The organism is Rhodanobacter sp. FW021-MT20 (assembly GCF_041107475.1).
In the GTDB taxonomy this organism is placed as follows: Bacteria; Pseudomonadota; Gammaproteobacteria; order Xanthomonadales; family Rhodanobacteraceae; genus Rhodanobacter_A; species Rhodanobacter_A glycinis.
The window spans coordinates 1-115,343 of sequence record NZ_JBGBPX010000002.1 but is presented as its reverse complement, the minus strand read 5'-3'; the positions used below and the strand labels follow the sequence as shown (position 1 = coordinate 115,343).

71 protein-coding genes, 1 pseudogene, 1 CRISPR repeat array and 1 riboswitch (1 of these 74 running past the window's edge) are annotated in these 115,343 nt (G+C 64.0%); of the genes and pseudogenes, 45 read left to right on the top strand and 27 right to left on the bottom strand.

Annotated features, from left to right (window positions below):
- Positions 1-920, bottom strand: partial view of a family 43 glycosylhydrolase gene (locus AB7849_RS03505; RefSeq protein WP_092701551.1) — the 5' portion only. The gene continues 712 nt to the left of window position 1, outside the view; only the first 920 of its 1,632 coding nucleotides appear in the window; it begins with the start codon at positions 918-920; its stop codon lies off the left edge, out of view.
- Positions 921-997: 77 nt separating this feature from the next.
- Positions 998-2,683 carry a glycoside hydrolase family 43 protein gene (locus AB7849_RS03500; protein ID WP_092701548.1) on the bottom strand — a complete coding sequence of 562 codons (1,686 nt, stop codon included), beginning with the start codon at positions 2,681-2,683 and terminating at the stop codon, positions 998-1,000.
- A 303-nt stretch (positions 2,684-2,986) separates the two neighbouring features.
- Here AB7849_RS03500 and AB7849_RS03495 point away from each other — a divergent pair, with 303 nt between their 5' ends.
- Complete coding sequence (locus AB7849_RS03495; protein ID WP_245734842.1) at positions 2,987-5,965, top strand: TonB-dependent receptor; 2,979 nt, start codon at positions 2,987-2,989, stop codon at positions 5,963-5,965.
- A 241-nt stretch (positions 5,966-6,206) separates the two neighbouring features.
- On the opposite strand, the gene AB7849_RS03490 is transcribed toward AB7849_RS03495, so the two are convergent.
- Complete coding sequence (locus AB7849_RS03490; RefSeq protein WP_369500581.1) at positions 6,207-7,808, bottom strand: alpha-L-fucosidase; 1,602 nt, start codon at positions 7,806-7,808, stop codon at positions 6,207-6,209.
- Positions 7,809-8,175: 367 nt separating this feature from the next.
- On the opposite strand from AB7849_RS03490, the gene AB7849_RS03485 reads away from it, so the two are divergent.
- From AB7849_RS03485 to AB7849_RS03415, 15 genes are all read left to right on the top strand, one after another.
- Complete coding sequence (locus tag AB7849_RS03485; protein ID WP_369500580.1) at positions 8,176-11,016, top strand: TonB-dependent receptor; 2,841 nt, start codon at positions 8,176-8,178, stop codon at positions 11,014-11,016.
- 150 nt (positions 11,017-11,166) lie between these two features.
- Complete coding sequence (locus AB7849_RS03480) at positions 11,167-13,323, top strand: cellulase (RefSeq protein WP_369500579.1); 2,157 nt, start codon at positions 11,167-11,169, stop codon at positions 13,321-13,323.
- Entirely contained in the window at positions 13,320-15,290 is a 1,971-nt protein-coding gene (locus AB7849_RS03475; RefSeq protein WP_369500578.1) for a sialate O-acetylesterase, read from the top strand. The genes AB7849_RS03480 and AB7849_RS03475 overlap by 4 nt, the downstream gene beginning before the upstream one ends.
- A complete protein-coding gene (locus tag AB7849_RS03470; protein WP_439822698.1) occupies positions 15,185-16,918 on the top strand; it encodes a DUF5597 domain-containing protein in 1,734 nt (577 codons plus the stop codon). The genes AB7849_RS03475 and AB7849_RS03470 overlap by 106 nt, the downstream gene beginning before the upstream one ends.
- A gap of 11 nt (positions 16,919-16,929) precedes the next feature.
- Positions 16,930-19,452: a glycoside hydrolase family 3 C-terminal domain-containing protein gene (locus tag AB7849_RS03465; protein ID WP_369500576.1), complete on the top strand. Its 2,523-nt coding sequence runs from the start codon at positions 16,930-16,932 to the stop codon at positions 19,450-19,452.
- Positions 19,449-22,307: a TIM-barrel domain-containing protein gene (locus AB7849_RS03460; protein WP_369500575.1), complete on the top strand. Its 2,859-nt coding sequence runs from the start codon at positions 19,449-19,451 to the stop codon at positions 22,305-22,307. Before AB7849_RS03465 ends, AB7849_RS03460 begins: the two co-directional genes overlap by 4 nt.
- Before the next feature lie 29 nt (positions 22,308-22,336).
- Entirely contained in the window at positions 22,337-23,413 is a 1,077-nt protein-coding gene (locus AB7849_RS03455; protein WP_369500574.1) for a GDSL-type esterase/lipase family protein, read from the top strand.
- A 177-nt stretch (positions 23,414-23,590) separates the two neighbouring features.
- Positions 23,591-23,776, top strand: a complete 186-nt coding sequence (locus tag AB7849_RS03450) for a GntR family transcriptional regulator (RefSeq protein WP_369500573.1) — start codon at positions 23,591-23,593, stop codon at positions 23,774-23,776.
- 405 nt (positions 23,777-24,181) lie between these two features.
- Entirely contained in the window at positions 24,182-27,640 is a 3,459-nt protein-coding gene (locus AB7849_RS03445) for a glycosyl hydrolase 2 galactose-binding domain-containing protein (RefSeq protein WP_439822697.1), read from the top strand.
- Positions 27,641-27,767: 127 nt separating this feature from the next.
- Positions 27,768-30,953: a TonB-dependent receptor gene (locus AB7849_RS03440; protein ID WP_369500571.1), complete on the top strand. Its 3,186-nt coding sequence runs from the start codon at positions 27,768-27,770 to the stop codon at positions 30,951-30,953.
- Positions 30,954-31,147: 194 nt separating this feature from the next.
- Entirely contained in the window at positions 31,148-32,335 is a 1,188-nt protein-coding gene (locus AB7849_RS03435) for a glycoside hydrolase family 27 protein (RefSeq protein WP_369500570.1), read from the top strand.
- Between the two features lie 344 nt (positions 32,336-32,679).
- A complete protein-coding gene (locus tag AB7849_RS03430) occupies positions 32,680-33,672 on the top strand; it encodes a carbohydrate kinase family protein (RefSeq protein ID WP_439822703.1) in 993 nt (330 codons plus the stop codon).
- A gap of 139 nt (positions 33,673-33,811) precedes the next feature.
- Positions 33,812-34,855 carry a LacI family DNA-binding transcriptional regulator gene (locus tag AB7849_RS03425; protein ID WP_369500567.1) on the top strand — a complete coding sequence of 348 codons (1,044 nt, stop codon included), beginning with the start codon at positions 33,812-33,814 and terminating at the stop codon, positions 34,853-34,855.
- Positions 34,856-35,048: 193 nt separating this feature from the next.
- Positions 35,049-36,269 carry an AGE family epimerase/isomerase gene (locus AB7849_RS03420; protein WP_369500566.1) on the top strand — a complete coding sequence of 407 codons (1,221 nt, stop codon included), beginning with the start codon at positions 35,049-35,051 and terminating at the stop codon, positions 36,267-36,269.
- A gap of 24 nt (positions 36,270-36,293) precedes the next feature.
- Positions 36,294-37,652 carry a GDSL-type esterase/lipase family protein gene (locus AB7849_RS03415; protein ID WP_369500565.1) on the top strand — a complete coding sequence of 453 codons (1,359 nt, stop codon included), beginning with the start codon at positions 36,294-36,296 and terminating at the stop codon, positions 37,650-37,652.
- Between the two features lie 84 nt (positions 37,653-37,736).
- Here the strand turns inward: AB7849_RS03415 and AB7849_RS03410 are convergent, their stop codons facing one another.
- The gene (locus tag AB7849_RS03410) at positions 37,737-38,906 is read right to left on the bottom strand and encodes a XylR family transcriptional regulator (protein ID WP_369500564.1); all 1,170 of its coding nucleotides are present in this window, start codon (positions 38,904-38,906) and stop codon (positions 37,737-37,739) included.
- A 232-nt stretch (positions 38,907-39,138) separates the two neighbouring features.
- On the opposite strand from AB7849_RS03410, the gene dgoD reads away from it, so the two are divergent.
- The 4 genes from dgoD to AB7849_RS03390 all read left to right on the top strand — a co-directional run bounded on the left by dgoD (position 39,139) and on the right by AB7849_RS03390 (position 45,055).
- Positions 39,139-40,287, top strand: a complete 1,149-nt coding sequence (gene dgoD, locus AB7849_RS03405; RefSeq protein ID WP_147626368.1) for a galactonate dehydratase — start codon at positions 39,139-39,141, stop codon at positions 40,285-40,287.
- Between the two features lie 148 nt (positions 40,288-40,435).
- Positions 40,436-41,950, top strand: a complete 1,515-nt coding sequence (gene xylB, locus AB7849_RS03400; protein WP_369500563.1) for a xylulokinase — start codon at positions 40,436-40,438, stop codon at positions 41,948-41,950.
- 40 nt (positions 41,951-41,990) lie between these two features.
- Positions 41,991-43,328 (top strand): xylose isomerase, encoded by a 1,338-nt coding sequence (xylA, locus tag AB7849_RS03395; RefSeq protein WP_369500562.1) that lies wholly within the window; start codon positions 41,991-41,993, stop codon positions 43,326-43,328.
- A 293-nt stretch (positions 43,329-43,621) separates the two neighbouring features.
- The gene (locus AB7849_RS03390) at positions 43,622-45,055 is read left to right on the top strand and encodes a sugar porter family MFS transporter (RefSeq protein ID WP_369500560.1); all 1,434 of its coding nucleotides are present in this window, start codon (positions 43,622-43,624) and stop codon (positions 45,053-45,055) included.
- Positions 45,056-45,117: 62 nt separating this feature from the next.
- Here the strand turns inward: AB7849_RS03390 and AB7849_RS03385 are convergent, their stop codons facing one another.
- The 6 genes from AB7849_RS03385 to queF all read right to left on the bottom strand — a co-directional run bounded on the left by AB7849_RS03385 (position 45,118) and on the right by queF (position 51,897).
- Positions 45,118-46,131, bottom strand: a complete 1,014-nt coding sequence (locus AB7849_RS03385; protein WP_369500559.1) for a hypothetical protein — start codon at positions 46,129-46,131, stop codon at positions 45,118-45,120.
- Positions 46,132-46,291: 160 nt separating this feature from the next.
- A complete protein-coding gene (locus tag AB7849_RS03380; RefSeq protein WP_008213839.1) occupies positions 46,292-46,465 on the bottom strand; it encodes a DUF1328 domain-containing protein in 174 nt (57 codons plus the stop codon).
- A 257-nt stretch (positions 46,466-46,722) separates the two neighbouring features.
- Complete coding sequence (locus AB7849_RS03375) at positions 46,723-47,568, bottom strand: AcvB/VirJ family lysyl-phosphatidylglycerol hydrolase (protein WP_369500558.1); 846 nt, start codon at positions 47,566-47,568, stop codon at positions 46,723-46,725.
- Positions 47,565-50,174, bottom strand: coding sequence for a bifunctional lysylphosphatidylglycerol flippase/synthetase MprF (mprF, locus tag AB7849_RS03370; protein ID WP_369500557.1), 2,610 nt, complete (start codon positions 50,172-50,174; stop codon positions 47,565-47,567). The genes AB7849_RS03375 and mprF overlap by 4 nt, the downstream gene beginning before the upstream one ends.
- Positions 50,175-50,330: 156 nt before the next feature.
- On the bottom strand, positions 50,331-50,951 hold the full coding sequence (locus AB7849_RS03365) for a hypothetical protein (protein ID WP_369500556.1): 621 nt from the start codon (positions 50,949-50,951) through the stop codon (positions 50,331-50,333).
- 118 nt (positions 50,952-51,069) lie between these two features.
- The gene (gene queF / locus AB7849_RS03360) at positions 51,070-51,897 is read right to left on the bottom strand and encodes an NADPH-dependent 7-cyano-7-deazaguanine reductase QueF (RefSeq protein ID WP_369500555.1); all 828 of its coding nucleotides are present in this window, start codon (positions 51,895-51,897) and stop codon (positions 51,070-51,072) included.
- A gap of 132 nt (positions 51,898-52,029) precedes the next feature.
- On the opposite strand from queF, the gene AB7849_RS03355 reads away from it, so the two are divergent.
- Positions 52,030-54,006: a M1 family metallopeptidase gene (locus AB7849_RS03355; RefSeq protein WP_369500553.1), complete on the top strand. Its 1,977-nt coding sequence runs from the start codon at positions 52,030-52,032 to the stop codon at positions 54,004-54,006.
- A gap of 203 nt (positions 54,007-54,209) precedes the next feature.
- Here AB7849_RS03355 and AB7849_RS03350 read toward each other — a convergent pair whose 3' ends face one another.
- A complete protein-coding gene (locus AB7849_RS03350) occupies positions 54,210-55,202 on the bottom strand; it encodes an aldo/keto reductase (RefSeq protein WP_008215092.1) in 993 nt (330 codons plus the stop codon).
- Positions 55,203-55,319: 117 nt separating this feature from the next.
- On the opposite strand from AB7849_RS03350, the gene AB7849_RS03345 reads away from it, so the two are divergent.
- The gene (locus AB7849_RS03345; protein ID WP_008215093.1) at positions 55,320-56,222 is read left to right on the top strand and encodes a LysR family transcriptional regulator; all 903 of its coding nucleotides are present in this window, start codon (positions 55,320-55,322) and stop codon (positions 56,220-56,222) included.
- A 150-nt stretch (positions 56,223-56,372) separates the two neighbouring features.
- On the opposite strand, the gene AB7849_RS03340 is transcribed toward AB7849_RS03345, so the two are convergent.
- Both AB7849_RS03340 and AB7849_RS03335 read right to left on the bottom strand, forming a co-directional pair.
- Positions 56,373-57,125, bottom strand: coding sequence for a glutathione S-transferase family protein (locus tag AB7849_RS03340; protein WP_008215094.1), 753 nt, complete (start codon positions 57,123-57,125; stop codon positions 56,373-56,375).
- A 75-nt stretch (positions 57,126-57,200) separates the two neighbouring features.
- Complete coding sequence (locus AB7849_RS03335) at positions 57,201-57,593, bottom strand: acyl-CoA thioesterase (RefSeq protein WP_008215095.1); 393 nt, start codon at positions 57,591-57,593, stop codon at positions 57,201-57,203.
- A 400-nt stretch (positions 57,594-57,993) separates the two neighbouring features.
- Here AB7849_RS03335 and AB7849_RS03330 point away from each other — a divergent pair, with 400 nt between their 5' ends.
- From AB7849_RS03330 to cas3f, 3 genes are all read left to right on the top strand, one after another.
- Positions 57,994-60,336 (top strand): S9 family peptidase, encoded by a 2,343-nt coding sequence (locus AB7849_RS03330; protein WP_369500552.1) that lies wholly within the window; start codon positions 57,994-57,996, stop codon positions 60,334-60,336.
- Between the two features lie 121 nt (positions 60,337-60,457).
- Positions 60,458-61,432 (top strand): type I-F CRISPR-associated endonuclease Cas1f, encoded by a 975-nt coding sequence (gene cas1f, locus AB7849_RS03325; protein ID WP_008215101.1) that lies wholly within the window; start codon positions 60,458-60,460, stop codon positions 61,430-61,432.
- The gene (cas3f, locus tag AB7849_RS03320) at positions 61,429-64,866 is read left to right on the top strand and encodes a type I-F CRISPR-associated helicase Cas3f (RefSeq protein WP_369500551.1); all 3,438 of its coding nucleotides are present in this window, start codon (positions 61,429-61,431) and stop codon (positions 64,864-64,866) included. The genes cas1f and cas3f overlap by 4 nt, the downstream gene beginning before the upstream one ends.
- Positions 64,867-64,872: 6 nt before the next feature.
- Here cas3f and AB7849_RS03315 read toward each other — a convergent pair whose 3' ends face one another.
- Together AB7849_RS03315 and AB7849_RS03310 are read right to left on the bottom strand one after the other, a co-directional pair.
- Complete coding sequence (locus AB7849_RS03315) at positions 64,873-65,289, bottom strand: type II toxin-antitoxin system VapC family toxin (RefSeq protein ID WP_369500550.1); 417 nt, start codon at positions 65,287-65,289, stop codon at positions 64,873-64,875.
- Complete coding sequence (locus AB7849_RS03310; protein ID WP_037101786.1) at positions 65,289-65,534, bottom strand: FitA-like ribbon-helix-helix domain-containing protein; 246 nt, start codon at positions 65,532-65,534, stop codon at positions 65,289-65,291. Before AB7849_RS03310 ends, AB7849_RS03315 begins: the two co-directional genes overlap by 1 nt.
- A 145-nt stretch (positions 65,535-65,679) precedes the next feature.
- Between AB7849_RS03310 and csy1 the strand changes: the two genes are divergently transcribed.
- The 5 genes and pseudogenes from csy1 to AB7849_RS19530 all read left to right on the top strand — a co-directional run.
- Entirely contained in the window at positions 65,680-67,053 is a 1,374-nt protein-coding gene (csy1, locus tag AB7849_RS03305; RefSeq protein ID WP_037101788.1) for a type I-F CRISPR-associated protein Csy1, read from the top strand.
- On the top strand, positions 67,050-68,012 hold the full coding sequence (gene csy2, locus AB7849_RS03300; RefSeq protein ID WP_008215111.1) for a type I-F CRISPR-associated protein Csy2: 963 nt from the start codon (positions 67,050-67,052) through the stop codon (positions 68,010-68,012). Before csy1 ends, csy2 begins: the two co-directional genes overlap by 4 nt.
- Before the next feature lie 19 nt (positions 68,013-68,031).
- Positions 68,032-69,060, top strand: coding sequence for a type I-F CRISPR-associated protein Csy3 (csy3, locus tag AB7849_RS03295; RefSeq protein WP_008215112.1), 1,029 nt, complete (start codon positions 68,032-68,034; stop codon positions 69,058-69,060).
- Positions 69,061-69,062: 2 nt separating this feature from the next.
- Positions 69,063-69,629: a type I-F CRISPR-associated endoribonuclease Cas6/Csy4 gene (gene cas6f / locus AB7849_RS03290; protein WP_008215113.1), complete on the top strand. Its 567-nt coding sequence runs from the start codon at positions 69,063-69,065 to the stop codon at positions 69,627-69,629.
- Between the two features lie 129 nt (positions 69,630-69,758).
- Positions 69,759-75,009: a CRISPR direct-repeat array (repeat unit 28 nt; unit sequence GTTCGCTGCCGCGCAGGCAGCTCAGAAA).
- A gap of 1,067 nt (positions 75,010-76,076) precedes the next feature.
- A pseudogene (locus tag AB7849_RS19530) lies at positions 76,077-76,175 on the top strand (SEC-C metal-binding domain-containing protein); the annotation flags it as partial.
- Between the two features lie 33 nt (positions 76,176-76,208).
- Here AB7849_RS19530 and AB7849_RS03280 read toward each other — a convergent pair.
- Together AB7849_RS03280 and AB7849_RS03275 are read right to left on the bottom strand one after the other, a co-directional pair.
- On the bottom strand, positions 76,209-78,080 hold the full coding sequence (locus tag AB7849_RS03280; protein WP_369500548.1) for a M56 family metallopeptidase: 1,872 nt from the start codon (positions 78,078-78,080) through the stop codon (positions 76,209-76,211).
- A 1-nt stretch (position 78,081) separates the two neighbouring features.
- Positions 78,082-78,468: a BlaI/MecI/CopY family transcriptional regulator gene (locus tag AB7849_RS03275; RefSeq protein ID WP_008210305.1), complete on the bottom strand. Its 387-nt coding sequence runs from the start codon at positions 78,466-78,468 to the stop codon at positions 78,082-78,084.
- Positions 78,469-78,712: 244 nt separating this feature from the next.
- Between AB7849_RS03275 and AB7849_RS03270 the strand changes: the two genes are divergently transcribed.
- A complete protein-coding gene (locus AB7849_RS03270) occupies positions 78,713-79,411 on the top strand; it encodes an alternative oxidase (RefSeq protein WP_008210304.1) in 699 nt (232 codons plus the stop codon).
- Positions 79,412-79,478: 67 nt separating this feature from the next.
- Here AB7849_RS03270 and AB7849_RS03265 read toward each other — a convergent pair whose 3' ends face one another.
- Positions 79,479-80,504: a ribonucleotide-diphosphate reductase subunit beta gene (locus AB7849_RS03265; protein ID WP_008210303.1), complete on the bottom strand. Its 1,026-nt coding sequence runs from the start codon at positions 80,502-80,504 to the stop codon at positions 79,479-79,481.
- Positions 80,505-80,681: 177 nt separating this feature from the next.
- Here AB7849_RS03265 and AB7849_RS03260 point away from each other — a divergent pair, with 177 nt between their 5' ends.
- Entirely contained in the window at positions 80,682-80,978 is a 297-nt protein-coding gene (locus AB7849_RS03260; protein WP_008210300.1) for a GIY-YIG nuclease family protein, read from the top strand.
- A 144-nt stretch (positions 80,979-81,122) separates the two neighbouring features.
- On the opposite strand, the gene AB7849_RS03255 is transcribed toward AB7849_RS03260, so the two are convergent.
- A complete protein-coding gene (locus tag AB7849_RS03255; protein WP_439822702.1) occupies positions 81,123-83,552 on the bottom strand; it encodes a ribonucleoside-diphosphate reductase subunit alpha in 2,430 nt (809 codons plus the stop codon).
- Positions 83,553-83,809: 257 nt separating this feature from the next.
- Positions 83,810-84,020, bottom strand: a riboswitch (cobalamin riboswitch).
- A gap of 192 nt (positions 84,021-84,212) precedes the next feature.
- On the opposite strand from AB7849_RS03255, the gene AB7849_RS03250 reads away from it, so the two are divergent.
- A complete protein-coding gene (locus AB7849_RS03250) occupies positions 84,213-85,898 on the top strand; it encodes an AMP-binding protein (RefSeq protein WP_008210296.1) in 1,686 nt (561 codons plus the stop codon).
- A 12-nt stretch (positions 85,899-85,910) separates the two neighbouring features.
- Here the strand turns inward: AB7849_RS03250 and AB7849_RS03245 are convergent, their stop codons facing one another.
- The 4 genes from AB7849_RS03245 to AB7849_RS03230 form a co-directional block, all read right to left on the bottom strand.
- A complete protein-coding gene (locus tag AB7849_RS03245) occupies positions 85,911-86,288 on the bottom strand; it encodes a hypothetical protein (protein ID WP_008210294.1) in 378 nt (125 codons plus the stop codon).
- A 162-nt stretch (positions 86,289-86,450) separates the two neighbouring features.
- Positions 86,451-88,277, bottom strand: coding sequence for a putative bifunctional diguanylate cyclase/phosphodiesterase (locus AB7849_RS03240; RefSeq protein ID WP_369500546.1), 1,827 nt, complete (start codon positions 88,275-88,277; stop codon positions 86,451-86,453).
- 88 nt (positions 88,278-88,365) lie between these two features.
- On the bottom strand, positions 88,366-89,490 hold the full coding sequence (zapE, locus tag AB7849_RS03235; RefSeq protein ID WP_369500545.1) for a cell division protein ZapE: 1,125 nt from the start codon (positions 89,488-89,490) through the stop codon (positions 88,366-88,368).
- Positions 89,491-89,557: 67 nt separating this feature from the next.
- Complete coding sequence (locus AB7849_RS03230; protein WP_008216341.1) at positions 89,558-90,250, bottom strand: alpha/beta hydrolase; 693 nt, start codon at positions 90,248-90,250, stop codon at positions 89,558-89,560.
- Between the two features lie 59 nt (positions 90,251-90,309).
- Here AB7849_RS03230 and AB7849_RS03225 point away from each other — a divergent pair, with 59 nt between their 5' ends.
- On the top strand, positions 90,310-90,906 hold the full coding sequence (locus tag AB7849_RS03225) for an ACP phosphodiesterase (protein ID WP_008216340.1): 597 nt from the start codon (positions 90,310-90,312) through the stop codon (positions 90,904-90,906).
- Between the two features lie 277 nt (positions 90,907-91,183).
- Here the strand turns inward: AB7849_RS03225 and AB7849_RS03220 are convergent, their stop codons facing one another.
- Positions 91,184-91,705: a c-type cytochrome gene (locus AB7849_RS03220; protein WP_008216338.1), complete on the bottom strand. Its 522-nt coding sequence runs from the start codon at positions 91,703-91,705 to the stop codon at positions 91,184-91,186.
- Positions 91,706-92,148: 443 nt separating this feature from the next.
- On the opposite strand from AB7849_RS03220, the gene AB7849_RS03215 reads away from it, so the two are divergent.
- From AB7849_RS03215 to AB7849_RS03195, 5 genes are all read left to right on the top strand, one after another.
- Positions 92,149-93,363 (top strand): efflux RND transporter periplasmic adaptor subunit, encoded by a 1,215-nt coding sequence (locus tag AB7849_RS03215; RefSeq protein WP_369500543.1) that lies wholly within the window; start codon positions 92,149-92,151, stop codon positions 93,361-93,363.
- Between the two features lie 202 nt (positions 93,364-93,565).
- Entirely contained in the window at positions 93,566-96,802 is a 3,237-nt protein-coding gene (locus AB7849_RS03210; RefSeq protein ID WP_008216330.1) for an efflux RND transporter permease subunit, read from the top strand.
- A gap of 205 nt (positions 96,803-97,007) precedes the next feature.
- Entirely contained in the window at positions 97,008-100,133 is a 3,126-nt protein-coding gene (locus tag AB7849_RS03205) for an efflux RND transporter permease subunit (RefSeq protein WP_008216329.1), read from the top strand.
- Positions 100,134-100,222: 89 nt separating this feature from the next.
- On the top strand, positions 100,223-100,465 hold the full coding sequence (locus AB7849_RS03200; protein ID WP_008216322.1) for a LysM peptidoglycan-binding domain-containing protein: 243 nt from the start codon (positions 100,223-100,225) through the stop codon (positions 100,463-100,465).
- Between the two features lie 12 nt (positions 100,466-100,477).
- Positions 100,478-100,969: a hypothetical protein gene (locus AB7849_RS03195; RefSeq protein WP_008216320.1), complete on the top strand. Its 492-nt coding sequence runs from the start codon at positions 100,478-100,480 to the stop codon at positions 100,967-100,969.
- Positions 100,970-101,098: 129 nt separating this feature from the next.
- Here AB7849_RS03195 and AB7849_RS03190 read toward each other — a convergent pair whose 3' ends face one another.
- The gene (locus AB7849_RS03190; RefSeq protein ID WP_008216317.1) at positions 101,099-101,524 is read right to left on the bottom strand and encodes a hypothetical protein; all 426 of its coding nucleotides are present in this window, start codon (positions 101,522-101,524) and stop codon (positions 101,099-101,101) included.
- Positions 101,525-101,929: 405 nt separating this feature from the next.
- Between AB7849_RS03190 and AB7849_RS03185 the strand changes: the two genes are divergently transcribed.
- From AB7849_RS03185 to AB7849_RS03160, 6 genes are all read left to right on the top strand, one after another.
- Positions 101,930-104,998 (top strand): BPTD_3080 family restriction endonuclease, encoded by a 3,069-nt coding sequence (locus AB7849_RS03185; protein ID WP_369500542.1) that lies wholly within the window; start codon positions 101,930-101,932, stop codon positions 104,996-104,998.
- Positions 104,995-105,840 carry a DNA damage-inducible protein D gene (gene dinD, locus AB7849_RS03180; protein ID WP_008216315.1) on the top strand — a complete coding sequence of 282 codons (846 nt, stop codon included), beginning with the start codon at positions 104,995-104,997 and terminating at the stop codon, positions 105,838-105,840. Before AB7849_RS03185 ends, dinD begins: the two co-directional genes overlap by 4 nt.
- Positions 105,841-105,939: 99 nt before the next feature.
- On the top strand, positions 105,940-108,771 hold the full coding sequence (locus tag AB7849_RS03175) for a site-specific DNA-methyltransferase (protein WP_008216314.1): 2,832 nt from the start codon (positions 105,940-105,942) through the stop codon (positions 108,769-108,771).
- Between the two features lie 14 nt (positions 108,772-108,785).
- On the top strand, positions 108,786-109,886 hold the full coding sequence (locus tag AB7849_RS03170; RefSeq protein ID WP_008216312.1) for a hypothetical protein: 1,101 nt from the start codon (positions 108,786-108,788) through the stop codon (positions 109,884-109,886).
- On the top strand, positions 109,883-110,257 hold the full coding sequence (locus AB7849_RS03165) for a hypothetical protein (protein ID WP_192810859.1): 375 nt from the start codon (positions 109,883-109,885) through the stop codon (positions 110,255-110,257). The genes AB7849_RS03170 and AB7849_RS03165 overlap by 4 nt, the downstream gene beginning before the upstream one ends.
- Before the next feature lie 16 nt (positions 110,258-110,273).
- A complete protein-coding gene (locus AB7849_RS03160) occupies positions 110,274-112,379 on the top strand; it encodes a 3'-5' exonuclease (protein WP_369500541.1) in 2,106 nt (701 codons plus the stop codon).
- 315 nt (positions 112,380-112,694) lie between these two features.
- On the opposite strand, the gene AB7849_RS03155 is transcribed toward AB7849_RS03160, so the two are convergent.
- Both AB7849_RS03155 and AB7849_RS03150 read right to left on the bottom strand, forming a co-directional pair.
- Positions 112,695-113,603, bottom strand: a complete 909-nt coding sequence (locus AB7849_RS03155; protein ID WP_008216310.1) for an S-4TM family putative pore-forming effector — start codon at positions 113,601-113,603, stop codon at positions 112,695-112,697.
- On the bottom strand, positions 113,603-114,472 hold the full coding sequence (locus AB7849_RS03150; protein ID WP_008216309.1) for a nucleotidyltransferase domain-containing protein: 870 nt from the start codon (positions 114,470-114,472) through the stop codon (positions 113,603-113,605). Before AB7849_RS03150 ends, AB7849_RS03155 begins: the two co-directional genes overlap by 1 nt.
- Positions 114,473-115,343: the final 871 nt, after the last annotated feature.

Below are 115,343 nucleotides of genomic sequence, written 5' to 3'. Positions count from 1 at the left end.
TCGTAGCCGTGATAGATCATCCACCAGTCCCCGGCTGGTCCTTCGACCAGGGTGGCGTGGCCACGCGACCACCACGGTTCGGCGGCCGACCGGGTGCGCACGATGGGATTGTGCGGACAGTTTTCCCACGGACCGTGTACCGACTTCGAGCGGGCCACGATGACCATGTGCCCCGTCGGCGGACCCGCCGTGCCGCCCACGGCGCTGACCAGGTAGAACCAGTCAGCGCGTCGCAGCAGTTTGGGGCCTTCCGGGGCGAAGTCCTCGACAATCCAGTCCTTCGGGTATTGCCATGGCGTATAGGCGTGTTGCAGCGGGCCGTCGGTAGCCAGGCCATCGTCGGTCAGGCGGATCATTCGAATGCCGTTGACGAACAGGTAGCGTCGGCCGTCTTCACCGACCACGTGTCCCGGATCGATGCAGCCGGCGATATCGAGATCGACCGGTTCGCTCCATGGGCCGCGGATATCGTCGGCCCAGATGACGTGGATCGACCAGTCCCCGCCGGCTTGCTGGGCTGGCAGGTAGATGTAGTAGCGGTTCTTGTATTTGCACAGGTCGACAGCCCATACCGTGCCCATCGGCTTGTGCAGTGCGGTGCCGATCGGCGCCCAGTTGACCAGGTCGGTCGAATGCCAGATGACGAGTCCGGGCGAGGCGAAGAATGGCGAAAACGTCATGTAGTAGTCGTCGCCGTCCTTGAGCACGGTGGGGTCGGGATGATCGCCGGCAACAACGGGATTGATGTAGGTGCCGTCGCCAAGGTCGGCCTTGCGTTGATCCTCGATGCCCTTGGCCCAGTGCGGCTCGGGACCGACACATGGACGGACCGGGTCGGAGTGGATCGTTCGGGCGAGGGGGATGGCAATGGCTCCTGTTGCCAGGGCTTTGAAAAGGTCTCTGCGGCCCAAGTCAGGCATGATTGGTTTTCCCGATGAACGTTTTGAAGCCGTGCGTACTTGACGGATTGCATGGGCTGGCGTCGCAGCCAGTTTGGCTATTTCCGGTAGGCATACGGGCCGAAGGTCACGCCGGTAAAGCCGCCGGCTGTGGCGGTGCTGAGTACGCTGGCATCCAGGTTTCGCGCCAGCGGTTGCCACGCTCCGGAGCCTTGCGCGTACCACGCGTCCAGCCGCGCGCCGTCAAGCTGGAAGCGCAGCCGAAGTGGCTGTGTCGTTTTGCCCAGTGCCACGCGTGCGATTGGCGTGCCGGCAGCGGGTTCGTCCTTGCTGGTGCGGCGGTAAAGCACCACGGCGTTGCCGGAGTGGTCATGCACCCGCATCGCCGCATAGAAGTGGGTTTCGTTCTGGAACAGTGCCAGGCCGGCCTGTTCGTTCGGTGCCAGCAGAGCGGCGTCGAGTGTGGCTTCCAGCGAGGCGACACGGTGTTGCAGCCGATGCGCGACATAGGCCGGCTGGCCGTTGGCATAGTCACCCAGTGGGGTTGCCGAAGGAGTGATTCGCAGTCCCTTCGAACCGGTGGCGTACCAGTGCGTGCGCGGCACGTTGATGGTCATCCATGCCAGTGGCAAGCCGGGGCCATGGAAGTGTTCGGTCCAGCCGAACGGGCCCGTCGTCGGTTGCGTAGAGGCGGTGCGCGGAAGCGGCGGACGCGTGGCGACCAACGGCACCGGCGTGTCGTGGGGAAGCACTTGCGGCCAGTCATCGTGCCAGTGCACCGGTAGCAGGAAGGTTTCGCGGCCAAGGTTGTACTGGTTGCCGCGGTAAGGCCGCGTGGCCAGGAACACCGACCACCACGAGCCATCCTTCAACTCGACGAATTGTGCATGGCCTGCCGACGTGACGGGATGGGCGCGCGCCGGATCGAGATCACGCTGGGTCAGCACCGGGTTGCCTGACCATGCCATATAAGGACCGGTCACATGATGGCTGCGCCAGACCATCTCCGCATGCTGCTCGCCGGTGCCGCCCTGGGCTGCGATGAGGTAATACCAGCTGCCGCGCCGGAACAGGTGCGGGCCTTCCACGTATTGCGGATCGGCGGAAGGATCGGTGCCGCCATCCACGATCACCTTGCGCGGACCGACCAGCTTCATCGACGTCGGGTCGAACTGCTGGATCCAGATCGCCCGATGGCCTTCGTAGCGAGGTTTGCCCACGGGCATGCCGTTGTTGACCAGCCACGCCTTGCCGTCGCTGTCGAAGAACAGCGAAGGATCGATCCCCTCAATGCCGAACCACACCGGATTCGACCATGGCCCGGCCGGATTCTTCGCGGTGATGACGTAGTTGCCGCCGTCGCAGTAGAAGCAGGTGTTGGTGATGTAAAACGTGCCACCGTGGTAGCTGATCGAGGCCGCGAACAGGCCGCGGGTCAGCTCGTGTCGGCCGTAGTCGATTTGGCCGGGGCGGTCGATGGCGTTGCCGATCTGCGTCCAGTCGACCAGGTCGCGGCTGTGGAATACGGGCAGGCCGGGGAAATAACCGAAGCTGGAATTGACCAGGTAGAAATCGTCGCCGACACGGATGATCGATGGATCGGGATAAAAGCCTGCCAGTATCGGATTGCGGTATTGCGATGTCGTGGGCGTGGGGCCACCGTCGGCGCCCTGGTAGTGGATGCGGGTGAACAGCGCGCTTCCCGCTTGCGCGACGGGAACCAGCAGCAGGCAGATCAGCGCGAGCAGGCAGCGTTTCACATCCTTACTCCACAGCGATGGCATCGGGGGCTCCCGGAATGACGTGGCAGAACCCTGCGAACGTCCATGAGTCACTGCGCAAACTACCAGTCGGTTGGCACCGTGCAGCGGTCATGACGCGTTCGCAAATGAATAAACATTACCCGGCGCCCTTGTTTTCGTAATTGTCAGTTCGTAGCGCTGCGCCCCAACATCCAGACCTGCGAAAAGGGCACTTGGCCACGAATCGCCATACACCGCTGCCTGGAATGGGGAGGCGCGGAAGAACCAGGGTTGCCGACAAGCCTTGCCGGCGATCGACCATCATTTCCGGGGAGAGCTTTGATCATGACTGAGACCACCCTTCAGGCTGGATGTAGTTCGGCGGGTCGAGCGCTGCCGCTGGCGCGCTTGTCCGCTGCGATTGCCATGGGCCTGTTGCTCTATGCCCCTCTGGTTGCCCATGCGGGTCCGGTGTCGTCAACGCCGGCAGCACAAGACCAGGGCCAGCCAGCCGCCAAGGCTGCCAAAAAAAAGCGTGCAAAAGCCGATGCCAAGGAGGTCAAGAACCTCCAGGCCGTTGTCGTGACCGGTATTCGTGCATCAGTCGAGCAGGCGCAGGACGTCAAGCGCTACGCGGATACTTTCGTCGATTCGGTATCCGCCACGGATATCGGTGCGCTGCCCGATCGCAGCGTCACTGATACCCTGGCGCGCATTCCCGGCGTCACCATCGACCATTTCCTCTCCCAGGGGGATCCGGAACACTTCTCTGCCGAAGGCAATGGCGTGCAGGTGCGCGGCCTCACGCAGGTGCGTTCCGAATTGAATGGGGGGGACAGTTTCTCCGCCAACGGTGGGCGCGCGCTAAGCTTCCAGGACGTGCCGCCGGAATTGATGTCTGGCATCGATGTCTACAAGAACCAGACGGCCGACATGATCGAGGGCGGCCTGGGCGGCACGGTGAACCTGCGCACCTTCATGCCGTTCGACTTCCAGGGCCAGAAGATCGCCGCTTCCGTCAGCGAGAACTACGGCAACTTCGTCAAGAAGTACAAGCCGTCCGGCTCGGTGCTCTACAGCAATCGCTGGCACACCCGTCTCGGCGAGATGGGTTTCCTCGTCGATGTCGCCGATTCCCAACTGTCCACGCGCACCGATGGCCTGTTTGTGCGTCCGTTCTTCAAGAACGCCAGTGGCACGTGGGTGCCGCGCGGCGCCGACTGGCGCACCTTGCTTTACGATCGCAAGCGTGATGGCACCTACCTGGCCTTTCAGTGGCGTCCCAGCGACAATCTTGATTTTCACGCCACCGCGTTCCAGAGCAAATACCACGAGGTCTGGAACGAGGATGCGATCTTCGTGAGCAACGACCCGACGCAGGTGATGGTGGATGCCAGCCAGCCGAGCGTCGTCAACGGCGGGGTGTTCCAGTCCGGTCGCCTCACGCAGAGCGGCGGCATGCCGATGGGCACCGACATCCGCGCCTCCAACAGCCACTCCAAGACCACCGATTTCTCCACCGGGATGAAGTGGCGGCTGGGCACGAGCACCGAGATCACGAGCGCGGTGCAGTTCGTCAAGGCCACCACCAACAGTCTGGATTCCACGGTGGCCCTGGGTACCAACGTGCCCTACATCGACGTCGCCCTGAACGGCAGCAGCCCGCCACACCTCGGCGTCGATTCCGACTTCACCGGGAACCCCGCCAATTACTACTGGGGGTTCACCCAGGATCACCAGGATCAGAACTATGCGAGAGAACTGGCCTGGCGTGCCGACATTGATCACACCTTCGCCGATGGGTTCGTGCAAGGGGTGAGGGCTGGCGTGCGCCTGACCAATCGCTATGCCGACAACATCGATACCGGCTACAACTGGGTGCCCGTGTTCCAGACCTGGATGCAAGGCTGGGCACTGCCCAGCGGCGCTTTGCCCGGGCTGGACTTGAACGGCACGATCAATAGCAGCCTGGTGCACCTGGACACGTTCAAGAATTTCTACAAGGGTGACGCCGGCGTACCAGGTGCGTTCTATGCACCGGTGCCGTCGACCGCGCTGGGCTATCCGGGCAGCTACGCGGACATCCACAACGCCGCCATTCCGTATTACATCCCCGGCAACGGCTACGACGCCCCGTACCAGCCCACGCTGCTCGATGCCGCGCACACCAACATCCAGCACGAGAAGACCTACGCGGTGTACGCCATGCTCGACTTCGGGGTGGACGATGCCCATCTGAGCGGCAACATCGGCGTGCGTGCGGTGAAGACCAGAAATGCCGGCCAAGGCTTCCTGGTGTATCCCAACCAGGCGTTGGCGCCCTATCTGGGCACGGGTCAGTCTACTCCCATCAGTGCCCGCAACGAGTACACCGACGTCCTGCCCAGCTTCAACGTGAAGTGGGAGTTCGCGCCGAACCTGCTCGCGCGCTTTGCCTTTTCCAAGGCGATCGCGCGGCCGGACTTCAGCCAGATGCAGGCCTATCAGATTCTCAATGCCGGCGTGGTGTCAGGCTATACGCCGCCGGCCGGCACCACCGTCCTGCCGATCGACAAGCTGACTCTGACTGGCACGTCCACCAGCAACCCGTACCTGACGCCGATGAAGGCCAACCAGTTCGATCTGTCGCTGGAGTGGTACTTCGATCAGGACCGCGGCGGCATGGCTTGGGTCAACCTGTTTCGCAAGTCGCTAAGCAATTATTTCCGCAACGAGTCGGAGTTCGTGACGTATCCAGGCATCGACGGCAACAATTACCAGTATCTGATTACCCGTCCGGTGAACGTCGGCAAGGCGACGATCAATGGCGCGGAAATCGGCTGGAACCAGTTCTTCGACTTCCTGCCAGTCAAGGGTTTCGGCATGTCGGCGAACTACACCTACATCCGCAGCAGGACCCATGTGCCGAACGACACGACTGCGGTGCCGCTGGACACGGATGGCTCGGGTTACGGCAGCCTCCCGGCGGATGGCTTGTCGCGGGATTCTCTCAATGTCGCCGGCTTCTACGAGCACGGTCCGTGGCAGATCCGGTTGGCCTACAACTGGCGCAGCCAGTATCTGCTGTCGATCGGTCCGAATGGCTACAACGGCACCGACAACAACATTCCGTGGAAGCTGCCGGTATTCGCCGATGCCTACGGACAACTGGACGGCTCGATCTTCTACGCGTTCAACAGACACTTGAAGCTCGGCCTGGAGATGAACAACATCAACAATGCCGAGCAGCGCACGATCATGTATCAGAATGGAGCCGGCAAGCACATCACTTCGTGGTACGTGAACGACACCCGTTATGCGTTGACGCTGCGCGCGACGTTCTGATCGCGACGTCTGAAGTATCGGGTGGATTCTGGCAGGAGGCAGGGTAGCCAGCGCTGGCTGCCCTGCCTCCGCACGAAAGCCTCGTCACGGTCGGTCCGGTTTCGGCGCGCGGATCAGACGGAACGGGAGCGGTTGCCGGGCGACATCGACGAACGGGATCACGTGCCCTGATGCAGGCGACGGTGCGTGTGGAATCCGCTTGTAGCGGCCGCTCGGGGCACCGCCGGGCCGGCGCAAGATTTCAGTGGTTGGTGCCGGCGCTCGCGAGATCGATCTCGTAGACATAGGTGGCTGGCCCAGACGGGCGCTTGCCGGGATGGATGACCAAACCCTTTGGCGAGCTCTGCCAATTGACCGGCTCGCGGGAGCCGAGCAGGCGCACGTTGCGCACGCCATCGGCCGGTTTGATTGCGCCGATGGTGACGGTGCCGCCATTCGGCCAGCCGAGTTCGATCGCATACACATGCCCGTGGTTCCGCGTGAAGCGGAAGTCTCGCCACGTGTAGGGCTTGGCCTGCTTTTCCTGAAACGCGCCGGCAGCTTGCGTGGTGGGACCATCACCGAAAACGCGCCACGGCCGACTGCCGTAGATGGCCGCCCCATTCACGTGCAGCCATGCGCCGATCTGGCGCAGCACGTCCTGTTCCTGCTGCACGATGGTGCCGTCCGGACGCGGGCCGATGTCCAGCAGCAGGTTGCCGTTCTTGCTGACCACGTCGGCGAGCAGTTGCAGGATCTCGTTGGCGCCTCGGTAGCTGTCGTGTTTCACGTAGCCCCACGAACTGCGACTGATCGTGGTATCGGTCTGCCACGGTTGTGCGCGGATCGCGCCGAGCTGGCCGCGTTCCACGTCCAGGGTGGCGCTGCCATCAGCCAGCGCCTTGAGCTTGTAGGTGAGCACCACGCCACCGCGACGCGCGCCGTCGTTGTAGTAGTAGGCGAGCAGCTTGGGCAGTGCCAGCCGGAAGGCGGGCTGGCCGACCCACCAGTCGAGGTAGATCAGGTCGGGGTGGTAGTACTTCTCCAGTTCGGCAGTGCGTGCCAGCCAGTCGTTCACCCAGGCTTGCGAGACGTAAGTCCAGTCGTCGGCCAGGTCCTGGTCGGCCGGGTCATGCGGGCCCGGCAACTGGGCAACGGCCGGGCCATAGAGGCCGGCGTAACGCGGGTCGTTGACGTCCGAGTCGATTTCCCGGCCATGGTGGAAGAACCAGTCGTTCTCGGCGGTATGCGAGGAGACGCCAAAGCGCAGGCCATCGGCATGCACGGCTTTGCCCAGCTCACCGATCACGTCGCGGTGCGGCCCCATCTTCACCGAGGTCCAGTCGGACAGTTTCGAGTTGTACATGGCGAAGCCGTCGGAGTGTTCGGCCACGCCCACCACATAGCGTGCGCCCGCCGCACGGAACAGCGCCGCCCAGCGGGCAGGATCCCAATGCTCGGCCTTGAACAGCGGGATGTAGTCCTTGTAGCCGAAATGGGCCAGCGAGCCGTGCGTGGCGACCTGGTGCGCATATTCGCGCGTGCGCTGGTCGTACATGTTGCGTGGATACCACTCGTTGGCAAACGCCGGTACCGAGTAGACGCCCCAATGCACGAAGATGCCGAACTTGGCGTTCGCAAACCATGCCGGCGCACGATAGGCGCGCAGCGAGGCCCAGTCCGGGTGGAACGGTCCCTGTGCAGCACCCTGCGCCACCGTATCGAGCATGGCGTGCCGCGCCGGATCGAAACGTCGCGTTGCCTGTTGCCAGCGCAGGTCGGCCTGTTCCTGAGTCAGCGTCGATGCGGTGGGTGCGGAGGTCTTGTTCGCCTGGGCGAGGGGCGCGTACAGCGACAGGGCCATGCAGGCGAACAGGGCATGGCGAACCAGCCGTGGGCAAGGAAAGGACTGGGTTTGCATTCGCCCCCCGGGCTGTTGGAATCGGCCTGGCGCGGCATGCGACGAGGCATGGAAAATCTAGCAGGCCCGTGCGTCTTTCCGGGGATGATGTGGCGAACGCATATGAATAAACGTTACCGGACACACTCGATTTCGTAATTGTGCATTCCACTCGCATCGCTTCAGCATGCATTGATCCCCGCGTGGGGAAGGCATGAACGGAACGAAGGCACGGTTACCGCCACGGCAGCCACGAAGCCGGGAATCCAATCTGACAACAGGGCCGGGAATGTACCCAGGTCCGCGAACTGACGATGTGGGGGAGAGAACCATGATCGAACGATTGCACGAAAAGACTGCGGGCCGGCCGCTGGCGCGCTTGTCTGCCGCGATCGCACTGGGCCTGGTGTTGATGTACGGGCCGGCGGTTGCGCATGCGCAGCAAAGCACCACGACTCAAGATGACACGACGGCGGCGACTGGCGGTGCCGCGCAAACCAATGCGACCCCGGCGACCGGCAAGAGCAAGCACGACAAGCAGAAACCCACCGAGATGGCTGCGGTGCAGGTCATCGGCGTGCGCGCGAGTATGGAGTCGGCGATATCGCGGAAGGAGAACGCCGACCAGATCGTGGATTCGGTCGTGGCCGAAGACATCGGCAAGTTGCCTGACAACAACGTGGCTGAGGCATTGCAACGCATTTCCGGTGTCCAGATCGATCGTAACTACGGCGAGGGCAGCAGCATCGCCATTCGCGGCCTGACCCAGGTGCGCACCGAAATCAATGGCGGCGACAGCTTTACCGCCAACGGCGGCGACACACTGAGCTTCGAGGACGTGCCCGCTGAATTGCTGGCCGGCATCGACGTGTACAAGAACCCTTCGGCGGAGATGATCGAAGGTGGCATCGGTGGCACGGTCAACCTGCGCACGCACATGCCATTCGATTTCAAGGGTCAGAAATTCGCGATCAGTGCCGAGGACGATTACGCCGACCTGGCCAAGAAAAACAAGCCTTCCGCCTCGGTGCTGTACAGCAATCGCTGGCATACCAGCGCCGGTGAATTCGGCTTGCTGGTGGACCTGGCCTATCAGAAGCACGCATTCCGTCAGGACGTCATCTCGACCGAACCTTTCTATGCCATACAGGCGGGTTCCGGCGGCGCGTATGCCAATTATCCGAACTACGACGGTCAGACGCTCGAGGTTCCGCATGGCGGCGGCGTCGGCGAGACCGTGGGTGAACGTCGTCGCATGGGCAGCGTCATCGCGTTGCAGTGGCGCCCCAACAATGACCTGCAGTTGTACGCGCAGGCGGTACGCTCGGACTACCACTTCCAGTGGAACGACTACTCGTATTTTGCCTATACCGGCACCACGCCGATCGTCCTGGATACGAGCAAGCCGTACGCGTTCGGTCCCAGCGGCAACTTCCTCAGCGGCACGTTTGATGGCACGGGCACACTGGGTGCCGATGGCAATCCCGATCCGAACGGAGCAACCACGGCGGGGATTCCCGTCGCCTCCAACAGCAGCCTGACCACGCGGCACTCGATCACCACGGACTACACCTGGGGTGCTTCGTGGAACGCGACCAACAACCTCACGCTGAAGACCGATTTCCAGTACATCACGGCGAAGACCAACACCTTTCGCTACATCCTCAATACCAGCAGCACAACGCCGTATCTCTATCAGGACATCAGCGGCAGCCTGCCGGTGCTGAAAGTGGACACGGCCTACACGACCAATCCGGCCAACAACACGTTCGGCTATCTGCTGGATGACAAGACCAACGCCACGGGGCGCGAATTCGCGTGGCGGGCCGATGGCGAGTACACGCTGGGCGGCGATTTCTTCCAGTCGATCAAGTTCGGCGTGCGCACCACCCATCGCACCGCCGAGACCGAGGATTCGGGTTATCGCTTCGTCTACATCGGCCAGCCGCTTTCCAATTATCCGGCGTCGGCGGCGGTGATCAAGACGTACGGCGACTTCTTCCACGGCAATGCCGACACGTTCGGTTCCACCATCACGCCGAATCCCGCGTTGCTGTTCGACTACGTCAACTCGCTGTCGATGTTCGGCGAGAACACGCCGCTCAGCTATCCCGCCACGGGCATCAACAACCAGGGCCAGAACACCTATGGTGGCTACGGCCTGATCACGTTCGGCAGCCAGATCGGCAGCATTCCGTACGACGGCAACATCGGTATTCGTGCCGTCCACACCAAGCTCAGTTCAGACGGTGCGCTGGTGAACTCGCTGGGTGAAACCTTGCCGTTGAACGTGGGTCAGTCCTACAACTCATTCCTGCCCAGCCTCAACCTCACTTTCCATCTGACCGACAAGCTGCAGTGGCGCTTCGCCGCATCGAAAGCGTTGTCGCGGCCGACTTTCGATCAGCTCAATCCGATGTTGCAGTTGAGTACGCCGGATGCCACCACCGGCGTCAATGCCTACACCGGCACGGCGGGTGGCAACCCGTATCTGAAGCCGATGACGGCGAAGCAGTACGACACCTCGCTGGAATGGTACATGTCGCCATCGCAACTGTTGTACGGCGGCCTGTTCTACAAGAGCGTGGACGGTTTCGTACAGACGGTTACGCTTGAGAAGCCCGAGATCGACCAGCTCGGCGTGCTCCACAATTACGCCATCAGCAGCCTGGTGAACGGCAAGAACGGCGTGATCAAGGGTGCCGAAGCGGGTTACCAGACCTTCTTCGATTTCCTGCCGTCGCCCTTCGACGGATTGGGCGTGCAGGCCAATTACACCTACGTGTACAGCAAGGCGCCAAGTCCGGACGCCTATGATACGTCGGGCAATCCACTGCTGGTTCCGCTGGAAGGCCTGTCGAAGAATAGCTACAACCTGATCCTGATGTACGAGAAGGGACCGATCTCGGCTCGCGTCGCCTACAACTGGCGCAGCCAGTGGGTGGAAACGACCCAGGGCAACGGTACCGGCAGCCTGCCGATCTACGACAAGGCCTTCGGCCAGGTGGACGCGTCGGTGACGTATCACTTCACCCGCGACTTCTCGCTGACCGCCGCGGCGGTGAACCTGACCAACACCAAGCGAGCCACGAACTTCGGCCTCGACACGCTTCCGCGTGACGTGCAGATCAATGACCGCATGCTCAGCCTGAAGGCCCAGTTGAGCTTCTGATGAAGTGTCCGGTGTCGGCCACCTCGGGGAGGCCGGCACGCAACGAATGGAAGAACGATGCAACGACTCACGCGACGCTGGTCTCTCCCCAAGCTTGGCGGTTGCACGTTTCTCCTGGTCGTCGTGCTTGCATGCACGACGACCTTAATCATGGCGCATGGTGTGTCCTATCGCTGGCGCAACGTGCGTATCGAAGGCGGAGGCTATGTCAGTGGCCTGGTCTTCCATCCTGCCGTACGCGGCCTGATCTATGCGCGCACTGACGTGGGCGGTGCGTATCGCTGGGATCGGGCGCGTGCGCGCTGGATACCACTAACCGACTGGATCGGGGCGAAGGACGAGAATCTGCTGGGTATCGAGAGCCTGGCACTTGATCCCGCCGATCCGCAGCGCCTGTACCTGGCGGCGGGCACCTACACCACGTCGCAGGCAGGCGATGCCGCGGTCCTGCGTTCGCACGACCAGGGACGTCATTTCGAGCGTACTGACCTGCCGTTCAAGCTTGGCGGCAACGAGCTGGGGCGTGGCAATGGCGAACGCCTGGCGGTCGATCCGAACAATGGCCGCATTCTGTTCCTTGGCTCACCCGATGCCGGCCTGTGGCGCAGCGATGATTACGGTGCGCACTGGGCAAAAGTCGACAGCTTCCCGGCGGTGGCAACCTCGTCGTCGGCCAGTGCGCGTAACACGTGGCGCACGCAACCCATCGGCATTGTATTCGTGGTGTTCGATCCGGCCAGTGGCCGGCACGGTACGCCGACCCCGGTGCTCTATGCCGGCGTGTCCACCCGACAGACCAGCCTGTTCCGTTCCGTCGACGGCGGGCGCCACTGGAGCGCCGTGCCGGGGCAGCCTGTCGGCTTGCGGCCCAGCCACATGCATCGTGCCACCGATGGCAACTATTACCTGAGCTATGGCGACGAGCCAGGCCCGGACACCATGAACGACGGCGCCGTGTGGCGCTGGCAGTCGTCCAGCGGCCACTGGACCGACATCACGCCCTTGCATGGCAACGGCAAACCGCCGGGCTTCGGCTGGGGCGATGTGGCCGTTGACCCCTCCGATCCGAAGGTGTTGATCGCCAGCACCCATCATCACTACACGCCGCACGACCTGCTGTTTCGCAGTACCGATCGCGGCGCGCACTGGACCGAGGTCTTCGCGCACTCGGTGTTCGATCACGGCGGTGCGGCATGGACGGTGGGGCATGCGCCGCACTGGATGACCACCGTGGCCATCGATCCATTCGATCACGACCATGTGATGTTCGTCACCGGCTACGGCATCTGGGCTTCGCGCGACATGCGCCGGCTCGATCTTGGCGCCAAGGTGCACTGGTGGTTCCAGGATCGCGGGCTTGAGGAAACCGTGCCGCTGGGCCTGATCAGCCCGCCGCAGGGCGCGCACTTGCTGAGCGCGATCGGCGATCTCGACGGTTTTCGGCACGACGACCTTGCCGTGGCGCCGTTGCAGTTCCAGGCACCGCCGCGCTATGCCAACAGCGAAAGCATCGACTACGCGGGGCAGCGTCCAACACTGATCGTGCGCAGCGGTTACCTGCGTGAACCGTTCGGGCCGGCCATGCGCGCGGCTTGGTCCGATGACGATGGCCGGCACTGGCAGGCCTTCGCCAGCGAACCGCCGGACGGCGACGGCGCCGGCAGCATTGCACTCACCGCCGATGGCAGCGCTGTGCTGTGGGCGCCGCGGCATGCGCGGCACGTCTATATCACCCGCGATTTCGGCCGGCACTGGCAGACCGTGCAGGGGCTGCCTGGCACGGTGGTCGTCGTGGGTGATCGCGTCGATCCGCGGCGCCTTGCGGCGTTCGATCCGCATACCGGGGCATTGTTTGCCAGCCAGGATGGCGGCGTGACATTCGGGCCGATTCGGGGTCGCCTTGGTGCAGCCGCGCAGGGCCACGATCACGTGCAATTGCAGGCGGCGCCGAACGCGGCCGGCGTGCTCTATCTCGCGGCGCGTGATCTGCCGTTGCTGCGTGGCGATGACGCCGGCAATGTGCAGCAACGCTTTGCCGGCCTCACCGGCGTGGATGCCTTCGGTTTCGGCAAGCCTGCGCAAGGGCGGCACGAGTCGACCTTGTTCGTGGCCGGCCGGCTTAACGGACACCAGGGCATTTTCCGCTCCATCGATGACGGCGGCCACTGGCAGCGCATCAATGATGCGGCGCATCGCTATGGTCGCATTACGCATCTTGTCGGCGACCCGCGCGTGTTCGGCCGTGTGTATCTGGCCACCAGCGGGCGCGGCATTGTCTATGGCGAACCAATGGAAACGGCACCATGAAGCGCCTCGTTTTATCCGGCGCGTTGAGCCTGGGCGCGCTGCTGCCGCTGGCGACGCAGGCCACCACGCTCACATTGCCTCGACTGTTCTCGCCGGGCGCCGTGTTGCAGCGCGACCAGCCGATGCGCGTGTGGGGCTGGGACACGCCGGGGTCGCGGGTGAAGCTGGGCTTCGACGGCAGGCATGTCGTGGCGGTCGCCGATGCGCAGGGACGCTGGGATGCGACCTTGCCGGCCCACCCGGCCGGTGGCCCCTACGCACTGGATGTCGACGACGGGCATCAGCATCGCCGCGTCGGCGATGTGCTGGTCGGCGATGTGTGGTTGTGCTCGGGCCAGTCGAACATGGAGTTCATGGTTTCCGAAGGTCGCGACGCTGCGGCCGAGGAAGCGAAGGCGAACGATCCGTCGATCCGCCAGTTCAAGATTCCGCACGCCGCATCCACCGCGCCGCTGAAACGGCTGCAGGGCGGCAGCTGGGTCGCGGCCAGTCCGTCGACCGTTGGCCAGTTCTCCGCCGTGTGCTGGTTCTTTGCACGCGACATGCAGGTGCGCACCCATGTGCCGCAAGGTTTGGTCAACAGCAGCTGGGGCGGCAGCAGTATCGAAGCGTGGACGAGTGCGCGTATCGGTCATGTAGACGTGAAGGCGCTGGTCGCCAGCATGAAAACGGCCACGGCCGCAGAGACGGCGAAACTCGATCGCACCCGGCAACGTCTTGCACGCTGGCCGGAACAGCATGGTGATGTGATGGACGCGGCCGGCAAGTTCGCCTGGGCGGCGGCAAAGCTCGACGAATCATCATGGGCGAACATCGCTGTGCCAGCGTACTGGGAAACGGTCGGCTACTACGACATGGACGGTATCGCGTGGTACCGCACGCAGTTCATCTTGAGCGCCGACGAGGCACGTCACGGCGTCACTCTGGGGTTGGGCGAAATCGACGATTCCGACCGCAGCTACGTCAATGGCCGGCTGATCGGTCAAACCGAGCGGCAATGGAACCTGCCGCGTGTCTACAAGGTGCCGGCCGCGGCCTTGCATGCGGGCAGCAACACGCTCGCCATCCGGGTGGACGACCTGGGCGACGGTGGCGGCATCCATGGTCCGGCCAGCGAGCTCTACGTGCAGCCACAAGACGGTGCGCGCCGCACGTTGGCAGGTACGTGGCACTTCCATCCGGCCGCGGTAACGCTGGTGCCCACCGAGACGCGCGAGGTGACGCCGACCCTGCTCTACAACGCGATGATCCACCCGCTTGAGGGTTATCCGTTGCGCGGCGTGGTCTGGTACCAGGGCGAGGCCAATGCACTGGACGGCAACCGCAACGCGCTGGCCTACCGTGACCAGTTCAAGGCGCTGATCAGCTCCTGGCGCGCCGCGTGGAAACAACCGCGGCTGCCGTTCCTGTGGGTGCAGCTGGCCAACTTCAAAGCCGGCGAGGACACCGCGGACTCCAGTCCGTGGGCGGAACTGCGTGAATCGCAATCCGCTGCGCTGGCACTGCCCGCCACCGGGCAGGCGGTGACCATCGATATCGGCAGCACCGAAACCATCCATCCCACCGACAAGCAGGACGTGGGACATCGACTGGCATTGGTGGCACGTCACGTGGTGTTCGTCGACAAGGTGGTCGATGCCGGGCCGGTCTTCCATGCCATGCGGGTGGATGGTGCCAAGGCGGTGCTGTCGTTCGACACGCAGGGTGAAGCACTGGCGGTGCGCGGGGGTGGACAGACCGTACGCGGCTTCGAGATGGCCGGCAGCGACGGGCATTACCTGCCGGCGCAGGCGCGTATCGAAGGCGCAACCGTCGTGGTGTGGAACGCGATGCTGCGCCACCCGGCGGCCGTGCGCTACGCATGGAACGAAGACCCGGTCGATGCCAACCTGGTCGACCACGCCGGCTTGCCGGCCTGGCCCTTCCGTACCATGAAATCGGCTGCGCCGATGCAGATGCCCCGATGAAACCGGAGATGACGATGCATTCATCCATGATGCGCCGCCTGTGGTGCGCCGCTGCCCTCGCACTTGGCCTGGCCGCCGCGTTGCCGGCGACTGCTTCGTCGTTGCCGCGCGTGGTCAGCCAGGACGGCCGGCACATGTTGCTGGTGGATGGACAACCCTACCTGATGCTGTGCGCGCAGGTGAACAACTCCAGCAACTGGCCGGCGATGCTGCCGCAGGTGTGGCCGGCGATGGAAGCCCTGCACGTGAACACCGTGCAGGTGCCGATCGCGTGGGAACAGATCGAACCTACCGAGGGACATTTCGATTTCAGCTTTCTCGACACCCTGGTGCAGCAGGCGCGCAAACAGCATGTGCGGCTGGCGCTGCTGTGGTTCGCCACCTGGAAGAACAACGGCCCGAACTACGCGCCGGCGTGGGTGAAGCTGGACAACCGACGCTTTCCGCGCGTGCTGAAGAAAGATGGCGGCACGCTCAATTCGATGTCGCCGTTTGCCCGCAGCACGCTGGATGCCGACCGCAGTGCGTTCGTAGCGCTGATGAAACACCTTCGTGGCATCGATGGTGACCGCCACACCGTGATCATGGTGCAAGTGGAGAACGAGTCGGGCACCTACGGCACCGATCGCGACTACTCCGCGGCCGGTACCCGCTTGCTGCAGTCGCCGGTTCCCGTGGCGGTGCTGAAGAAGACCGGAAAGCCTGCCGGCAGCTGGTCGCAGGTGTTCGGCAAGCATGCGGCGGAATACTCCTACGCCTGGGCTATCGCGCACTACATCGACCAGGTGGCCGCCGCCGGCAAGGCCGTCTACGACCTGCCGATGTACACCAACGTCGCCTTGCGCGATCCGTTCCACCCCGGACCACCCGGCGGCTATGCCAGCGGCGGCCCCACCGACAACGTGCTGGATATCTGGCGCGCCGCAGCGCCCGCGCTCGATCTGATCGCGCCGGACATCTACATGCCCGAGTACGCCAAGTACACCACCGTGCTGGGCCGCTACAGCTGCGCCGACAACCCGCTGTTCGTCGGCGAAACCGGCAGCGCGGCGCCGTATGCGCGCTACGTGTTCGCCGCGCTGGGCAAACAGGCGATCGGCATCTCGCCATTCGGCATGGATTACACCGGTTACTCCAACTGGCCGTTGGGTGCGCGCAAGGTGGATGCGGACACCCTGAAACCGTTTGCCCTGAACTACGCCTTGTTGCGTCCGATCGCGTCGCTGGTCGCCAAGGCCAGTTTCGAAGGCAAGGTGTGGGGCGCGTCCGAGCCGGAGAAGACGCACACACAACAGCTCGACCTGGGTGACTGGACGGCCCAGATCGGCTACGGCCAACCGTTGTTTGGCGTGCCCGAGGCGAAAGGCAACCCGACTCCGGAGGGTGGCGTGCTGATCGTCCAGCTCGGTCGCGATGATTATCTGGTGACCGGCGACCACGTGCGCGTGAGCTTCCAGCCGAGCGGTCACAACGCCGGCCGGCATGCCTTGTACGACCGCGTCGAGGAGGGACGCTACGTCGACGGAAAGTGGCAGTTCATGCGCGTGTGGAATGGCGACCAGACTGACTACGGCCTCAACTTCACCAGTGCGCCGCAGTGGCTGCACGTCAAGCTGGCCACGTATTGAAGGATGTTTGCATGATTCGTTGGAAAACTTTCTCCGTGGCGCTCGTGTTCGCCGGGTTCGCGTTGCCGGCGCTGGCGTCCGTGCCGTCAGCGGATTCGCCGGCGGTGGAGCATCGCGTCGATAACCTGCTGCACAAGCTCACGCTGGAGCAGAAGGTCGCGCTGATCGGCGGAACCGATGGTTTCGATGTTCGCGCCGAGCCGTCGATCGGCCTGCCGGCGCTGGGCATGTCCGACGGTCCGTATGGTGTGCGCATGGGTGGAAAATCCACCGCCTATGCCGCCGGCATTGCGTTGGCGGCGAGCTGGGATCCGGCGCTGGCGCAACGCGTGGGCGCCGCGATGGGCCGCGATGCCCGCGCCCGCGATATCAGCTTCCTGCTTGGCCCAGCGGTGAACATCTACCGCTCGCCGTTGAACGGCCGCAGCATGGAGTACTACGGCGAAGATCCCTACCTGGCCGGTCGCACGGCGGTGGGTTTGATCGACGGCATCCAGAGTCAGGGCGTGGTGGCCACGATCAAGCATTTCGCCGGCAACAATTCCGAATACGACCGTCGCCAGCTCAACTCGGTGATCGCGCAACGGCCGCTGCACGAGATCTATCTGCGCGCCTTCGAGATGGCGGTGAAGCAAGGTCATGTCGGCGCGGTGATGAGCAGCTACAACCTGGTCAACGGCGATTACATGGCCGAGAACAAGGCGCTGGTGGACGGCATTCTGAAGCACGATTGGGGCTTCGACGGCATCTACATGTCCGACTGGGGCGCGGTGAGCGATGGCCTCAAAGCGTTCAAGGCCGGCCTAGACCTGGAGATGCCGGCAGCCGACAAGATGACGCCCGCGCTGCTGTTGCCTGCACTGCGCGATGGCAGCCTGTCGAAGGCTGCGCTGGACGACAAGGTGCGACGCATCCTGCGCACCGCGGTGCGCTTTGGCTTCCTCGATCGCCCGCAGCAGGAGCTGGCGCAACCGCTGCTCGATCCGCGCAACGATCAAGTCGCACTAGAGTCGGCGCGCGAATCGCTGGTGCTGCTGAAGAACGACCATCATGTGTTGCCGTTCGACGCGAACACGATGAAGACGATTGCGGTGATCGGCCCCGATGCCTATCCCGGCAACGCCACGGCTGGTGGCAGTTCGCATGTGGATACGTTTCACACCGTGAGCATTCTCGGTGGCATCACCGACTATCTCGGCCAGCGCGTGCGCGTGCTGTACAGCCCGGGCCTGCCCACGCCGGATGCGGTGTTCAAGCGCGACGGTTTCACCACCGCCAAAGGTCAGCCCGGCTTGCAGCGCGAGACGTTCGACAATCCCGACTTTCGCGGCGCGCCGGTCACGATCGGCATCGATGCCCATGTTGACCAGTGGAAGCCGGAGTTGTGGACGACGCCAGCAACGTTACGTCGCAGCATTCGCTGGAGTGGCCGCTTCGTGGCGCCGCATGCCGGTCGATACCTGTTCCTGACTGCAGCGGCCAGCGCCGACACCTATACGCTGTATGTGGATGGCAAATCGGTGATTGCGCAGCCCAAGCGGGAAGGTCAGGCGCCGCTGTATGCCACGCTGGACCTTGCGGCGAAGCAGGCGGTGACGATTCGCCTCGATTATCTGCCCGACGTGAGTTACAGCCGCATGGGCCTGGGCGTGGTGGCGGTCGATGAGCTGATCTCGCCCGATGCGGTGAAGATGGCTGCGATGGCCGATGCCGCGGTGGTGGCGGTGGGCTTCGACCCCAGTTCCGAAAGCGAGGCGTATGACCGCACCTATGCACTGCCGTGGGGTCAGGAGGCGTTGATCGAGGCGGTAGCCAAGGCGAATCCGAAGACGGTGGTGACGGTGACCTCGGGCGGTGGTTACGCCACCGCGAACTGGCTGGGCCAGGTGCCGGCACTACTGCAGAACTGGTACCCGGGGCAGGAAGGTGGCCGCGCCGTGGCCGAGGTGCTGTTCGGTGCGCGCTCGCCGGAAGGCAAGCTGCCGATCAGTTTCGAACGCCGTTGGGAAGACAATCCCACGCACGATTTCTATTACGCGCCGCCGCACCCGGCCGGCACGCATCCGTCAGTGAACTACGGCGAGGGCCTGTTCGTCGGCTATCGCTGGTATACCAGCCACCCGCACAAGCCGCAGCCGCTGTTCGCGTTCGGCTATGGCCTGTCGTACAGCACGTTCGCGTTCGCGCATCTGGCGGTGGCGCCAACCGCGCATGCCGGCGACACGGTCAAGGTATCGTTCGACGTACGCAATACCGGTGCGCGTGCCGGGGCCGAGGTGGCGCAGCTGTATGTGAGCGACCCGTCCGCGACGGTAGTGCGGCCGGAGCGTGAACTGAAAGCGTTCCAGAAGGTGCGCCTTGAACCGGGCCAGACGCAACACGTCACACTGACGCTCGACCGACGCGCGTTCGCCTACTACGACCCCAAACACAATCACTGGAAGATCGATCCAGGCCGCTTCGTGATCCGCGTGGGCGATGCATCCAACCACACGCCGCTGGCAGCCGACCTGACCCTGGAGAATCCGCGATGAGTCCCAACCGTCTTCCCATCCTGGTGGCCTTGCTGGCGTCGGGGTTATGCCTCGGTGCTGCGCATGCCGCCGTGCCGCCCACCGCCGCCCATGTCACTCGCTTGCCCGACGGCATCGTGGTCAGCGTCGATGGCTCACAGCAAAAGGTGCGGCTGCGCGTGGTATCCAACCACATCATCCATGTCACCGCGGTGCCGCAGGGTGGTTTCGATCTGCCGCCCAGCCTGATGGCATTGAAGACCGGCGGCGATAGCCATTTCAGCGTGCACGAACACGACGGCACGGTGGAGCTGGATACCTCGGCGATCGAGGCGAAGGTGTCGCTGCGCGATGGCGCGGCGAGCTTTTTCGATCACGATGGCAAGCCGATCCTGGCCGAGCAGCCCGACGGGCGCAACTTCACCCCGGTGACGGTGCAGGGCAAGTCGTTCTATGCGATTCGCCAGCAGTTCGCGTCGCCGGCCGACGAGGCGTTCTACGGCCTGGGCCAACATCAGCAAGGCACGGTGAACTACAAGGGCAAGGACGTCGAGCTGGCCCAGCACAACATGGATATCGCGATTCCGTTCGTGGTGTCATCGCGCAATTACGGCGTGCTGTGGGACAACAATTCGATTACCCGCTTCGGTGATCCGCGTCCGTACCAGATGATCGATCACGGTCTGAAACTGTTCGACGCCAACGGCAAGCCTGGTGGCCTCACCGCCAGTTATTACGTCGACGGCAAGCTGAAGCTGCGTCGCGACGAATCGAGCATCGACTATGAATACCTGAAGGATCTGAAGCGCTGGCCGGCGGCGTTGACCGGCGCGAAAGGCGTCACCGGTGGGCCCGGTCAGACGGTGGAATGGAAGGGCTCGCTGGCTTCGGACGTGGCCGGCGTGCACAAGTTCCGGCTCTACGCCAGCGGTTACTTCAAGCTGTATATCGACCACAAGCTGGTGCTGGACGATTGGCGGCAGAACTGGAATCCCTGGTATCGCGATTTCACCGTGGCGATGGAGCCTGGCGAGAAGCACACGATTCGCATCGAGTGGACGCCGCAGTCGGGCTACATCGCGCTGGACCATCTGGACCCGCTGCCGGCGGCCGAGCAGAACGAGCTGTCGCTGTTTTCCGAGCTGGGCCACGCGGTCGACTACTACTTCATCGATGGCAACGACCTCGACGACGTCATCGCCGGCTATCGCGACGTCACTGGCAAGGCGGTGATGCTGCCGCGCTGGGCCTACGGTTTCTGGCAAAGTCGTGATCATTACGAGACGCAGCAGCAACTGCTGGCCACCGTGGCACGCTATCGCAAGCTGGGCTTGCCACTGGACAATATCGTGCAGGACTGGCGCTACTGGAAAGATGACGCCTGGGGCTCGCACCAGTTCGACAAGTCACGCTACCCCGACCCGAAGGCGATGATCGCCCAGGTGCATGCCGAGCACGCGCACTTCATGATCTCGGTGTGGCCGAAGTTCTACCCGACCACGAAGAATGCCAAGGAACTGGAAGCGGGCGGCCACATCTATCAGCGCAACATCAAGGAAGGCGTCAAGGACTGGGTAGGGCCGGGCTATCTCAGCTCGTTCTACGACCCGTACTCGGCCGAGGCGCGCAAGATCTACTGGCGGCAGATCCGCGAAAATCTGGGTGACCTCGGCGTCGACGCGTGGTGGCTGGACGCGACCGAGCCGGACATCAACTCCAACACCAGCATCGCCGAGCGCAAGCTGCTGATGAGCCCGACGGCGCTGGGCCCGGGCGCGGCATTCTTCAACAGCTACCCGCTGATGACCACCACCGCGGTATACCAGGGCAGCCGCCAGTCCTACCCGGACAAGCGCGTGTTCATCCTCACCCGCTCGGCCTTCGCCGGGCAGCAGCGCAATGCCGCCGCCAGCTGGAGCGGCGACGTGGTGGCGCGCTGGAGCAACCTGCGCGACCAGATTGCCGCCGGCATCAACTTCTCGCTGTCGGGCATCCGCAACTGGACTACCGATATCGGCGGCTACGCGATCGAAGACCGCTATATGAAACCGGATGCGAAGAACCTGGCGGAGTGGCGCGAGCTCAACCTGCGCTGGTTCCAGTTCGGCGCGTTCAGCCCGATCTTCCGTTCGCACGGGCAGGGCGTGCCGCGCGAGATCTACAACATCGCGTCGCCCGGCTCGCCGGTGTACAACGCGCTGGCCTGGTACGACCGCTTCCGTTACCGCTTGATGCCGTACATCTACACGCTGGCAGCGAATACTTGGTGGCATGACGGCACCATCATGCGCGGGCTGGTGATGGACTTCCCGCATGACGCGAAGGTGCGCGACATCAACGACGAGTACATGTTCGGCCCGGCCTTCCTGGTTGCCCCGGTGACCAGGTACCAGGCCCGCAGCCGCGCGGTCTACCTGCCGGCCGGCAGCGACTGGTACGACTTCAACACCGGCAAGCGCTACACCGGTGGCCAGACCGTGCAGGCTCCGGCCCCACTGGCGCGGATGCCGCTGTTCGTGCGCGCCGGCGCGATCATTCCCACCGGCCCGGCCGAGCAGTACACCGATGCCAAGCCCGATGCGCCGATCACCCTGCTGGTCTATGCTGGCGCCAACGGCCACTTCTCGCTGTACGAGGATGACGGCACCAGCTACGGTTACGAGCAGGGGCACTACGCGCGCATGCCGATCAGTTACGACGACGCCACCGAGATGCTCACGCTGGGCCGGCGCGAGGGCGACGGCAGCGGCGTACCGGCGAAGCGGCAATTCGTCATCCGCCGCATTGATGCGGTGCATGTCGCTGCCGATGCAACCGACGCCAGCCGCGACGTACGCGTGACCTATGACGGCAACCCGCAGCAGGTGAAGCTGTGAACGAGGGGCGGTGGCGCAGGCATGGCTCGATGAAATTGTCGCTGCTGGTTGCAGTCGTCCTGCTGCTGGTCGCCACCGGCACGCTATCCCGCACATCGGTGCAGGACGGCACGATTCGTACGATTCTCGCCAGCGATCCGCACGTTGCGGTGATGGGGCGTAGCCGTGAGCTGGTGCATGGTGCACGGGAAGTCGGTTATCCCGGCGTGAGCTTCTTCCTCGCGGTGCGCGGCCGTCGCCTGGCGATGACAGCCAGTAGCAACACCGGCCACGGCTGGGTCGACGTGAGCGTCGATGGGAGCAAGGCACGCCCCATGGAACTGGGCAAGGCGCCCGCCGCGCACGAACTATTCAGCTTCGCCGTCGCCGGCACGCATCATGTACGCGTCACCGTGCGCACCGAGGCTTGGCAAGCCATTTCGACGATCCGTGGCTTCACGCTGCAGGGCGGCGATTGGCTGCCCGCGCCGGCCTTGCCGACGCGGAAGATCCTGCTGCTGGGCGATTCGGTGACTTGCGGCGAAATCATCGACCGTGTGCCGGGTGAGCAGCGGCGGCCGGGCTGGAACGACCCGCTTGCTTCCTACGGCATGCTGGCCGCCGCCGCCGTGCATGCCCGGATCCAGCTGGTGTGCTACGGCGGCCGCGGTCTGGTACGCAGCTGGGACGGACGCACCGATCAGCTGAACCTGCCCGACTTCTATCCGCTTGCCGTACCCGTGGCGGGGCAGGCGAACCGGTGGGATCGAAACAAGTACACGCCGGATCTGGTGATCAGCGCCATCGGCACCAACGATTTCAGCGTTGGCATCCCGGATGCTGCCGGCTACGTGGATGCCTATGCGGCCTTGGTGCGCCGGATTCTCGCCGACTATCCGCATGCGCGGATCGCGCTTACTGCCGGCGCGATCCTATCCGGCGCGAAGAAGCAGGCCCTGGTTGACGACATCGCCGCCACGGTGCGTGTCCTGCACGATCCGCGCGTGCAGCAAATCACCTCGCGCCACTACCCCGGCGATGCGCAGAATGCCCACCCGACCCTGGCGCAGCATCGCGCGATGGCCAACGATCTGGTGCCGCAGCTGCGGGAACTGATGGGCTGGTGATGACGATGGCGAAGCCCCGTCCGCTGGCCGTGCAGGCGGCTGCATGCACCGGCACGGTGGCAACACCGCGTTGGCTGCGTGAAAGCCGCCACGCTGCTGTTCCCGGCACGGTGTGGACGCGTCGGACCGACCCTTCGGCCGCACGCATGCCCGGTGCCCGGTCGTGGCGGCGGTAGCGTGTTCGAACCACTGGCCAGGCGCACCCCGAGCGAGCAGATGGTGGACGATCGCGGCCGTCTGATCGTCGTCGGCCGCGTCATGCCGCGTGAGGTTCTGCCGCGTGAGGCAGGCCTTGCCGAAGATCTGCGCGTCAGTCGTGGCGTGTTGCGCGAAGCGACCAGGGGTCGTCGACCAGGGAAGTGATCGAGTCGCACCAGACGATCAACATCTGCGTGTGTCACCCGCATCACTGGAATCATCCTGTCGCCGCTGTGCTGGCGCGTCGTCGCGAGGCCGTGGTGACGGGTGATGTCGCCGTCGTGCGACGATCTCCGCGAATGCGGCTGGGCCGTCGCGCGATCCGCCTGAGGTCCGCCATGCCGGTTCGTTTGGATGGCCATACGGGTCGTATGTTGCGCTGCAGCTTGACGGTGTATGGTGTTTGCTGAAATCTGGTAACGTTATCTCATTGAAGGTCGGCATGCTTCGGTGGCATGGCCTGGCACATCGCGCACCAGACGTACATGGTGTGCATGGGTCGCGCGGTGCGCCATGGGAGATCAGGCACGATGCGGCCTGATCCAGAGGGCGAAGAAGGGGACGGATCTGATGCTGGAAGGTGGAAAAGTCATGCGGCGCGCCGTATGCGTCCTGGTCGCAACGTGGTTGCCGCTGGTCGCAGGTCTGGCGCGTGCTGCCGTGCACGGGCCGCTGGATGTCGCCGTGCTGCAAGGCGGTACCGGATTGGCACAGCCGCTGCCGAAGCAGGCCCCGCTGCTGCGCGCCAATGCCGACTGGACTACCTATGCCTGGGTGCGTCCGCAGGCGGTGCCGGAGGCACGTCTGCTGCTCGCCGGCGTGGGCAATCCGTTGCAAGACGCGCGCTATTTCATGCTGGATCATGGTCGGCTGGGCTTTCAGTGGTCTCCTTCATCGACCACGATGTCCCGGACCAACCTGGTGCCGCAGCGCTGGCAATTTGTCGCCGCGGTGTCCAGCCATGGGCACTTCACCCTGTATCTCGACGGCAAGCCGGTGGCCTCGGGCAGCACGCCGCAGGTGGCGGTCGCTCCGCAAATGGCGGTGGCGCCCAGTGACCACCCCGTGGCCGACGCCGTCCACTTCGGCGGCAAGATCGCCGACTTCGTGGTGCGGGACGGCGCGCTCGATGGCCATGCATTGCGGCAGCTGGCCCGGCGGCCGCCAGACCCCGAGCTGATCCGTTTCACCCCGGCGTCGCCACACTGGCCGGTGCAGACCCGGCAGATGGCCGGTCAGGTGACACCGCAGGCACCCGCAACGCTGCCGGTGAGCCGGGCTCCGTTCGCCGCGCCGGTGCGCAAGCCCTCGATAGCGCAGGCCGCATTGATACCGGATGGCGCGCAGCGTTGGGCGCTCGGTCGCTGGCAACTGGCGGCGGCGCCCCAGCTGGCGCATGCCGACGGTGCCACGCTCTCGGAAGCGGGCTACCAGCCCGGTGCCGCGTGGATGCCTGCGACCGTGCCCGGCACGGTGCTGACCACGCTGGTGGATCGCGGTATCTACCCCGATCCGACGTATGGCCTGAACAATCTGGCGATCCCCGAATCGTTGAACAAGCACGACTGGTGGTACCGCACGCGTTTCAAGCTGCCGGCCGCCGCCGCCGGTCGCCACCTGCAACTGGATTTCAACGGCATCAACTATGCCGCCGAGGTGTGGGTGAACGGGCAGCGTGTGGGCAATATCACGGGTGCTTTCATGCGTGGCCAGTTCGACGTGAGCAAGTTGTTGCATGCTGGCGGGGACAACGTGATTGCGGTGCGCGTGTCGCCACCACCGGATCCGGGTGTGCCGCACGAGCAGTCGCTGGCGGCCGGTCCGGGCCCGAACGGCGGCATGCTGGCGCTGGACGGGCCGACCTTCATCGCCAGCGAGGGCTGGGACTGGATCCCGGCCATCCGCGATCGCGAGACCGGGTTGTGGCAGGACGTGACATTGAGCGCAGCCGGACTGGTGCGGATCGGCGACACGCACGTTGTCACCCAGTTGCCCGATGGCAGCACGGGTAGTGCCCGGATCAGCGTGGACGTTCCGCTGGCCAATCCGGGCACGGTGCCGGTGGCCGGCCGTGTGCAACTGGCGTTCGGCGATGTCACGGTGAGCAAGGATGTGACTGTGCCGGCCGGTGGCATCACGCTGCATCTGCGCCCGGCGGATTTCCCGCAACTCGTGCTGGCTCATCCGCATTTGTGGTGGCCCAACGGCTATGGCGATCCCTACCTGTACGACATGCACGTGCAGTTCGAGGCAAACGGCGGGGTTTCCGACCAGCAACAGTTCCACTTCGGTATCCGCCAGATCAGCTATGAGCTGTCGTTGTTCGACGATCAGGGTCGGCTACGCCGCGTGTTGCTGACGCCCGACCTGACCCGGGTGCCGGGCATGCGGCTGATGGATGTCTCGCACAAGGCGATCCGGCAGACACCGCACGGCTGGGCCTATTCGCTGCGGCCGGAGGCCGGGCACTCGCCGGCTGTGCGCAGCCTGGACGACACGCGCCTGACGCCGTACCTGGCGATCCGCGTGAATGGCGTGCGCATCGCCGTCAAGGGCGGCAGCTGGGGCATGGATGACATGCTCAAGCGCGTGTCGCGCGAGCACCTCGAGCCCTATTTCAAGCTGCAGCGCGACGCGCATCTCGACGTGGTGCGCAACTGGGTGGGGCAAAGCAGCGAGCCGGAGTTCTACGACCTGGCCGACAAGTATGGCTTGCTGGTGTTCAACGATTTCTGGCAGTCGACCCAAGACTACAACATGGAGCCGCAGGACGACGCGTTGTTCCTTCGCAATGCGGCAGACATGATCCGGCGCTACCGCAACCATCCCAGCATCGCGCTGTGGTTCGGTCGCAACGAGGGCGTGCCGCAGCCCCTGCTGAACCAGCGGCTGGATGCACTGATCGCCAAACTCGACGGTACGCGGCTGTACATGCCCAGCTCCAATCGCATCAATTTGTGGGAAAGCGGGCCGTACAACTACCGCCCGGACCAGGATTACTTCACCACTCTGGCCAAGGGTTTCGCGGTGGAGGTTGGCACGCCTTCCTTCCCCACACTGGAAGCGTTCGAGGCGATGATGCCGAAGGCCGACCGGTGGCCGATCAGCGACGACTGGGCCTATCACGACTGGCACCAGTCCGGGAACGGTGATGTTGCCAGCTTCATGGCCGCCATGCGCACCGAATACGGCAAGCCCACCAGCCTGGCCGACTTCGAGCGCAAGGCGCAGATGCTGGACTACGACAGCTACCGTGCGATCTTCGAGGGGCTCAACGCACACCTGTGGACGCAGAACAGCGGCCGTCTGTTGTGGATGAGTCATCCCGCGTGGCCGAGCACCACCTGGCAGATCTACAGCCACGACTACGATACCCAGTCCTCGTACTACGGCGTGATGCACGCAGCCGAGCCGGTGCACGTCCAGATGAACCTGCCCGATCGCCAGATCATGGTGGTCGACAACACCACCAAGGCGATCCGCGATGCGCAGCTTGACATCAGCGTGTACGCCCTGGACGGGACGTTGCTTGCACACGCGTTGCGTCCGGTGCAGGCGGCGGCCGTGGCGGCCACGCCGATCCACGGTGGACCGGCGCTCGACGAATTGGTACATGCGCATGGCGTGATCTTCGTGGCGCTGGCCTTGAAGGCGCAAGATGGGCAACTGCTGTCGCGCAACTTCTACTGGACGTCGGTCAAGCCGGGGGACCTCCGCAAGCTCGACCAGCTTCCGGTACAGGTACTGCAGTTGTCCGTTCGACACGATGGCGCCGGCCGGCTTGCCGTGCACCTGGCCAATCCCGGCAGGCAGGTGGCGTTGAATGCCAAGCTCACCCTGGTCGATGCGCATGGCAAGCGCATCCTGCCAGCGTATTACTCGGACAATTACGTCAACCTGCCGCCGGGTGCGGCGCGCGACATCGGGATATCTGTCGATTCAGGCACCAGCCTCACCGGGGCGCGGGTGCAACTACGTGGCTGGAACGTGGTGCCGAACACGGCGCCAGCTTTCGGCAAAGCGAAGTAAACACACGGAGGGCACCAGGCCCGTTCGTGTGCAATGCGGTGGTAGCGTTACCAGTAGGCACCAACAAGCAGGTCATACCTGAACCCCGGCGCGGAGGGACGCGTCGACAAACTTTGAGGGGAATACCATGAGAAGAATGCTTCACTCATGCACGAATCCGCTTGCAGCGGCGATCGCTGCAACCTTGTTCGTGGCTGCCGCAGGCGGTACGCCGGTTCGTGCGCATGCCGCCGAAGCGGCGATGGTCACCGCGCAGGGAGCGCAGTCGGCATCGACGCCGAGCGGTGGCCAGGCTGCGGACAAGAAGGGGAAGAAGGACAAGAAGGCAGTCAACCTGACTGCGGTCACGGTCACCGGCGTGCTCGGTTCGCAGATGCGTGCCGTCGAACTCAAGCGCACCGCGCCGTCGATCCAGGACAGCATCTCCGCTGAAGATATCGGCAAGCTGCCTGACATCACCATTTCCGACTCGTTGCAACGGATCACCGGTGTGCAGATCGACCGTTCAGGCGGCGAAGGCAGCACGGTCGAGGTGCGCGGCCTGCCCCAGGTCGGTACATGGATCAACGGCGAATCATTCCTGACTGCCGGGCAGATCGTCTCGGTGCAGCCGAACTTCACCGATATCCCGTCGCAGTTGTTTGCGGGTGCCGACGTCATCAAGTCGGCCACCGCCAGCGATCTCGACAGCGGCATTACCGGTACCATCAACCTGCGCACGCGCCGCCCCTGGGACTTGAAGCCCGGCTGGACTGTCTCCGGATCGGTCGATGGTACGCGAGGCAGCGTATCGAAGAAGAACGAGCCCGAAGCCGACGGCTTGATCAGCTTCAATGCGGATGGCCGTTGGGGCGTGCTGCTGTCGGCGGCCTACAGCGACATTACGCACGAGAATTCCACTACCGGCATGGATCAGTACGGCGGCAAGCTGTTCGGCGAAAACGCTTCCAGCGCGAGCGCCTACGACGGCTTCCTCGGTTCGTTCAATTCGGCGCCGATCCCGTCGGCGATCAACCAGCTCGGCGGCGGCAACGTCGACGTCAACGGCAACGGCAACGCGAACGACGCCTTCTACGGATCCCAGAGTTTTACCGTGCTGGAAAACCAGCTCGAACGCAAGCGCCTTGGCATCAACGCGTCGGCACAGGCGGACCTCGGCTCGGGTTTCACCCTGACCAGCGATCTCTTCTTCACCCGCCAGAAGCAGTACAGCCGCACCAATGGCTATCAGCTCAACTCGGAGAGCTGGCTGGGTGGTAGCTTCGTGCCGCTGGTATCGCGCGATACCGGCGAAGTGGTGCACAGCGCCTATGCGGGCAGTGGCGACTGGAACCAGCACTTCAACACCACACAGGTGTACGAGAAGTGGCTGGGTGACATGGAGACCTACTCCGAGGACGATGTCACCAAGACCTATTCGCGCAATTTCAACCTGCAGCTCAATTACGACAACGGCGGCCCGTTCACCGGCAGCGTGCGCGGCATCACGTCCAGTGCGCATGAGTTGCTGATGCAGAGCTACGTCCAGTTCTCCGATGCCGACGGCACGGCGTGGCCGAACGATCCGGCCGATGCCGCCGCGCCGGGTACCTACATTTATCCGGCTGACCTGGGCGGCAACCGCGTGTTCAATGCCAATGGTTTCGCGCCGAACACGGTACCGGTGATCGTCGACATGCGCGGCAGCAACATGAAGGTGCAACTGCCGAGCAATCTGCAAAGCTTCTTGTCCGATCCGGACAACTATGCGTTGAAGACGATCTCCAGCGAAGGCAATCACGAGCGTCGCGCGAAGATGAACATCCTGCGTGCCGACGGTCATTACGATTTCGATGACGGCTTCAAGCTGGACTTCGGCGTGCGCAACAGCATCCGTACCGCGAGCAACGTCAATTTCAACCTCGTCGCCCCGGTTTATGCGGGCGACGGAGCCAGCGACCCGAACGGCTGCCTCGTGCGCTGGAAGGCGGCCGACGTCGTGCTCAACGGCGGCGGCATCGACGGTGCCTGCACGGCCGGCAACAGCACCGGCTACTACCGTGCAGGCGTGATCTCGGCGCAGAACCCGAGCCAGCTGCCGAGCCAGATCGCCGACCACATCAAGAGCTACAGCAACCTGGCCGGTGTCAACGGCGTCACCATCTACAACCTTGATCCGAGCACGATGGATGACCCGCTGGCGTTCCAGAACGCACTGTATCCGGGCGAACAGCGTAACGTCGATCCGGGTGGTACCTGGGCGGTGCGGTTGAAGGAAACCACCGGCTACGTGCAAGGCGATTTCGACGGCAACTTGGGCAGCATGCCGTACAGCGGCAACATCGGCGTGCGCGTGGTGCGCACCAACCTCGACGTCACCCAGCATGCGGTCGGCAACTCCGAACCGTATGGCTTGCTCGCTGCAGACAACGGCACGATCAGTACCGCTCGCCAGTACACCGACGTGCTGCCGGCCCTGAATTTCTCCCTGGACCTGACTTCCGATCTGAAGCTGCGCGCGGCCTACTCCAAGAACATGATGCCGCTCAACCTGGACCAGTGGGGTGGTGGCCTGACGCTGAACTACGCCATCGACACCTCCACCCCCGGTTCGACCCTGTTCCGCGTGCTCGGCGGCAGTTCGTCCGGCAGCCCGGAGCTGGACCCGTGGCGCTCGTCGAACTACGACCTGTCGCTCGAGTACTACATGAGCCCGAGCAGCATGCTCAGCATCGCGGCGTTCTACGTCAACGTGGACAGCTTCATCAAGAACGGCGCGGTGGAAAATTGTGGTCTGCCCGACCAGGACGGCGTGGTGCGTGGCCATTGCGTCACCATCAACTCGCCGATCCAGGGCAAGGGTAATTCGCTGCATGGTGTCGAGCTCGACTACAAGCAGGGCTTCACCTTCCTGCCAGGCTGGCTGTCGCATACCGGCATCGACGCGAACTACACCTACTCGCCAAGTACCAGTGGTGCCAAGGATCTGTCCGGGCGCGACATTCCCTTCCAGGACAACTCCGAAAACACGGCCAACCTCGTGCTGTGGTATCAGGATAGCCGCTTCCAGGCACGAGTGGCCGGCAATTTCCGCAGCCGGCGCGCAGTGTCGGAGAACTTCGGCGGCATCAGTGGCCTGGAGGTGTACCAAGCGCCGACGTTCTACGTCGATGCTTCGGTGAGCTACAACCTGACGCCGAACGTACAGTTGTTCGCCCAGGCCACCAACCTGACCGGGGAACATGAACGCTACTACCTGGTCTGGCCAGACCAGGTGGCGCACACACAGATGTTCGACCGCCGCTACATGCTGGGAGTGCGCGCCCACTTCTGATCCGGCGCAGTCGGCGCGGGCGGCAATCAGGCTGCTCCGCGCATCCGCGGAACACCTGTGCAACCACCATTGGTGGTTGTACAGGTCACCGGGCACTTCGTGTCCGTCAAACCGATTCACGTGTCGCGGACAGGGCGGTTCAGCGCTGTCGGCGATAACGCTTTCAAACCAGATACCACAGCACGGAATCCCGCATGCGCTCATTCGTACTGCCGATGCTCGCCCTGGTCGTCCTGCTTGCCTCCATCCCGGCGCAAGCGGCAACGCGTGTCGCCGCCACGCCGCCGATGGGCTGGAATAGCTGGAACCATTTTGCCGGCAGAGTCACCGACGCCGACGTGCGCGCCGCCGCCGACGCGATGGTGTCCAGCGGCATGCGCGATGCCGGCTACATCTACGTCAACATCGACGACACGTGGCAGGGCAAGCGCGATGCACAGGGGCGCATCCACCCGAACGCACGCTTCCCCGACATGAAGGCGCTGGCCGACTACGTGCATGCACGCGGTCTCAAGCTCGGCATCTACAGCTCACCCGGGCCGACCACCTGCGCCGGTTACACCGGCTCCTATGGACACGAGGTGCAGGATGCAAAGACCTACGCCTCATGGGGTGTGGATTACATCAAGTACGACTTGTGCGGCTACCGTGACATCATGAGCAAGGAGGCGCCACACGACCGCATGAAGCAGATGCGCATGATGCGCGATGCCTACGAAAAGATGCACGAGGCGCTCGATAGCACCCATCGTTCGATCGTCTACTCGCTGTGCCAGTACGGCTGGGATGCGGTATGGGAATGGGGTGCGAAGGCCGGCGGCAACGCGTGGCGCACCACCGGCGACATTCGTGCCAGTTGGGACAGCATTTACAGCATCGTTTCCGCGCAGGTGGGCCTGGAACACTACGCCGGGCCGGGACACTGGAACGATCCCGACATGCTGGAGGTGGGTAACGGCAACCTGGACCTGGCCGAGGATCGCGCCCACTTCAGCTGGTGGGCCATGCTGGCGGCGCCGCTGATTGCCGGCAACGATCTCTCGAAGATGACGCCTGCGGTGCGCGACATCCTAACCAATCGCGCAGTGATCGCGGTGGACCAGGTTCCTCTCGGCAAGCAGGGCACGCGTGCCTACGTCGATGGCCAGATGGAAGTCTGGACGCGGCAGCTGGCAGGCGGTGCGCTCGCCGTGGCGGTGTTCAATGTGGGCAGCGATCGCGACGTGCGACCATTCCACATCGATCTTGCCCGGCTTGGCCTGCACGGGGCGCAGCACGGCACCGACCTGTGGAGCGGCAAGGCCGTGACGATCGACGATGCGACCCCGATCGGCCTGGCCAGCCACGACGTGCTGATGCTGCGCATTGCGCGGCCGCACTGAGTCGCTTTCATGATCTTCAAGCACTCCGCGTTGTCTTCGCATGGCTGCCTGGTGGCGGGGCGTGATGCCCGCTGGCAAGGTTCGCGCTGGCGCAAGCCGGGGCGATGCCGTGCGATGGCAGTCCGCGGGACGTGGCTGTATGCACGCATAGTGATGCACTCTCGCGTCAGCCCGGGACGAATTCTCTCCCCATTCGTTCCCGATGTGCGCGCCGACAGCTTCCGACGCGGGGTGCTTGGAGGCCATGAGCTGCACACGAGGCTCGACGATACGCCAGCCGTGCGCGCATGGCTCAGGCGGGCGTGGGCAGCGCGTTCGGCTGCAATTCCTGGAATGGAAAAAGGATAACGTGTCAGATGCATACCACATTGTGTTTCGGGGAAGCCTTGATCGACTTCCATGCGCACTCGGCCGCGGCGCCGGGCATGCCTCCGGTGTACGTGGCACACGCTGGCGGCGCTCCGGCTAACGTATCCGTGGCCCTGGCTCGCCTGGGCAGTTCCACGTCCTTTATCGGTATGCTGGGAGAGGATGCCTTTGGCAAATTTTTGCTCGACAGTTTGCGCGAAGAGGGCGTGGATACGCGTTACGTGCGGACCACGAAGCGGGCGAACACGGCGCTGGCCTTTGTCTCGCTTGATGTGCACGGCGAGCGCTCCTTCAGTTTTTACCGACCGCCATCGGCAGATCTGCTGTTCGAGAGCGCTGATTTCCAGGAGGAAGCCTTCCTGCGCGCGCACCTGTTCCACGTCTGCTCGAACAGTCTCACCGAAGAGGGTATCGCCGCCGCGACGTTGGAAGGCATGCGTCGCGCCCGTGCCGCGGGTGCGTTGGTCAGCTTCGACATGAATTTGCGGCCGGCGTTGTGGCATGCGGACACGGACCCTTTGCCGCGCCTGTGGTCGGCGCTGCATGCGGCGGACATCGTCAAGCTCAGCCAGGAGGAGATGGATGTGCTCAGTGCCGTGGAAGGCGACGAGTCGTCCGTGTGCGAGCGTTTGTGGAGCGGTCACGCGCAGTGGCTGGTGGTCACCGATGGGGGCAGGCCGCTGCGCTGGCATACGCGGAATGGCCATGGCGTGATGTCGCCGTTCGACGTGCCTGCCGTCGATGCGACCGGTGCAGGGGATGCCTTCGTGGGTGGCCTGCTGCATGGCATCGTCGATAGCGGAGCCGTGCCGTCCACCTTGCCGGACCTGACCGGCGATGCAGGCCGTCGCGATGCGGTGCTGCGCTTTGCGGCGGCTTGTGGCGCGATCGCGGTGACGCGCAAGGGCTCGTTCCAGGCAATGCCGGGTGTGGACGAAGTGCATGCCTTCCTGCATGCCCGCTCGTGACGTGACTATGCTGTCGACGTATCATCCAGCCATGACACGCCATGCTAGGCGGGCTCCATGCTCAAGGCTCGGACGGAGTGCGGGTCGTATGTTCGCGCCACGCCGGCGTTAACGGAGCCAGTCAATCCAGGCCATCGTCATGTCGCCACACAAACGACGCTCACATCAATCGGTCACCATCCTGGACGTTGCCAGGCACGCCGGCGTTTCGCCGATGACGGCGTCGCGCGTGATGAACAACAACCTGCGCGTGGGCGAGGACATGCGCGCGCGGGTGAAGGCATCGGCCAAGGCGTTGAACTATCGGCCCAATCTGGCAGGGCGCTCCCTGCGCAGTTCCAGCGTTGCGCGCATCGGTGTGCTGTACAGCAACCCCAGTGCGGCCTACCTCAACCAATTCATGCTTGGCGTGCTGGAGGAAAGCGGCCCCAGCGGCGCGCAGATCATGGTCGAGAAGTGCAGCGGCATCCGAAGCCAGCGGGTGGCAATGGGGCGTCTGCTCGAGGCTAGCGTGGATGGCGTGATTCTTCCGCCGCCCTTGTGCGATTCGCGGCAGACCATCCAGCAACTGGACGCGGCAGACGTGCCGGTGGTGGCCGTGGCGACAGGCTCGCCGATGGACGGGGTCGCCTCGGTGCGCATCGACGACTACCGGGGCGCCTGCGCAATGATCCGCTATCTGCTCAAGCTGGGCCATCGTCGCATCGGCCTGATCAAGGGCGATCCCAGCCACACCCCGGCGTTGCTGCGCGCCCAGGCCTTCTACGACACCATGGAGGCTGCCGGGTTGGGCGTGGCCGAGGCGCATGTGGCGCAGGGCATGTTCACCTATCGCTCGGGGCTCGCCGCGGCGCGCAAATTGCTGCAGGGCCAGGATCGCCCCACGGCGATCTTCTCCAGCAACGACGACATGGCCGCTGCCACTATTGCGGTGGCGCACGGCATGGGCTTGAACGTGCCGGGCGACCTTACCGTGACGGGTTTCGACGATACCCCTGTGGCGGTCACCATCTGGCCGGCACTGACCACCGTGCATCAACCGGTGATCGCCATGGGCCGTGCTGCCGTGCGCTTGATGCTGGAACAGATCCGCCGCCGCAACGAAGGGCGCCCCCCCAGCGGCGAACATCAGGTGATGAAGTACACGCTGGTCAATCGCGAATCGTCGGCGCCGCCGCCCTGAATTCAGCCGCTGCGGGCCTTCAAGCCAGCGCAATTCCCGCCCGCTAACGGCTTTCATCACATGTCCGGTTTCCGCCCTTGACTCCCGTGGCTTCGTTTTCATTATTGCGTGGTAAGGTTACCTTAGCTTCTTCCGAAGACCCCTAGCCGGCCTTGCAGGCGACCACCAGCCCATCCTCGGAGTTATTTCCCGCATGACACATCGCGTCGATTCGCATCCCTCATCGTTGTCGTCGCCGGATTTCCGCGCGCGCGCCTTCCTGCGAAGTCACGTCGCCGACACCATGCGGTTTTATCATCCGCGCTGCATTGACCCTCAAGGCGGGTTCTTCCAGTTCTTCCGCGACGATGGCACGGTCTACGACCGCGAGACTCGGCATCTGGTGTCGAGTACCCGATTCATCTTCAACTACGCGATGGCATGGCATGCCTTCGGCGACGAGGCCTGTCGCGATGCCGTGCGTCACGGCGTCGACTATCTGCGCCAGGTGCACCGGAACCCGCAGACCGGCGGCTACGCCTGGCTGCTGCGGGGCAAGGATGTGCTCGATGCCACCAACCACTGCTACGGTCTCGCCTTCGTCGTGTTGGCCTATGCCAAGGCGCTGCAGACCGGGGTGGCCGAAGCGGCGGCATGGATCGAGGAAACCTGGGATCTGATGGAACGCCATTTCTGGCAGCCCGACCACGGCTTGTATGCCGACGAAGCCAGTGCCGACTGGAAGCTCAGCGATTACCGTGGTCAGAACGCCAACATGCACGCCTGCGAAGCGTGGCTGGCAGCCTACGAGGCTACCGGCGATGCGCGCTATCTCGAGCGTGCCGACCTGCTGGCGCACAACATGACGCTGCGCCAGGCCGCACTTTCGGACGGACAGGTGTGGGAGCACTACCATTCCGACTGGAGCGTGGATTGGACCTACAACTACGGTGATCGCAGCAACATCTTCCGCCCCTGGGGTTACCAGCCCGGCCACCAGGCTGAATGGGCCAAGCTGCTGCTGATCCTGGATCGCCATGCACCCGCCGACTGGCGCCTGCCACGGGCACGCGAGTTGTTCGACCGCGCCATGGGCGAGGCCTGGGACAGGCAGTATGGCGGCCTGGTCTACGGAACCGACCGCGAGGGCAAATTCTACGACGAAGACAAGTACTTCTGGGTGCAGGCCGAGTCGCTGGCCGCCGCGGCCCTGCTGGCCACGCGCACCGGCGACCCTGCGTACTGGGATTGGTACCAGCGGCTGTGGGACTACAGCTGGACGCATCTGGTGGATCACCGCCATGGCGCCTGGTATCGCATCCTCACGCGCGATAACCGCGCATACGACGACGAGAAGAGCCCAGCCGGCAAGACCGACTACCACACCATGGGCGCTTGCTACGAAGTGCTTGCCTACGCCGACTGCCACGACTGACCGGGGGAAACCATGTATCGGAACATGACGCGACGAATTCTCGCCACCACGGCCTTGTCGCTGGTGCTGGCTTGTCTGTCGGCGCACGCTGCCACACCGGTTGCGCCCGCACAGAAATGGGTGGCGACCTGGGCGCAGGCGATGACGTCCAACGCGGCCGCGGGGACGCAGACCAGTGCGCCGCAGCCGGTCTCGCAAGCCGATTTCACCTTGCGCCAGACCGTGCTGACCAGCGTGGGCGGCGGCCGCGTGCGCATCCGCTTGTCGAACTACTTCGGCAAGGCACCGCTGACGGTTGCCGCCGCCCGTATCGCGCTCGGTGTGGCGGGATCGAGCGACCTGACCCGCATCGTGCCCTCGAGCAGCCGCGTGCTGCGCTTCCATGGTCGTGCCGGCGTGGTCATTCCACCGGGGCAAGGAGCCAGCAGTGACGCAGTGGTGCTTGACGTGCCGGCGCGGTCCACGCTGGTGATCAGCCTGTACTTCGCCACCGCCACGCAGTTGGCCGACATGCACGTCATGGAACACATGGCGGGCATGGCCGCTGTCGCTGGCGACGCCGTCGATGCGACGACGCTGGCGCGGCGCGCGAGGCTGCACTTGCGCGGCAGCGACGCGGAGGCACACATCTACGAGCTCGATGGCGTGGACGTGACGGTGCCGGCGGCCACGCGTGGCGTGGCGGTCTTCGGCGATTCGATCACGGACGGTGCCTACGCCAGCACGCCGGCACACACCTGGCCGGGCGTGATTGCCGCGCTGGCCAATGCACCCGGCTCGGGCACGCCGATGGCGGTAGTCAACATGGGCATCAGCTCCGACGAGCTCAGCACCGACCAGCTCGGCCAGCCGTCGGCAGGCATGTCCGGACTGAAGCGTTTCGAGCGCGACGTGATCGACCAGCCTGGCGTGACGGACGTGCTGGTGCTGATGGGCAGCAACGACATCAATCGCGGCATCGACCGGGCGGGCCAGCCGGACGGTGCGCTCGCCGGCGACCTGATCGCCAGCCTGCGCATGCTGATCGACGTGGCTCACCAGCACGGCTTGCGCATTTACGTGGGCACGATTCCGCCGTTTGCCGGCTTCACCGAAGCCGGCTGGTTCACGCCTGAAAAGGAAGCCGTGCGCCAGCAGGTGAACTGGTGGATCGGGCATGCGGCGAAGGTGGACGGCGTGCTCCCGTTTGCCGAGGTGCTGGCGGGGCCATACTGGCCTTCACCCTTGGCCGCCGCGCAGCATCCCTTGCCGCCCGGTCTGGCGAATGCGTGCGCGGGTGATACCGGACTACATCCCAATGACCGCGGTTACCGAGTCATGGGCACGACGGCGTTTGACGTGATGCTGGGCCGGAAGTTGTCGTTGAAGCAACGCTGCGAGTGAGCGTCGCAGGGCTTCGCCGCCGCTTGACTTCCGCGTTGAGCTCCATCGGAAGCAGGTGGCCGATGGCGCTGCCCCGGCCCGTTGCTACGAACGCGCCTTCTCGGCGAACTGCCGCGGCGTGCAGTTGAATTCGCGGCGGAACACGGCGTACATGTATTGCAGCGAGGTGAAGCCGCTGCGTACGGCGACCTCGGCCAGCGGGGTGTCCGCGTCGGCCAGCATGCCGCGTGCGGTTTCCAGCTTGTGGTCCAGGATGGCCTGGTGCACGGTTTGTTTCAGTTCGCGCTTGAAGTGTTCTTCCAGCAGCGTGCGTGAAATGCCCACGTAGTCGGCCACCTGCTCGACCTTGATGCCGAGGCAGGCGTACTGGCGGATGTAGTGCCGGGCGCGCATCACGTGCGGGCTCTTCATCGGCTCGTGCAGGCTGCTGGCCTGCACGTTGATGCCCAGCGGCGGCACGATGATGCGCGTGTCCGGGGCGATGTGACCGTGCAGCATCTTGTGCAGCAATTGCGCTGCCGAATGGCCCATGTCCTCCGCGCCCTGGGTCACCGAGGTCAGTGCGATACGGCACAACAGCTGGGCGATCGGGTCGTTGTCGATGCCGACCACGGCAATCTGCTCGGGAACGGGGATATCCGCCACCACGCAGGATTGCAACAGTTGGCGCGCTCGCGCGTCGGTCACCGCAATGATGCCGATGGGCTTGGGTAGCGAGCGGACCCATTCGGCCATGTCTTCCTGCGCACGTCCCCAGCCGCCGGCGCTGGTGGACGAACCCCGGTAGACCACGCCCTCCAGTTTGTCGGTCGCGATCATCCGGCAGAACGCGTCCTCGCGCTCCTGCGCCCAGCGGTTGCCCGGCGTGGGCGGCAGGCCATAGAAGGCAAAGCGTTGCAGCCCCTGTTCGATCAGGTGGTCATAAGCCAGTCGAACCAGCTTGGTGTTGTCGGTCGCCACGTAGGGCGTCTTCGGCGGATAGTGGCTGGCGTCCGCATAGGAGCCACCCACGGCGACCACCGGTATTGGCACATCGGCCAGCGTCTCTGCCACGGTGGGGTCGTCGAAGTCCGCGATGATGCCATCGCCACGCCAATGGCGAATGCCCAGCGTGCGGCAGCGGAAATCCTCCTCCATGAAGAGGTCCCACTCCACGCGCGTGGATTTCAGGTACTGCCCGATACCGGCGATGACCTGTCGGTCATAGACCTTGTTGGCGTTGAACAGCAGGGCGATGCGGTGCGGTGATGACATGGCATGCCAGTACTGGCTTTCCCCCGACGAAACAATGGACTTGGAGAAGCTACCAGTTAAGCCGGCTGCGGACATGACGCAACGCGACAGGGAAAAAGACGTACGGCGTTGGTGGATTTCGCAATTGCGGGGTAGGGGAGTGACTTGCAGCATCGGGTGGCAACGACCTGCCATGGGCGAGTCGTGCGCCACCGTTGACCGGGTGGGTATCCCACCGACACAGAAAGCCTGCATGAAGATCACCGCCATCACCACCTTCCTCGTCCCGCCGCGCTGGCTGTTCCTGCGCATCGATACCGATGCCGGCATCAGCGGCTGGGGCGAGCCGGTCGTCGAGGGGCGCGCGCAAACCGTCGCCGCGGCCGTCGAGGAGTTGTCGACCTACCTGGTCGGCAAGGACCCGCGCCACATCGAGGATCACTGGAACGTGCTCTATCGCGGCGGCTTCTATCGCGGAGGCCCGATCCTGATGAGCGCCATTGCCGGTATCGACCAGGCGCTGTGGGACATCAAGGGCAAGGACGTGGGCCGGCCGGTCTATGAACTGCTCGGCGGTCCGGTGCGCGATCGCATCCGTGTGTACTCGTGGGTAGGCGGCGACCGCCCGGCCGACACCGCCCGCGCGGCGAAGGATGCCGTGGCGCGCGGCTTCACCGCGGTGAAGATGAACGCCACCGAGGAAATGCAGTACGTCGACACGCACGCCAAGGTCGAGCGGGTGCTGGAGAACGTGCAGGCGATCCGCGACGCGGTGGGCGCGGACATCGGCATCGGCCTGGATTTCCACGGCCGCGTGCACAAGCCGATGGCCAAGGTGCTGATGCGCGAACTGCTGCCCTACAAGCTGATGTTCATCGAGGAGCCGGTGCTGTCCGAACACCTGGAATGCCTGCCCGAACTGGCCGCAATCTCGCCCGCGCCGATCGCACTGGGCGAGCGCCTGTATTCGCGCTACGACTTCAAGCGCGTGCTGCAGACCGGTGGCGTGGACATCATCCAGCCCGATCCCTCGCACGCCGGCGGCATCACCGAGACGCGCAAGATCGCCGCGATGGCCGAAGCCTACGACGTGGCGCTGGCGTTGCACTGTCCGCTCGGCCCGATCGCGCTGGCGGCGAACCTGCAGCTGGACGCGGTATGCCACAACGCGTTCATCCAGGAACAAAGCCTGGGCATCCACTACAACGCCACCAACGACCTGCTCGACTACGTGAGCGACAGCGGCGTGTTCGCCTATGCCGACGGTTACGTGGCGATGCCCAAGGGCCCCGGCCTGGGCATCGAGGTGAACGAAGCCTATGTGGTCGAGCGCGCCAAGATCGGCCACCAGTGGCACAACCCGATCTGGCGTCATGACGACGGCAGCGTGGCGGAATGGTGAGCCGTCCCATGCTCTCGCGATACAGCGATCGATCGCGCCGCCCCTGGCGTGCCATGCCGGCCGCGGGGTCGCGTGCTGGCGACGCGCGCATGGGTATCCGGGGCACCCCCCATTCGGGACGAGTGCAGGTTCAAGCGAGGGTGCGCGCATGAGTCTGGTAGCCGGACTGGATGTTGGTACCCAGAGCATCAAGCTGATCGTCTACGATCCGTCCGCGCAGCGGGTGGTTGCCGTCTGTGGCCATCCGCTCGAATTGATGACCGGGAGCGATGGTCGTCGCGAGCAGCGGGCGCAGTGGTGGATCGACGCAATCGTGGCCTGCTTTGCCAAACTCGATGCCACTACGCGAGCCCGCATCGTGGCGCTTGGCGTGTCGGGTCAGCAGCACGGCTTCGTGCCGCTGGATGCGGAGGGCGAGGTTTTGGCACCGGTCAAGCTGTGGTGCGACACCAGCAGCCAGCGTGAATGCGACGAGATCATGGCCGTTGCGGGTGGCGCACAGCGCTGCGCGGCACTGGCGGGCAATCCCGTGCTGGTCGGCTATACGGCTTCCAAGTTGCCGTGGACGCGCAGGCATCGAGCCGCGGTGTACGAGCAGTTGGCGACCATCATGCTGCCGCACGATTACGTGAACTTCTGGCTGACCGGCGAACGCTGGATGGAGTGCGGTGACGCCTCGGGCACCGGCTGGCTGGACGTGCGCACGCGCGGCTGGAGCAGCGCGATGCTGGCCGCGACGGATCCGCAGCGTGATCTTTCCGCCTGCCTGCCGCCGCTGGTCGAGGCGGACTTCGCTTGCGCCATCGCGCGTGATGTGGCCGACGTACTTGGCGTGTCGCGATCGGTGCAGGTGTCGGCCGGTGGCGGCGACAACATGATGGCGGCCATCGGGACCGGCAACGTTGCGCCCGGCATGCTGGGCATGAGCCTGGGGACGTCGGGCACCCTGTTCACCCATGCCGATCATCCGGTGGTGGATACGACGGCACGCTGGGCAGCCTTCTGTTCGTCCGACGGCGGCTGGTTGCCGCTGGTGTGCACGATGAATTGCACGGTGGCTACCGAGAGCGTGGCGAAGGCGTTCGGTTTCGACGTCCGCGACGGCGACGCGGTGATGGCAGGCACGGCACCGGGCGCCGGCGGGCTGGTGATGCTGCCGTTCCTCAATGGCGAGCGCACGCCGGATCTTCCCTACGCACGTGGAAGCCTGCATGGCATGGACATCGCCAACGTGACACGCGCCAACCTTTATCGGGCCGCGATGGAAGGGGCGACCTACGCGTTGCGCAACGGCTACGACGCGCTGCTGGAAGCCGGGCTGCGGTTCGAGGCGATTCGTCTCACTGGCGGCGGTGGCCAAAGCGGCGCATGGCGCCAGATGGTCGCCGACGTGTTTGCTCTTCCGGTGGAAGTGCCGCTGCAAGCCGAAGGTGCCGCATTCGGCGCCGCGCTGCAGGCGCTGTGGGCGAGTGCACGGGCGGACGGCGAGAAAACGCCACTGGCCGACATCGTGCGCAAGCACGTTCAGTTGGCCTCACACCTTTGTGTTCATCCGATCCCGGAAAACGTTGCGGGATATCGACCCTCTTACCGGCAGTTTCTGCGCCATCTCGACACAGTCTGCTCCCTCGGCGCAAACGAGCAGGCAAGCGACATTGCCTGACCCGGCCGCGCATTCCCCACCCTCGAAGGACACGAATTCCATGAGCAATCTCTTTACAGGCAAGCGCGAGTATTTCCCCGGCATCGGGCGCATTCCGTTCGAGGGTGTCGGTTCGGACAATCCGCTCGCCTACAAGCATTACGACGCGACCCGCAAGATCGGCGACAAGACCATGGCCGAGCACTTGCGCTTCGCCGTGTGTTATTGGCACAGCTTCTGCAACTCGGGTGGTGATCCGTTTGGTCCGGGCACGCGCCGCTTTCCGTGGGACGAGCACGACACGGCGATGGCGCGCGCCGACGCGCGGATGGACGCGGCTTTCGAATTCTTCACCAAGCTCGACGTGCCGTACTACTGCTTCCACGACATCGACATGGCGCCGGATGCCGAAGATGTCGGCGAATACGAGAAAAACCTCCGGCGCATGGTGGCGATGGCGAAGGAGCGTCAAGAGGCCACCGGTATCAAGGTGTTGTGGGGAACGGCCAACCTGTTCAGCCATCCGCGCTACATGAACGGCGCGGCCACCAACCCCGATTTCGCCGTGGTGGCACGGGCGGCGGTGCAGGTCAAGGCGGCGCTCGAGGCAACCGTCGAGCTGGGCGGCAGCAGCTACGTGTTCTGGGGTGGCCGCGAAGGCTATTCCTCGTTGCACAACACGCAGATGAAGCGTGAGCTGGAGCATTTCGCCCGTTTCCTGGAGATGGCGCGTGACTATGGCCGCAGCATCGGCTTCAACGGCAACTTCCTGATCGAGCCCAAACCGATGGAGCCGATGAAGCACCAGTACGACTTCGATTCGTCGACGGTGGTGGGCTTCCTGAAGCAGCACGGACTGGACAAGGATTTCAAGCTCAACATCGAGGCGAACCACGCCACGCTCGCCGGCCATACCTTCGAACACGACCTGCAGGTGGCTTCCGACCATGGCTTGCTCGGCAGCGTCGACGCCAATCGCGGCAATGCGCAGAACGGCTGGGATACCGACCAGTTTCCGACCGATCTCTACGACACTGTCGGGGCTATGCTGGTGGTATTGCGACAGGGCGGGCTGGCGCCCGGTGGCTTGAACTTCGACGCGAAGGTGCGCCGCGAGTCGACCGATGCCGAGGACCTGTTCCTGGCGCACATCGGTGGCATGGATACCTTTGCGCGCGGGCTGGAGGTGGCACATGGGTTGCTGACCCAGTCGCCGCTCGAACATCAGCGGGCGAAGCGCTACGTCAGCTTCGAGGCCGGTGCCGGCAGCGACTTCGTGCAGGGCAAACTCGGTTTTGCCGACCTGCGCGATTACGCGGCACGGAACGGCGAGCCGGTCCAGTTGAGTGGCAAGCAAGAGCGTTACGAGAACCTGATCAATCAATATCTGTCACGCTGAGGGTAGGGGATGCTTCACCCCGGGCTAGTCCGGGCCTCACCCCATGTTCCAAACTTGAGCGCCGTCATCCCAGCGAAAGCTGGGATCCAGCGCCTCTCGGTACACGGCAGAGGCGCTGGATTGACCAGCTTCGCTGTTGTGAAGCGCCTCAGCTTTCGCTGGAATGACGGGCTTGGGCGTCGCTTGATTTTGGGGCATCGAGCCCGGCCCGGTTTGGGTGAAGACATGTCGCACCGAGATGCGCCATTCCCGCGGGGGGAACGGCCGGCAAACGACCCAGAGACTTCCATGACATGAACAGTGTTTCGCTTGAAAATCCGGGTGTCGCCAAGTCGGCGGAAAATACCCGGCTCATCGTCCAGATCAGTTGCGTCGCCACGCTGGGTGGTTTCCTGTTCGGCTTCGACAGTGGCGTCATCAATGGCACGGTCGATGGCCTGAAGCAGGCCTTCCATTCCAACGCGGCGGGGCTCGGTTTCGAAGTGGCCTCGATGCTGCTTGGTTGTGCCTTGGGTGCATTCTTCGCAGGGCGCGTGTCCGACTACTGGGGGCGGCGTTCGGTGCTGATCATCTCGGCCGTGCTGTTCCTGTTGTCGGCACTGGGGGCCGGAGCGGCACATGATGCGGTGTGGTTCGTGACGGCTCGCCTCACCGGCGGTTTCGCGGTGGGCGCGGCCAGCGTCATTGCGCCGGCCTATATCGCGGAGGTAGCGCCGGCGCGTTATCGCGGCCGGCTGGCGACGGTGCAGCAGATTGCCATCATCGGCGGCCTCTTCAGCGCTTTCCTCAGCAACTACTTGCTGGCCAGCGCCGCGGGTGCTTCCACCAGCGTGTTGTGGCTGGGCCAGGATGCCTGGCGCTGGATGTTCTGGGTACAGGTGCTGCCGTCGTCGCTATTCCTGGTCTCGCTGCTGTTCATTCCCGAAAGCCCCCGTTTCCTGGTGGTGCGCAAGCGTGAAGTCGAAGCCGCCCGTGTGCTGGGAAGCCTCTATGGCGAGTCCGAGGCGGCCACCAAGCTGGCCGAAATCGGCGCTTCGCTGGCGCAGGACCGGCATCGCCCGAAACTGTCCGATCTGCTGGACAAGACCTCAGGTCGCGTCCGTCCCATCGTCTGGGTGGGCATCGGCCTGGCCACGTTCCAGCAGCTGGTCGGCATCAACGTGGTGTTTTATTACGGCGCGGTGTTGTGGCAGGCGGTGGGCTTTTCCGAAAGCGACGCGCTGCTGATCAACGTGTTGTCCGGCGCGCTCAGCATCGGCGCGTGTCTGATCGCTGTCGCATTGATCGACCGGATCGGCCGCAAGCCGCTGCTGTGGATCGGCTCCGTCGGCATGACCGTGACCTTGGCGCTGGTCGCCTGGGCATTCATCCATGCCGGCATGGATGCCCAGGGCAAGTTGAGCCTGCCGCCTGCCATGGGCACGCTGGCCCTGGTGGCGGCCAACGCCTACGTGGTCTTCTTCAACATGTCGTGGGGCCCGGTGATGTGGGTGATGTTGGGCGAGATGTTCCCGAACCAGATCCGCGGCTCCAGCCTGGCGGTGGCTGGTGCGGCGCAGTGGATCTCGAACTTCATCATCACCATCACCTTCCCGATGCTGCTGGTTGGCATCGGGCTGGCAGGCGCCTATGGCCTGTATGCGGCGGCGGCCGCATTGTCGATCGTGTTTGTCGTGATGTTCGTCAAGGAAACGCGCGGCAAGGAACTGGAAGAGATGGAAGGCTGAGCACGCAGCGCCGCCACGCTTGCCGCTCGGTGCGGGCATGCAAGTGTGGCGGCGCCGTCAGTTCAGGCGAAGTCCGGGCCGATCGCCAGCACGCATTCATCCGCACCGCAGCTGCGGCAGCAGAGGGTGAAGACCGAGATTGCCTCGGCGGTCACCGCTGGCCCCAATAACCCTTCCAGATAGCCGTTGAAGAACTGGCAGCCGGGATGGCCATCTTCCGTGCATAGCGGGCTCTGGCGAATGTGCAGTTGCTCGCCGCGGTGTTCGATCTCGACCAGCGCGCCCAGCGCAGGTGTGCCGATACGCTCGATGGCTTCGTGCAGGTCCAGCTTGCCCAGCGCAGCGTAGTCGCGGTTGAAGATCCAGCGGCCCAGGCGATGTCCCGCCAGCCACAGCGATTGTTCGCGCGCCGTCGCGTCCACGGTTTTTTCCAGCGTCAGTAGCGAGGGAAAGACCTGCGGGTAGCGACCGAGCAGCTTCGGCAGTGCAGCCTCGACGGCCGATTCGTCCGGACCGGTCGGGACGAGTTCGACGAACGGCTCGATGAACGGTTCCGGCTCCATGTGCGTTGGCGCGGGAGCGGGTGGATGGGGCAGGATGAAGTCCAGCTCCAGCTCCGGTGCATGCGGCGATTCCGCTTCGAACAAGGGTTCCTGCCGGGTCGCCACGACGGACGGAATCGCGAAGACGTCGACCGGAGCGGCCACCGCGGCTGTGTTCGGTGCTGCCGCAGCCGGCGCCGCTTCGGTTGGCATGTCGGGTTCGATCACGACGGGTCGCGGCGCGACCGGTGGGTGGGCGAACTTCCGTGATGCGGCGAAATGCGGCCGCGTCTCGCCTTGCACGAATGGCGAAATCTCGAAACTGATGATGCGTTCGTGCGTATCCAGCGCATCTTCGAGCGCGCGCTGCTTGCGCGACGGCCCGCGCACGACCATGGTCAGCAACGCGCCATGAGGATCCTGCGCCAGACGCTGGCGCAGCAAGGTGAATCCGGTGGCGACGACGATGCCGCCCACATCGATGAGCAGACCCTCCCGCGTTTCCGAGAGTGTCTGTATTTCCAGCTCGATCATCGGCCCCCCTGTGCTCGATGCTGGTGAAACGGAGATGGCGGCGAATTCAATTCGCCGCCATCTCCTTATTCTACTCAAGCGGAAGCGCGTCGTGTCTTGTTTACGCTTCTAGGCCGCGATGGAAGACACACGCGATCCGCTTCCCGATGTGCGCTGAGTACTACAACCTCGGTCCGCGACGGAAGCCACCGAAGATCAGCGACAGCACGAACAGGATCAGGAAGATCACGAACAGGATCTTGGCGATGCCGGCGGCGCCGGCCGCGATGCCGCCGAAGCCGAAGATGGCAGCGACGATGGCGATCACGAAAAACACGATGGCCCAGTAGAGCATGGCGTTTCTCCACGTTGGCGATGCCGAAGCCGGCATCGCGGTTGGGGCATGGACGCCATGATCGGGCGCCAGCCGTTGCGATAGGCGCGGAGGTGGTGCGGGTGGCTTGCCACGATCCGTGCGGCACTGATTCGAGCAGCCTGCTCGTGAACGCCTTGTCGCGATCCCGCGATGCGGTTCAGGCAGGTGCCCGGCGCTGTCACGCGGCCTTCGCATCACCTGCACGAAAGCGTGGTGGTGATGCGAGGGCCAGTGCGTCAGTTCGTGGCGGGTGTGGCAGTTGCTGGCATCTGGACCGACGACGTGGCGGCAGGAGCGGCAACCGGAGCGGTGGTGTCAGCGGGCAGCTCGTGCAGCATGCGGGTGATCAGCGCCGGATAGTTTTCGTCGAAGTGATGGCTGCCGGGCATGGCGTGCACCACCAGCCACGGTGGCAGGTTCTTTTCGCTGCACAGGCTGTCGTCGCTGTCGTCGGTGCCGTAGTAGCAGATTACCGGTGGCTGGTTGTCCAGCGCGGCCACGCGCGGCAGCGACGGGTAGTGCGGGATCGGATTAACCTTCTCCATCACGGCCTTGAGCTTGGTCTTGAACCAGTTTTCGCGCATGTAGCCTTCCAGCGCGATCTCGAAGTTCACGTCGCGGCTGGGCGAGAGCAGCACCATCTGGCTGATCTTCGCGCGATTGGCCGGGCTCAGGTGTTGCACGATCGAAGGCAGCACGTCGGCGCCGAACGAAAAGCCGATCAGCCACACGCGCTTCTTGTGCCACTGCGCGAGGTAGCGGGTGATCATCGGGTCGAGTTCCTGCGCCGACTCCTCCGGCGAGCGCTGGTGCCAGTAGTAGACCAGCGTGCTGACGCCCAGCACCGGCATGCCGCGCGCCACCAGCAGTTTGCCCAGTTGCTGGTCGAGGTCGCGCCAGCCGCCGTCGCCGGAATAGATGATGGTCAGGACGTCGCTGTCGCCACCGGGTGCATGCGTGCCTGGCGTGGCCAGCAGCTTCACCGTGGATTTTTCCAGGCTGGGCCGCGAGAACGGATTCCAGACGATCGCGGCCGCCACCGCCACGCAGGCCACCACGGCACCCAGTGCAAGCAATTTCATCGACGTACCACTCCGGTAAGGCCGCCGGAAATCAGGCTGGCCACGTTGGTCAGCACCACCGGCAATGCGATTCCGCCGGGCACCGCCATGTAGCGCGGCTCCCACTCGGGATCGAATTTGTCTTTGTAGCGATGCAGACCGCGAAAATTGTAGAAACGTTCGCCGCGACCGAACAGCAGCGCGCCGAAGCGGTTCCACAGCGGTGCCTGGCGCCGGTTCTGCAGGCCCGACAGCGGGGCCATGCCGAGGTTGAACCAGCGGTAGCCCTGGGCCTTGGACCACAGCATCAGTTCCACGAACAGATAGTCCATGATGCCGGGCGGACCGTCGGGCAACTGACGCATCAGGTCGACCGAGGCCTCTTCCAGGGTGTCGCCCAGGAACAGGTTGGCGAATGCCACCGGCTGCTCGTCCTGCCATACCACGGCCATCGGCGTGCGGGCGAGGTAGCGCGCGTCGAACGAGCCGAGCGAGAAGCCTTTCTCGCGCACGCGCTTGTCGCGCAGCCAGGCGTCGGAGACCGGTTTCAGCCGCGGCAGCAGTTCGGGTACGCGTTCCACCGGCACGATCTCCATCCGCAAGCCGTCGCGCTGCAGCTTGCTGACGATGTTGCGCAGGCTCTTCTTCGACTTGCCGTCGAGGTTGAACTGGTCCAGCCGCACGCGCGCTTCCTCGCCGACCTTCAGCAGGCTCATGCCCACTTCCAGGTACAGATCGAGGTCGCGCGGATTCACCTGGTAGAACACCGGCCAGCCGCCGGCGCGTTCGCACAGTTCGTGGAAGGTCCACACCAGTTCCTGGCGGGCCTTGGGGTCACGGCCCACCGGATCGCCCATCGCCACCCAGCTGCGCCCGCCAATGGCGTACATGATGAAGGCGCGGTCCTCGGGATCGAACAGCAGCGCCTTGTCGCCCATCAGCGCCAGGTGCGTCTGCGCGGACGGCGATTGCTTGATCAGCGGCAGCGCCCGCGCCAGTTCGGCTTCACTGGGCAGGGTGGGGCGCGGCTTTTCCGAGCGGATCAGGCTGACCAGCGCGAACAGCAGGCCGGCCGCGGTAGCGCCCACCAGCGCGCGCAAGGCACGCGGCGCGCCACCGTGGTGGAAGCTGAATTCCCACCACAGATCGTTGTTGTATTCCACGTGCTGGTAGCTGAAGAACACCAGCCACAGCGTGCAGCCCAGCACCGCCACGATCGCCAGCGACCAGCCGAACGAGAAGGTGGCGTGGAACAGCGAGGCGCGGCGATAGAACAGCTTGTGCGCCGGTGCCAGCGCCAGCGCCAGCATGATCAGCAGCGTGGCCTCTTCGTAGTCGATGCCCTTGAGCAGCGAGAACACCGCGCCGGCCACCAGCAGCGTCAGGGTCAGCACATAGGCGGCGTCCAGCCGACGCTGCAGTCCGCGCGCGAGGATCAGCAGCGACATGCCGATCACGCTGCTGAGGAAATGCGACACCTCCAGCACCGGCAGCGGCAGCACGTGGCTCAACGCGGTCAATCGGCGCGGCAGCGCCTGGGTGGCGCCGGAGAACAGCAATATCGCGCCGGAGACCAGGGTGAGCCCGGCGAAGAACGGCGGCAGCAGCCCGGTGAACCAGGGCGACAGCAAGGTGCGCTGGCGCAGGCCGCGTGCCTCGCGCACCACCACCAGCACGGTGGCGACGCACAGCGGCAGCAGGTAATAGACGCCACGGAACGCCGCCAGTGCCCCCAGCATCGGCGCACTCAGCGTGGCGTTGCCGGTGGCGCCCAGGCCGGCCAGCATCACCGCTTCGAACACGCCCAGGCCGCCCGGCACATGGCTGACCAGGCCGGCCATCTGCGCCAGCACGAAGATCGCCAGGAACGGCCCGAAATCGATCACGATCTCGCTGGGCATCAAGGCATACAGCACCGCCGCGGCCAGGCCCCAGTCCAGCGCGCCCACCAGCACCTGGCGCAACGCGGTGCCGAAGCTGGGCAGGGCCAGCTGCCAGCGCCGGAAGCGCAACGGCTCACGCCGCAGCAGTCCGCCCAGCAGCCACGCCAGTGGCAGCAGCGTCAGCACGATGCCCAGCGGTATGTGCAGCGCGGCAAACGGCAATTGCGGCGACACGGGTTCCAGCAGCAAGGTCGCCCCGGTCACCGCGCACAGGCCCAGCCAGAAGCTGACGGTGCAGAACAGCACCACCTTGGCCACGTCGGCCGTCGACAGCCCGGCCTGGATGTAGAAGCGGTAGCGGATCGACCCGGACACCAGCAGCGCCATGCCCAGCGTGTTGCTGAAGGCGTAGCTGATGAAGGAAATCAGCGCCACGCGCCGGCGCGGCAGGCGCTTGCCGATGGTGGTGAGCGCGAACATGTCGTACAGCGTCATCACCGCGTAGCCCAGCGCGGTAAGCACGATGGCCTGGCCAATGCGACCGCGGCGTAGGCGGTGCAGATACTGGCCCACCGCGTGGTAGCTGACCTCGCCGGCCAGCTTTTGCAGCGCCCACAGCGCCAGTGCCAGCATCAGCACCGACAGCAACGGACCCCCGAAGCGACGCAGCCATGCCGAACCCTTGGACGTTCCACCCGGGGCCTCCGGTCCACTCAGGATCTCCGCGCCCCCTTGCTGCTCCACTGTTCTGCCCCTCGACTGCGCTTTACCGCGATGGTGCCACATTGTCCGCCCCATGCCATGGGCATGGGTGGAATGGGGCGCCAGTCATGCGTTCACCATGAAAAAGGCGCCCCGGCGGGGCGCCCTTGCCAAACCCGGGAATCCGGGAGCCTGCGATCAGCGCTTCTTGACTTCGAAGTTCTGGCTGGCGACCTGCTTGCCGTCCAGGGTGATATCCACCTTGTACTTGCCTTCCGGCCACAGGTTGGGGTTTTCCACCTTGAAGGTAGTGGTGGCCGGGCCGCTGGTGGCGATCCGCTGGCTGATGCTGCTGACCAGCTGGCCCTTGCCTTCCAGGTAACGCCAGGTGGCGTTGAGGGTGGCGCCGTTGGTGCTGCCATCGGTGAGCACGCTGGCATACAGGGTCTTCTGGTTCGGCGCGAAATGATCTTCCGCCTTGCGCACCTTGTGCTCGGCATTGACCGAGTCGCCCACGGCCAGGGAGGCGACCTTGAAGGCGTCGGTTGGCGCTGCCGCCGGTGCCGCTGGCGGCGTGGCCGCGGCGTTGGTCATGGCCGGGGTGGCCGCGGTGCCGGCGCTGGCAGGTGCCGCAGCCGGTGCAGTGCTGGCGGGGGCCGGCGCGGTTGCGGCGGTGCTGGCGGCGGCCGGGGCAGTGGCCGTGCTGGCCGCGGCGGGCTGGTTGGCCGCCGGTTGTTCGCTCTTGCCGCAGGCGCTGAGGATCAGCAGGCCGGACAGCGTGGCGGTATACAGAAAAGCGGAACGTACGGTGGATTTCATGGGCAGCATTCCAGTTCAGGACGCGACGGGACACGAACGGCCCGCGTCACGCAGGCCGATATCGTTGCGAAGGCTAGCGCTTCGGATCTGAAGTGCCGATGACCGGCCGATGCGCCTGCTATTGCCGTGCGCCGCGGCGGTTGTCAGGCGCGTTGCCTGGCACGCTGCTGCGGAACGGGTTGATGTCCAGCCCGCCGCGCCGGGTGTAGCGGGCATAGACGCTCAGCCGTTCGGGGGCACAGCGTGCGCTGATGTCCATGAAGATGCGCTCCACGCACTGCTCGTGGAACTCGCTGTGGGTGCGGAACGAGACCAGGTAGCGCAGCAGGCCCTCGCGGTCGAGCGGTGCTCCTCGGTAGGCAATCTGCACGCTGCCCCAGTCGGGCTGGCCGGTCACCGGGCAGTTCGAGCGCAGCAGGTCGGAGACCAGGGTTTCCTCGACCACCGCGGCGGCCGTGTCGGCGTGCAGGTAGTCGGCCTTCGGCGGGCCGTAGTCGTCGATGGCTGCCGGCAGCTCGTCGATGGATTCGCCGGCCAGGTCGGCGAACGTGTGCGCCGCGGTGCGCGCGGGATGCAGGATCACCTCCACCACATCGCCGGCGGCCGTGGTCAGATCCTGCTGCAGCAAGGCGCGCAAGGCCGCGGCGCTCGCCAGCGGCTCCTGCGCGAAACCGTTCAAGTACAGCTTGAACGACTTGGATTCGATGATGTTCGGCGTGCTTGCCGGAATGCGGAATTCGGCCACCGCCGCCTGCGGCTTGCCGCGCATGTCCAGCCAGGACAACTCGTAGGCGTTCCAGATATCGGTGCCGTGGAAGGGCAGCGGCATGCCCACGCCGATCTCGTTGCGCTTGGCTGCGCGCAGGATGGGAAACAGCAGGCCGGGGTCGTAGCGGTCGGCGTAGACGGTGGCCTTGCCGAGCGGGGAGTGGTCGGGGGTGCTCATGGGGCACATTCTACCGGGCCGGCCCCGCAGTGCCCCGCTTGCCCTGGCACCCAGTACTTCTGGCCTATCCATGCGCGCGGCAAGCTTTCTATAGTGGGCTGTCCCGATCCCCGTTGTCCCTGAGGAACCCGCATGAAGAAACCGGTCCTGGCCCGCCCCGCGGCGGTTGCCCTGTTCGCTGCGGCTGCTGCGCTGTGTGCGCCGGCCTTTGCCAACGGCACGGATGCCGGCTTCAACGCAAAAGCCCTGTTTGCACCGTTGACCCTGCCGCACCCGGCCAACGCGTTCCGCGACAGTGCCGGCCGGCCCGGCCCCGAGTTCTGGCAAAACCGCGCCGACTACAACATCCAGGCACGCATCGATCCGGCCACGCACACCTTGAGTGGCGAGGAAACGATCACCTACACCAATCACAGCCCCGATGCGCTCGACGAACTGTGGGTGCAGCTGGACCAGAACATCTACAAGCCCGATTCGCGTGGCTCGGTCACTTCGCCGTGGCCGCACAAGCCGGGCCAGACCACCGACGGCTACCAGCTCGACGCGGTGGAGATCAACGGCAAGCCGGTGCATTACCTGGTCACCGACACGCGCATGCGGGTGGACCTGCCCACGGCATTGAAGGCGAAGGATGGCCAGCTCAAGCTGCACATCCGCTACCACTACACCGTGCCCGGCGTATGGGGCGGCCGCACCGCGGTCACGCCGAGCAAGAACGGCGACATCTACGAGATCGCGCAGTGGTTCCCGCGCATGGCGGTGTACGACGACGTGCACGGCTGGGACACGCTGCCCTACCTGGGCCAGGAGTTCTACCTGGAATACGGCACCATCGACTACGCCGTGACGGTGCCGTGGAACTGGATCGTGGAAGGCTCTGGCCAGCTGATGAACCCCGACCAGGTGCTCACCGCCACCGAGCGCCAGCGCCTGGCCGCGGCGGCCAAGAGCGACAAGACCGTCTACATCCGCAAGCCATCCGAGGTGAACGACCCGGCCAGCCGGCCCACCCGCAGCGGCACGCTGACCTGGCGCTTCCGCATGGAGCACACCCGCGACGTGGCCTTCGCCGCCTCGCCCGCCTTCGTGTGGGATGCCGCGCGCATCAACCTGCCCGGCGGCAAGCACGCCATGGCGATGTCGATCTACCCGGTGGAAGGCGTGGGCGCGGACAAGTGGAACCGCTCCACCGAATACGTCAAGGGCGTGATCGAGCACTTCTCGGCCAAGTGGTTTCCCTACCCGTGGCCCAACGCGATCAATCTGGGTGGCCACGGCGCCGGCATGGAATACCCCGGCATCGTGTTCGACGGCTTCGATGAAGGCGGCAAGCCGCTGTTCTGGATCACCGCGCACGAGATCGGCCACACCTGGTTCCCGATGATCGTGGGCTCCAACGAACGCCGCCACGCGTTCATGGACGAAGGCTTCAACACCTTCATCGACGTCTACGCGTCCGACGCCTTCAACCACGGCGAATACGGTCCCAAGCGCGACGGCGAATACGCGCCCGGTGGCGGCAATCCGGTGGACGAGATCCTGCCGATCCTGGCCGACCCGAATGCGCCGACGCTGATGGCGCATGCCGATTCGATCAGCGAGAAGTACCGCCATCCGGTGACTTACTTCAAGGGCGCGCTGGGCCTGATCCTGCTGCGTGAGCAGATCCTGGGGCCGGCCCGTTTCGATCCCGCGTTCCGCCGCTACATCGCCACCTGGGCGTACCACCATCCCACGCCATCCGATTTCTTCCGCTTCATGGACAGCGCGACGGGTGAGGACCTGTCGTGGTGGTGGCGCGGCTGGTACCTGCACAACTGGCAGCTCGACATGGGCGTGACCGGCGCCAGCTACGTGGACAACGACCCGAGCAAGGGCGTCACGGTGAGCCTGGTCAGCAAGCAGAAACTGGTGATGCCGGCCACGCTGCGCATCGACTTCACCGACGGCACGCACCAGGACATGCGCGTGCCGGTGGAAGCCTGGCGCTTCAACGGCACACCGAAGATCACCCTGGACACCACCAAGGCGATCAAGCAGCTGACGCTGGACCCGGACCACAAACTGCCGGACGCGGATCGCAGCAACAACAGCTTCGCGATGCATTGATGTGGATGGGCTCCCTCCCCTGCGCGCAGGGGAGGGTTGGGGAGGGGTAAGCAACCGCGCGAGAGCGCTCACCTTCTCCTGGCCAATGCTCCGGGCTTTGCAGAGCCGTCATCCCAGCGAAAGCTGGGATCCAGTGACTCTGAACCATGCAAAGGCAAAGGCATTGGGTTCCAGCGTTCGCTGGAATGACGATGAGACCGGCCTCAACCGTTGATGTGCGTCATGCTCGCCGCCGCATAACGCTCGCCGGCTGCGGCATCGGGTGGGAAGACCGCATCGATGGCCGCCAGCTCATCGGCCGACAGCGCCACGTCCAGCGCTCCAAGATTTTCGTCCAGCCGGCTGCGTTTCTTGGTGCCGGGGATCGCCAGCACATCCTTGCCCTGTGCCAGCACCCAGGCCAGCGCCAGTTGCGCGGGTGAGCAACCCTTGTCGGCCGCCAATGCCTTCACCTTGTCCACCAGCGCCAGGTTGCGCGTGAAGTTTTCGCCCTGGAAGCGCGGGCTGCTGCGGCGGTAGTCGTCGGCGTCGAAATCTTCCGGCGAGCGGATTGCGCCGGTAAGAAAGCCCCGGCCCAACGGTGAATAGGCGACCAGGCTGATGCCCAGCCGACGACACGCGTCGAGCACGCCGTTCTGTTCCGGATCGCGCGTCCACAGCGAGTATTCACTTTGCAATGCGGCGATCGGGTGCACCTTGCTGGCGCGTTCCAGCGTGGTGGCTGAGGCTTCGGACAAGCCGAGGTGGCGCACCTTGCCGGCGGCGACCAGTTCGGCCATTGCGCCCACGGTGTCCTCGATCGGCACGTTCGGGTCCACGCGATGCTGGTAGTACAAGTCGATGGTGTCGATGCCCAGTCGCTTCAGGCTGGCATCGCAGGAAGCGCGCACGTACTCCGGGCTGCCGTTGACGCCGCGCGCCGTCGGGTTGGCCGGGTCGCGCATGATGCCGAACTTGGTGGCGATGAAGGCCTGCTCGCGGTGCCCCTTGATCGCCTTGCCCACCAGTTCCTCGTTGATGTGCGGGCCGTACATGTCGGCGGTGTCGAGCAGGGTCACGCCGCGATCCAGCGCGTGTCGGATGGTGGCAATGGATTCGGCGTCGTCGCGATCGCCATAGAAGTCGCTCATGCCCATGCAGCCGAGGCCGAGGGCCGAGACGCGGGGGCCGTGCTTGCCGAGTGTGCGGGTTTGCATGCGGGTGTGCTCCGGTGTTGGAAGGTAATGGGTGAAAGTGGCGCCATGATGCGCGGTGGCCGTTGGCGAATAAATACTTAATAATTACCAAGACTATTTCATTGAGATAAACAATCCATGGACCGCCTGGAAACCATGCGTCTGTACGCGCGGATCGTCGAACTGGGCAGTTTCACGGCTGCCGCCAACGATCTGGACCTGCCGCGCGCCACCGTCACCAACGCCATCAAGAAACTGGAGGCACGGCTGGGTGCGCAGTTGCTGCGTCGGACCACGCGCTGCCAGAGCGTGACCCGCGATGGCCAGGCCTATTACGGGCATTGCGTGCGCCTGCTGGCCGACCTGGACGAGGTGGAGGCGGATTTTCGCGAGGCCGCCGTGGTGCCGAAGGGGTGCCTGCGCATCGACATGCCCGGCACGTTGGCGCGCCACCTGGTGATTCCCGGGTTGCCGGAATTCTGCGCACGCTACCCGCAGATCAAACTGGACATCGGCACCAGCGATCGCTTCGTGGACCTGCTGCGCGAGGGCGTGGATTGCGTGCTGCGCGTGGGCGAGCTGCCCGATTCGGGCCTGGTCGGGCGCCGGGTTGCGCTGCTGCAGCAAGTCACCGTGGCCAGTGCCGGTTATGTGCGGCGCCGCGGCTTGCCGCACACGCTGGCCGATCTGCAGCAAGGACACGAAGCCGTGAGTTGGGTCTCGCCGACCACGCGTCGGCCCGAACCGTCGCTGGACTTCATGGTGCGGCGCCGGCGGCGTGAAGTGCACCTGCCGGCACGCGTCAGCGTCAGCGGTACGGATGCCTACCTCGGTTGTTGCGAGGCCGGCCTGGGCATCGCGCAGTTCCCCCGCTATCGGGTGGCTGACCTGCTGGCGCGCGGCGCCCTGCAGGAGCTGTTTCCCGATTCGCCGCCACCGGCATTGCCGGTACACGTGCTGTATGCGTCGCAACGCCAGATGCCGGCACGGTTGCGCGTGTTCGTGGACTGGCTGGTGGAGCTGATGGCGAAACAGCGCTGATTCAAATCCCGTCCGCCCACGGGCCCATCCCGCCTTGGCAGGCCCGCTCGCGGGCGATGCTTTTCGACGTGGTGGTCGAAAACCTCGAGGCGCATCGCGGCCGAAGCCGCTCCTGTCGGTTGAAGAGTGAGATAGCCGGGGCCCGGACGTTCAGCCGCGAGGCAAACCGTGGCGCGGCGTGCCGCCATCCAGCGTGTCGCTGCTGAGCGGTGCACCGGCGGCGAGCAGGGCGGCGCGTTGTTCGGCCAGCGGCAGGCGCAGGATGGCGTCTTCGTAGCGGGCCAGCTTGACCAGCGCCGGCTCGGCCAGCACGTGCGCCACGAAGGCGGCGGTGGCCGGCCAGCGTGCGGGGTCGATCTGGTAGCGCACGAACGAGGCGGTGCGGAAGTAACTGGCGATGGCGATATCGGCGATCGAGAGTGCGCCGAAGCCGAACAGGAAGCCGTCCGCGGGCAACTGTGTTTCAAGGTAGTCCAGCGTGGCGGGAATGTCGGTTTCCAGTGCGCGTTGTACCACCGCTTCATCGGTAGGCTCGTGGAAGATGTGCCGGCGTGCCCCGCGCTGGTAGAACAGTCGCCAGATCAGCACGTCGGCCAGTTGCGTGTCGGCGTATTCCTCCAGCCAGCGCGCACGGGCGCGGTCGGCGATGTCGCGCGGGTACAGCGTGGGCGAGGGATGCTTGTCCTCGAGATACTGGCAGATCACCGAGGAATCGTTGATCACCACGCCGTCATCGATCAGCACCGGAACGCGCCGCAGCGGGCTGAGCCGGGTGAACGCGTCGTTGCCGACGAACGGCGCGATCGGGTCGATTTCGTACTCCAGCTGCTTCAGCTCAAGGCAGGCCAGCACCTTGCGCACGTAGGGCGAAACGTAATTGCCGATCACCTTGAGACGAGCCATCGCACGATTCCTTCCGGCTGAAAGGCGCCAGCGTGGGATCGGGCCGGTGGACCGTCAAGTGCCCTTCCGTGCGCCTCAGTCGGCGGCGGCTTGCGGCAGCGCCGGGACCGCCGTGGGCGAGCCGTTGGAATCCAGCGCAATCATCACGAAGCGGCCGGTGGTGCAGACGCGGCGGTCGCCGCTGAGCGGGTCTTCGGCGGTCATTTCCACTTCCACCTGCATCGAGCTGCGGCCGGTGCCGACGACGTGCGCCACCAGTTCAACCAATTGTCCGCTGCGTACCGGCACGCGAAAGCTCACCTCTTCCGAACGCGCGGTCACCACGGTGCGGCGCGCGTGACGCGAGGCGACGATAAAGGCGGCCTTGTCCATCCACGCCAGCGCCTGGCCGCCGAACAGCGTGCCAAGGTGGTTGGTGTGATGGGGGAAAACCATTTCGAGCAGGCGGACTTCGGAACTGGCGGACATGGGGGGGATTCCGGGCATAGGGAGGCCGATATTGTGCCGCAGCAGTCCCGCCGATAGTGCCTACCTCAACCTATGGCAGGGGTGCCGAAGGTCACGGCGCGCTAGCATCGAGCCTTCGCGCGTGGCGGCAGGGGCATCGAAAAGCCTTCGTCACCCTTTCGGCTGTCAAGGATGGTCTGAACAAGCCTTTGCTCGTCATTCCAGCGAAAGCTGGAATCCAGTGTCTTCAGGAAGTTGCCAAGGCGCTGGATCCCAGCTTTCGCTGGGATGACGGCTTGTTCAGACATTCCTGGAGAGCCGCAGGAATGACGAGCAAACAGGGCCAATTCGAGATTCCCGCCAGCCGCGCGAGTCGGCCGCGTTACGAAAACCACCCGGTATCCCTAGGGGAGTGCAGCAAATGAGTTCGAAGATCGGCAAGACGCGTCTGTCCGGCGCATTGATGGTGGGGCTGCTGATGTGCGCCTCCGGCGTCATGGCGCAGGGCCGCGTGCTCACCGCGCAGGATTACGCGCAGGCAGAGCGCTTCATGTCCTACAACACCATGCCGTTGGTCGACCACGACGTGCAGCGGGTGAAATGGCTGGACAACACCCATTTCTGGTACCGCGACCACGACGCTAGCGGCGACCGCGTGATGGAGATGGACACCGCCACCGGCAAGGCCGCGCCGGCGTTCGACCAGGCCAAACTGGCCGCCGCGTTGAGCAAGGCCACCGGCAAGCCGGTGCCGGCGAACAAGGTGCCCGCGTACGGCTTCGATTTCAGCGTGAAGCCGGACGGCCACTACGACATCGACCTGATGGGCAAGCATTACCAGTGCGACCTCAGGGGCGCCGGTGAATGCACCGCCAAGGCCGCGGCGAAGACGGGCAACGAGCCGGGCATTCTCTCGCCCGACAAGACCAAGGAAGCCTTCGTCCGCGACTGGAACCTGTGGGTGCGCGACGTCGCCACCGGCAAGGAAACCCAGCTCACCACCAACGGCGTGAAGGACTTCGGCTACGCCACCGACAATGCCGGCTGGATCCACACCAACCGCGCGGTGGTGAACTGGTCGCCGGACTCGAAGAAGATCGCCACCTATCAGCAGGACCAGCGTGGCGTCGGCGAGATGTACACCGTCAGGACCCAGGTCGGTCATCCGGTGCTCGATGCGTGGAAATATCCGCTGCCGGGCGACAAGAAGGTGTTCATGATCGAGCCGGTGGTGATCGATGTGGCCACCCACAAGACCGTGCGCCTGCAACTGCCGCCGCAACAGCGCCTGTCCAGCCTGTGCGACGACATCAGCTGCAACAGCGATGGCCACTGGAGCGACCTGAAGTGGGCGCCGGACAGCCGCACGCTGGCCATGGTCAACAGCTCGCGTGATCGCAAGCACGAGTGGTATCGCGTGGCCAACGCCGACACCGGCGCCGTGCGCACCGCGTTCGAGGAAAGCGTCAAGGACTACTACGAAAGCGGCCACGGCGAGGTCAACTGGCAGTACCTGCCCAAGACCCATGAAGCCATTTGGCCGTCCGAACGCAACAACTGGAACAACCTGTACCTGTACAACCTGAAGACCGGCAAGATGGAACACGCCATCACCGGTGGCGACGGCAATGTCGCCGAAGTGCTGCATCTGGATCGCAAGACGCGCGAACTGTGGTTCGTCGGCGTGGGCAAGGTGCCGGGTGTGAACCCGTACTACAAGCAGTTCTGGAAGGTGGGTATCGACGGCGGCAAGCCGGTGCTGCTCACCCCGGAAAACGCCGACCACACCATCAGCATGCCGCCCGACGGCAAGACCTTCGTCGACAGCTACTCCACGCCGACCACGCCGCCGGTGACCGTGCTGCGCTCGTCCGCCGATGGCCACGTCATCGCCACCATCGCCAAGGCCGACATCAGCCGCCTGAAAGCCGCCGGCTGGGTGCCGCCGATCCCGTTCACGGTGAAGGCGCGCGACGGCAAGACCACGCTGTACGGCATCATGTTCAAGCCGTCCAATTTCGATCCGGCCAAGAAGTACCCGGTCATCGACTACGTCTATCCGGGCCCGCAGACCGGCTCGGTGCGCGGCCGCAGCTTCAATCCGTCGCGTGGCGACAACCAGGCGCTGGCCGAACTCGGCTTCGTCGTGGTCGCGCTCGACGGCATGGGCACGCCGTGGCGCAGCACCAGCTTCCACCACACCTGGTATGGCGACATGGGCGACAACACGCTGCCCGATCAGGTCAAGGGCATCCAGGAACTGGCCAAGCGTTACGCGTGGATCGACATCAACCGTGTCGGCATCTGGGGCCATTCCGGTGGCGGCAACACCACCGTCGACGCCATGTTCCGCTACCCCGACTTCTTCAAGGTCGGATGGGCGGAAAGCGGCAACCACGACAACCGCAACTACGAGAACGACTGGGGCGAGAAGTACCAGGGCCTGCTGGTGACGAACAAGGACGGCACCACCAACTACGACAACCAGGCCAACCAGGACATGGCGAAGAACCTCAAGGGTCGCCTGATGCTGGTCCACGGCACCATCGACGACAACGTGCCGATCGGCGAGACCTACCTGGTAGCGCAGGCGCTGATCAAGGCCAACAAGGACTTCGACATGCTCATCATCCCGAACGTCCACCACGGCTACGCGGCATCCACGCCGTACGCCACGCGCCGTCGCTGGGATTACTTCGTGCACTACCTCGCCGGCAACACGCCGCCGAAGGAGTACAAGCTTAAAGCGTGGCCGTGGTATTGAGTACGTGCAGGTAAGTGATTGAACGAGGCCGGGACGAAAGCCCCGGCCTTTTTGTTTGTCGGTCGGGTTACGATGTCGTGGGCCAGGGTGTGGCCGTCATGTCGCTCACAGGGGGCGCATCATGAACGAAGTGCATGCAAGTGACCTCAAGTCGATCCTGCACTCGAAGCGAGCAAACATCTATTACCTGCAGCATTGCCGGGTGTTGGTCAATGGTGGTCGGGTTGAGTACGTCACAGATGCCGGCAAGGAGTCTCTGTACTGGAATATCCCCATCGCCAACACCACTACGGTGTTGCTTGGCACCGGGACATCGATCACCCAGGCGGCGGTGCGTGAGTTGGCCAAGGCCGGCGTACTGGTCGGATTTTGTGGCGGTGGTGGCACGCCTTTGTTCAGCGCAAACGAAGTCGATATCGAAGTGGCATGGTTCTCGCCGCAGTCGGAATACCGACCTACCGAGTATCTGCAAGCCTGGGTGCGTTTCTGGTTTGATGATGATCTGCGTCTTGCTGCCGCGAAAGCATTCCAGCACAAACGCGCGCATCGAATCGCGGACGCATGGAAGCGGCGCAGTTTGCGCGACGCCGGCTTCGTGGTGACGGCCGCACGACTCGACGAACTGCTCGAACGCACGCACCGCGCCATCGACCTGGTGCCAGATAACGTCAGCCTGCTCACCGAAGAAGCACGACTCACCAAAGCCTTGTTCAAGCTCGCCGTCGACGCTGTGGGTTACGGTGACTTCACGCGCGCCAAGCGCGGTAGCGGCGGCGATCCAGCCAACCGCTTTCTCGATCACGGCAACTATCTCGCCTACGGGCTGGGTGCCACCGCCACCTGGGTTCTGGGACTTCCGCACGGACTGGCCATCCTGCACGGCAAGACCCGCCGTGGCGGCCTGGTGTTCGATGTCGCCGATCTGGTCAAGGACGCCAGCATTCTTCCACAGGCCTTCATTTCGGCCATGCGTGGCGACGACGAACAGGCATTCCGCCGAGGCTGCATCGAAGCGCTGACGCGCAGCGAGTCACTGGATTTCATGATCGACACGCTGAAGGCGGTGGCAGTCGAAACGGCGGCGCTGGCTACATGAACATCCTGTTGATCAGCCAGTGCGACAAGAGAGCACTGACCGAAACCCGCCGCATTCTCGACCAGTTCGCCGAACGCCGCGGCGACCGCACCTGGCAAACCCCGATCACCCAGGCCGGCCTGGACACCTTGCGCAAGCTGCTGCGCAAGACGGCGCGCAAGAATACCGCCGTGGCCTGTCACTGGATTCGCGGGATGGACCACAGCGAGCTGCTGTGGATCGTTGGCGATGCGCGGCGCTTCAATACCGAAGGCGCGGTGCCGACCAACACCACGCGCAACGACGTGTTGCGCAGCAAAGACGAGAATGATTGGCACACCGCGCAAGACATCCGCCTGCTGGCCACGCTCGCCGCACTGCTTCACGACTTGGGCAAGGCCAGCGTGGCTTTCCAGGAACGATTGCTTGGCGAGCGCGGTGAACGCAATCGCTATCGCCACGAGTGGGTATCGCTGCGGTTGTTTCTGGCCTTCGTGGGTAGCGATGACGATGAAGGCTGGCTGGCGCGCATGGCCAGCGAAGCAGGCGGCGACGCGGCAGACTGGATCGGCACCGGCCGTTATCTGCGTGATGGCGTGGATACGGGCATCGAGCGCCAACCCTTTCGCCTGCTCACCACCCAAGCTCCGCTGGCGGCGGCGATCGGCTGGCTGGTCGTCACCCATCACCGGCTGCCGTGCCATCCGGCTGAAAGGAATGACGGTAGCGGCCAGGCGGGAATAGGAGCGCGCGCCGTGGGTTTTCAGCAAGCATGGCTGGAGACGCCATTGGCCGATGTGGCCCACGACTGGAACGAGATCGATCAACGATCCACGCCGGCCGAAGCCACGCCGTACTGGCAACTGGCCGGCGAATTGCCCGCCGTCGATCCCGCGTGGCGCACGCAGGCGCGGCGGGTGGCGCAGGCCCTGCTTGGTCTTCGGCGTCATCGCGGGAAGGATTGGCTGGGCAATCCCTATGTGATGCATCTGTCCCGCCTGTGCCTGATGCTGGCCGATCACCACTACTCCAGCCTCGGTATGGGTCAGGATGGCAAGTCGGTGACGGAGCGCCAACGCTTCGTGCAGCGCGATCAAACCGTGTTTGCCAATACCTTGCGTCCCGGCGTGATGAACCAGTCGCTGCTGGAACACCTCCTCGGCGTAGGCTACACCGCCAGCCTGATCGCCCACGCCCTGCCCAACTTCGAGCGTCACCTGCCGCGGCTCGCCAACCATCGTGGTCTGCGCAAGCGCAGCGTCGATGCACGCTTTGCGTGGCAGGACAAGGCCTTCGATGCCGCCAGCGGTCTGCGCGAAAGCTCGCGCGAGCATGGCGCCTTCATCGTCAACATGGCCTCCACCGGTTGCGGCAAGACGCTGGCCAATGCACGCATCCTGTATGCCCTGGCTGACCCGCAACAAGGTGTACGCATCAGCTACGCGCTGGGCCTGCGCACGCTCACCCTGCAAACCGGGCGCAGTTATCGCGATGACCTGCATCTCGGCGACGACGAGCTCGCCGTACTGGTTGGCGGTTCGGCCAGCCGCGCACTGTTCGAGTATTACGAACAGCAGGCCGAAGCCACCGGCTCCGCCTCCACGCAGGATCTGCTGGATGAGGAGAGCCACGTGCTTTACGAGGGCAACGAAGCCGATCACCCGCTGTTGTCCCGCGCGCTGGCCAACCCCGATATCCGCCGCTTGATCTCGGCACCGATGCTGGTATGCACAGTCGATCACCTCGCGCCAGCCACCGAATCGCTGCGCGCCGGCCGCCAGATCGCCCCGATGCTGCGACTGATGAGCAGCGATCTGGTGCTGGACGAACTGGACGATTACGACCTCGACGACCTGCCGGCGCTGACCCGGCTGATGCATTGGGCAGGTATGCTTGGCAGTCGCGTGGTGTTGTCCTCGGCCACCTTGCCGCCAGCCTTGGTGGAGGGCATGTTCATGGCCTATCGCGCCGGTCGCCGCCATTACCGCCGCAACCGTGGGCAGGAACATGCTGCGGAAGGTGCGCCCATCGACGTTCCCTGCCTCTGGGCGGACGAGTTCGGAGCCCAGGCGCAAGGCTGCACCACGGATGACGACTTCGCCACCGCGCATGCGCGCTTTGTCGAGTGCCGCGTGGCGCGGCTTCAGGAGGCCGCGCCCTTGCGGCTTGCCGAATTGTTGCCGGTGGCCATCGACAGCAAACAGCCTGTTTCAAGCATCCATGCCGCCTTCGCTGGCTTGGTGCACGAGGCCAGCCTGCGGCTGCATGGTGGCCATGCGCAGCCTGATCCAAAGTCCGGCAAGCGCGTCAGCTTCGGCCTGGTGCGCATGGCCAACATCGAACCGATCGTCGAAGTGGCACGTGCGCTCATCGAAACCGATATGCCCGCCGACACCCGCCTGCACCTGTGCGTCTACCACGCCCGCTTTCCGCTGCTGCTGCGTTCGGCCATCGAAGCCATGCTGGACGCCACCTTCAATCGCCGCGATGTCGATGCGGTGTGGCAACAACCCGACATTCGCCGTGCGCTCGACAAGCATCAGGAGAAGAACCATCTGTTCGTGGTGCTGGCATCGCCGGTGTGCGAGGTAGGGCGTGACTGGGATGCCGACTGGGCGCTGGCCGAGCCGTCCTCGATGCGCTCGCTGATCCAGCTCGCCGGCCGCGTGCAACGCCATCGGCGTGAATCGCCGAAAACCTCCAACATGCTGGTGTTCGACACCAACCTCAGAGGCATCCGGCAAGGCAATGGCCACGAGGCGGTGTTCAACCGACCGGGTTTCGAAAGGTCCGTCCAGGGCAACGCTCAATTCCTGCTGACCAGCCACCGGTTGACCAGCTTGCTGGCCGAAACCGAGTACCACCATCTCAATGCCGTACCGCGCATTCGGCCTCGCGCCGACGACGCGCTGCGCCCACGCGAACGCTGGGTGGATCTGGAACACGCCCGTCTGCGCGCAGGGATGCTGCCGATGTCCGCCGAGTCGTCATCCACCTCAGGGCGCCGAGGTTCACGTCCCAAGCCGCAGTTGCCGCGCGATTACGCCGCGGCTTGCTGGCAGCACCCGCAAGCCGCGCTCAGTGGCGTGCTGCCGCAGCAGCAGCCCTTCCGCGATGACGCGCGGCCGGATACCACGCTGGCATGGCTTCCTGACGAAGACGAAGACGCGCTGAAACTGCATCGCGTGGAAGACGTACGCAACGGCAAGCGTGGTGAGAAGCTCTACGTCCCCGCTGGCGAGCTGCTGCATCCCATGACGCTGGAACCAGCATCAGGCATCAGCCGCTGGGGTGAGTTCGATTTGCCATCACTGGTGGGCGAGCAGGCCGACGCCCGGAATCTGTCGCTCGACCAGGCGGCACGCAAGTTCACCACGGTAGACGTGCCTTCGCTCAGGGACAACGCCCAAGGCTGGTGCTGGCACCCGTGGCTGGGCTTCAGCAAAAAGCGGTGAGGAGGATCAATGCCAGGGATCGACCAACGTGATGCCGCAACCCTCGAAATCCCGCACGTTGCGGGTGGCCAGTGCGGCACCACGCGAATGCGCGATGCCGGCGATCATGGCGTCGGGCATCGCCACCGGGCGCCCTTGCGCGCGCCGCGTGGCGGCGATTTTCGCATGGACGTCGGCAGCCGCACCGTCGTAGGGCAGCACATGATCGGCAAGCTTCTGCTCGAACAACAGGGTCAGCTTCTGCAACAAGTCGCTTCGGCGTCGTCCATCAGGCATGCAATACAAGCCGAACAGCAGTTCGCCGCGCGTAACCGCCGTGGTGAAAAGCTCGTCACCGGACAGCTGTCCAACCCACGCCATGACCTTCGGATCAGGCAGAGGTCTGAACAACTCCGAGATAACGTTGGTGTCCAGCACGATCATCAGAGGAAATCCGGCGGATCGCGTTGCAGCTCGCGCGGCGGAAGCTCCAGCTCGATACCACCATGCGGCGTCACCATGGCGCGGATGCTGTCCACCAGCGCTTGCCCGCTCAGCGCATCGGCTCGCAAGGCGCCGCGCAGGATGCTGCGCGCCTCTTCTTCCATCGACTGCCCATGCCGCGCAGCGCGCAGCCGCAGCAAGGTCTTCAGGTCGTCATCCAGATTGCGAATGGTCATGCTGGCCATGGGCGGATCCTCTGGCAGTGATTGCAATGCATGCATTGTAATCATTCACCGTGAACAAGGCCACTTCGCGCCAGTTGTCGCAAGCCTTGAGATCAACGGGGGCTAGAACCCGGGAACAATGGACAAACCGCACAAGGGGAGGGACATGAACGAACTGACTGATCGTGGAAAGGCGTTCCACGCTGCCATCGCCGGCTTCATCGGCAACAAACTCAAGAAGGCGCCCAGAGGGGAGGATGGCAATTACGCCGCCGCAAGCAAGACGGAATGTGAAGCATGGCTATTTAATGCCGTGAAGAACATCGGAAATGCATCTGTCGCCACGCACCCGATAAGGATCACACACAGCTCAATCAAGGGCGCCACCAGCATCTATGCGGAGCCCAGTCAACTCACGCCGCGCGAAGAACTGGGTACACACAGCGTCGCAGGCGAGTTCAGCACAGACTTTGCGATCGGCAATTCGCCTCAAGTTCCCGCGTGTCAACTCCTTCAACAACGAGGCCCCGACGGCGCATCACTCGCCTCATGGCTCGCTGCCGGTGACTCTGACCTTGCAGCCGCGCTTGATAGCAGCGCAGGCGACGATGGGTTCATCGCCGAGACACTCGCCAAGGCGCTCAAACCAGAGAACGGCGCAATCAGTAGCGGATTGGCAAAACAGGTGTATTGGCTGGCCGGCGATGAGCCGCAAGACAACAGTCACTACCATCTTCTCCAGCCAATGTTTTCAAGCACACTGGAAGACGCGCTTCACGGCCCCATCAGCCGCGCCACTGATGCGTACTTCAACGCGCGCGGAACGCAAAAGAAAAGGGCGACTTACGCGGATCATGCAACTTATCCGGGAATTGTGCGGCGGAATATCGGTGGTGCTAATCCGCAGAATGTAAGCCCGTTGAATAGCGTGCGCCATGGCAACAACTACCTGCTGTCCTCGTTGCCACCCCCGGCATGGAAACCGCGCGGTGGCGTGAATCTGCTCAAAATCGACTCGGTATTCGACGAAAAGCGCGGGGCGCTCAACGGATTTGGCGGCATGCGCGAACTGTTGCGCACGCTCGCCGACTTCCTGAAACAAAGTCCCGACCCCACCATGGAAACCCGCACCCGCCGCGAGACGATCGAACAAGCCGTAGGCGCGGAACTGGCAATGTTCGGCGTGGCGATCCATGGTAACTACGCCGCCGGCTGGACACGCGACGACACCTGCAGCCTGCCTTTGTGCGAGCAGCTCTGGCTGGACCCTGATCGCACCGAATTGCCGGAGCGGCATGACCCGCAGCATCCGCACTGGCAGGAGCTCGACCGAGAGTTCAACGATGCCTACGAGCGCGGCGACTGGGCTGACGAAGTGGCCGGGCGTTTCGGCCGCTGGGTCAATCAGCAGTTGCGCAACCGCAGCGACAAACTGATCGCCCTTGGCGAAGCGGAAATGCGCCACTTCGCACGTCAGGCCATCCTGGACGTGGCGTGGCCCATTCCTCTGCAACGTCGCGCCAAAGCAGGTGTCGCATGAGCTGCCCAACCTATACCCATATCGTCGTGCTGCCGCACCTCAAGGTGCACAACGCCAACGCCGTCTCCAGCCCGCTCACCCACGGCTTTCCGTCCATCACTGCGTTCCTGGGGTTGATGTGGGCGCTGGAACGCAAGACGCGGGCCATGGGCCTGGATCTCGAGTTCAGCGCCGTCGGCGTGGTTTGCCACGACCATGAAGAGCAAACCACCGACGGCGGCTTCGTCAAAAGCTTCCGGCTTACCCGCAACCCTGTGGGAAAGGACGGCGGCACCGCTGCCATCGTCGAAGAAGGCCGCATCCATCTTGAACTGAGCCTGTTGCTGGCGGTGAACGCGGTCAACTGGGACGCCGAGGCACGGCAGCGCGACACGCAAATCATCTCCGAGCTGCTGCAAGGCATGCGTGTGGCCGGCGGCACGCTGGTGCCATCGGTTCAGGCGCACGGCTCGCGTCACCGCCCCTGGATCGTGGATTTCACCGATGATGAACACAACGATTTCCAGCGGCTGTGCACTCGCCTGCTGCCCGGGTCCACTCTGGTGGCACGCGACGACCTGATCGACAAGCGTCTGGCGAAACTGCAGGAAAGCCATCCCGGCACCACCCGCCTCGATGCCTGGCTCTCGCTTTCGCGCTTCAACTGGCAGTACGACGCCACGGCCGAGGGCGGCAAGGGGGCGTGGCAGCACGATCATCCCAAAGGCTCAGGCTGGATCGTGCCCATGCCGGTGGGTTACGGCGCGCTGGGCGAGCTGCACGCTGCCGGCAGCGTACCCAATACCCGCGATACCACCACACCGTTCCGCTTCGTGGAAAGCCTGTACTCCGTCGGCGAGTGGATCGGGCCGCATCGCCTGCACGCGCCGAATGATTTGCTCTGGTACGCCGACAGCCAGCCCGACGAAGGCCTGTACCGCTGCCGCAACGACTATCGCGCCACCACCGACACCCTCTGACTCGACAAGGAATTCCATCATGGCCAACGAACTCAAGACCGCTTCCGTCCTCGCCTTCGAGCGCAAGTTCGATCCTTCCGATGCACTGTTGTCGAGCGGCAACTGGGCTACGCGCGAGGCATCGCAGGACTGGGCGCCGATCGCGCTGCGGGAGAAATCGGTGCGCGGGACGATTTCCAATCGTCTGCCAGCGAAGGATCAAGATCCTTTGAAGCTCAATGCGAAAATTGAAAGCCCCAATCTGCAAACCGTCGACGTGGCCACGCTGCCTGCTGACGCCGATACGCTGAAGGTGCAGTTCACCCTGCGCGTGCTGGGTGGGACCGGCCAGCCCTCCGCCTGCAACGATGCCGCCTACCGACAGAAGCTGTTGGCCACCGTGGGCAGCTACGTGCAGCAGCACGGCTTTGCCGAACTGGCCAAGCGTTATGCCGCCAACCTCGCCAATGGCCGCTTCCTCTGGCGCAATCGGATCGGCGCCGAACAGGTGGAAGTGACCGTGGCGCAGATCAAGGACGGCAAGGCCGCGGCAAGCTGGACGTTCAACGCGCTGGCCCATGACATGAATGCGCTCGTGGCTTCGGGCACGGAGCAAGCCAACGTGCAGGCACTGGCCGACGTGATCGCGGCGGGCCTGGGCGGAACCTCGCACGTCCTGCTGCAGATTACCGCCTTCGTGCGTGTCGGCGCCGGCCAGGAAGTATTCCCTTCGCAGGAGTTGATCCTCGACAAGGGCTCCAGCAAGAAAAGCAAGACTCTCTACGACGTTGGTGGCGTGGCTGCGATGCACTCGCAAAAAATCGGCAACGCGCTGCGCACCATCGATACCTGGTATCCCGAGGCCTCGGTGAACGGCCCCATCGCCGTGGAACCTTACGGCTCAGTCACCACGCAGGGCCGCGCGTATCGCCAGCCGAAGGAGAAGCAGGATTTCTACAACCTTCTCGACGGCTGGGTCATCAAGGACAAGGTCCCCGACGCTGACCAGCAGCACTTCGTGATGGCTACCCTGATCCGTGGTGGCGTGTTCGGCGACGCGGACAAGTAATCATGACCACGCATTACATCGACCTTACCGTCGTGCCGGATCCGGAGTCCGGCACGACGCAACTGCTGGGCGCACTGTACGACCGACTGCACCTCGCACTCGTGCAACAAGGGTTGGACAGCATTGGCGTGAGCTTCCCCGGGTACAGCGTGAATCCCCGTTCGCTGGGATCGAAGTTGCGCCTGCATGGCAGCGACGCCTCGCTACGGCAGCTGTTTGCCGCCGACTGGCTCAAAGGCATGCGCGATCACGTGCGCATGACCGACATCGCACCAGCACCAGCGGACGCCCCGCATCGAACCGTGCAACGCAAACAGTTCAAGACCAACGTCGAACGGCTGCGACGCCGACGCATGAAGCGCAAGGGTGAAACGGTGGAACAGGCCCAGGAAGCCATTCCCTACAGCGTCGAACGCACTCCGAGCCTGCCCTACCTGCACATTCGAAGCCGTAGCACGGCACAGCCGTTCTGCCTGTTCATCGCAGTTGGCGCGCTCGGTCCAAGTGCGGTGCCAGGTAACTTCAACAGCTACGGACTGGGCGGTCCCGCGACGATCCCCTGGTTCTGACCCTTTTTCCGAGTCGCCAAGCCGCTCTTTGAAAATCAACACCTTGCGCTTGTCCCGTTAAAAAGGGGCAAGCGCTTCTTTTTGTGCCTTGAGCCATAATCCTCAATGACTTGAAGCCAGAAGCGTCTTGTTCGCTGCCGCGCAGGCAGCTCAGAAAGCACGGCTCGATCTGATTGACCTGCCCGACATGTTCGCTGCCGCGCAGGCAGCTCAGAAAGTACACTTCACGCGTGCTTAGCCTGCCGTACAGTTCGCTGCCGCGCAGGCAGCTCAGAAAGGCAAGACGACGACAAAATATCAACGCTCCACGTTCGCTGCCGCGCAGGCAGCTCAGAAAGCCGCCACCGCCAGCGCCACGGATCGTCATTGGTTCGCTGCCGCGCAGGCAGCTCAGAAAATGACTCACCGCAAACTGAAACCGTGGGAAGTGTTCGCTGCCGCGCAGGCAGCTCAGAAAATTCCGATACCCGCGACGATCAAGCCTTCACCGTTCGCTGCCGCGCAGGCAGCTCAGAAATCTCCGATATGCCCGGTAGATGGATCAAGCAGGTTCGCTGCCGCGCAGGCAGCTCAGAAACTGTTAGGTGGACCGATCATACATCCATCATGGTTCGCTGCCGCGCAGGCAGCTCAGAAATGCGACAGTTGCGGAAAGCCCACGGTGACGCGGTTCGCTGCCGCGCAGGCAGCTCAGAAAAGGTAGGCAGCCGTGCGCATATGTATGGCGGCGTTCGCTGCCGCGCAGGCAGCTCAGAAATCGAAGTCGCGATAGACCTGGTCGCCGACCCTGTTCGCTGCCGCGCAGGCAGCTCAGAAATGCAACGACTCTTCCGGCCTACATCTTCAATCGTTCGCTGCCGCGCAGGCAGCTCAGAAATCATGCCCGCCACCCGCTAAGAACTCCAACGCGTTCGCTGCCGCGCAGGCAGCTCAGAAACGAGAGAGAACGGTTCGGCTCGGCGAAGCTCAGTTCGCTGCCGCGCAGGCAGCTCAGAAAAGTGGGCATGTCGGCTCCTTAAAGTACGTCTGGTTCGCTGCCGCGCAGGCAGCTCAGAAAGCCCGGTAACGTAGCATCACCGAACTGGTATTGTTCGCTGCCGCGCAGGCAGCTCAGAAAATCACGAACTTGGCGTTAGTTCGCACCAGGTCGTTCGCTGCCGCGCAGGCAGCTCAGAAATCGCGCAACTCGTCGAGGTTTGGGACGCAATGTGTTCGCTGCCGCGCAGGCAGCTCAGAAAACAAACCCGAAGTAAACCGTCAAAGGCGAAGAGTTCGCTGCCGCGCAGGCAGCTCAGAAACTGAGTCGGGTCAGCCCCCGGCTCGCCGTCAAGTTCGCTGCCGCGCAGGCAGCTCAGAAAGACAAGATCCTGATAATTCAGGCATAGCGACGGTTCGCTGCCGCGCAGGCAGCTCAGAAAGCGATCCAGACCGAGCAAACAGCGCGCGTTGCGTTCGCTGCCGCGCAGGCAGCTCAGAAAGTAACGACGAAGGCCGGCATCATGCTGCGTATGTTCGCTGCCGCGCAGGCAGCTCAGAAAATTACGCAAGAAATCACCGACCGAACGAATGCGTTCGCTGCCGCGCAGGCAGCTCAGAAACATGGCAGACGGCGCCTCGGTGGGCGCGGTGGGTTCGCTGCCGCGCAGGCAGCTCAGAAACTGCCGCTTGCCGGCGCGCGCTACGTCCTGCAGTTCGCTGCCGCGCAGGCAGCTCAGAAAACCACCGCTGCCGTCACCGTCACCGACTACACGTTCGCTGCCGCGCAGGCAGCTCAGAAATTGTCCGTGGATACGACCGTTTGCGATGCACCGTTCGCTGCCGCGCAGGCAGCTCAGAAATGTGGCCGCTGCGTTGGCCGTGGCCTGCACGAGTTCGCTGCCGCGCAGGCAGCTCAGAAATACGGCATGCCCCGCCGGAACAAGTCCATGGCGTTCGCTGCCGCGCAGGCAGCTCAGAAATCTTGCGTGATCGCATCGGCATTTGCCGTGTCGTTCGCTGCCGCGCAGGCAGCTCAGAAATATACCTATTCGGCATCTCCGGGGCCGTATGCGTTCGCTGCCGCGCAGGCAGCTCAGAAAATGGAGATCAATCAGATGTTGAGTGGCTTCTACGTTCGCTGCCGCGCAGGCAGCTCAGAAAACAAACCCGAAGTAAACCGTCAAAGGCGAAGAGTTCGCTGCCGCGCAGGCAGCTCAGAAAACCACCGCTGCCGTCACCGTCACCGACTACACGTTCGCTGCCGCGCAGGCAGCTCAGAAAAGTACCCGGAGGCGTCACTGAACCCCAACCCAGTTCGCTGCCGCGCAGGCAGCTCAGAAAATTCCCCCCAGCCGTGATTTTCGCAGCAGCGAGTTCGCTGCCGCGCAGGCAGCTCAGAAAAAGCCCGCTATCTACTGCATCGCGGTGGCTGAGTTCGCTGCCGCGCAGGCAGCTCAGAAAAAGTGAACATGCAAATCAACCAACCGCCGGATGTTCGCTGCCGCGCAGGCAGCTCAGAAAATCCCTCACTGTCGGTGTCGAAGTACCAAATGGTTCGCTGCCGCGCAGGCAGCTCAGAAATGTCCCGAACGTCACCGCGACAATCGGCTTCCGTTCGCTGCCGCGCAGGCAGCTCAGAAACGTCGAACAATCGCTATTTTGAGCGAGGTTCGGTTCGCTGCCGCGCAGGCAGCTCAGAAAATATCGCGATCGCGTAGCTCCATGCCGCGCGCGTTCGCTGCCGCGCAGGCAGCTCAGAAATCCGCGCCGTCATGGGTGCCGTGACTGAAGCCGTTCGCTGCCGCGCAGGCAGCTCAGAAATCCGACGATGAAGGCGATACGCCGGCAAAGCTGTTCGCTGCCGCGCAGGCAGCTCAGAAAGTGCTTGAGCCGGAGCTGTTCGAACAGACCTACGTTCGCTGCCGCGCAGGCAGCTCAGAAATATCGCTACTACAGCGCCGGGCATCACCACATGTTCGCTGCCGCGCAGGCAGCTCAGAAAACGGCCGGCGCCGCGCAGCTGGTCTACAAGGCGTTCGCTGCCGCGCAGGCAGCTCAGAAAACTCCGCCACGCTGGCGAAGATCCATGAGCATGTTCGCTGCCGCGCAGGCAGCTCAGAAATCGCCGATGGCGAAGAAACGGTCAGCTACTTTGTTCGCTGCCGCGCAGGCAGCTCAGAAATCGTCGTTGAACACGGCCTCGATCGTGCACAGGTTCGCTGCCGCGCAGGCAGCTCAGAAAGCCCCGGCCGGAGCGGTGACCATCGGCTACAGGTTCGCTGCCGCGCAGGCAGCTCAGAAACTGTCAAGCGGTGCGCGAAAAGCCAGCACCACGTTCGCTGCCGCGCAGGCAGCTCAGAAAATGCTCATCAAGCATCTCGATCGACGTGTAGCGTTCGCTGCCGCGCAGGCAGCTCAGAAATCATGGATGCGTTCATGCATCCGCGGTCTCATGTTCGCTGCCGCGCAGGCAGCTCAGAAATTCGCGCGCAGATCGTGGAAGGTGAAGCGTTGGTTCGCTGCCGCGCAGGCAGCTCAGAAAAGGTAGCCCACCGCATCCTCGCTGGCTTCCTTGTTCGCTGCCGCGCAGGCAGCTCAGAAAGCGTCGACGTGGGTCGCATCGAAGCCCTCACTGTTCGCTGCCGCGCAGGCAGCTCAGAAAACCGGCTATGCCGGCATCGGCGTGTATCTGGAGTTCGCTGCCGCGCAGGCAGCTCAGAAAGACGTAAAGCGTAGGAAAGTTCATGGCGACCTGTTCGCTGCCGCGCAGGCAGCTCAGAAAGAGCCGTGCGCGCGATTCCGCCTTGGCCTTCGGTTCGCTGCCGCGCAGGCAGCTCAGAAAACAAGGAAGAGGACTGGTTCGCTGCGGACCTGGTTCGCTGCCGCGCAGGCAGCTCAGAAATGGCGGTGAACAAGGACACCGACGCCCTGCACGTTCGCTGCCGCGCAGGCAGCTCAGAAACTTCCGAAAACCATCACGAGCCCGACGGTCGCGTTCGCTGCCGCGCAGGCAGCTCAGAAAATCACGGCAATGGGGCTCTGGCCTGCCATGGCGTTCGCTGCCGCGCAGGCAGCTCAGAAAGCGTACTCGCCTGTCGTGAGGTAGGCCATCACGTTCGCTGCCGCGCAGGCAGCTCAGAAAGAACCGGCGCGGCTTCCTCGAGCGCGTAGCCTGTTCGCTGCCGCGCAGGCAGCTCAGAAAAGCGTGCCATCGGTGGAGTGCGCATCGAACACGTTCGCTGCCGCGCAGGCAGCTCAGAAAACGACGCCAGCACGCTGTCGATGGTCTTGCCGGTTCGCTGCCGCGCAGGCAGCTCAGAAAGACTTGCGTGTAGACGGTGCCGTGCACCTCAATGTTCGCTGCCGCGCAGGCAGCTCAGAAATTTTCGCGCATAGCCGCAGACGCGGCAAGCACGTTCGCTGCCGCGCAGGCAGCTCAGAAAATCACGAACACCGATGGCGTGGATCACCCGCTGTTCGCTGCCGCGCAGGCAGCTCAGAAAACCCGACTTCACGCTATCCGGCAGCAAGCTCAGTTCGCTGCCGCGCAGGCAGCTCAGAAAACGCTGAAGGTCGGCAAGTCGTCTCGCGTGGAGTTCGCTGCCGCGCAGGCAGCTCAGAAAAGGTTATCCAGCCGTGGCAGTTCGGCCACGGTGTTCGCTGCCGCGCAGGCAGCTCAGAAAGCCCGCGCGTCTACGGTCATCGTTCGCGATGCGTTCGCTGCCGCGCAGGCAGCTCAGAAAATCGTCGGCGCCTACGAGGCCGCCGCCAAAAAGTTCGCTGCCGCGCAGGCAGCTCAGAAAAATGCCTGCACGGTCGCCAATGGCATCTCGTCGTTCGCTGCCGCGCAGGCAGCTCAGAAAATGGGGTAGGCCTGCACCTTCGGGGTGACCACGTTCGCTGCCGCGCAGGCAGCTCAGAAATTCTCACCCAGGCGCACCACGCGGGCGGTGAGGTTCGCTGCCGCGCAGGCAGCTCAGAAAGTGGGCAGCACGTGGTACTGGCCGCCGGCGATGTTCGCTGCCGCGCAGGCAGCTCAGAAACGGTACCCATCGCGCCGCCCAGGATCGGCCCGTTCGCTGCCGCGCAGGCAGCTCAGAAAATATGGCGGATGTCGATGATCACCTCGCGCAGGTTCGCTGCCGCGCAGGCAGCTCAGAAAGCGAAGAACCTCGGCGAAGACGACAAGGCGCAGTTCGCTGCCGCGCAGGCAGCTCAGAAATGTGCAGTACGCGATCGAGCGTCTTGCTGCATGTTCGCTGCCGCGCAGGCAGCTCAGAAAAAGCGAGAAGCGGCACGAGGACAAGCATCACCGTTCGCTGCCGCGCAGGCAGCTCAGAAAATCTTCAAGGCCGCTTAAATGAACGACAAACAGTTCGCTGCCGCGCAGGCAGCTCAGAAACTGGTGCTGATCGCCATCGCGCTGATGTTTGGGTTCGCCGTAAGCAGCACGTCGCCGAAGGATGGCAAGCTGAAGAGGCAGCCATGGCCGCACCCCTGTCGGCTGGAAAAGCGCCCTCGGCGGCACGCCGAACAAGAGGGTTGGCGGTGCCACGCATAGTCGATACTCTCAGCTCTTTCCGCACACCGAACTGATCGGCCTTGTCTGCCATGAACGCAATCATTCCGTCGTCGAACGGCGCCATACCGAATTTCGCAACGCTCGATCCCGCGCAACTGCTGGATCGACTGGCCACCGAGGAGGATCGCGCGCCACTCGACCTGATCGATGCCTGCGTGGCCCATGGCGAAGCGATGGTGGAAACCTTGCGCCCTGTTCTGGACGACGAACGCACATGGCGTGGCGCAGCGCCGGGCGTGTGGTGGCTTCCACTGCATGCGGCCTTCATTCTCGGCCGCATTCCGACTGAGTCGGCCGGCTTGCTGCTGGTGCATTTGATGCGGCGCCTGGACGAGCACGACGACAATGATTTGTCGGACTGGCTGGCGGGCGACTGGGCGCAGTTGTTTGCCAACAAGCCGCCGGCCGCCGTCCACGCCGCGCGCGAATTCGCGCAGGAGGCATCGGGTGGTTGGTATATGCGTTGCCAGGTGCTGGATGTCGTGCTGGATGCGGGCATGCGCGAAAGCGAAGCTGCGCTTGAAGCGGCCATCGACTGGGTTGCCGGGCTTGCCGGCGACGAATCCGGCGAGTGGATGTTTCGCACCATGGCGTGCAATGCGCTGCTGGATTTTCCACGTGAGCGCCATCGCAGCGTGATGGAGGCCATTGTCAACGGCGAGACACGGCTAAGAGAAGAGCGCGGCGACATTGGCGGCATGTTTGCTATCGAGGATGTCGAAGACGCCTTTCAGCGCGGCAAGGATGAGCCCGACTGGCAGCGCCGCGGTAGCCCGTGGAAGTTCTACAGCCCCGATGCCATCGAGACGCGACAGCGGCGTTGGCGCGAGGAAGATGCACGCAGGTGGGACCGTCGTCCGCATTGGGACGCGATGACCACCTACGTGCGGGCTACGCCCAAGGTCGGCCGCAACGACCCCTGTCCGTGTGGCAGCGGCAAGAAGTACAAGCGCTGCTGCCTGGCGAATGGCGAAGCGGATAGCTGACGCGGCGACAGTAGGCGTGGGCCACGCGCGGGTTCAGCGTGGACTGGTTTCCTGTGCCAAACCCTTGGCCTTGGCTTCCTGCAGCAGCGCGTTCATGGCTTGCGCGGATTGCGCCGTGACGCGTTTTCCCTGTGCGCGCAGGGCAATCTGTTGTTGCCGCAGGGCGACTTGTTGCTGGCGCAGGGACTGCTTTTTCGCGTCGAGTTCGTTGCGTAGTGCGGTGTGCTGCTTTTCGAGATCGGCCTTGCGTGCGGCCAGGGCTTGCCGTTGGGCGGCGAAGGCTTGGCGATCCGTGCCGTCCGCTGCGTGTGCGGCCAGTGCGGCTTCCTGACTGGCCAGGTCGGCCTGGCGTTCGGCGAAGGCGGCTTGGCGTGCGGCCAGTCCGGCCTGTCGGCCGGCGAGCTGGCCTTGCTTGCCGGCGAGTTGACCTTGCCGCTGATCCAGTTCGATCACCGGCGCATGGAGATGCTCGGCACGCTGGATGATCGAGCGATCGTGGATGAGGTAGGCCGTATTGCCTTGGCGATACCAGAGCATCGGTGCGTTCTTCTTCGGGAGACGCTTGATGGCCGCCGCATCGGCCTTGGTGCCATAGATCGTCAGTGCGTCGTTATCGAAAAGCGCGAAGCCCAGGGAGGCGTTCGAGTCGATATCGATGTCCACATGATGAGCATTGAAGCCGTATTCGGGCAATGGCGGCGGTGATGGCGGAGCCGGTGGCGCGGGCGGTGGTGGCGGTGGCGGCAGTCCCGGCGGCGGGGATGGCAAAGCCGGTGGTGCCGGCGGAGGCGGCGGTGGTGCGGGAATGGCCGTCGTATCGGCTTGGGCCACCGGGGCCTGATGGGCGGGTTGTGCGGTGTGGCTGGCGGCGACGACGCGGTAGGGCAGTACGCCGACCAGCGCCACGGCGGCGACGAACAACCAGCCGCGCGCACGCGGCATGGTGCTGGAGGTCTGTTGCAACATGGTCAGTCGCCTCTTGAGGTTGTGGAACGTGGGGGATGCGCCGGCCAGGCCGGCGTGCAGGGGACGGGCCACGCCCAGGCGAAGCAACAGCCGGCCGTAATCCTGTGGCGCGCTGTGCTGCTGTTGCAGCGCTTGCGCGTCGCAGGCGGCTTCGCGGTGCAGGGCGTATTCGTGCATGGCCCAGCGCAGCAGTGGGTGGAAGAAGAACAGGCGTTGCGCCAGCGCGGGAATCCAGCCCAGCGGCAGGTCGTGGCGTTGCAAGTGGGCCAGCTCGTGGGCCAGCGCCAGCGCGGATTCGTCGGCACTCAGTGCATGTTCGGCAGGCCACAGTATGACCGGGTTGCGATAACCGCTGACTTGCGGCGAGGCAAGATCGGGCGAGACCAGCAGCGCGGGCGTGTGGCGCAAACCGAGTAGGCGAGCCTGGCGCGAACACTGCGCTTGCAGGATGGCATCGGCCAGTGGCCTGGCTGCGCGACGCAGCCGCCGGGTGTGGCGATGTTGCCGGGTCAACGCGGGCAGCTGGGCGAGCAGGAGCAGCAGCCATGTCGTGGCCAGCAGCAGGCGCCAGTGCGCGGCGAAGGCGTTGATCGCCTGCGCACCGAACGTGATGGGCGATGACGCGGTACCGATGGGATCAGCAGTCGCCGATCGCAAGCCTGCCGGCGTGGCATCCACATGCACCACGACGTGTGCCGGTGCGATGACTTGCGTCGTCGTCGGTGCCGCGAGCAGGGGCAGCGAAATCGGTGCATGCCAGCACAGGCCAAGCACCACCTGCAGACCCACCAGCCACCACAAGGCGCAGCGCGCGGTGGCGGGCAGGCGTGGCAGCAGGCGAATCAGCAGGGCAACCAGTCCCACCAGCAGAGCCGCTTGCAGCGAGGTCCAGACGAGGCGGCTCAGCAGCAGGCCGGCCAGATGATCGAGCGTCGCCATGTCATTTCTCCCCGCGTCCGGATTGCAGTCGCGTCACCAGCGCTTCCAGCTCGGCCAGTTCGTCGTCGCTGACCTCGCCGCGTTCGGCCATCCACGCCACGAACGGCGAGACCGAGCCGCTGAGCGTCTTCTCCACGAACTGGCCTACCGCGCTGCGCATCGCCTCGCCCGGTCCGGTGGTGGTGGTGTAGCGATAGACGCCCTTGAACTGGCGGCGTTTCAGGTAACCCTTGGCGCGCAGCCGCTCCATCATGGTGAGCACGGTGGAGCGGGCCAGACCGTGGGTTTCGCCATAGTCCGCCGCCATCTCGCCGACCGACGCGGGCTCGCGTTCGGCAAGGTGATGCAGCAGGGCGAGTTCCTGGTCGCCGATGGAAGGTCTGGACATGCGCGGACGCCTATGACTACAAATGTAGTTAAAAGCTACACCGTGACTACGCGTGTAGTCAATACCGATGCGTGCCCGCACGCCTGCGTCGTTTTGCCCAGTGGAAAAGCCCGACCCTGCACCCGATCTTGATCCGCGACGGCCCAGACTGCTTCCGGAACGGAAAAGGCAACGGGGGCGGGCCACGGCCTGTAGCGTCGGGCATGCGTGCCGGCGACGTCGAACAACTTTCTGGAGTCAGATGATGGATACCAAACGAACCCGCATCAGTCCCAAGCGCTCGCCGCAACCGGAGGAGCAGATCAGCCTGACGCGGCATCACGAGCCGCGCGGTGCGCGCGACCGCATCGCCTTCGGTTTCGTGAAGTTCCTGCGCTTCATCGCCGACACCTTCTTCGCCAAGCGCTACGGGCATCGCGCGGTGGTGCTGGAAACCGTGGCCGCAGTGCCGGGCATGGTGGGCGCCACCTTGCAGCACCTGCGCTGCCTGCGCCGCATGCGCGACGACGATGGCTGGATCTACACCTTGCTGGACGAGGCCGAGAACGAGCGCATGCACTTGATGACCTTCATGGCCATCATCCGCCCGACCTGGTTCGAGCGCGTGGTGGTGGTCATCGTGCAGGGCATCTTCTACAACGCCTTCTTCCTGCTGTACCTGTGCTCGCCGCGCACGGCGCATCGCGTGGTGGGCTATTTCGAGGAAGAAGCGGTGATCAGCTACAACCACTACCTGGCACAGATCGACAGCGGCGCCGACGAAAACGTGCCCGCGCCGCACGTGGCCATCGATTACTGGAGCCTGCCGGCCGATGCCCGGCTGCGCGACGTGATCGTGATCATCCGCGCCGAAGAAGCCATGCACCGCGACGTGAACCACGGCTTCGCCGACACCCTGCAGCGCAAGTCCGAACACCACGAACGCATGCACAGCGATTTGTGAGCGCGTTGTGTTGGGGCGGACACGGGCGCAGCGCTGCGTCCGTGTCCTGGCCACATCCCGAGCGGGTTCAGAACGCCATGTCGAACGCCACTTCGCCTTCCACGCCGACCTGGTAGGCGGAGACGCGGCGCTCGAAGAAGTTGGTGACTTCCTGCACGTCCTGCAGGTCCATGAAGTCGAACGGGTTCTTCGCGCCGTACTTCTTCGGCAGGTCGAGCTGGGCCAGGCGCTGGTCGGCGCAGTATTCCAGGTACTGGCGCATTTCCTTCGACGACAGCCCGACCACGCCGCCGGAGAGCACGTCCTCGGCGAACTGCGTTTCGCAGGCGATGGCGTCTTCCAGCATTTCCTCGACCTGCGCGCGCATCTCCTCGTCGAACAGGTCTGGCTCCTCGGCGCGCACCGTGCGTACCACTTCGAACGCGAACGCCATGTGGCAGCTCTCGTCACGGAACACCCAGTTGGTGCCCGAGGCCAGGCCATGCAACAGGCCGCGCGAGCGGAAGTAGTAGACATAGGCGAAGGCGGCGAAGAAGAACATGCCTTCGATGCAGGCGGCGAAGCAGATCAGGTTGAGCAGGAACTGCCGGCGCTGCGCGCGCGTTTCCAGCCGCGAGATGTCCTGGATCGAGTCGATCCACTTGAAGCAGAACTCGCCCTTGGCGCGGATCGAGGGGATGTTCTCGATCGCCGAGAAGGCCTTGGCGCGTTCGTTCTGGTCGGGAATGTAGGTGTCCAGCAACGTCAGGTAGAACTGCACGTGCAACGCTTCTTCGTACAACTGGCGCGACAGGTACATGCGCGCCTCGGGCGCGTTGATGTGCTGGTACAGGTTCAGCACCAGGTTGTTCGAGACGATGGTGTCGCCGGTGGCGAAGAACGCGATCAGCCGATGGATCAGGTGGCGGTCGGCCGCCGACATCTTGCTGTTGAGGTCGGTGGTATCCAGCGAGAAATCCACCTCGTCCACGGTCCAGGTGTTCTTGATGGCGTTGCGATACATCTCGTAGAACTCGGGATAGCGCATCGGGCGCAGGGTGAGCTCGAAGCCGGGGTCGAGGATGTTCTGGGGGTGTTCGGGTTGAGTGGACATGAGTGCTTCCTCTATGAAGCGCAGCCTGTCAGGCGCGCGATGATGCTTTTGCCGTCATCCCAGCAAAAGCTGGGATCCAGCGTCTTGCGCCTACACGTTGCGGTGGCAAAAGCTGAAGGCGCTGGATTCCAGCTTTTGCTGGGATGACGTGGCTGGGGTTCTGGAGGGTTGAGGGTTATGACTGAGCGCAATCCTTGCGTTTACCTGCTCGCGAGCCATCGCAATAGCACGCTGTATGTCGGAGTCACGTCCGATTTGTCGGCGCGTGTCTGGCAACACCGTGGCGAGGTGGTCGACGGTTTCACGCAGCGGCATCACGTGCATGGCCTTGTCTGGTTCGAGCAGCACGAAAGCATGGAGTCCGCGATCGCCCGCGAAAAGGCGATCAAGGCATGGAAGCGTGCATGGAAGATCGAACTCATCGAGAAATCCAATCCCTATTGGCGTGATCTTTACGCGGAGATTTGCGGGTGAGATCGGTGACCCTTCGCCATCGCTTCCACCCTCACCGTCATTCCCACCCTTGCCGTCATTCCAGCGAAGGCTGGGATCCAGTGACTTTGCGCATCGAAGCCGAAGGCACTGGATCCCAGCTTTCGCTGGGATGACGATGGAGCGTTACTGGCAAGCCTCGCAATACTCCGGATTTTCCAGCGAGCAGAACACGGCGGCACTTGCCTGGTCCTGATCGATGGCGGGCGCTGCCTTGGCCTCGGCCTTGCCTGCCGAAACCGTGGTCTTGGCGATCTTCGTCGCCGGGCGTGAGCGCAGGTAGTAGGTGGTCTTGATGCCGGCTTTCCACGCGTACATGTACATGGAGCTGAGCTGGCCGATGTTCGGGTTTTCCATGAACAGGTTCAGCGACTGGCTCTGGTCGATGTACGCCCCTCGTGCGGCGCCCAGTTCGATCAGTGCCTTCTGCGGCAGCTCCCACACCGTGCGGTAGATCTGGCGCAGGCGCTCGGGGATCGCGGTGATGCCCTGGATCGAACCTTCGGCCAGCTTGATCGCGTCGCGCACTTCGCTGGTCCACAGGCCGAGCGTTTTCAGCTCGTCGACCAGGTAGCGGTTCACCACCAGGAAATCGCCCGACAGCGTTTCGCGCTTGAACAGGTTCGACACCTGCGGCTCGATGCACTCGTAGCAGCCGGCGATGGATGCGATGGTGGCGGTGGGCGCGATGGCGATCAGCAGCGAGTTGCGCAGGCCCTTGGCCTTGATGTTTTCACGCAGCGCGTTCCAGCGTGCGTCATCGTGCGGCTTGGCGTTCGGCCAATGGTCGAACTGCAGGTCGCCACTGGCGGCACGGCTTTCGGCAAAGCCCGGATGCGCGCCTTCGGCCTCGGCCAGTTCGTTCGATTGTGACAGCGCGTGGAAGTAGATCTCCTCGGCAATGCGCGAGGACAGCGCCAGCGCTTCGGCCGAATCGAACGGCAGGCGCAGCTTGAAGAACACGTCCTGCAGGCCCATCACGCCCAGGCCCACCGGGCGCCACTTGCGGTTGGCGGTGGCGGCGGTGTCGATAGGGTAGAAGTTGAGGTCGATCACCCGGTTGAGCTGGCGCACGGCGGTGCGCACGGTGGTGGCGAGCTTGTCGTAGTCGACGGCACCGTCGATCACGTGGCGCGACAGGTTGATCGAACCGAGGTTGCACACCGCCGTCTCGCCGGCGTTGGTGACTTCCAGGATCTCGGTGCACAGGTTGGACAGGTGGATGACGTTGTCCGCCTTGGCGGTCTGGTTGCTGGTGGCGTTGCAACGGTCCTTGAAGGTCATCCAGCCGTTGCCGGTCTGCGCCAGCGTGCGCAGCATGCGCGCGTACAGGTCGCGCGCCTTCACCGTCTTCGCCGCCAGGCCTTCGGCCTCGGCCTTGCGATAGGCGGTTTCGAAGGTTTCGCCCCAGCTGTCGACGAAGTGCGGCACCACCTTCGGGTCGAACAGCGACCAGTCGCCGTCGGTCTCGACGCGACGCATGAATTCGTCGGGGATCCAGTTGGCCAGGTTGAGGTTGTGCGCGCGGCGCGCCTCGTCGCCGGTGTTGTCGCGCAGCTCGAGGAATTCCTCGATGTCGGCGTGCCAGGTTTCCAGGTACACGCAGGCCGCGCCCTTGCGCTTGCCGCCCTGGTTCACCGCGGCGACGGACGCATCCAGCGTCTTCAGCCACGGCACCAGACCGTTGGAATGGCCGTTGGTGCCCTTGATCAGCGAGCCGCGCGAACGCACGCGCGAGTAGGCCAGGCCGATGCCGCCGGCGAATTTGCTGAGCTTGGCCACGTCGGCGTACTTGTCGTAGATCGACTCCAGCGAATCGGTCGGCGAGTCGAGCAGGAAGCACGAGCTGAGCTGCTCGTGCGCGGTGCCGGCGTTGAACAGCGTGGGCGAGCTGGCGATGTATTCCAGCGACGACAGCATGCGGTACAGCTCCAGCGTCTCGGCGATGTCGTTGCCGCCCAGCGCGCAGGCGATGCGCATGAAGAAGTACTGCGGCGTCTCGGTCACGAAACGCTTCTGCGGATGACGCAGCAGGTAGCGGTCGTACACCGTGCGCAGGCCGAAGTATTCGAAGCGGCGGGTGGCCAGCGGATCGATCGCGTCATTGAGCTTGCGCGCGTTGGTGGCCACGAAGTCGCGCAGGCGCTCGTTGAGGATGCCCAGTTCGGCACCGTGGGCCACCGACTGCGAGAAGCTCTGGATTTCCTGGCCGGTCACTTCCTTGTCGATGTAGGCACCGAGCAGGCGCGCGGCGAGCTGGCCGTACTCGGGCTCCTTGGCCGTCAGCGCGGCGGCGGTGCGGATCGAAAGCTGGTCCAGCTCCTGGGTGGTGGCGCCGTCGTACAGGCCACCGATGGTCTTCAGCGCCACGCGCATCGGATCGACCGCGTGCAGGCCGTCGGCGCTGCGGGTCACCGCGCGCACGATCTTGTTGACGTCCACCGTCTCCTGGCCGCCATTGCGCTTGGTCACGCGCATCTGGCCGGGGTTGTGCGGCGGGGTGAGGGCAAAGGCTTCGGCCGGGGCGGCTTCTTGTTTTTCTTGAATGGCAGGCATCGGGGTTTCGCTGATGTTGGCCGTGGCCTCGACGGCCTCGGCGGAAAATACGGACGACTCCGCGCGGGCGCCGGAACGCTCGCGGACGGTGGTATCGAGAGGCTGCATGTCGGTTCGCTCCTGACCTTGGGTGTCGACCACCTGCTCCCTCGCGCAGGGTTGGGGTGTGGTCACCGCGGTCACGCGTGCGCGGGGCGCAGATGCCCCGTTGCACGACGCACCTCCCCGCGGAAGCCGTCACCTATTCGACACGACACTCCGGTCGTATCGCGTCGGCAGGTCTTCGGACTCGCGGACATGGGTCTTGCGACCCGCCTACTTGCCTTCGCTTCCCAGCCATGGCGGCCAGTGCATGTGATGGCGTTCGTTTCCGCTTACCGCTGCGGGGCAGTTCCGGATTCGCACCGGATTCCCTATTAAGCCAGCCCGACCGTAGGTCTGGATTGGCACCGACGGACACAACATATCGGGTGATCTGATGCTGGTCAACCCAAGTTATTGTGAATAAGTCGGTGGATAAGCCGGGCAAGGCAAGTGCTGGCGCGGTTTGTGGCGCCTCGCAGAAAATCGCTGCGTCGTGCCGGGCAAGGGCGCGCGCCGATCCGGCTTGCCACCGCGGCGTTATGCTCGATCCCGTCGCCTTTCAGGGAGTGATGACGCGTGCCCCATCTGCCCAGCTACGTTCACGGTGCCAGTGCCCAGCCGCTGCTCGGGGAAACCATCGGCGCGTTGCTTGATCGCATCGCCGCCACGCACCCGGAGCGCCCCGCGCTGGTGGTGCGCGCGCAGGCGGTACGCATGGATTACCGCGCGTTCCACGCCGAAGTGGAACGTGTCGCCGCGGGGCTGCTGGCGCTGGGCCTGCAGCGTGGCGACCGGGTGGGCATCTGGGCGCCGAACCGGGCCGAATGGGTGCTGCTGCAGTTCGCCGCGCCCAAGGCCGGGCTGATTCTGGTGAACATCAACCCGGCCTATCGCGCGCACGAGCTGGAACACGCGCTGCATGTCGTGCAATGGCGGGCGCTGGTGTTGCCGCGACGCTTCAAGAGTTCGCATTATCTGGAACTGCTGCACGAGCTGGTGCCGGAGCTGGACGCCGCCACGCCGGGGGCGCTGGCCAGCGCACGGCTGCCCGAGTTGCGCGAGGTGATCCTGCTCGACGACGAGGCCGCTCACGGCACGCGGCTCTGGTGCGAATTGGTCGGGCTTGGCGACACCGCGACGCTGGCGCACCTGCACGAAGCCGAGCGCGAGCTGGGTTTCGATGACCCGGTGAACATCCAGTTCACCTCCGGCACCACCGGCGCGCCGAAGGGCGCCACGCTCACGCATCACAATATCGTCAACAACGGCTGGTTCATCGGCGAGGCGATGCGCCTCACCGAACACGACCGGCTGTGCATTCCGGTGCCGTTCTACCACTGCTTCGGCATGGTGCTGGGCAACTTGGCCTGCGTCACCCACGGCGCCTGCATGGTGATTCCCGGCGAGGGCTTCGATGCGCTGGCCACGCTGGAAACCGTGGCGGCGGAAAAGTGCACCGGCCTGCATGGCGTGCCGACCATGTTCATCGCCGAGCTGGAGCATCCGCGCTTCGCCGAGTTCGATCTTTCCAGCCTGCGCACCGGCATCATGGCCGGCTCGCCGTGCCCGATCGAGGTGATGCGTCGGGTGGTTGGCGAGATGCACATGGCCGAGGTCACCATCGCCTACGGCATGACCGAGACCAGCCCGGTGAGCTTCCAGACCTTGCCGGAAGACCCGCTGGAGCGACGCGTGGACAGCATCGGCCGCGTGCACCCGCACGTGGAGGTGAAACTGGTGGATGCCGATGGCCGCATCGTGCCGCGCGGCGAGCCCGGCGAGCTGTGCACGCGCGGCTATTCGGTGATGCTGGGGTACTGGCAGGATGAGGCGCGTACCCGCGAAGCCATCGACGCCGCCGGCTGGATGCACACCGGTGACCTGGCCACGCTGGACGACGACGGTTATTGCCGCATCGTCGGCCGGCTCAAGGACATGATCATCCGTGGTGGCGAAAACGTGTATCCGCGCGAGATCGAGGAATTCCTCTACACCCATCCCAAGGTGCTCGACGTGCAGGTGTTCGGCGTGCCCGATGCGAAGTTCGGCGAACAGGTTTGCGCCTGGGTGCGCCTGCGCGAGGGCACGCAGGCCAGCGAGGCGGAAATCCAGGATTACTGTCGCCGTCGGCTGGCCTATTACAAGGTGCCGCACTACGTGCGCTTCGTCGACGCGTTCCCGATGACCGTCACCGGCAAGGTGCAGAAATACCTGATGCGCGAAGCGATGGCGACCGAGCTGGCGGCACGCGTTGACGATTGACCGCGCAATGGCCTACTTGGCGATGCTGTAATCGATCTCGATCGGGTAGGGCGACGGATCGGCCGGTGGCTTGGGCAGCGTCCACGTGGTGAACTGGCCGGCCATGCACTTGGCCACTGGCGTGGCCGGCATCACTTCGACATGGCTGGGCTTGCCATCGGCGCCGACATCGGCGACCAGGGTGAACGGCGTGGTGTCGGCCGGCGCATTGCTGGCCAGGCAGCTGCGGTAGGCATCGGTGGTGGGGTTGCCGATCTGGCCCCACAACACTTTCTGGTAGGCCGTGCCGGCCGTACCGGCTTCGATCAGCTTGGCCTGGGTGACGCGTGCGGGGAAGCCGCCCTCGTGCGAACTACCGAGCAGCAGGGCAAGGGCAAGAACAGTGATCATGCGTGGCTCCGCGGAAGGACACCGTACCAAGGTAGCAGTTTGTCGCCGGGGTGTTGAAGATGCCGGCTCCCTGGCGAGACATCCCGGCGTTCCCGCAGGAGCCCGTTGGCGGGCGATGCTTTTTCGGGTGCGTGACGGAGAGCATCGTCCGCCAGCGGGCTCTTACGAGGACGTGCGATGGCGTGGCGGCAGTGGTGCGGCGGCGTAGGAACGCAGCCAGCCCGGCACGTCACGGGCGGGCAGTGGACGCGAGATGTGGAAGCCCTGCACTTCGTCGCAGGCCATGGCCAGCACCACGTTGTGCACCGATTCGCTTTCCACGCCTTCGATCACCACGCGGAAACCCAGGTCGCGCGCCAGCGCGCTCACCGATCGCACGATGGCCGCGTCGGCGTGGCTTTTGTCGATGCCGCGCACCAGCGACTGGTCGATCTTCAGGCTGCTGGCCGGCATCTGGCGCAGCGAGGCGAGGTTGCTGTAGCCGATGCCGAAATCGTCGATGGCGACAGTGGTGCCCAGCGCACAGATCGCGGCCAGGTGCCGGCGGGTGGCGTCGCAATGCTGCATCAGGGTGCTTTCGGTGAATTCCAGTTCCAGCAGGTGCGGATCGATGCCGTGGCGGCTCATCAGCACCTGCAGCCGCGCGACCAGTTCGGCATCGAAGTCGGCACTGGACACGTTGAGCGACAGGCGAATGTCCAGCCCGTCCGCGCGCCATGTCGCCAGCTGTGCCATGCCGTGGTCAAACACCCACTCGGTCAGTGCGCGCATCAATCCGGCCTGTTCGGCCAGCCCGATGAATTCGCCGGGCTGCACTTCGCCCAGGGTGGGATGGTGCCAGCGCAGCAGGGCCTCCAGTGCCACGCAACGGCCACTGTCCAGGTCGATGCGGGGCTGGTAGTGGAGATCCAGTTCGGCACGTTCGGTGATGGCGGCAGCCAGTTCGGTGACCAGGAAGAATTGCTGCCGGTGGTGTTCGTCCTGGGTCTGCTCGTAGCGGGCCCAGCCCGGCGCGCTGCGCTGGGCTGCGTGCGAGGCGCTCATCACTCGTCGCAGCGGATCGCCGCCGCGCAATTCGCGCGCGTCGACCTGCAGCAGACCGATGCCGGGCCGCAGGGTCAGCGGGATGTTGAGGCAGTCGAACGGATGGCGCAGTCGGGCCACAAGATCGTCCAGTCGTGCCGGGGTCGGTTCGCCGTGCGTCTGCGGCAGCACGATCGCCAGGCGCGTCACGCTGACCTGGTACAAGTGCATGTCCGGTGTCATCCACTGCTGCACGCGCGCGGCGACCACGCGCATCAGTTCGTCGGCATAGGCATGGCCCATGGCGCGCACGAAGGCGTTGAAACGTGCCACCGACGCCACTTCGATGGCCACCAGCCACGCGTGGTTGGTGTCATCGCGCAGGTGGGTGCGCAGGTCCTCGAAGAAGGCGCTGCGGTGGGGCAACTGGGTCACCGGCTCGGTGCGTCCAAGGTAGCCGCGCAGCACCACGCCGGCACCGGCCAATGCGGCGGCATCGCGCAGGGCCACGCGCTCGTGTTCGGCCAGGGCCGAGCGCGGGGCATGGTCGATCACGCAGAGCGCGCCCACTTGCTGGCCAGTGAGGGTGCGCACCGGCTCGCTGGCGAAGAAGCGCACCGGTGCGGATGCCGGATGGGGCACGGGTGGCGCCGGACGGAAGCGGGCATCGTCGCCGGTATCCAGCACCACTTCGGCGGTATGGCTGCGCGCGGCCTCCAGGTAGGCGGTGGCGAGGATGTCGCTGGGTCGGGTGGGATCGTCCGCGCCGGCGGTGTACCAGTAGGCGCGGCCGTCACTCAGCACCAGCGCGACCAGCGGCACATGCAGCGCCTGTGCCGCGAGCCGGGCCACCGCGTCGAAGCCGGGCACGGCAAAACGGCTTTCCGGCCTCGCGTCGTCGACGGCGGAGGGTGGTTGACCGTCACCCGGCACGGCGTCCGGGCGAGTCTCCGACAGCGTGTGCATCGTGAATCCCCCAGCAGGAACGGCGTGACGTTCAAGCCCCGGCTTTCAGGCTACTGCCGCCATGCGGGCAGCGCAATGCGCGCGTGCGTCAACCCTGGCGGTGCGGCAGCGCCAGATATTCCTCGCTCTGCATTTCGATCAGGCGCGACTCGGTGCGGCCGAACTCGGCGCGCAGGCGCTCGCCGTCGTACAGCTCGGTGATCGGCGCGGCGGCGGACAGCACCAGCTTCACGTGGCGGTCGTAGAACTCGTCCACCAATTGCACGAAGCGCTTGGCCGCGTCCTCGCTATAGATGGTGAATTGAGGCACGTTGGAAATGATGATCGCCGGGCCGGCCTTGGCCAGTGCGATGTAGTCGGCCACCGCACGCGGGCCGTCGCACAGCGCGTCGAAGTCGAACCAGAGCACGTTGTCGGCACGCTTGCGCAGCGGGATCGGGCGATCGTTGATGATGATTTCGCCCCCTTCGCTGACCTCGCCATGGGCCTGGCCGTCGAAAATGCGCGCCAGCGCGCGCTCGGCTTCGGCGCCGGGCGGCGTGTGGTAGACCGGCGCCTGCGACAGCGCGCGCAGGCGCCAATCCTGCGCGGACACCATCTCGACCACGCGGCATTGCTGTTCGATCAGCGCGATGGCCGGCAGGAATCGGGCGCGCTGCAAGCCGTCCTTGTACAGGTTGGCCGGTGCGGTGTTGGAGGTGGTGACCAGGCTCACGCCGCGCGCGAACAGGGATTCGAACAGATTGGCCAGGATCATCGCGTCGCCGATGTCGTTGACCAGGAATTCGTCCAGGCACAGCACGCGGCAGCGTTGCGCGATGCCGGCGGCCACATCCACCAGCGGGTCCTGGCGTTGGCCCAGTTCGCGCATCTGCTCGTGCACCTCGGCCATGAAGCGGTGGAAGTGCCGGCGCAGCGCCACGCCATGTGGCAGGCTGGCGGCGAACAGGTCCATCAGGAAGGTCTTGCCGCGGCCCACGCTGCCCCACAGGTACAGGCCGGGAATGGCGCCGGCGCCGGTTTCGTCATTGCCGAGCAGGGATTTCAGCCGTCCGAACAGGCCGTTGCCAGGCGCCGCCGCGGGGGCGCACAGCGCGGCGTGCAGCCGGTCGAACTCCGGCAGCAGGGCAAGCTGGGCCGGGTCGGCCTGCCAGCGGTGCGCAGTGACACCTTCCTGATAGCGAACGGAGGGAGCGATGGGATTGGCGGACATGCGAAAACAGCCGGGAGGGTGGGCGGGAGGCTCGGGGCGCGAGGCATGGGCCTGCGTGGCGTGTGGCTCAAGCGGCGCTGCGGGGTTCCGGCAGCCAATCGCGTACGGCATGCTTCACCGCGCCGCGCAGGTCCATCAGGCGGCGGTGGAAGAAATGGCCGGTGTCGGGCATGCGGATCAGCTCGGGCGGCTGGTCCATGCCGTCGATCCAGTCAAACACCGCTTGCGGCTCCACCACTTCGTCCGCTTCGCCCATCACCACCAGCCACGGGCAGTTGGGCAGCACGTCGTTGGCCACTTCCCAGCGACCGACCGGCGGCGCGATGCTGACCAGCGCCTGCGCCTGCAGTTTCGTTGCGTTGCGGATGGTCACGTAGCTGCCGAACGAGAAGCCGGCCAGCCACAGCGCATCGTGCGGGCGCACGCGGCGCAGCCAGGCCACCACCGCGGCCAGGTCGTCGCTTTCGCCATCGCCGTCGTCGTAGCTGCCTTCCGATTCGCCGGTGCCGCGGAAGTTGAAGCGGATCGTGTCCAGCCCCGATTCGCGCAGGCTGCGCTCCAGCATCGTCACCACCTTGTTGCGCATGGTGCCGCCCTGCACGGGGTTCGGATGGCAGATCACCACCACGCCGGCACGCGCGCCGGGGCGGTCGGCGATCTCGCTCAGGGTTTCCAGCTTGCCGGCCGGCCCGGACAGCGCGAAGCTGGCGGCCTGCTCGGGAAAGTCGGTGGGGTCGTCGGGAAGCTCGGTGAGATTCATATGCACATGATACCCGCCGGGCGCGATGGCCGCCCGCGCCGGCCGCCGCGGGCGCGTCGATGAACCATCTGGCGCACGTGCTGCTGGCCGGTGACGACGAACTGTTGCAACTGGGCGGTCTGATGGGCGATTTCGTGCGCGGCACGCCCGATCCGGCCTTGCCGCCGCGGTTGGTGGCAGGCATCCACCTGCATCGGGCCATCGACGGATTCACCGACAACCATCCCGCCGTGGTCGCGGCGCGCGCGTTGTTCGAGCCGCCGTACCGACGCTACGCCGGCATCCTGCTCGACATGTGGTTCGATCATTGCCTGGCACGGGATTTCGCGCGCTGGAGCCCGGTCCCGCTGGAGGCATTCTCCGACGGCGTGCGGGCGCTGTTGCACCGGCACGATGCGTTGTTGCCGGACGACTTGCGCCGTTTCCGCAGCTACATGGAGGCGCATGGCTTGCCGGCGGGGTATGCGGATCGCACGGAGATCGGCCGGGCGCTGGCTGGCATCGGGCGGCGGTTGCGGCGGGCGAATCCGCTGGATACGGCGTTGCCGGTGCTGGTGGGGATGGAGGTGCCGTTGCGGGCGTGCTTCGAGGCGTTCTTTCCGGAGTTGCGGGATTTTGCGCGGGCGTGGGTGGCGGCGCATACGGCGGGAGAATGATCGCCGGGTTTTCTCCCTCTCCCCTCCGGGGAGAGGGCCGGGGTGAGGGGCCGGTCTCGCGAAAACCTTGGTTTCAAGGCGTGCTTCGATGGGAAGTTGTCGCGAGCACCCGCCCCTCACCTCAATCCTCTCCCCAAAGGGGAGAGGAGGCGAACGCAAACAGCTTGCTTATGCGAGCCCCGTCCCCTCATCCCAACCTTCTCCCCGGCGGGGAGAAGGGGCGAACGAAAACGCCGCCCGAAGGCGGCGTTTGCTTTTGCTTTATTGAAGCTTGGGCTTACTTGGCCTGGTCGACGATCCAGGTCACGGCGGCCTTGATCTGGGCGTCGTTCAATGCGGGGTTGCCGCCCTTCGGTGGCATGAAGTTGCCGTCGGGACCGTGGTAGCCCTCGGTGGCGTGCTTGATCAGGGTGGGCAGGCCTTCGGCGATGCGCGGCCCCCACATGGCCTTGTTGCCCAGCTTCGGCGCACCGGCGACGCCGGCGGTATGACAGCTGGTGCACAGGTGGTCGTAGATGGTCTTGCCGTCGGTGGTGCCGCCGTAGGCGACCTGCGACGCGGCGGCCTTGGCGGCAGCGGCCTGGGCGGCCTCCATCGCGGCGCGGCCGGTGTTGCCGGCGTATACGGCACCGACTGGGGCCAGTTCGGCAGACACCGCCTTGGGCGCGTTCGGATTGGTTTCCGCCGGTTCGTGGTGGTAGATGGTGACTGCCGTGACGATCAGCACGATGGTCAGCAGGCACAGGCCTACGATCAAGATCGAGAACTGACGCAGAAAGCCCTGGTCGGATTTGGTCATGGATCCGCTCACTCACGTACTCCAGTCATCATTGGGTAAGCCGGAAAGCCGTCAAGGCTTCCGAGGCATGCCTGCTCGTCGGTGGACGAAATCGCCGCGCGACGGCTCCGCATGGGCTGCACGGGCAACAATTTTGCCATTATAGACGAAGCCGGGCGCAAGTTTCAGACGGATCGTGTGTTGCCGTCGAGGTGGCGGCCATGGTTCCCCCTGTTGCCGCGAAAGGCCGTATTCTGCACTGTCCGGTGGCGGGGGGCCGCCACAAGACCTGCCGTCCCCTGCCATCGGTCATGTCCCCCCCCATGTCAACTGGCATTGTTCAATTCCGTTGAACTGCACCTATTCTTCAGTAGTCCAACATTTCCAGCTGTCCAACTCCATTGTTCAGGCGCATGCGCGCCGGTCGCGATCGTTCGGTCCGGCCGTCTACCCGGGAGCTTTACATGTCGCGTTTTTGGAAGGTCGCGCTGATCGTCATTATCGTGATCGTGCTGCTGGCGGTCGGTTTCCGTCTGGTGCACAAACCGGGTGGCGCAGGGCAGGGCCAGGGCAAGGCCGGTGCCGACACGCCGCCGGTGCCGGTCACGGTGGTCCCCGTGGTCAAGCAGAACGTGCCGATCTACCTGACCGGCCTGGGCACCGTGGTGGCGCGCAATACCGTCACCGTGAGCCCGCAGGTCAGTGGCCAGCTGCTCAGCATCAACTTCAAGGAAGGCGACCCGGTGACCAAGGGCGAGCTGCTGGCGCAGATCGATCCGCGCAGTTTCCAGGCCGCGTATGACCAGGCCGTGGCGCAGAAGGCCCAGGCGCAGGCGCAGCTGGATACCGCGCGCAGCAACTACCAGCGCAGCCAGACCCTGCTGGCCAAGGGCTATATCGCCAAGCAGGAACTGGAAAGCCTGCGCAACACGGTGACCCAGGACGAAGCGCTGGTGGCGGCGGACAAGGCCAATGCCGAAAGCGCCAAGGTGCAGTTGGGCTACACCCGCATCGTCTCGCCGATCGACGGCATTGCCGGCATCCGTGCGGTGGACCCGGGCAACGTGGTGAGCACGGGCACGGCTCTGGTCACGCTGACCCAGGTCCATCCGATCTACGTGGAATTCAACCTGCCCGAGCAGAACCTGGATGAGGTGCGCAAGGCCTTCAAGGGCGGCGCCGACCTGGAGGTGAGCGCGCTCGACCGCACCGACTCCCATCCGATCGACGCCGGTGGTGCGCTGCAGGTGGTGGACAACCAGATCAATACCAGCACCGGTACGTTCAAGCTGCGTGCGGTGTTCGACAACAAGGACGGCAACCTGTGGCCGGGGCAGTTCGTCAACGTGCAGTTGAAGGTCAGCACGGTGGATGGTGGCCTGGTGATTCCGTCGCAGGCCGTGCAGCGCGGCCCGGACGGCGACTATGTCTACGTGGTGCAGGCCGACAAGACGGTGAAGATGCAGCCGGTGACGGTGGCCGGCGAAGTCGGCGACAGTCACGTGATGATCGACAAGGGCGTGGCGCTGAACCAGCAGGTGGTCACCGAAGGCCAGTTCCGCCTGAAGCCGGGCAGCAAGGTCGATGCGCTCAAGCCGGGGGAAGTGCCGCCGGCGCCGACCGATGCCCAGTTGAAGAAGGCACAGGCCAAGGGTGGTGGTCGGCATCGTGGCCACTAAGCTGGCCCGCGCCGCGCGGGCCGCGACGAAAGCGTCGCTACCCGCCGCGCACCGCTTCACCTGGTCCGGCGGCCCGCGCTCGCGTCATCACCCGAACGTGGACGGACGTCCATTTCCCGGCTCCTCCCCGGCCTGCGCGCAGACGACTTGCGGCGCGGGACGGCCGGAGAGCATCCACCGACTCTGACGGTTACGACGACCCATGGGATTCTCCTCGCTCTTCATTCGCCGTCCGATCGCCACCTCGCTGCTGATGGTGGCGGTGCTGCTGCTCGGCATCCTTGGCTACCGCGAGCTGCCGGTGTCGGCGCTGCCGGAGATCGAGGCCCCCAGCCTGGTGGTGACCACGCAGTACCCGGGCGCCAGCGCCACCACCATGGCGGACCTGATCACCACGCCGCTGGAGCGCAACCTGGGGCAGATTTCCGGACTCACCATGATGAGTTCGGATTCCTCCGCCGGCCTGTCCACCATCGTGTTGCAGTTCGACATGAGCCGCGACATCGACGTGGCCGCGCAGGACGTGCAATCGGCGATCGACCAGGCCAAGGGCACCTTGCCCAGCAACCTGCCGTACCCGCCGGTATACAACCGCGTGAATCCGGCCGACGCGCCGATCCTCACGCTGTCGCTGCAATCGGACAGCCGTCCGCTGCGCGACGTCAACGACATGGCCGATTCGGTGATCGCGCAGAAGCTGTCGCAGGTGCCGGGCGTGGGCCTGGTATCGATCGCCGGCAACGTGCGCCCGGCGGTGCGCGTGCAGGTGAATCCGTCGCAGCTGGCCAATCTCGGCCTGACCATGGAGGACGTGCGCAGCGCGCTCACCCAGGCCAACGTCAATGCGCCCAAGGGCACCTTGAACGGCAAGACGCAGAGCTACTCGATCGGCACCAACGACCAGCTGGTCGACGCGGCCCAGTACAAGAGCACCATCATCAGCTACAAGAATGGCGCGCCGGTGCGGCTGTCCGACGTGGCCAACGTGGTCGATGGGGTGGAGGACGACCAGCTCGCCGCGTGGTCCAACAACAAGCCGGCGGTGCTGCTGGACATCCGTCGCCAGCCCGGTGCCAACATCGTCAAGACGGTGCAGCAGATCCGCCAGGTGCTGCCGTCGCTGCGCGCCACCTTGCCGGCCGACGTGCATCTTGATGTGTTCGCCGACCGCACCATCACCATCCAGGCGTCGGTGCACGACGTGGAATTCACCCTGCTGCTGACCATCTTCCTGGTGGTGGCGGTGATCTTCGTGTTCCTGCGCCGCCTGTGGGCCACGGTGATTCCGTCGGTGGCGGTGCCGCTGTCGTTGCTGGGCACGTTCGGGGTGATGTCGTTCACCGGCATGTCGCTGGACAACCTCTCGCTGATGGCGCTGACCGTGGCCACCGGCTTCGTGGTGGACGATGCGATCGTGATGATCGAGAACATCGTGCGCTACATCGAGCAGGGCAAGGACGGCAAGGAGGCGGCCGAGATCGGCGCGAAGGAAATCGGCTTCACCGTGCTGTCGCTGACCGTGTCGCTGGTGGCGGTGTTCCTGCCGCTGCTGCTGATGCCCGGCGTCACCGGTCGGCTGTTCCACGAATTCGCGTGGGTACTGACGATTGCGGTGACCATCTCGATGCTGGTGTCGCTGACGCTGACGCCGATGATGTGCGCCTACCTGCTCAAGCCCGACGAACTGCCCGAAGGCGACGACGCGCACGAACGCCACGCCGCCGCCGGCAAGCGCACCGTGTGGTCGCGCACGGTGGGGCTGTACGAGCGCTCGCTGGACTGGGTGCTCGACCATCGCCGGCTGACCATGCTGGTGGCCACGATCACGCTGGTCGTCACCGTGTGCCTGTACATCGTGATTCCCAAGGGCCTGCTGCCCGAGCAGGACACCGGCATGATCACCGGCGTGGTGCAGGCCGACGACAACATCGCCTTCCCGCAGATGGAAAACCGCACCCAGGCGGTGGCCGCCGCGCTGCGCAAGGACCCGGCGGTGGCCGGCGTGGCCGCCTTCATCGGTGCCGGCACGATCAACCCCACGCTCAACCAGGGCCAGCTCAGCATCGTGCTGAAGGACCGCAGCAAGCGCGGCAGCCTGGATAGCGTGGTCGCCAGCCTGCAGAAGGACGCCGCCGGCATTCCCGGCGTGGCGCTGTATCTGAAGCCGGTGCAGGACGTGACGCTGGATACCCGCGTGGCCGCCACCGAGTACCAGTATTCGCTGTCCGACGTGAATTCCGACGAGCTGGCCAAGTACGCCACCGAGATGACCCAGGCGTTGCGCAAGCAGCCTGAACTGGCCGACGTGGGCAACAACCTGGTCAACCAGGGCAACGCGCTCAAGCTCAACATCGACCGCGAAAAGGCCAGCCGCCTCGGCGTGCCGGTGCAGACCATCGACGACACCTTGTACGACGCCTTCGGCCAGCGCCAGATCTCCACCATCTTCACCCAGCTCAACCAGTACCGCGTGGTGCTGGAAGTGGCGCCGCAGTTCCGCAACCGCGCCGATCTGCTGGACAAGCTGACCGTGCGCGGCAACGGCAACGGCGCGTTGACCGGCTCCACTGCCACCAGTTTCGGCCAGGTGAAGTCGAGCAACTCGGCCACGCCATCGGGCATCGGCAACGGCGGCAACGTGGGCTTCACCATCGGCGCCGGCGGCACCATTCCGCTGTCTTCGCTGGCTACCGCCACGGTCACCAATGCGCCACTGGTGGTCAGCCACCAGAACCAGCTGCCGGCGGTGACGCTTTCGTTCAACCTGGCACCGGGTTACTCGCTGTCGCAGGGCGTGGCGGCGATCCAGAAGGTCGAGAAGCAGCTGAACATGCCGCCGCAGGTGCGCGGGGAGTTCATCGGCAAGGCGGCGGAGTTCTCCTCTTCGCTCAGCGACGAAGTGCTGTTGCTGCTCGCCTCGATCATCGTGATCTATATCGTGCTGGGCGTGCTCTACGAGAGCTACATCCATCCGCTGACGATCATCTCCACGCTGCCGCCGGCCGGCGTGGGCGCGTTGCTGGCACTGATCCTGTGCGGCATGAGCCTGTCGGTGGACGGCATCGTCGGCATCGTGCTGCTGATCGGCATCGTCAAGAAAAACGCGATCATGATGATCGACTTCGCGATCGAGGCGCGGCGTGCCGGCATGAATGCGCACGATGCGATCCGCCGCGCCTGCCTGCTGCGCTTCCGCCCGATCATGATGACCACCGCGGCGGCGATGCTCGGCGCCTTGCCGCTGGCGCTGGGCAACGGCATCGGTGCGGAGCTGCGTCGGCCGCTCGGCGTGTCGATCGTCGGCGGCCTGTTGCTGTCGCAGTTGATCACGCTGTACACCACGCCGGTGATCTACCTCTACATGGAACGTTTCTCCGACTGGTTGCAGCACCGCCGCGAACAACGCGAGCTGGCGCGCATCCAGCAGAGCAGGGCATGAGTCGTCGACGCTGGCGGCCGCCTTCGGGCGGCCCGGGTCAGCCATGTCGCACGTCGCCGCATGACTTCCACGGCACCCCGGAATCCCGGGGTGCCTTTTCGGTTTTCGCGGTTCCGGTTCAACCCGGGCGCGGCTCGCGCGTTGAGTGAAAGATGCATGATTCCGTTGTCGAACGTTTCCACCGCGCCGTGAGTTGCCGTAACGCATGAACATCTGTGCCCCGTTCATCCGCCGCCCGATCGGTACCTCGTTGCTGGCGATGGGCGTGTTCGTCATCGGCATGATCTGCTACTCGCTGCTCGGCGTGTCGGCACTGCCGGACATGCAGTTCCCGGTGATCTTCGTGCAGGCCAGCCAGGCCGGCGCCAGTGCCACCACCATGGCCTCCACCGTGGCCGCACCGCTGGAACGCCACCTGGGCCAGGTGGCCGGCATCGACTCCATGCGGTCGCACAGTTCCGAAGGCAGCACCTTCGTGCTGATGTTCTTCCAGGACGGACGCAACCTGGATTCCGCCGCGCGCGACGTGCAGGCGGCGATCAATGCCGCCTTGCCGGATCTCCCCTCCGGACTCAACGGCGCACCGAGCTACCGCAAGGCCAATCCCAACGACGATCCGATCATCGCCTTCGCGCTGACCTCGGAAACGCAGTCGGCGGCGGATCTGTACGACGTGGCCGATTCGTTGCTGGCGCAGCGGATCAGGCAGATACCCGGGGTTTCCTCGGTGGATATTGCCGGCGCCGCCACGCCGGCGATCCGGGTCGACGTGAACCTGCGTGCGCTGAACTCCATGGGCTTGTCGCCGGACCAGTTGCGCAACGCGCTCACCGCCGCCAACGTCACCTCGCCGCAGGGTTTCCTGAGTAACGGCAAGACGCAGATGATCGTCACCGCGAACGATTCGCTGCACACGGCCGACGATTTCGCCAAGCTGGTGATCGCCATGCACAATGGCGTGCCGGTGCGGCTGTCCGACGTGGCACATGTCTATGCCGGCACCGAGGACGCCTACCAGGCGGCCTGGTTCCAGGGCAAGCCGGCGATCCTGATGTACGTGTACAAGCAGGCCGACGCCAACGTCATCGCCACCGTCGACCGGGTGCAGGCCGAAGTGCCGATGCTGCGCGCCTACCTGCATCCCGGGACCGTGATCACCCCGTTCTTCGACCACACGCCGACCATCCGCGCCTCGCTGCACGAGGTGCAGGTGACGCTGCTGATCTCGCTGGCGATGGTGGTGCTGACGATGGCGCTGTTCCTGCGCCGGCTGGCACCCACGCTGATCGCCGCGGTCACCGTGCCGCTGTCGCTGGCCGGTGCGTTCGGCGTGATGTACATCCTTGGCTACACGCTCAACAACCTCACCCTGCTGGCGCTGGTGATCGCCATCGGTTTCGTGGTGGATGACGCCATCGTGGTGATCGAGAACATCATCCGCCACATCGACGCGGGCATGTCGCGGCTGGAGGCCACGCTGGCCGGGGCGAAGGAGATCGGCTTCACCATCGTCTCGATCACCGCCTCGTTGACCGCGGTATTCATTCCGCTGCTGTTCGCCGGCGGCATCACCGGCATGTTCATGCATCAGTTCACGATGACGCTGGTGGCGGCGATCGTGATGTCGGCGATCGTGTCGCTGACGCTGACGCCATCGTTGTGCGGGCATTTCCTGCGCGGTCACAGCGAGCCGGAAAAGCCGTCGCGGCTGGGCGCGGCGCTGGAAGGCTTCCACGCCGGCATGCTGCGCGTCTACACGCGTGGGCTGGACTTCGCATTGCGCCATGCGCTCATGCTGGCGTTGACACCGCTGGTATTGATCGTCGCCACGTTCTTCCTGCTCAAGGTGGTGCCGGGCGGGCTGTTTCCGCCGCAGGACACCGGGTTGATCTGGGGGCGTGCAAGTTCCAGCTCCACGGTGTCGTTCGACGAGTCGGTGAAACGCCTCGACCGCATCACCGACATGCTGCTGGCCGATCCGGACGTGGCCGTGGTCGGTGCGCGCCTGGGCAGCAGTCGCAGCGGCACCAGTGCGTCGTTCAACATCCAGCTGAAAACGCCTGCGCAAGGACGCAAGGACGATACCTTCGCCGCGCTAGCGCGATTGAGCGCCAAGGCCGACCGTTTCCCCGACCTCAACGTGCGCCTGCGTCCGATCCAGGATCTGCCCAGCGGTGGCGGCACCAGCCAGGGCGCGCAGTACTCGGTATCGCTGCAGGGCAACAGCCTGACCGAGTTGCAGGAGTGGCTGCCCAAGCTGGTTGCCCAGCTGAAGAAAAGCCCCAAGTTGCGCGACGTGGGCAGTGACGTGGATGAATCCGGCCTGCTGCAGAACATGGTGATCGACCGCGATACCGCGGCGCGGCTGGGCGTCTCCGTCGGCACCATCGACGGCGCGCTGTACGACGCTTTCGGCCAGCGCCAGGTCAGCACCATCTATTCCGACCTCAACCAGTACAAGGTCGTGGTCAATGCGCTACCCAGCCAGACGGCCACGCCGGATGCGCTCAACAAGATCTACGTGAGTTCCACCAGCGGCAAGATGATTCCGATCACCGCGATGGTGAAGCAGGTGCCGGGGCTGTCGCCCACCTCGATCACCCACGAAAACCAGTACACCACGATGGACCTCAGCTTCAATCTCGCACCGGGCGTGAGCATGGGCGAGGCCTACGCGATCATCCAGCACACCGTGGACGGCATGCGCATGCCGGGCGACATCCGCCTCGGCCTGGGCGACAACTTCCGTCGCTTCCGCCAGGCGCAGGGCGGCATGCTGTGGCTGGTGCTGGCGGCGATTCTCACCGTCTACATCGTGCTGGGCATGTTGTACGAGAACCTGATCCATCCGATCACGATCCTTTCCACCTTGCCCGCTGCCGGTGTCGGTGCGCTGCTGGCCTTGTGGATCACCGACACCGACTTGTCGGTGGTGGCGCAGATCGCGCTGGTGCTGTTGATAGGCATCGTCAAGAAGAACGCGATCATGATGATCGACTTCGCCCTGGTCGCCGAACGCGAGCACGGCAAGAGTCCGATGGAAGCGGCGCGCGAGGCCTGCGTCGTGCGCTTCCGCCCGATCATGATGACCACCATGGTCGCCATCCTCGCCGCGGCGCCACTGGCCATCGGCCTGGGTGAAGGCTCCGAGTTGCGCCGTCCGCTGGGCATCGCGCTGATCGGCGGCCTGCTCGTCTCGCAGAGCCTTACCCTGCTCAGCACGCCGGCGCTGTACGTGATCTTCTCCTGCCTCGCCGCCCGCTGGAAAGGTTGGCGTGCGGCACGTCGCGAGCGTCGTCGCACACGGCGGCTGGTGTCGCAGCAAAGCTGAAGCATCGCCGCATGAATGACGGGGCGCTCACGTACTACTAACCTTCGCGCCGTTATTCCTGTCCCTCCACTTCAATGGAGGAATGCCCGATGGGCAACGAGACGAGCAAGCCGGATTTCTCCGACGTGCAGGGCGGCGCGTCCTCGACGGCGCCGGATGCCGCTGCGCAAACCTATACCGTCGTTTCCGGCGACAACCTGTCGAAGATCGCCAAACACGTCTACGGCAACGCCAACGAGTGGCATCGCATCTTCGATGCGAACCGCGACCAGCTCGACAACCCCGACCGCATTGCACCTGGCCAGGTGTTGAAGATCCCCGCCAAAGCCTGAGGAGGCGAACCCATGAAGATCAACCATCGCATCACGACGCTTGGCGTATTGTCCCTGGCCGTTGCGCTGTCGCTGAGCGCCTGCGGCAAGCAGGGTGAACCGACCGCCACACCTGCCGGCACTCCGCCACCGACCGCCCAACCGGATGGCGCGGCCGCTCCGTCGGCTCAAGCGCCCACGTCCGTCAGCGTGACGGACGTGGAACTGGGCAATGCCGTCGGGGCGGACCAGAAGGTCGCCACGCCGAGCAGCAGCTTCGCGCCCAGCGATACCATCTACGCCGCTGTCACCACGTCCGGCGCGGGCACGGCCGCGTTGGCCGCCAAATGGACCTATCAGGACGGCCAGACGGTGCATGAGGAAAGCAAGTCGATCGCACCGACCGGCCCGGCCACCACCGCGTTCCAGATCAGCAAGCCCAGCGGCTGGCCGGCGGGCAGCTACAAGGTGGCGATTTCCCTGAATGGGCAGCCGGTGTCCAGCAAGGACTTCACGGTGCAATAAAGGCACCCTGGTTTCAGGAAGATTCGGTGCGCCAGGGAGGGCGCCCGAAATGGCACCGGCGCTCGTCGCGGTGCATCACACCGACATGGAGGTGGCCGCCCGAACCGCATCGAGCGGCTCGCTGCCGGTTCAGATCACGGGCAGATCCGCCGTCGCCCGTGCTTCGGCACGCACCGGATGCGAATCATGCGCAGCCGTCAATGCCGTATCCGGGCGCAATGTGATGCCGGTGCGCCGCGTGAAATGCGCCAGCAGGATTTCGCGCGTGGCCGTTGTCACGTCCGGCGCGCGACCGATACCGAGCAGTTGCGCATGCTGCAGGATGGCCCGACTGGCCAGCAGGCTTCCCGGCACTTCCGAACGGCGTTGCCCGTCGCCCTGCCACAGCACGGCGACCCAGCCCTCCTCGTGGGCGGCATGCGATTCGTCCATCGGCAGCAGCAAGGTGCCATCGCCCAACCACAACGCACACTCGTGGCCGTCGGCCAACTGGCGGGTGTACGACGGTTCAAGCGCGGCGATGAAATCGACGATGCGCTGGCTCAATCCCTTCATGTGACGTTCCTTGACGATGGGTGGTGCGTATCCTAGTCCAACACGGCGTGCGCACAATTGGGCATGCCATGACGGCTCTCCTTTTGCCGTAGCACCACTGCGGCAATGCCAAATCGTGGCTATCGGCCAAGGACGCTGCCAGAATCGCAACAAGGCCGCGATGAGGTGAGCGGGACACTGCGGATGACTTCGTTGGTCAGGCCCGGATGGCCCGGAGCGGCATGAAGCCATAGTCTGTGTAGCGATGTGGGCGAAAGCCCATGTGGCACGGCAGGAATGCGGGCGCCTGACCGGCAACGGCCGTGCTTCGAATCCCGTGGGGTCTCTTTGCGCGGGACACGCAGGCGTCATACAGTTTGCAGCGTTCCCGCAAAGGGCGCCGGAACGGCAGAAAACAGGGGTGACATGGAAAACCAGTTCTTCGAGCGGCCGATTCTCAATTCGCCGTACGACTACCCGGCCCGTCACTGGGAACTCGACGAAAACGGCCAGCCCACCCAGAAGATCATCGACAGCCGTCGTGGCGCCGATTTCGTTACGCCTATTCCCAGGCCGCGCAAGCGAAGCGGTGGCGGCGAGCAGGGCGATCTTGCATTGGGAGACGCGGATCTTTCCACCGATGCGCAGCGGTATCACAGCGCTCTCATCAATGGTGTACGCCAGCAGGTCGACCGCTGGCGGCTGATCCCCGACCCCGGCCAGTGGCACGTCACCCCGGAGACCGCGCGCCTGTTGCAGCACTGGCGGCATCACCCGTTCAGCGGCCTGCGACCGTTCTTCTGTCAGGTTGAGGCGGTGGAAACCGCCATCTGGCTGGTCGAAGTCGCGCCACAGCTAGGCAAGGCCGCACAGAACATCCTCGATCACCTGGCCAATGCCAACCGCGACGCCAACCCGGAACTGATGCGGCTGGCCCTGAAACTGGCCACCGGTGCCGGCAAGACCACCGTCATGGCCATGCTGATCGCCTGGCAGACTGTCAACGCCGTGCGTCACCCCAACAGCAAGCGGTTCACCCGCGGTTTCCTGATCGTCGCCCCCGGCATCACCATCCGCGACCGCCTGCGCGTGCTGCAGCCGAACGATCCGTACAGTTACTACAAGAGCCGCGAACTAGTTCCCGCCGACATGATGGGCGACCTCGAGCGCGCCAAGATCGTCATCACCAACTACCACGCCTTCAAGCTGCGCGAGCGGCTGGAGCTGTCCAAGGGCGGCCGCCGCCTGCTGCAGGGCAGGGATGGTGCGCCGCTCGATACCCAGGAAACCGAAGGCCAGATGATCCAGCGCGTCATGCCCGACCTGATGGGCATGAAGAACGTCCTGGTCATCAACGACGAGGCGCATCACTGCTATCGGGAAAAGCCCGGTACCATCGACATTGACGAGCTGAAGGGCGACGACAAGGAAGAGGCGAAAAACAACAACGAAGCCGCCCGCCTGTGGATCTCCGGCCTGGAAGCGGTCAACCGCCAGCTCGGCGTCCATCGCGTCATCGACCTGTCCGCCACACCGTTCTTCCTCAGCGGCTCCGGCTACGCCGAAGGCACCTTGTTCCCATGGACGATGAGCGACTTCTCGCTGATGGACGCCATCGAATGCGGCATCGTCAAGCTGCCGCGCGTGCCGGTGGCCGACAACATCCCCGGCGGCGAAATGCCCAAGTTCCGCGAGCTGTGGAAGCACATCGGCAAGAAAATGCCGAAGAAGGGGCGCGGCAAGGGCAAGGCCTTGGATCCGCTCAGCCTGCCGGTGGAACTGCAGACCGCGCTGGATGCCCTGTACGACCACTACGCGCGAACGTTCGAACTGTGGAATGAGGCCGGCATCCGCGTGCCGCCGTGCTTCATCGTGGTGTGCCAGAACACCGCGATCTCCAAGCTGGTGTACGACTACATTTCCGGTTTCGTGCGCGAGAACGACGACGGCAACGGCGAACTCGTCAATGGCCGCCTGCCGCTGTTCCGCAACTTCGACGAACACGGCAACCCCATCCCGCGCCCGCACACCTTGCTGATCGACAGCGAGCAACTGGAATCGGGCGACGCGCTGGACAAGGATTTCCGCACCATGGCGTCCGATGAACTCGAACGCTTCAAGCGCGAGATCATCGCCCGCAACAACGACCCGCGTGCTGCGGATGCCATCACCGACCAGGACCTGCTGCGCGAAGTCATGAACACCGTCGGCCGCGCCGGTCACCTGGGCGAGTCCATCCGCTGTGTGGTCTCGGTGTCCATGCTCACCGAAGGCTGGGACGCCAACACCGTCACCCACGTGCTCGGCGTACGTGCCTTCGGCACGCAGTTGTTGTGCGAACAGGTCATCGGCCGCGCGCTGCGCCGCCAGTCCTACGAACTCAACCAGGATGGCCTGTTCGACGTCGAATATGCCGACGTGCTCGGCATCCCGTTCGACTTCACCGCCAAGCCTGTCGTGGCGCCGCCGCAGCCGCCGCGCGAAACCGTACAGGTCAAGGCCGTGCGCCCCGAGCGTGATGCCTTGGAGATCCGCTTTCCGCGCGTGCTTGGTTACCGCGTGGAACTACCCGAGGATCGACTGAGTGCCGATTTCGACGACAACTCGGTGCTGACGCTGACCCCGGACCTGATCGGCCCCTCCGTCACCCGCAACGCCGGTATCGTCGGCGAAGGCATCGACCTCAGTCCCAAGTACCTGGGCGACATGCGCCTGTCCACCGTGCTGTTCCATCTGACCCAACGCCTGCTCTACACCAAACTGCGCGATTCCGACCAGCAGCCCCAGCTCAATCTGTTCGGTCAGGCCAAGCGCATCACCCGCCAGTGGCTGGACACCTGCCTGGTCTGCAAGGGCAACACCTACCCGGCGCAACTGATGTACCAGGAACTGGCTGACATGGCCTGCAACAAGATCACCGCCGCCATCACGCGCGCCCACATGGGCCAGCGGCCCATGAAGGCCATGCTCGATCCGTACAACCCGGTCGGTTCCACCCGCCACGTCAACTTCGCCACCTCGCGCACCGAGCGCTGGGAAACCGATGCGCGCCGCTGCCACGTCAACTGGGCCATCCTCGACAGCGACTGGGAAGGCGAGTTCTGCCGTGTCGCCGAAGCCCATCCGCGCGTGCGCGCCTACGTCAAGAACCGCAACCTGGGTCTGGAAGTGCCTTACCGCTTCGGCTCCAGGAACCGCATCTACATCCCCGACTACATCGTGCAGGTCGACGATGGGCACGGCGATGACGACCCCCTCAACCTCATCGTCGAGATCAAGGGCTACCGCGGCGAAGACGCCATCGAGAAGAAATCCACCATGGACACCTACTGGGTGCCCGGCGTTAACCACCTCAAGACCCACGGCCGCTGGGCCTTCGCCGAGTTCACCGACGTCTACGCCATGCAGGAAGACTTCGCCAGGAAGATCGAAGCCGAGTTCGACCAGATGATCCAAAACGCCACGGACAACGCGGAAACGGAGGTCACCGCATGAAAACCGAGCTGATCCAGTCGCTTACCGAAAATTTCGAGGCTCATGCGCAGCGAACGGAAAGTGGCGTCGAGTACTGGCTGGCGCGTGATCTGCAATACCTGCTTGGCTATGCTGAATGGCGAAATTTCAGCAGCACCGTGATTTCAAAGGCAAAAATTGCTTGTGAACTGTCTGATCGTGCCGTCTCCGATCATTTTGTTGACGTCAACAAAATGATCGCGCTGGCCAAGGGGGCAGAGCGATCCATCGACGATATCATGCTCACCCGCTACGCCTGCTACCTCATCGCCCAGAACGGCGATCCGAGGAAAGAGGCCATCGCCTTCGCCCAGACCTACTTTGCCATCCAGACCCGGCGCGCCGAGCTGATCGAGCAGCACCTGCTCGAAGCTGAGCGTGTATCCGCCCGCCACAAACTCACGCAGACGGAAAAGGAGCTCTCCGGTGTCATCTATGAACAAACCGGCGGCAACCAGGACTTCGCCCTGATCCGCAGCAAGGGTGACCAGGCCCTATTCGGCAAGTCCACGCAGGCCATGAAGGCCGCCTGGAAGGTGCCCGCCAGCCGCCCGCTGGCCGACTTTGCGCCGACCATCATCCTCAAAGCCAAGGACTTCGCCACCGAAATCACCATCCACAACGCACGCGAGCGCAAGCTTGGCAGCGAACAGGCCATCTCGCACGAGCACGTCACCAACAACAAGGCCGTGCGCGACACCTTGCTCAGTCGCGGCATCCGGCCGGAGCACCTGCCGGCTGCCGAAGACGTGAAGAAGGTCGAGCGCCGGCATGCCTCGGAATACAGGAAATCTCTGAAGAAGCCCGACGCCCTCGATTCGTGAGTGGCGTATCGCTTGGTTAAAGAAAGCCCAGGATCCTTAACTAGCGAGCTCCGCTAGTTAAAGAAGGCAAGACATCGGTATTTGAAAAGGTTGTCAAGCATGGCGCGCAAGCCCACCGCCCCCAAGACCATCGCCACCCTCAAGCACAAAGAGGCCAAGCGCAAGAACATCCCCACCGCCGAATACCAGTCGGTGATGCAGAAGGAGGATCAGACGCCGGTCAAGGTCGCCTACGCGCGCACCGCCAAGGGGCTGGACGACGAGAAGCAGTCGCGCAACCGCGACCTTGACCCGCAACTCGTCTGGCGCGGCAAGGACCAGCAGGACTGGTCCGACCTCGTCGTCAACGCGCCGCCGCTGTACATCCAGGAAAAGGTCAACCCCAAGGTATTGATCGACGACCTGCAGCGCGAAAGCCAGGCCGGCGCGCAGCTGCAGTCCGGCTCCATGGCCGACCTGTTCGGCGACTTCAACGGCTTGCCCGAAGGCGCCGACAAGACCGACTTCTACCAGTACGACGGCAACTGGCAGAACCGCATGATCCTCGGCGATTCGCTGCAGGTCATGGCCAGCCTGGCCGAGCGCGAGGGCCTGCGCGGCAAGGTGCAGTGCATCTACTTCGATCCGCCCTACGGCATCAAATTCAACTCCAACTTCCAGTGGTCCACCACCAGCCGCGACGTCAAGGACGGCAACGCCGAGCACATCACCCGCGAGCCGGAACAGGTCAAGGCGTTCCGCGATACGTGGCGCGACGGCATCCATTCCTATCTGACCTATCTACGCGACCGCCTGACGGTGGCGCGCGATCTGCTGACCGAATCGGGATCGATCTTTGTGCAGATCGGGGATGAGAATGTGCACCGTGTGCGGGCTGTGATGGATGAGGTATTTGGTGACGAAAACGCTATCGCCACGATTCCTTTCAAAAAAACCTCTGCGTTGGGTGGGAAGACCCTTGATGTCGTTTACGACACGATCTTGTTCTATGCGAAAGACAAGGAGAAGGTCAAATATAGAAAGCAGTTGATGTCCGTTGGATACGACACCTATGCGTATCCAAATGTGGAATCGGTCGATGGTAGTTGGCGTCGCCTGTCCTCGGACGAGCGCGGAAATTTCGATCCAAAGTTTGGGCGGTTGTTTCGCACCGACAACATCACATCGCAAAGTGGAGGGGAGAAGACGGCTTTCCCAGTGACTCTCGAAGGCAAGCTTCTAAAGCCATCAAAGGGGTCGTTCTGGAAAACAAACGAGCGTGGCATGAGCGTACTTGCGAAAGCCGAAAGACTAAAGGCCGTTGGAAATACCTTGACGTACACGCGCTATCAGGATGACTTTCCAGCGCGGGCACTTACTGCTTGGTGGGATGACACGATTCAATCGACTTTTGCGGCAAAAAACGTCTATGTAGTTCAAACCTATACGAAGGTGGTTCAGCGCTGTCTCCTGATGTCTACTGATCCCGGCGATCTCGTGCTTGACCCGACATGCGGCTCCGGCACTACTGCCTACGTTGCCGAGCAATGGGGTCGCCGCTGGATCACCCTCGATACCTCACGCGTGGCGCTGGCGCTGGCTCGCGCACGCATCATGGGCGCGCGCTATCCGTACTACCTGCTGGCCGACTCGCCCGAAGGCCAGCACAAGGAAGCCGAGATCACCCGAAGCGTGCCCTCGTCGCAGCCAACCTACGGCAACATCGCCCACGGCTTCGTCTACGAGCGCGTGCCGCACGTCACGCTGAAATCCATCGCCAACAACTCCGAGATCGACGTCATCTGGGACAAGTTCCAGCAACTGCTGGAACCCCTGCGCGAACAGTTGAACAAGGCGCTGGGCAAGCATTGGCAGGAATGGGAAATCCCGCGCGAGGCCGATGTGAAATGGCCCGATGCGACCAGCAAGCTGCACGCCGACTGGTGGCGCGAACGCACCGCCCGCCAGCGCGAGATCGACGCCTCCATCGCCGCCAAGGCCGATTCCGAATACCTCTATGACAAGCCCTACGAGGACAAGAAGAAAGTCCGCGTCGCCGGCCCGTTTACCGTCGAAAGCCTGTCCCCGCACCGCGTGCTCGGCGTCGACGAAAACGACGAACTGATCGACGGCGTCGGCGACGACAAGCCCGGCTACGGCGACGAGCGCGACTTCGTGCAGATGATCCTGGAAAACCTGAAGACCGCCGGCGTGCAGCAGGCGCACAAGGCCGACAAGATCACCTTCACTGCGCTCACCCCTTGGCCCGGCGATCTGGTCTGTGCCGAAGCGCGATACGTGGAGGGCAACAAGGAAAAACGCGCTGCCATCTTCATCGGCCCCGAGTTCGGCACCGTCTCCCGCCCCGACCTGGTCGCCGCCGCCCGCGAAGCCGGCGACGCCGACTTCGACGTGCTGATCACCTGTGCCTTCAACTACGACGCCATGTCTTCCGAGTTCGACAAACTCGGCCGCATCCCGGTGCTGAAAGCCCGCATGAACGCCGACCTGCACATGGCCGACGACCTCAAGAACACCGGCAAGGGCAACCTCTTCGTCATCTTCGGCGAACCCGACATCGCCATCCTTGACGCCGGTGAAGATGGCGAACCCGGCCAAATCCGCGTCAAGGTCAACGGCGTCGACGTCTTCCACCCGAATACCGGCGAAGTCCGCAGCGACGGCGCCGAAGGCATCGCCTGCTGGTTCATCGACACCGACTACAACGAAGAGAGCTTCTTCGTCCGCCACGCCTACTTCCTCGGCGCCAACGACCCCTATAAGTCCCTCAAGACCACCCTGAAAGCCGAAATCAACGAAGAAGCCTGGGCGACCCTCAATAGCGACACCTCGCGCCCCTTTGATAAGCCCAAATCCGGTAGGATTGCCGTAAAGGTCATCAACCACCTTGGAGATGAGGTGATGAAGGTGTTCAGGGTCTCGGGTACTTAGGCAGGACGATCGTTATGAAAACTGACTTCGTCCAGCCCCGATTCACCGGCCTCCGTTTCGATGAGCACACGTTGCCCGTGGACGTCGCTCGCGATCTTGCGGCATATGAGTCGCTAATCGTAGATCTAGCCAAGCATCTTTACCTGCAAGAGCATCCGGATCGCCAGCGTGTTCCTAAAGGCTTTTCCTCAAATTTCCACTTAGATATTGAAAAGATCGATCCCGGAAGCGCCAGGCCGCTTCTGGCCTTGGTCATATCAGGAATGCTTGCTTTAACAGGGGGCGAAAGTTCGTACTTTGAACGCGCGCGTGACTTGGTTGCCGAATGCGTAGCTGCGCCGGTAACCGCGCTGCCGGCGCAGTTCCCTAAAGATCTGCTTTCTCATTTCAACCAATTCGGGCGCTCGCTCCGCGAAGACGAAACGTTGGAACTTCCGAGAGCAGGAGGCACCGTTGGTGTTTTGACTCCCGGCAAGCGTAAGGATTTGGTGCTTGCGGCTGAGCAGTATTACGAAAGAGATGTCGATCTTGCGGGTTCAATCGTGGAGGCTGATTGGGAGAAGTCGACATTTCGACTTCGGCTCGAAGATGGCGGACATACGATTGTTCCAATGCCTGAGAGTTTCCATAGTAGGGCGCGAGAATTTGGTGGGCGAAATAGGCACCAGGTTCAGGTCAAAGGTGTGGCCACGTATGATTCTTGGGATCGTTTGCAGCGAGTGGTATCCGTCGAGTCCCTTGACGTGACCAAGAATTATCCGCTTGCGATGCGTTTCGACGATTTGATTCAGCTAAAAGATGGCTGGTACGAAGGACAGGGAATTGCTCCTGATCGCGACAAGCTTGCAATTGTCGCCGAGAAATTAATTGGCGCATATCCAGAGCGAGTTCAGCTTCCGCTAATAGCCCCAACCCCAAATGGTAATTTGTTGCTGGAATGGGAGGCCGTTGGTGATCCATCGGTAGACATCGACCTCGCCGAAGAGCGGGCTAGCTTTCACTCGTTTGGCGATAGAAATGGAGAGATCGAAATGGACTTCCCTTTGGGAACTGATTCTGATTGGAAATCGTTCTTCGCGTTTCTTTCTGAACACATCAAGCAGCAATCGGCATGAATCCAGAATCGGTTCTCCTGCGTCAGGTTCACCCTGACTTTATCCCGGATGGAAAATTGACAAGCCAGGCGTTTTATCCGTTTCCCAAAGACGATGGCAAGTTGTCTGCCTATGATGGCGATCAGATTTCTGCTGCCGCTGCTTTTGAACACTACACAACCAAAATTGGTTTCGAATCTCGTGGTGTCTGGGGAGTCGATTGCAAGGAGGTCAATGAGGTGGGTTTGGAGTGCCAGCCAGATCCACTTCCGGAATCGCCGGCGCATGCTTTAATCGATTTTGGTAAATCGACGGAAAAGGAATGCCGAAAGCTCGCCAAGAGGCTCAAAGCCTTCGCTCTGGCACGCGGTTGCCTACACGCATCGTTGTAGATCGTAACGACGCGAGATGAACTTCCGCATCGCCGACACCTTCACCGACAGCCTCGCCCGCCTCACCGGCGACGAGCAAAAGGCCGTGAAAACGACGGCGTTCGACCTGCAGATGAATCCGGTCAACCCGGGCATGAGCTTCCATAAGCTTGATCGCGCACGGGATCCGAACTTCTGGTCGGTGCGTGTCAGCAGCGATATCCGCCTGATCGTGCACAAGACTGCGGCGAGCCTGCTGCTTTGTTACGTGGATCACCACGACAAGGCCTACCAGTGGGCCGAGCGTCGCAAGCTGGAGACCCATCCGAAGACCGGCGCAGCGCAGTTGGTGGAGATTCGCGAGCGGGTCGAGGAAATCGCCGTTCCGAAGTACGTCGAGGTCGAACAGCCTGCTCCGGCCAAACCGGTGCTTTTTGCGGGCGTGGCGGACGGTGATTTGCTTGCTTACGGCGTGCCGGAAGAATGGCTGCCGGACGTCCGCGCCGCAAATGAGGACACCCTGCTCGAACTGACCGACCATCTGCCGGCCGAGGCGGCGGAAGCCTTGCTGGAACTGGCGACGGGCGGACAGCCGATGCCGGCAGCCGTCGCGGTACCGGCGACCAGTCCATTCGAGCACCCGGATGCCTTGCGTCGCTTCCGTACGATGAACGACGTGGAAGAGCTGGAGCGCGCGCTGGCGTTCCCGTGGGACAAGTGGACGATCTTCCTGCACCCGGCGCAGCGCGAATGGGTGGAGAAGGATTACGGCGGTCCGGCGCGGGTGTCCGGCTCGGCCGGTACGGGCAAGACCATCGTGGCATTGCATCGTGCCGTGCATTTGGCGCGTGCCAACCCGGAAGGTCGCATCCTGCTGGCCACGTTCTCCGACACGCTGGCCCATGCACTGCGCATCAAGCTGCGCCGCCTGATCAGTAACACGCCCATGCTGGGCGAGCGCATCGAAGTCCATGCGATGAACGCCATTGGCGAACGTCTGTACGAACTGCAGTTCGGCCGCCCCCGTCTTGCCAGCATTGACGAAATTCGCAGCCAGCTGGACGCAGCAGCAGCGGCGCACCCCGATCATCAGTTCAGCGCATCCTTCCTGCTGTCGGAATGGCAGGACGTGGTTGACGGTTGGCAACTGGACAGCTGGGAAAGCTACCGCGACGTGCAGCGGCTGGGCCGCAAGACACGGCTGCCGGAAGCGCGTCGCGCGTTGCTCTGGTCGATCTGCCAGGACGTTCGCGCCGAACTGCAGCAGCGTGGTTGGATCACCCGCGCAGGCATGTTCGGGCGGCTGGCGAACGAACTGCCCAACCGCCGGCATCCGCCGTTCGATTTCGCGGTGATCGACGAGGCACAGGACATCAACGTGGCGCAGCTGAAGTTCCTGGCGGCGCTGGGGGCCGATCGCCCGAATGCGTTGTTCTTCGCCGGCGACCTGGGCCAGCGCATCTTCCAGCAGCCGTTTTCGTGGAAGTCGCTGGGCGTGGACATCCGCGGCCGCTCGCGCACGTTGCATATCAACTACCGCACCTCGCACCAGATCCGCATGCAAGCTGACCGCCTGCTGGCACCGGAAGTGGCCGATGTGGATGGCAACGTCGAGGAACGCCGCGGCACGGTCTCGGTATTCAACGGCCCCGCGCCGACAATCAACTCTTTCCCATCGGCGGACATTGAGTCAGCCACCGTCGGCGACTGGTTGCGCCAGCGCATCGAGGACGGGATCACGCCACAGGAATTGGGCGTGTTCGTGCGCTCGCCTGCCGAACTGGATCGCGCCCGCGCCGCCTTGGCGCACGCAGAATTGCCGTTCAAGGTGCTGGACGACCATACCCAGACCACGCCCGGCCATGTGTCCATCTGCACGATGCACCTGGCCAAGGGCCTGGAATTCCGCGCGGTAGCCGTGATGGCCTGTGACGACGAAGTGGTTCCGTTGCAGCAGCGCATCGAGTCCGTTACCGACGATGCAGACATGGAAGAGGTCTACAACACCGAACGCCACCTGCTCTACGTCGCCTGCACCCGCGCGCGCGACCAGCTTATGGTTTCGGGCGTGGAGCCCGTCTCGGAGTTCCTGGATGACCTGACCATGATGCGGGGCATGCCGAACATAGGAATTGCGCCCTGATCCCGTCTTGGAAGTTTGAACCTGCGAAAGGTTGAGTTGACGCTCAGGTAAATGAACCTGACCCTATGGCTTCGCTTCGGGTCGTGTGCGGCCGACCATGAGGTTCATGGCCGCCTTCGCGCTAGAAGCGCGACATCGACGGGTATCAATGATTCCCTTTACCTGGAAAATTTGGCCTGCCTATAAGCAGGTTTGTCGGCCAAGCCGCGCTAAGTTCGAGAGAAGGGCCGGGTGGGCATTGATTCTCTATTCTCAAAGGTGCTGCTCACAGCAAGTGACTACTAGAGGCGATGGGCACTAATCCATGTGCTTCGACTATAACCTGAGCTTGGCTGTCGCTTCCGCGACCAACTCTCCCGCTCCAAAAGACATCTGGCCTTCATACCGATTTCGAAGCCGTCGAAACATCCAATCGAAAACTGGCGGGCTCCGCTTGCGTCCCTCGCAGATCTCATCTTGGAGCTCTCTGCAAGCTTTCTTCAACCTCCCTGCTGATGCGCCAGACATAGCCTGTGCCCAGATCGAATTCGCATGCTCTTTCAGTTTGTCACAACGTTCGGCGGTCTGGGTGTGTTCCCTGTACTGCCGAGTCCCGGTAACAATCATTGGCGCGAGCGGAATGAGGACGACTACCACTAGATCTCTGTACGAAACGGAAGCAAAAAGTGCAGCAGCCAGTACGAGCATCAGAACTACCACGATCGCCGACAGAACCACTACCCCGTAATGCCTACGTTGCTTTCCATCCCACCAGCAATTGGTCCTCTGACAGGCAATCCTGGCAACATGAAGTGGGAGCTGTCCGAATTCGATGGGATACCAGTCTCGAAGTGTCGGCATGCGGACTGCCCATGCTTGGTAAGCGTCGGATTGCTCTTTGATCAGCTCAGGGTCCAATTTCGAGCCAGCCTTCAACTGATTCCATGGCAGATTCAGAACATCGCAATCGAACGATTCCTGAGCTTTTGCACCTTGTTCGCGCTTTTGCTTTTGCCACTCACTGAGCCAGAAAAGATCTACTAGTATGATAGTAGCGCCCCAGATCGCGACAAAAGGTCGCGCCTCTGGATAAGCAATTGCAAACAATGCCGATAGTGTTGCGATGGGTCCAGTGAGGATCAGCTGCCACGCGAGGATTCTCTTCGCCGTACCATACAACTGTCGCTGAGCGGCCAACTTGTGTAGTTGCGCCGGATCATTCTGGACGTTTGGAATGCTATTCATCACAGGTAATACGTCGGAAAGTGTCCGTCATAGAGCAGTGACCACCAATCGAACGCACCTTTGGTATCGCCGCGCAATTCAGCGTCATATGCTTTTCCCGCCCTTGTTGACGCCGTACCCGTCTTCGACAATGCGTCTGCGTGGGACAGGGCTGTCTTGCAAGGCTTAATCGTCCCTCCGACCCCAGTGGGATCGTACATGTTGGGCAGTTCGCGATCCACTAGCTGTCGCAGGACTCGCTTTATATCAATCGAGTAAACAATGCTCGTCTCGGTGCTCGCATAGCGGGCCGTAAACATTTCCAGGTAGAAGGACGAGATTGGAACACCTCTATAGAACTTCCAAGCCTTGATGAAACGAATCAATGGCCTGACCTTTCCACCTAGTTTCGTGTCTATTGTGCTCACATAGTCATTATGTGCGTCTGGGCTGATGTTCATCCATCCGCCATCGCCATCGGCGATCTTGTAGACCTTGTAGGTGTTCTGTGTCACGTAGCCAGCCGGTACAACCTCTGTCGTCTCAGATTTATATGTGCCGAAAGGAACGACAACTGCAGGAGTATCGATGCGAACACCCGTGAGTGGAAATCTCGTATCTAATGCATTGCGTACCTTCGTCAGGAAGTAGCTGGACGAAGCCGTAACCTCATTGGCCGGTATGGAGGCAAGGTAATCCACGTCGCTGTACCCGGACACGCTAGTTCCGTTGCCGAAAGAACCAATCCTGACGAACCTGTTGAGGCCGAAGTTGCTCCTCAAACATGCCTCTATCGAGGCGCGATGATTCGTTGCGGCTTGAGATTCCGGAATCTTGGCCTTGAGCTTTTCCAAAAAGTCACTGAAACCCTGCTCAATTGAGCGTGGCATATTTCCTCCCCCTGTGCACCGCAGTACAGTTACCCCCTACACGGGACGGCAGCGGACCCTTCCCCTATGTGGACTATATGGCCAACTACTACTTGCATCAATGCTTGGTCCCTTCTTGCCCAACCCAAGAGATGATAGGGCAAGAATTTCATCGTCCAACACTCCACTTCTGACCTTCATGCCCGCTAGAGATCCAGTTGGCCAAGCATTGGCAATCGCAGACACTTCCCTTCGCGAGTTCTTTCCGACCGACTTCTATAAGCGTTGCATGTATGCTTCGTTCGGGATCGCCGCACTACTGCATGACGAGGGGATCTCCGCACATCTTGTGGGAGGCGACTTCATTTGCACCGTAGTATCCCGTGATGGCGCGCAGATGACTCTCCAAGGATTCGGCACAACCCACGATGGCCCTCCTTCACATTACTGGGTGCTAGCTGGCGGCCAGTTGCTTGATCTTGGGCCGATGTATTTGCCCTATGAGTCTTCGTTTCCGGCAGCACCTTTGCCCATTCTTCGGTGGCCAATAGCTGTCGACTTGCCGGACTTCGTCCTTTACAGAGAACGTGAGCGCTATGCTGAAGGCGCAGAGATCTATGATCCAGTGATGCGTGAGAAGAACTCCGCATTCCTATCGCATTGTCGATCAACCCGGGATAACGCGAGTCGGAGTCTCCTTCTGCCGGCGTGGCAGCTGGAGGATTCGCAGTCGCTGCGTTACGCTGCGCAAAAGGGAGATCTATGGGCCAAAGCATCAATGGAGTTCCTTCGCAGGTCGTTGAAGGCCTCTTTTCGGCTCTCTCTCGATTCGTGTGGTTGACCTTTACCCGACCACCTGTTGAGCCGCATGCGTCCACGGGTTTTTCGGCAG

Bases quoted from the DNA above. Each gene is read 5' to 3' on its own strand.
- AB7849_RS03500 (WP_092701548.1), bottom strand. From the start codon at position 2,683: ATGCCATCGCTGTGGAGTAAGGATGTGAAACGCTGCCTGCTCGCGCTG.
- AB7849_RS03495 (WP_245734842.1), top strand. From the start codon at position 2,987: ATGACTGAGACCACCCTTCAGGCTGGATGTAGTTCGGCGGGTCGAGCG.
- AB7849_RS03490 (WP_369500581.1), bottom strand. From the start codon at position 7,808: ATGGCCCTGTCGCTGTACGCGCCCCTCGCCCAGGCGAACAAGACCTCC.
- AB7849_RS03485 (WP_369500580.1), top strand. From the start codon at position 8,176: ATGATCGAACGATTGCACGAAAAGACTGCGGGCCGGCCGCTGGCGCGC.
- AB7849_RS03480 (WP_369500579.1), top strand. From the start codon at position 11,167: ATGGCGCATGGTGTGTCCTATCGCTGGCGCAACGTGCGTATCGAAGGC.
- AB7849_RS03475 (WP_369500578.1), top strand. From the start codon at position 13,320: ATGAAGCGCCTCGTTTTATCCGGCGCGTTGAGCCTGGGCGCGCTGCTG.
- AB7849_RS03470 (WP_439822698.1), top strand. From the start codon at position 15,185: ATGGAACGAAGACCCGGTCGATGCCAACCTGGTCGACCACGCCGGCTT.
- AB7849_RS03465 (WP_369500576.1), top strand. From the start codon at position 16,930: ATGATTCGTTGGAAAACTTTCTCCGTGGCGCTCGTGTTCGCCGGGTTC.
- AB7849_RS03460 (WP_369500575.1), top strand. From the start codon at position 19,449: ATGAGTCCCAACCGTCTTCCCATCCTGGTGGCCTTGCTGGCGTCGGGG.
- AB7849_RS03455 (WP_369500574.1), top strand. From the start codon at position 22,337: ATGAAATTGTCGCTGCTGGTTGCAGTCGTCCTGCTGCTGGTCGCCACC.
- AB7849_RS03445 (WP_439822697.1), top strand. From the start codon at position 24,182: ATGCTGGAAGGTGGAAAAGTCATGCGGCGCGCCGTATGCGTCCTGGTC.
- AB7849_RS03440 (WP_369500571.1), top strand. From the start codon at position 27,768: ATGAGAAGAATGCTTCACTCATGCACGAATCCGCTTGCAGCGGCGATC.
- AB7849_RS03435 (WP_369500570.1), top strand. From the start codon at position 31,148: ATGCGCTCATTCGTACTGCCGATGCTCGCCCTGGTCGTCCTGCTTGCC.
- AB7849_RS03425 (WP_369500567.1), top strand. From the start codon at position 33,812: ATGTCGCCACACAAACGACGCTCACATCAATCGGTCACCATCCTGGAC.
- AB7849_RS03420 (WP_369500566.1), top strand. From the start codon at position 35,049: ATGACACATCGCGTCGATTCGCATCCCTCATCGTTGTCGTCGCCGGAT.
- AB7849_RS03415 (WP_369500565.1), top strand. From the start codon at position 36,294: ATGACGCGACGAATTCTCGCCACCACGGCCTTGTCGCTGGTGCTGGCT.
- AB7849_RS03410 (WP_369500564.1), bottom strand. From the start codon at position 38,906: ATGTCATCACCGCACCGCATCGCCCTGCTGTTCAACGCCAACAAGGTC.
- dgoD (WP_147626368.1), top strand. From the start codon at position 39,139: ATGAAGATCACCGCCATCACCACCTTCCTCGTCCCGCCGCGCTGGCTG.
- xylB (WP_369500563.1), top strand. From the start codon at position 40,436: ATGAGTCTGGTAGCCGGACTGGATGTTGGTACCCAGAGCATCAAGCTG.
- xylA (WP_369500562.1), top strand. From the start codon at position 41,991: ATGAGCAATCTCTTTACAGGCAAGCGCGAGTATTTCCCCGGCATCGGG.
- AB7849_RS03390 (WP_369500560.1), top strand. From the start codon at position 43,622: ATGAACAGTGTTTCGCTTGAAAATCCGGGTGTCGCCAAGTCGGCGGAA.
- AB7849_RS03385 (WP_369500559.1), bottom strand. From the start codon at position 46,131: ATGATCGAGCTGGAAATACAGACACTCTCGGAAACGCGGGAGGGTCTG.
- AB7849_RS03380 (WP_008213839.1), bottom strand. From the start codon at position 46,465: ATGCTCTACTGGGCCATCGTGTTTTTCGTGATCGCCATCGTCGCTGCC.
- AB7849_RS03375 (WP_369500558.1), bottom strand. From the start codon at position 47,568: ATGAAATTGCTTGCACTGGGTGCCGTGGTGGCCTGCGTGGCGGTGGCG.
- AB7849_RS03365 (WP_369500556.1), bottom strand. From the start codon at position 50,951: ATGAAATCCACCGTACGTTCCGCTTTTCTGTATACCGCCACGCTGTCC.
- queF (WP_369500555.1), bottom strand. From the start codon at position 51,897: ATGAGCACCCCCGACCACTCCCCGCTCGGCAAGGCCACCGTCTACGCC.
- AB7849_RS03355 (WP_369500553.1), top strand. From the start codon at position 52,030: ATGAAGAAACCGGTCCTGGCCCGCCCCGCGGCGGTTGCCCTGTTCGCT.
- AB7849_RS03350 (WP_008215092.1), bottom strand. From the start codon at position 55,202: ATGCAAACCCGCACACTCGGCAAGCACGGCCCCCGCGTCTCGGCCCTC.
- AB7849_RS03345 (WP_008215093.1), top strand. From the start codon at position 55,320: ATGGACCGCCTGGAAACCATGCGTCTGTACGCGCGGATCGTCGAACTG.
- AB7849_RS03340 (WP_008215094.1), bottom strand. From the start codon at position 57,125: ATGGCTCGTCTCAAGGTGATCGGCAATTACGTTTCGCCCTACGTGCGC.
- AB7849_RS03335 (WP_008215095.1), bottom strand. From the start codon at position 57,593: ATGTCCGCCAGTTCCGAAGTCCGCCTGCTCGAAATGGTTTTCCCCCAT.
- AB7849_RS03330 (WP_369500552.1), top strand. From the start codon at position 57,994: ATGAGTTCGAAGATCGGCAAGACGCGTCTGTCCGGCGCATTGATGGTG.
- cas1f (WP_008215101.1), top strand. From the start codon at position 60,458: ATGAACGAAGTGCATGCAAGTGACCTCAAGTCGATCCTGCACTCGAAG.
- cas3f (WP_369500551.1), top strand. From the start codon at position 61,429: ATGAACATCCTGTTGATCAGCCAGTGCGACAAGAGAGCACTGACCGAA.
- AB7849_RS03315 (WP_369500550.1), bottom strand. From the start codon at position 65,289: ATGATCGTGCTGGACACCAACGTTATCTCGGAGTTGTTCAGACCTCTG.
- AB7849_RS03310 (WP_037101786.1), bottom strand. From the start codon at position 65,534: ATGGCCAGCATGACCATTCGCAATCTGGATGACGACCTGAAGACCTTG.
- csy1 (WP_037101788.1), top strand. From the start codon at position 65,680: ATGAACGAACTGACTGATCGTGGAAAGGCGTTCCACGCTGCCATCGCC.
- csy2 (WP_008215111.1), top strand. From the start codon at position 67,050: ATGAGCTGCCCAACCTATACCCATATCGTCGTGCTGCCGCACCTCAAG.
- csy3 (WP_008215112.1), top strand. From the start codon at position 68,032: ATGGCCAACGAACTCAAGACCGCTTCCGTCCTCGCCTTCGAGCGCAAG.
- cas6f (WP_008215113.1), top strand. From the start codon at position 69,063: ATGACCACGCATTACATCGACCTTACCGTCGTGCCGGATCCGGAGTCC.
- AB7849_RS03280 (WP_369500548.1), bottom strand. From the start codon at position 78,080: ATGGCGACGCTCGATCATCTGGCCGGCCTGCTGCTGAGCCGCCTCGTC.
- AB7849_RS03275 (WP_008210305.1), bottom strand. From the start codon at position 78,468: ATGTCCAGACCTTCCATCGGCGACCAGGAACTCGCCCTGCTGCATCAC.
- AB7849_RS03270 (WP_008210304.1), top strand. From the start codon at position 78,713: ATGGATACCAAACGAACCCGCATCAGTCCCAAGCGCTCGCCGCAACCG.
- AB7849_RS03265 (WP_008210303.1), bottom strand. From the start codon at position 80,504: ATGTCCACTCAACCCGAACACCCCCAGAACATCCTCGACCCCGGCTTC.
- AB7849_RS03260 (WP_008210300.1), top strand. From the start codon at position 80,682: ATGACTGAGCGCAATCCTTGCGTTTACCTGCTCGCGAGCCATCGCAAT.
- AB7849_RS03255 (WP_439822702.1), bottom strand. From the start codon at position 83,552: ATGCCTGCCATTCAAGAAAAACAAGAAGCCGCCCCGGCCGAAGCCTTT.
- AB7849_RS03245 (WP_008210294.1), bottom strand. From the start codon at position 86,288: ATGATCACTGTTCTTGCCCTTGCCCTGCTGCTCGGTAGTTCGCACGAG.
- AB7849_RS03240 (WP_369500546.1), bottom strand. From the start codon at position 88,277: ATGCACACGCTGTCGGAGACTCGCCCGGACGCCGTGCCGGGTGACGGT.
- zapE (WP_369500545.1), bottom strand. From the start codon at position 89,490: ATGTCCGCCAATCCCATCGCTCCCTCCGTTCGCTATCAGGAAGGTGTC.
- AB7849_RS03230 (WP_008216341.1), bottom strand. From the start codon at position 90,250: ATGAATCTCACCGAGCTTCCCGACGACCCCACCGACTTTCCCGAGCAG.
- AB7849_RS03225 (WP_008216340.1), top strand. From the start codon at position 90,310: ATGAACCATCTGGCGCACGTGCTGCTGGCCGGTGACGACGAACTGTTG.
- AB7849_RS03220 (WP_008216338.1), bottom strand. From the start codon at position 91,705: ATGACCAAATCCGACCAGGGCTTTCTGCGTCAGTTCTCGATCTTGATC.
- AB7849_RS03215 (WP_369500543.1), top strand. From the start codon at position 92,149: ATGTCGCGTTTTTGGAAGGTCGCGCTGATCGTCATTATCGTGATCGTG.
- AB7849_RS03210 (WP_008216330.1), top strand. From the start codon at position 93,566: ATGGGATTCTCCTCGCTCTTCATTCGCCGTCCGATCGCCACCTCGCTG.
- AB7849_RS03205 (WP_008216329.1), top strand. From the start codon at position 97,008: ATGAACATCTGTGCCCCGTTCATCCGCCGCCCGATCGGTACCTCGTTG.
- AB7849_RS03200 (WP_008216322.1), top strand. From the start codon at position 100,223: ATGGGCAACGAGACGAGCAAGCCGGATTTCTCCGACGTGCAGGGCGGC.
- AB7849_RS03195 (WP_008216320.1), top strand. From the start codon at position 100,478: ATGAAGATCAACCATCGCATCACGACGCTTGGCGTATTGTCCCTGGCC.
- AB7849_RS03190 (WP_008216317.1), bottom strand. From the start codon at position 101,524: ATGAAGGGATTGAGCCAGCGCATCGTCGATTTCATCGCCGCGCTTGAA.
- AB7849_RS03185 (WP_369500542.1), top strand. From the start codon at position 101,930: ATGGAAAACCAGTTCTTCGAGCGGCCGATTCTCAATTCGCCGTACGAC.
- dinD (WP_008216315.1), top strand. From the start codon at position 104,995: ATGAAAACCGAGCTGATCCAGTCGCTTACCGAAAATTTCGAGGCTCAT.
- AB7849_RS03175 (WP_008216314.1), top strand. From the start codon at position 105,940: ATGGCGCGCAAGCCCACCGCCCCCAAGACCATCGCCACCCTCAAGCAC.
- AB7849_RS03170 (WP_008216312.1), top strand. From the start codon at position 108,786: ATGAAAACTGACTTCGTCCAGCCCCGATTCACCGGCCTCCGTTTCGAT.
- AB7849_RS03165 (WP_192810859.1), top strand. From the start codon at position 109,883: ATGAATCCAGAATCGGTTCTCCTGCGTCAGGTTCACCCTGACTTTATC.
- AB7849_RS03160 (WP_369500541.1), top strand. From the start codon at position 110,274: ATGAACTTCCGCATCGCCGACACCTTCACCGACAGCCTCGCCCGCCTC.
- AB7849_RS03155 (WP_008216310.1), bottom strand. From the start codon at position 113,603: ATGAATAGCATTCCAAACGTCCAGAATGATCCGGCGCAACTACACAAG.
- AB7849_RS03150 (WP_008216309.1), bottom strand. From the start codon at position 114,472: ATGCCACGCTCAATTGAGCAGGGTTTCAGTGACTTTTTGGAAAAGCTC.